Raw genomic sequence first — 115343 nt, forward strand, 5'->3', positions numbered from 1 at the left:
AAGTTATAAATCGTGTTATACTGTAATTTAAATCATTACAATACAAAGATAAGTTGCTGGCTGGTAATTATGCAAATTAATTGTAATAAAATAAATTATAGTTTTGTTTTATTGCAATTAATAATTTGATAATCAATTGTTTGTTTTTTTGTCTGGAGGTTTTCTCTGGCATTGAACCACTTCATATCATTACTCCATTCAAACCTAACCTTCATTCCTTCAACCCTTCATTCCCTCAATCCCTCAATCCTTCCACTTTTTGTCGGCATGATACAAAACTCCCCAGTCGAAGGGCGACCAAATGGAAGTAGGGACTTGAGCGGCTTTTAAGGCATTGTTTACCCAGCAGTTACAGGTATTGATAAAAGAATAATGCCCTTCGGCTTCGTAAAACACATCGTTGTAAAAGTAACCGGGCTCTTTGATTTTGATAAATTCCCCTTGCGCATTCTGTGTGAAAGTCGCTTGTATATAGGCATTGAGTTGCTTCAATTGCTCCGGGCATAAGGCAATGTATTTCCAGTCCTGGTGTGTTGCACGGTAATAGGTAAGGTGTAAGGTGGTTTCACTGGGGAAAAACAAAGCATTGCAGGCTGTGGAAAAGGTAAGGTCTTGCCAGGTGGGAGTGTTGAGGTAAAAGCCTTTATCTCCCCAGCCAAAAGCGACATAGGCTGTTTCGGGGCTCAGGTGGAGGTTTTGTTGTAATAACGCGGATAATTGTTGCCTGGAAAGTATTACATCCAAATGCACTCCGTTGGAGGTGACATAGATGCCCTGTGTTTGCGGGCATGTGGTAGGTTCGGGTTGGGTAGATAAAAAAGAGAGCAAAAAGGCGCTGAACAAGTAGAAGAGTAGCGATGCCATACAGAAAAGTCCAAAGCGCTTAAGGTAAAGGATTATTTTTTTCATGAGGGGGTAATGTCGATAATGTTTGCTTCTGTTTTTACATTGGGTTTGTCTTCTTGGGTATCAGCCAGTTTGTACAACAAAGGTTGTAATTTATGATCAATTTAAAGAAACCCCTATTGAATGAATGTGTGAAATAGCGAATGAGTGAGTGAAAACCAAAGAATGATACGATTCATTTCATTCATTAAAGATCAAAAACATCTCCCCGAAACGCGAATGTTATTATAGTAAAGCTGGAAAAGGTTCTTCGATTTTTTCCCTTTTGTTATCTGCCCGTTAATGCTTTTTTTAGGGACTACTTGTTAAATTTAGAAAATTATTTTTACGATCAGGTTTCTGATTCATTCAATCATAAACAAGTAGTATTTAACCTCAATTGTAAATTGTATTTATGAAAACACCTACTAACTCCACGGACAGGCGCAGTTTTTTGCGTAAATCCGTTCAAGCAGGTCTGATGGGAACTGCGGCCACTTGTCTGCCGACACTGGGTTATTCAACAGCCCACCTTACTGAAACTCCGCATCCCGAAAAAGGCCACGTTTTCTTAACGACTCCGTATCTGCAAAGCCCGGAGCCTACAGCCATGACGGTGATGTGGATTACCAACCAATTGTCTTACAGCTGGGTGGAGTTTGGAGAAAGTCAATCCTTGGGAAGCACCGTTCACGAGGTGAAAGACGGCTTGGTGAGTGCTTACAACCGGATCAATTGCATTGTTTTGAAAGGGTTAAAACCCGGTAAAAAATATTACTACCGGATTTTTTCCAAAGCGATTGAAGAGTTTCAACCCTATAAGCTTACGTATGGTGAAACGATTCAAAGTGAAGTACTCAGTTTTACTACGCCTGATCCATCGGCTGCGGAGGTTTCCTGGCTGGTCATGAACGATATTCACGACCGTCCACACTCTATCCCTCACTTAATGAAACTCAACCAAGAAGACCCGTTTGACTATGTGTTTTACAACGGGGATATGTTTGACTACCAGGTGGATGAGCAGCAGATGATTGACCATATGTTGGTGCCTTCCATTGAGGTGTTTGCTTCTGAGAAACCATTTATGTTTGTAAGGGGAAATCACGAAACCAGAGGAAAGTTTGCCCGGGGCATACACCATTACTACCGGAACCCCTCCGGTCAGCAGTATTACGCCTATCAATGGGGCCCTGTGCACTTTACTGTGTTCGATACCGGTGAGGACAAACCCGATGACCATCCGGTATATGCCGGTATTGTAGACTTTGATTCCTACCGGGAAGAACAGGCGAAGTGGTTTGAAGAAACGGTAGTAAAAAGTGCGGCTTATAAAAAAGCCAAATTCAGAGTGGTGATGATGCATATCCCGATTTACTATTCCGGTGATTGGCATGGTACCTCGCATTGCCGAACTTTGTTTTCTCCTTTGTTCAACAAATACAAAGTGGACATTTGTCTGAGCGGGCACACTCATAAGTATGGAGTGCATCCACCGGTGGCCGGGCAGCACAACTATCCGATTATCATCGGAGGCGGACCCAAAGAAGGCAACCGTACCTTGATAAAAGTAAAAGCCAATCAAAAACAACTGGAGCTTCGTATGCTGCGGGACGATGGCGAAGAAGTGGGAAGTTACCAATTGCCTTCTTAACCTATCAAAAAGTGTTGAATGTCGAAATCTGACGGCATTCGACACTTTTTCTGCTACCTTTGGGCCTCACTAATTTTTAGCAAAGAGATGGAAGAGCGGATTATATTATCCAAATTTAACGAACACGATTTTGAAAGTTACTATCGTCTGGTAGGGAATGAACAGGTCATGGCAATGGTTACGGAACGGGCCATTCCTACAACAGAGGCCCAGGAAGATTTTCAAAAACTTATACAAACCAATCATCAATACGAAGCCTTTGGCAATTTTAAAGTGTTTTCAAAAGCAACCCAAACCTTTTTAGGCTTGGCAAAACTTGAGTTGTTGTCGGAAGAGAGGGGAGAGGTAGAGCTTGGCTATTTACTATTGCCGGAACATTGGGGGAAAGGTTATGGCAGTGAAATTGCAAAACTTCTGGTCAACCGGGCCAAAGAAAATCAAGCCTTAAAAATCATTAAGGCGATCATCGACCCGAATAATATTGCTTCAAAAAAAATCTTGCTAAAACAGGGATTTGTGTCTGTATTTGTGGGAGACATGGATGGACTGCCAGGAGAAATCCTGGAATTGGCAAAATAAAGAGGCTATTTTGTTGTGGGAGATGTCTTTTTCAGCCCAAAAGGTGATGCTCTGACGAGTGGCGGGAAAAAGCAGAACAACGATGTAATATTCTTACACCTGAGTGTATATTTAAAACCACTGCTTTTAAAAAATAACCATAAATTGGTATAATGTTCTTTGGTGGCTATATTTGGGTAATCTTTTCCTAAGAAAGGCCTCGCTCCAATACGTATATGCAAGGACAGGTGCTAAGCCTTCAAACAACCATTTAATGTTTTGAATTATGGGAATACAAGTAGAAAAAACCGGGAGTGGTAACCGGTACAAGGTGTATATTGACAAAAATACCACGGAAATCGTTGCTACGGTTTATCCTTCCGGGCAACCGGGTCATGCCCAGGCCAAATCCGCCCGTTTGAATATTACCGCACCGGATTTACAATTCGACCTGGAGACATTGCGCTTTCAGGGAGAGAATTTTTTAACAATCACAGAGGGCGATCAGTTACCGGAAAGCGCACTCATCTTCAAAAATCCTTCTCCCCCGGCATGTTATTACGGTACGGAGGACGGGAAAGCTATCCCGGTCAACTTTAGTGCGACCTTGCGCTATACGGGAGAGCAAGACATCGGCAATTCGGATCTGAAAGACGTACGCTTAAAAGCCAAAGTCACTTTGGGAGGAGAAAGTGTGGCAACACTGCTTTACAATAAAAAAGGAAAGAGCGAGCTGAAGGGAGAAGCCGGACTAAAGCTTAAAGAAGTAAAAGACAAGAAAGGGTATTTCGAAACCCAGGGCTGTTTCCATTTGGACCAGCCGGCCATGCCAGCTGCTTGGACAACTCCCCAGCAAGACCGTTACGGCTTTCATATCGAACTCAGCCTTTCCAAGGATGAAGGCGAAACCTGGCTGGAAGAAGAGTTGATCAGTGTCAAAAAAGAGGCTGTGCCGAGATGGTATGTCACTTATAGGCAACCGATAAAGGAGTTTGATTATGATATAAAAAAGTTTTTACCAGAAACCGGTTCTTTGGATGAACGTTGTTTGTATTATAGTTGTAGAAAGGCACATAAAACTCAAAAAAAAGAAGATATTATTCAAAAGATCTGGAAGAAATTCTGTATTCCATATATAGATGAAGAACCGTCAGCTTCTTTGAATACACAAAAAGAATATCCATTAGGTAATCTACTTCAAAGCGATTTTGGGATGGGGCAAGAAAATCAATTGAGTTATTACCATTATGATAAAAAATTTGAGTTGCCAGACAATACACAGGGACTCCTTGATACAAATAGAGGAGATTGTGAGGCTTTTAGTAATTTGTTGAACCGCTGTAATTGGGTACAGGGAATAACTTCTCAAGTACAAACTAAAAGTCTTGGAAAAGATGAATCTATTGGTACTGTCTCTGGAGCCTTGATAAAAGGTTGGAAGTTTTCTGAGAAAGGAACAGGAGATGATCCAGAATACCCTTTTGTCAATGTTTTTAAGAAAACTGTGAACTTTGGAGTGAATTGGTACGGTGTGCAAGGAAATTACTTTTTTGATAAAAAATTAGCGGTAGAAGTGACCCGGGATTGTGAAAGTGAAGATAATTTGGTGGGGCATAACAACTCTTGTCCTCCCGGTGATTTTGGAATTCATTATTTAGTGGAATATAATGGGATATGGTATGATCCTTCTTATGGTAAGACATTTCCTTCTTTTGAGGCCTGGGAAGAGGCCTCTGTTGTAGGATATTATAAAGCTAGGGAAGGTGATAAGTATACACCTGGGGAGATCAGAACATATTGGGAAGTGCAGAAGAAGAAATAACAGCAAAAAATAATACAATGAAAATACAGGTTTTGACCATATTGCTTTGTAGTTGGGTGACTTTAGGAATTTGTGAGGGAAGAAATGATACTTTGAGGTATGTATTGATTGAAGGGGGAAGGTTGTATCACAAAGAAGCTTCACTTTCTATTGACTATAGACCTATAAAGCGTTATTTACTCCATAAAAATAAACAGGTCGCAACAGATACTCTATATAGTTCTCTATTGAGTAGAAATTGGAGTGTATATAATGATTTCCTTTATGAATATAGGGTTAGACCTATGAGAGGGGGGGGGTATCCATACCGGCCTGAATATATTGTTAGCTTATTTCAAATGAATATCCTAAATCCTTTAAGCAGTTTGGAACGACCCAAAGAGAAGTATCGCTGTAGTATTTGTAATGCCTTGAATATATACATGCATTTATTTGGTCCTGATTGGAAGGGTTATTCTAAATATATACAACACAAAGGTAAATTAGTACGTACTGCTGCTTTAATTCCCCGTGGGGAAGCTCGGGCAAAGGATAAATTGACTATGGAACAAGTCAATGCCGATGTGTTCTTTAAGAATGATTCATTGTATTCTTTAGTTTGGGACCCTCAAGGGTTTTATTTGTGGAAGAGTGATAGTCTTTTTGTGAAAAAAGTAAAAGATTGGAAAGTCATCAAGGCCATTACTATCCGGAAGTTGGATTGGGATTACCCACCCATTGCCCGGCTTTCTTTCATAGAGGGAGAAACTTTGTACCGCACCTTGAAAGACCCGGAAATGCTGAAAGGGAATTTCAAGGTCTTTTCCCAGGAAGGAGAAATCTATTTCTTGAATCGTATTTCCGGGAAGTTGTACTGGCTGGCAGCCAAGAAAGTCTACGAACTAGGGGAGGTGGATATGGCAGCCTATCCGGAGTTAAATGAGCGAAAACTCTTTATTGAGAACCGGGATACGGGAGAGCTTGTCTTACTGTCTCCGGTGCGTTGGAAGAAGCGTTTATTCAAATCCGTCCCTCGGCCAAAGGTGAGCGTGATGAGTAAGGAGGAGATAGCTGAGAAGTATCCTATGTTGGCGGGGGAGTGAGTAGCAAATCCTTGATATTTATAGTTCAAATGAAAATACAGGTATTAAGTATTTTACTTTGTGGTTGGGTGACTTTAGGCGTTTGTGAGAGGAGGAATGATAGTTTAGAATATGTATTAATAGAAGGTAAAAAACTGTATACTCAAGAAATTCCACTCTCTACAGGTAGAAAACCTATCAAGCGTTATTTACTTCATAAAAGTAAAGGAGTAGCCACAGATACTCTTTATAGCCCTAAATTAAGTAGAAACTGGACTGTATATAATGATTTTCTTTATGAGTACTGTATTACACCATGGAGAAGTCATACTTATCCATATCGGCCTGAATATATTGTAAGTTTATTTCAAATGAATATCCTAAATCCTTTAAGTAGTTTGGAACGGCCCAAAGGGCAGTATCGCTGTAGTATTTGTAACCCTTTGAATATATACAGGTTTTATTTCAATACGGATTGGGAGGGGTATGGGGAATATAAAAAATACAAAGGAAAACTAGTGCGTACTACTAATAATATTCCTCATGAAGAAGCTAGAGCAAAGGACGAATTGATTATGGAACAAGTGAATGCCGATGTATTCTTTAAGAATGATTCTATGTATTCGTTAGTTTGGGATCCTCAGGGACTGTATTTATGGAGAAGTGATAGTCTTTTTGTAAAAAAGGCAAAAGACTGGAAAGCGATCAAAGCCATCACAATTCGAAAACTGGACTGGGACTTTCCTCCCATAGCCGAATCTCCTTTCAAAAGCCATGGCATTTTGTACCGCACATTGAAAGACCCGGAAATGCTGAAGGGCAATTTCAAGGTCTTTTCCCAGGAAGGAGAGGTTTATTTCTTGAATCGTATTTCCGGGAAGTTGTACTGGTTGGCAGCCAAAAAAGTCTACGAACTGGGGGAGGTGGATATGGCAGCCTATCCGGAGTTAAATGAGCGAAAACTCTTTATCGAGAACCGGGATACGGGAGAGCTTGTCTTACTGTCTCCGGTGCGTTGGAAGAAGCGTTTATTCAAATCCGTCCCTCGGCCGAAGGTGAGCGTGATGAGTAAGGAGGAAATAGCGGAGAAGTATCCTATGTTGGCAGGGGAGTGAGTAGCGAACCCTTAATATTTATCGTTCAAATGAAAATACAGGTATTAAGTATTTTACTTTGTAGTTGGGTGACTTTAGGCGTTTGTGAGGGAAGAAGTGATACATTGAGGTATGTATTGATTGAAGGGGAGAAATTGTATCACAAAGAAGCTGCTCTTGCACCTAATAAAATTCCTATAAAACGTTACTTGCTTAATCAAAACGAAAGAATAGCTACGGATACCCTTTACACAAATATTTTTGGTAGGAACTGGAATATACATAATGATTATATTTATGAATTTAGAGTTACTCCTTGGAGGGGTCACACTTATCCATATCGTCCTGAGTACCTAGTCAGTATGTTTCAAAAGAATGTTTTGAACCCCCGGTATCATACGGAACTTCCCAAAAAGGAACGTAAATGCAGTGTATGCAACCCATTGACAATGTATAGTGGTAGTTTTGATTATGATTGGGAGGGATATGGGGAATATAAAAAATACAAAGGAAAACTAGTGCGTACTACTAATAATATTCCTCATGAAGAAGCTAGAGCAAAGGATAAATTGATTATGGAGCAGGTGAATGCCGATGTGTTCTTTAAGAATGATTCTATGTATTCGTTAGTTTGGGATCCTCAAGGGTTATATTTATGGAAGAGTGATAGCCTATTTGTAAAAAAAATAAAAGATTGGAAAGTCATCAAGGCTATTACTATCCGGAAATTGAACTGGGATTTTCCTCCTTTCGCCCGGCTTTCTTTAAAGAAAGGGGAAAACTTGTACCGTACCTTGAAAGATCCGGAAATGCTGAAAGGGAATTTCAAGGTTTTTTCCCAGGCAGGAGAAATCTATTTCTTAAATCGTATTTCCGGGAAGTTGTACTGGCTGGCAGCCAAGAAAGTCTACGAATTGGGGAAGGTGGATATGGAGAATTATCCGGAGTTGAACGATCGTAAGCTCTTTATCGAAAACCGGGATACGGGAGAGCTTGTCTTACTGTCTCCGGTGCGTTGGAAGAAGCGTTTATTCAAATCCGTCCCCCGGCCAAAGGTGAGCGTGATGAGTAAGGAGGAGATAGCGGAGAAGTATCCTATGTTGGCGGGGGCGTAATTAGTAGAGGTTTGGCTAGACTTTAGCCGTTTAAAGAATCCTCAATAGATAGTTTACCTAGCTCAATTTTATTCAACTGATGAACTTTGCAAGAAGTAAACAGTCTGTAAGGTGTGTGTCTTCGCTCCGGTCTTAAATATACACCGTTGAATTACTCTGCATTGGGGGTGCTGAAGTATTCAAATAAGCCAAAGTCATCGGAAACCTGAATGTCCGATGACTTGGTTTGGCTCTATCACCGGTTGCTGTTAGTCGACGAAGTCAAACGTACTCTCAAAAGCCTTAAAAATCTCCTGATTTTTGGAAGGGTCTAATACAGCAAAAACAATTCGTTGAAAACGATTTTCAAAGTCACCACCATCTTTGAGTAAAGATTTGAAGTACCCGGCTATTTTTACCGGATCGTTACGGAATACACCACAGCCCCAGGCACCGAGGATTAAGGTACTATGATTCTGGCTGAGAGCAAGCGTTAACAGTTTACGGGTGCGTTCCAACATCACGGCATCTACTTTTTGGAGTTCATCCATTCGTTGATGTTGCACCAGGCAGCCTGTATTGACAGCCGGGGCCGTGATAATGCTCAGCAAATACGGAGTGTCCAATAACTGATCCTCGTCATTGCGGATCACCGGGACTTTGGGCGAGTACAACATATGGTCGGAATAGAGGCAGGAGTTATTTTTCCGGTTGGTTTCGTACATTTCCATATGGGCCGTTTGGCATAAATACATACCGGAAGCCCTGGCAAGACTCTCTTCCTGTGCCTGGCTACCGTTAAGAAAACCTCCTCCCGGATTTTTGGCCGAAGCAAAATTCAATGCGGCCACTCCGTCCTGCTTTTCTTGATGAATAAGACGGTAAGCGGCCTCCAATGTGGTTTCGTTATGTATTTCAAAGGTGGTGTTAACCATTTGACCCTCAAGGGGTAAGTATTTAAAGTCCTCCGGTTGTAGATGTAAGGTTTCCTCAACAGAGAAGTGCAGTTGATCGGCTATATTCACGCTCAGGCCTTTGTTGTTGGTATAAGATCCCTTTTCAAAGAGATCTAATGTTTCCCGAGCAATTTGTGCTCTACGGTTTCTATTACTCATATTTGATATTTTTCAGATAAACCCTTTTGGTATTTTGCTTTTCCCGGAAGTTTATACTTTGAAGTGAATTCAACTTTTTCTTTTTCCTGAAAAATGTTTCAAAAACGCCTCCTCCGTATTACTTTTTTCAACAATAGCTTTGGCTATTCTCTTCAAAAAGTGCCTTAATGAGCCGATTTTGATTCCATTTTCGGTCAAAAACTATACGTTTAAACCACTTCTTTGTGAAATAGGTTAAATATATTTGTCTTGAATTGAAATTTTCCTAACAGAGATTGGGCTGTGTGAGTGTCTATCTTATATAAATGAATGACTTTGATACTGATCTTGTTAGAGTAACCTTTTGTGATATTATCTACTGATAAATAGTGCGTTTCTTCTTCTTCGGGAAGATAATAAATCGATATCCGCGAATATTCATTTTTGTCGCCAGGCCCCATCTGGGAAATGAGTTCTTCAGGATTTTTGAAAAGCTCACCGGTAAATTCCTCTTTTGAATGGATGGGTTCAAATTTAAACTTAAGTGTATATTTTCGGTACCATTTTTTTAAATTTTCTGAAAAAGGAGTAATGGGATATTGAACGGTAACACTTATCGCGGTTCCTACCAGCAGTGCAGCTTCCAATAACCATACAATGCCAAGAACAATCCCTTTAAAAGGCATGCCTTCAAATGTCCAAAGGCCTGTCTCATTGATCGCGAGCATGGATTGTAGAATAAAGCTGGGGTGGCGTAAGTAAAACCAATAGTATGGATAATTAAAAGTGACAATTGATAGATCATTATCATATACATAAGAGATATATGCGATCCATTGAAAATACCAACCGGCCACACTTGCTATAGCAGCGATCAGAATTTTTTGAGAATTGTTTCGGACATATCCGATCTTGGAAAAGAAAACGGAACCGAACCCTATCAGTAACCCAAAGCCTAATGTAATGAAAATCTGGAAGTACATTTCAGTAATAAGGCAATTCAGAATTTGGTAGGTTTTTCCCAAAATGATGGCAAGTGATATCGATAGGCCAATAGCCAAAAGGAACCCCGGAAAGGGAGAATCTCCGGAGTGGGAGTAATACCGCTCTTTATCCATTGTAGTAGTTTTAGGTATTTGGTTTGATACCCAAAACTATACTAAAAAAATAAAATACCTTTTATCTTGTATTTATATTCTTGTGGAACGCTTGAGGTTTACCGGAAGAAGAATTTCTTAATGAATAGTAGTGAATGAAGGGAAAAACGCGTGGTTGTCCTTATCAGCCGGAATAAATTTCTATCATGAGTTCAATATCAAGTTTCAAACCTATAATTTAGCTATGCAAGACAAATTTGCGTATGTTTATCAATCGTGTGTAAACATGACAAATGCTCTTAAATCAATAACCTATTTTTCAACGATTTAACTTTTTGAATATGGCAACCATCACGTTTAAAGGCAACGAAATTCAGACAAAAGACAATTTACCGCAAGTAGGGGAGCAGGCTCCTGACTTCTCTTTGACCAAAAGCGATTTATCAGAGGTATCTTTAAGCGATTTTGAAGGGAAAAAACTGGTATTGAATATCTTCCCAAGCATTGATACGGGAATCTGTGCAGCTTCGGTGCGGGCATTCAATGAAAAAGCGGCCGGTTTACCTGAAACGGTTGTATTGTGTATTTCCAAGGACTTGCCCTTTGCGCATAAAAGGTTTTGTGAGGCTGAAGGGCTTTCCAATGTAGTGACCCTTTCCGAATATAAAGATGACAGTTTTTCCGCAGGCTATGGCGTGAAAATGACAAATGGACCGCTTGCCGGATTGATGTCTCGTGCTATTGTCGTAGTGGGTCAGGATGGAAAGGTGTCGTATACCGAACAAGTGCCTGAAATTGTACAGGAGCCTGATTATGAGAAGGCTTTACAAGCTATTAATGGGTAGTTGACACCTTAACGGGACTGCTCCGTTTTGAGAGGAGTCCTGTTTTTAAGTGTTTAAAACCAATCCTACGGTTTATCTTTAGCAAGATTATTGAGTTAGGGTTCAACAAAATGAATTACACTAGATGTTATGAATGAGGAGAGTAAAACTGTAGATAAAGCGGAAGCCCGGAGTGAAAATCCATTGATGAATTTGATTGTGAATATTGTCATTCCATCGGTGGTATTGATGAAGTTCAGCGGGGAGGAATATTTGGGCCCTACTCGAGGGCTGGTGATTGCCTTGGCTTTCCCTCTGGTTTATGGAATTGTGGATTTTGTGAAATCCAAAAAGGTTAATTTTATCTCTATTCTTGGGTTTGTGAGTGTGTTGTTTACCGGAGTGGTGGGCTTGATGGAGTTAGATGCCCATCTGATTGCCATTAAAGAAGCTGCGATCCCCTTGATCATTGGCTTGGCAATCATTATCTCATTAAAAACGCCCTTTCCTTTGGTGCGCAAGTTGATTTACAACGATAAAATTTTAGACGTTGCGAAAATCAGTACCAATTTGGAAGAGCGGGGCAATTCTGTGGCATTTGAAAAGAAGTTGGTGCTTGCCTCTTATTTGTTGGCCGGTTCCTTCTTTTTATCTGCAGTATTGAACTATGTACTGGCTCGTATCATCTTGGTGAGCGATCCGGGGACTGTAGCGTTCAATGAGGAACTGGGTAAAATGACAGCCTACAGTTTTCCTGTGATTGCTTTGCCTTCAACGCTCATTATGCTGTTGATACTTTGGTTTTTGATCAACCGGATTAAGCGATTGACAGGGCTTGAGTTACAAGATATTTTCCGGAATTAAGAATCTTTAATATAGCAAAAAGGCCTGCTTTGTACAAAGCAGGCCTTTTTGCTGGTTACAAGGTTGTTTTAAATCGGCCGGTTCAATTCTTCAGCTTTTTCGAGTACATCTACCAACGTGTTTTTGGTAAAAAATCCGGATTGTTTGATCAATAATTTGATTTCGCTGTCCGGAAGTTTGTTTTTGATGGCGAGCTCCAAATCACTCAGTACTTCACTAAAGGTATCGTACTCCAAGGGAGCAATGGTGGATTTGAATTTGTGAGCTGCTTCGCAAATTCTGCGGGTTTCTCCTTCTTTGAAGGCTTCTTCCATTCTAAGGGGATATTCTCTTAACCCTTTGATAATGGCATTTAGCAAACTTAACATCAAACGGTTATTGCCTCCGGTAATTTCGTTCAGGTAGCTGAAGTCAACTTTCTGGTGTGTTAATTCTTTTACTAAGTTCACAGTTATTAGGATTATGATTAAAGGTTAATTGTTAAATCAGCTTTAACTAGTATCTCAACTAGCAGATGCTGTAAAGGTTATCACTTGTAAGGATACAACGAAACTTATTGTGTTGTGCCGGGAGTAGTGTATGTCTAATAACTATTCTTAAGCTCAAGTTTGGGTATTTTTTCTTACAAAATCAAATTTTTGGCACAGTATCTTTAACCGGCTGGTATATGATTATATAAAGTTTAGCTGTTTGTTTTTTAATGATTTATATTGCCGGGGCTTTCGAAATGCTCTGTTAAAGTGTTTGAATCTTGAAATAATCTGACATGCATGATTATTTAGGGTAACTGTAAAATATTGAAGCGATCCATAGTCTTCTGTCAAAAATGAATTGAGCTGTACTCCGGGTTTATAAAGTGATTGATCAAAGGGAAGGAAGGTTGTCGAAGTGTTGTCAAATTCCGGTTAGTGATTAGCTTGCGTGTGGCAAGAGAGGGCTAATCACTAACCGGTGTCTTCATTTAAGAACGAATGAATTCCACTACCGCATCCCTGATTTTGGTGAATGTTTCGATGAGTAGGTCTTCCTCTTCTTCCAGAATTGTCACCCGGAAGCCTTGTAAATCGGAACAAAAGGACGATACGGGTACCACGCAAACTCCTTCGGTAGCTAAGAGTGAATAAACAAAGCGTTTATCCAAAGCCATATTTTCATCTGCCAACCAACTGTCCAGAAGTGCTTGAATTTCCGGATTGTCCGTACTGAGTTTTTGATGAGGTTGTAATACTCCCTTTTTGAAAATGATGGTATTGTAAAATGCTCCGTATGTTTCATTAAATGTCAATTCGGGAACAGCACCTAAAATTTCCGCAATCAGTTTGCTGCGTCTTCCGATGATTTCGTTTAATGCTTTTCTATAAATGGGAAACCTAGGGTCAGACATGATTTTGGGAATGGACAGTTGAGGCAGCTTCGTAGAGCAAACTTCAATCATTTTTGCATTGTCCAAGGTTGAGCATAATTTGTCAAACTCCGGGTCTTTGTTCCGGTTATAGTATTCCAGCCAGCCGCAGCGTGCACCGGGCCAGGGAAATTCTTTGGAAATGCCTTTCAAGGAAATGCCTGGCAAGTCGCCAACCAAAGTTGCCAACGGGTATGCCTTGGCTCCATTGTAAGTGATGTTCATATAGATTTCATCAAAGGCCAGGAAGAGGTCAAATTCCCGGGCGATTTCCACAATTTGTTGAAGAATTTCAAGCGGATACACCATTCCGGTAGGATTGTCCGGGTTGATGACCAGGATACCTACAATGTTTTCATTGTACTTGATTTTGAGATAAAGATCATCCAAGTCCGGGTACCAATTGTTTTCGGGATCCAACTTGTATGTGATAGGGTGGGTGTTGGCATGAGCGGCTTCTGCGGAGGAATGCGTGGAATATGCCGGAGAAGGGCCGATAATCCGGGAAGTAGGTTCTATGTATTCATAGAGTTTTGAGATGGCATCACCCAAGCCGTTAAAAAAAGTGATATCTTCCCGGGTAATTTGGACCCCACCTAATTGGTTGTTGAGGCTGGCTAAGAAATCCCGGGTTTCAGGAACTCCTTTTGAATGACAATAACCAAAGGTATTATTGTCATTGAGTAAGTCCGCAATAATTTCCTTCATCCAGGCAGGCATACTATTGTGTTTTTGGATGGGGTCTCCAATGTTTTCCCAATAAATCCTTTTGCCAAGCTTCTCAAGTTGTTCTGCTTTTTTTACAATTCCTCTGATTTCATAGGAAAGTTCCTTTGCGCCTTCTCGTAATAATCTTTGTCTCATCAGTTGTAATTTGGATTTTGGTTGATTATGCAATCTGAGCATTGGTTTTTCAAATGTACCTTAAAGAAGGTGCTAATGCTCCCGGTGGTAGTGTGTTTGGAAAAAGTGTTGGTCAAGGTAAGAGGCAAAGTTAAAAAAAAAGCGTAAAGGAGCATGAGAGATCCGCTCCTTTACGCTTGGGTGAATAGCTTATAATCAATCGCTTACTAAGTAGGTGCGATTAGTCGATTCGGATAGATTTGGGTTTTACTTCTTCAGGCTTAGGAATGCTAAGTCTTAAGATTCCCTGTTCGTACTTGGCTTCGATTTTATTGCCATCAATATGCTCTGGTAAAGAGAAAGATCTTTTGAAGCGGTTAAAATTGAATTCTTTTCGCTTGTATTTTGTGTCCTCGCCTTTTGTTTCAATGTTTTTCTCTACCGAAATGCTTAGTAAGTTTTGTTCCAGGTTGATATGGAAATCTTCTTTGTTTAAGCCAGGAGCGGCCAGTTCCAATGTGTATCCCTCCTGATTTTCAGTGATGTTGACCGAAGGGGTGGTCGCTTGATGATCCTGACCGAATTTGAAGTCTATATCATTGATAAAACCTTCCAATACATTTGAAAAAGATGGAAAGGAATGGCTGGGTGTTCTTTTCACTAATGTCATCATAGCTTTTTAATAAATTTTAGTTTTTAATTCGGTTTTCGAAGAGGGATTCTTCAATTCACATACCAAGACGAAAAAATTGGAATTTTATGGAAATAGCCTCTTAGTGATCGGACAATATGTCTTAGTTAGTCTAAAATATGGAGTTTTTTTAGTGTCATAATGTCTGTGTTGGGCTTGCGAGGATATGAAAGGCTGTGCTGTCAAGCGAAGTAAATGAGCAGAAGAAGGCCAAATAAAAAAAAGCTGGTTCTAACCAGATCCAGCTTTTTCATACATCCTAATTAAGTAAACTTACTCAAATATGAGTTTCTTAGTGACGACTCTCGAGGCACTTTTAAAGGTGATAAAGTAAATGCCACTTCCAAATGTTGAGAGGTCAATGGTTTTCTTGATATATGTACGGCTTGGCAAGTTGGGTTGGAGTATGGAATGTCCAAGTACATTTCTGATAGAAAGCTCTCCGGTAGCATCATGGTTGGGAACTTCCAAGGTGAAAACCCCGGTGCGTGTCGGGTTGGGGTAGATCATTAATTCCGAACCTGTATTTTGACGCATTTCTAAAGAGATTACTTTCGAATAGGTAAACTTGCCATCAAAGTCGGTTTGTTTCAGTCTGAAATAAAGGAGTACCCGGGCAATGGGGGGTGTCTGGTATGTGTAGTTTTGAACGGTAGTGCTATTTCCTACTCCAGGTACCTCTGCTAAGGAATGGAAAGAGGCGCCATTCATAGAATATTCTATAGTAAAATAATCGTTGTTTTCTTCCGAAGCGGTTGCCCATTCAAAAAGGATGACTTGTCCTGTATAATGGGCTGTAAAAGAGAGTAAATCGATCGGCAAGGTTTCATCTTGTCCATTCTCGGTGTAACCTGTTGGACCTTCTATTCCATCTCCTATACAGTAGTCATTACATGGGTGAGTTCCTCCATTGAGAATATTATTTCCGCAAATTTTTATCTTATCCCCGGTATTCCCTCCGGGAGCAGTTAAGCGACCTCCCTCTTCTATTACTAATACATAACCACAACCACTTTGCTTGCCAATATCCAAATGGCCGTCTACACTTAATTCTCCTCCGTTTTTAATTACAACATCACCTTTCAGTGTAATATTGGCACTGATTTCCAAAAAACCTTCTACTACGATTTTGTCGCCAGTCCAAGTATCGTTGTTGTCGTCAAAAACTAAAATCACATCACTGGGAACGATCACAGTGGAAGAACTTGAAACCACACCGCCTTCGTCACAACTCAGTGAGTTGTCCCAATATATGGTACCGCTTCCGCTGATGGTACAAGTTTGTGCAAAAGCATGTTGTGAGGCAAATAGCAGGCATACCAGGCATACACCTATGCCTGAGAGTATTCTCTTATTACAATTTTTCAGGAGCATGTTTACTTAACAGTTAATTAGTTAATTGTTTGATTTTAGGAGTTTGAGGGAAAACGTGTAAGCTTATTCATGTGTAAACCCTCAATATTTTACTATTCGGTAGTTTAACTATTATATATTACGTTTAAATTGCTTTTGTATTATTCGTAGATCGTTCGAAAAGGTAAGAGAATACAGATGATTCTTTTGAAGAAAGTCAGTTTTCTTGCTAAGTATTTGATAAATAGTATGTTGTGTTGATTTTTTCTTTGGCAACATTACATACTATTTATTGGGTATGTTTTGGGTTGGATGTGCCACTTATATGATTTTTTAATGAAAAGCTTGGGGCTTAAGAATGTTTGGAAGGCGGTTGCGGGTTGGGTTGTAAAATTTCTTCGGCTTCACTAATATCTATTTCTTCGAGGATTTTTTCAAATAGCTCTTCATTCATTGTCACTGCAAAGCGGTCCAAGCGGAAGTATTGATAGGGAAAAAGATCATCGTTATTGATCTCTTCTAACTTACAACCGTAAATTCCTTTTTGGGCATTTAATTTGGTGATTTCCACAATATGATAAGTCTTGCCCTCTTTGATCCAACGAGACAAGGGGACTTCATTCGGACGGTTTTTATCATTGATACAAACGACTTCTATATTCATAGTCCTGTTCAATACTTACCTTTGTAAAGTTAGGTAATTTTAGCAATGGAATACAGTGTTTGCTGTGTTAAAATCAATTAGATCCTATTCATGACAAAGCTATTTGTAATTTTTTTAGGTGGGGGGCTGGGAAGTATGTTTCGTTATTTGGTGAGTAAGTTGATCAATGAACAATTCGTATGGGGGTTTCCATTAGGAACATTTACCGTAAATGTATTGGGCTGTTTTTTTATCGGTTTGATTCTGGCATCCTTGGAAAAATACGAAAGCCTTGAAGCAGAGTGGGGTTTGATGTTGGCTACGGGCTTTTGCGGGGGATTTACTACCTTTTCTACCTTTGCACTCGAAAATAACACCTTATTGCAACAAAAGGCTTACGGGCTTTTCGTGGCATATGTCTTGGCAAGTCTGATACTTGGAGTTGTATCTGTTTTTTTTGGGTTTTGGCTTATTAAGAAAATTTAATTTTTAGAAATGACTATTTCCATAATGATTCCCCAACCCGGATGAATTTTCACCGTACCTTTAAAAAGTTTATCTTATGATAGGTGCTTTATATTTAGTAATGAACAGAAAATTCAATTCCTAATACTGTTGATTTACTAGGATATCTTTGTTGATTGAATACTAGTCTTATGAAAAATATCTATTGTCTCAGTTTTTTACTTTGTGTATTGACTTCCGGTGTGGTACAAGCCCAACAGCCTAAATGGGTTGATTATTACAAGCGGCAGTCCATGTTCCCCGAGTCAAACTACTTAATAGGGTTTTATTCGGAATCCGATTTATATAATGTAGGTCAGGAAGACTACGAACGTATGACTGGCTTGGCAAAAAAACAATTGATAGAGGCAATCCAGGTAAACATTAAAAGTGTTTCGCAAATGCAAATTGCCAGTCATAACAGTAAAGTGGATGAATACTTTAAGCAAACCAATGTATCATTGGCCCGGGCAAAAATCGTAGGCTTAAAAACCGAACAATATTATAATAAGAAAAGAAAAGAGGGATATGCTTTGGTGTATGCCCGGAAGGCGGACTTAATGAAGTTTTACCGGGAGCACTTGGACAAACAACTTCAGGAATTGCAAAATAAAGTCAGTGAAGGTAACCGTTTCAAAGCCTCCGGAGATAAGCGCAATGCCCTCACTTCCTTTTTTGAATGTACTCCCATTTTAAAAGAAATTGAAGAGGCGCAATCCATACTTTTGGCATTGGGTGTAGTTACTGAGTTGCATATTGATGAGGTGAATCGATTGAAAACGCTCCGGAAAGAGGGAATTACCGCTTTGCAACAAAGTGATTTGACCATGGATGAAGCGGCTTACTTTGTGTCTTACGGGCTGAAATTGCAATTGGAAGAAGAAGGTTTGGTAATGAACTTGGAATTACCGCTTTATCAGAATACCGGCTTGACCAGTGAATTTTCCCAACGGTTTAAAGAGGTATTATCAGCCAATATGGTCAAAGTAGGTAATTATAAAGTTGGCCGTAACCATGAAACTAATTCTCCAAACTTGAAAGTATCCGGGTCTTTTTGGGAAGACGGACAGAGTATCAAACTCATTACACAAGTAATCGATGCGAAAGAAGAAGTAGCCATTGCCAGTGTGGAGACCTTTTTACCTAAAACCTGGTTTCAAAGTCAAGGGGTGGCCTATTTGCCGGAAAGGGTAAAGCGTTTACAAACGTTGGAGTTACTCCAACTAAAGGCGTTGAACCCAACGGTGCAGGCAAAAGTGGCTCAAGTGCCTGTAAGCGCTTTGGAGGTTCAACTGATGAATGCTCAAGGATTGGAGCAGAGGCTTGAAAGTATCCCGGTAAAATTTTCTTTTGCGAATGAGGAACAAGCCCATAAGACGTTTGCCTCTGACAAACAGGGAAAAGTGGATGCATACCTGGATAAAATCATGTCAGGGAAAAAAGTACAAATCGTCTTTGCGGAATTTGACCTCGAGCAATATCTGGATTTGGAAGGGGTCAGTGAGAACTTCAAGCAATGGGTGGAGGAAAAACGGGCACATTTGCCGAAAGCAAAATTTATTTTACAGGTTGCCAACCTATCCGTATATGTAAAAGCCATGGAATCCAATTTGAACAAACCCGTTGGGATTTTACATATCGAACCCCGGTTAAAAGAAGCTTTGGCCAACAGGTCATTTGTATTTACCAATGATATTTCCCAAGCCGATTTGGCGATTGATATTCAAGCGAATGCGCGCTCCGGTTCTTCGTATTCAGGTATCTATTTTTCATTTGCCGATGCCAATGTAACCGTTACTGACCTGAACTCAGGAGATGAATTATATAAGGAGGCTTTTTCCAATGTGAAAGGAGGCGGAAATAATTTCCGGCAAGCCGGAATCAAAGCCCTTCAGGCAATTGGCGAAAAAATTAGCAAGAATATTCTTACCATTTTAGAAAAATAATAAGCCGTTTTACGGTGACATTTTCGGGGATGGGTCATAAAAGGTAAATCCCCGGTTTTATTAAATTCATCATAACTACTAAATAACAAGCTTTAAAAATGAAAACACACTCAATTACTACTACATTTATTGCTGCGTTTTTGTTACTCACCGGTATTTCTTCCCTTTTTGCCCAAGAAAAACAAATTAAGAAAAGAATAGCGGTATTTGTGTTTGATGACAAAACCGATAAAAGTTATCGCTGGTGGAATAATAAAGGAGTAGGACGGGGTATGAGTGATATGCTGACTACCGAACTGGTGAAATCGGGAAATTACCGGGTGATTGAACGGCAAGAGTTGGAAAGTATCATGACTGAGCAAAAGCTTGGACTGTCGGGAGCAGTAACCCCGGAAAGTGCTGCTAAAATCGGAAAGCTACTAGGTGTGGAACTGGCCGTAGTAGGATCCGTATCAGAGTTCGGTTATAAAGATGATACCAAAGGCGGGCGTATCAAAGGGATTGGTTTGGGTATCAAAAACCAAGCTGCTACCGTTGGGATTGATGTACGGATGGTCAATACCTCTACCGGTGAAATCCTGACTGCCGAAAACATACGAAGGCAAAAATCTTCGAAAGGGATAAAATTTAATTCCGCCAAGCTTTCCTTCAAAGACGAAAAAAGTTTTGACGAATCCTTAGTGGGAAAAGCGGCCCGGGAAGCCGTAGAAGACATTGTGAAGGTTATTGATAAGAGAGCCCCTGATATTGCTTGGGAAGCTAAAGTCATTATGGAAAAAGCCGGTGCCATTTACATTAATGCAGGAGCAAATGACGGTGTGAAAGCCGGGGATGTATTTGTGATTTATAAAAAAGGAGACGATTTGGTCGATCCGGATACAGGCTTGTCATTAGGAAGTGTGGATAGCAAAATTGGCGAGGTAAAGGTGGTTAATCCTAATATTGGAGAGGGAAAAGCCTCTCAGTGTACCGTAGTCTCCGGGAAGGGGTTTAGCAAAGGCGATTTTGTCAGAGAAAATTAATATTTACCAATTATGTAACAGGTGGGGCCCTCTAGCTTTTTTGGCTGGGGGCTTTTCTTTTTGGGAGAGTGGAGATTAGGCAATGGGATATATTTCAGCTATTTTTGCAGGGGGATTTACAGGTTTTGCTTGCAAAATAGTGATGCCTGAAAAAGCTATTTAAATGATCGAACTAAGAAGCATAAGAATAAGATGAAAAGAGTAGTCGTCGGGATGTCTGGAGGGGTGGATTCCAGTGTAGCGGCCTATTTGCTCAAAGAGCAAGGGTATGAAGTGATTGGTTTGTTTATGAAAAACTGGCACGATGAGTCAGTGACTATCAAAAACGAATGTCCTTGGTTGGAGGATAGCAACGATGCTTTGATTGTTGCAGAACAGCTGGGAATTCCATTTCAAACCATCGATTTGAGTAAGGAGTACAAAGAGCGGATTGTGGATTATATGTTTGAAGAATACCAACAAGGCCGCACGCCCAACCCGGATGTATTGTGTAACCGGGAAGTGAAATTCGACCTGTTTTTGAAAGCGGCATTAAAACTAAAAGCAGATTTTGTTGCCACTGGGCATTACTGCCGGAAAGCTACGATCCAAGAAGGTGCTCAATCGGTATATCGCTTGTTGGCGGGTGTGGATAATAACAAAGACCAGAGCTATTTTCTTTGCCAACTGAATCAAGAGCAGTTGGCCAAAGCACTTTTTCCCATAGGAGAGCTGACAAAGCCTCAAGTACGGGAAATTGCAGAGAAAATAGGCTTGGAAAATGCCGGCAAGAAAGATTCTCAAGGGCTTTGCTTTATCGGTAAAGTAAAGTTGCCGGACTTTTTGCAACAGCAACTACAACCTAAAAAAGGAAAGATAGTAGAGTTGCCTAAAGAAGCCACAATGTTTGAGCGGTCTCTACCTTCCAAAAAGGAAGAATATTCCTTAGAGGAGTTAGATACGATTACCGCTCCTTATGAGTTTGCCGCTACGGAAGGAGATGTAGTAGGAGAACATCCCGGAGCACATTATTTTACCATCGGTCAACGCAAAGGCTTGAATGTAGGTGGGAAAAAAGAACCTCTGTTTGTCATCGCTACAGACACTCAGGAAAATGTAATTTATACCGGACAGGGCGATCAACACCCGGGGTTATATCGCAATGGTCTTTTTATCAAGAAGGAGGATGTCCATTGGGTACGCAAAGACTTGTCTCTGGCAATAGGAGAACACCGGCCCGTTCAGTTGAGAATACGTTACCGGCAAGCTCTGGAACCCGGTACGATTTACCAGGAAGAAAACGGCCTGTATGTGATTTTTGATCAACCTCAAAGAGGGGTAGCAGCCGGGCAGTTTGCGGCTTGGTACGAAGGAGATGAGCTGTTGGGGTCAGGAGTGATTGCATAATGACTGGATAAATTCGAAAGAAGACGATTATACATACAAAAGGCGGAAAGCATTTTTTACAAATCCTTTCCGCCTCTCCGTACTAATCAGCCCCTATTAATCACATGGCTTTAGCCGGAAACTCCCTGAAAAACAGTTAATCTTTGTCATACCAAAGCTGTACCAGCCCGGAGGGAAAAGTAATGCTCTTTTTGAATTTTAAATTTTGTTCGGGCCTTCCGTCTCTAAAAAGACGAATTCCGTTTCCTAACAAGTGAGGGATGATCGAAATGATTAACCGGTCGATTAAAGCGTGGGATAATAATTCAAATACCAAGGCTCCGCCTCCATCGCAATAAATATCTTTACCAGGTTCTTGTTGAAGCCGCTTGATGAGTTGCTCTACATTTTGGATAAACTCTACATTTTCGTCTTTCCCTTGCTTTGTATTGGAAAGAACGTAGCACTTTTTGTCTTTATGAGGAAAGTCAATACCAAATGAAAGAACTTTATCGTAGGTTTTGCGCCCCCAGATCAAAGTATCAATATTTTGTTGAAATTCGGCATATCCAAAATCTTCCCCTTGAGTACTTACTATGGATAAAAAATCAATATTATCATCTTCTTTGGCAATATAGCCATCAAGGCTCATAGCAATATAAAGAATTACTTTTCTGGGCATAGTAGTTAGGTTTTTGGTGACTTATTCCCTTATAAAGGGTATAATATGGTAGGCTAAAGTTAAGAAAAAATTACTGGTTTGCTTGGTAAAATGAGGAGTATGATCGCTAGAAGGTTACGATTTTACGGATTTACTTTTCCCATTGTTTTTTAACATTCCGTAGCGCTTTATATGTACAGTAGGATTGATAAGGGCTGGTGAAAATTGTGTCGGTAAATTGGGTTAGCCAGTGGCCAGGGGTGGAAAATATGTGGATTTTAAAAAGCAGTTTATTTTCTGTTTCTTCTATGGTAAAGGTGGAAATCCCTCTTTCCGCATGGCCGGAAAGTGTTTCATAAGCAAAGCCTTTTCTACCCGGTTGGTCAATGAGCTGATTGACCCGGACGGCTAAAATGATTTTTTGAGAGAGTAGCGGGTGAGGAGGAAAATAGACCTGTTGGACAATGGTATCTCCAACTTGTATACTTCTGTTTTCTGCATCCCATTGAGTCAAAGAGGTCATAATATTTGCCGGAAAAATCTTATAGTCAAACAGAATAGATAAATTCAAACGGTCCCTCTTTTTTGACAAGGCAATACTGGAAATTCTTTCCTTCAGCTGGGGTAACTGATAGGGCATGACAGGAATGGACTTAAAATATTCAAGGTGTTGTGAAAGGCAGCTTGTTTGATCTTTTAAAAATATTTTCATCGCCATTGCTTTATATGCATCTTTGAAAGAGACCCGTTAGCCTTTCCAAATAGAAATTTGCCATGGTAGAGGAAGAGCATACAATCATTTCCCAGCTCGTCACTGTAAAGGGCAAATGCATAAAACCCTTCCCCCAAGTGTTATTTTACAAGTTGCATGTATACCATTCTGTATGCATTTTTTTCTGGATATCTAGGATGTACAAGAATGTATTCACAGGCTTGTTTATTTAATTTTTGCCATTGCTCTTACAGGAAACGTACCCACACCCTTAAATTTTGGTGGGATAGCACTGAATGTAAAACCTTCATCAGGCAATAGGTTTAAATTGCAGAGGTGTTCCACAATCAATATCTCATTGCCTAAAAGTAGACTGTGTACCGGCCGGCTTTTGCTTGAGGTATCATCAATATTGTGAGAATCGATACCTACTAAACTCACCCGGCACTCCAAAAGGTATTCGGCTGCCGACTGGGTGAGATAAGGATGGTTTTCATAATACGTTTCAGTGTTCCAATGCTGGGCCCAGCCGGTGTGGATTAATACCGCCCGGTTTCTGATTTCAAAGCCTTTCAGATGTTCTTCAGTGATGGCCAGACTATTTTCAAAAGGTACCCGGATCACGGTTCCCTCGATGTCTGCAAATTTCTCTAAACCGACTTCAGAGAGGTCTTTCCCTGTTTCATATCTATGAAACGGACAGTCTATATAGGTTCCGGTATTGGAAACCATTTCTATTTTACCAACTTGAAATTCGGTACCCTCTTCGTAATGACTTTTAGAGTCTTCTCGACTCAAATAATCACAGATAATAGGTGCAGGCAGCCCTTTGTAGGTGACCAGCCCGTTTTCAATCGTATGACTCAAATCGATGTAGGTTTTAGCATGGGCAGGGCTGTCAATAGGTTGACGTTTGTGTTTTTCACGAATGATTTCTTTGTTTAAAATTTTTGTTTTGCCTACCATCAACAAGCGCATGTCTTCTACGATATAGTCGATCAACTCTGCATCCGAAATATTCTCACTTGAGATGTCGAGCCGGAAGTCTTCCCCTTTAATACTTCCTCCGTTTGTGAAATAAATTTCAAAGTCAAATTTTACCCTGTAGTCCATTGAAATAAATGATTTTTTATTAGAACCGTTTATCCGTTTTTGGATGATTGTTCATTAGAAATAGGTAAGCCAAATTAAACAAAATATCTCTAATCCGGTAGGAGGTAAAGGACAGTATTTCAAGAGGGAGTATAAGAAGGGTTTTAGGGGGGATTTTACAGAGGAAACCGGGGGTAAGAAATAAATAAAGGCTCCACAATTTGTAGAGCCCTTAATACTTTAATAAACTAAACTAACAAACAAACTTCACTATCTTTAACTACAAAGAAAGGCAAATGATATGAAAATACGTTTCACTTTCTTTTCTCTGCTTTAATTTTCATGTAATATTTAGCTGTTTTTTTGTTTTTTATAAAAGTATTCGAATTTAGATATCTGCTAATATTGGTATAAACCTTACGGGGTTTTGATAAGTTTAAATGGTTTTCTGTTGTAAACCAGTAATTTAAAGCTCGTAATGAAAGCTCTTAAAAATGGGTGTGAGGATATACATACAATTGAAGTAGTTTCTCTTAGCGCTTTTCGGGCAAGAGCAAAAAGCTCTCTTTGTATAGTACAAAAGAACCTCATTACTTTACAAACAGTACAAAACATACAGAGGTTTCTGATAAGGATCAAGTGCAAAAGGAAAGTGGAAATTTGAAGGCTTCGGGTATTATTCGCTGCCCTTGTTTAAGGGCATAGGTATACACCGGTAAAGTATTGAACATTACCCTTGTGCAGGAAGTATACTCCTAGACTTTTTGCTTTGAAAGAGTTGTCGCTCTGGTTTACTCTGCCAATAATTTTTTAGGAATTGACAGGAACGAATAGAAATAAAAGGCAACCCAAGTAACCATTAAAAGAGCAAATAAAACTATATAGCCATAATGAGTCATCTCAAAGTCGGAGTTAAAGCTAAAGACAATGGCTACACAATAAATCATAAAGAGGTTAATGATACTATTGAGCGCATAGATCCAGCCCTTGGCTCTTTCATACAATTCCTTTTTCATCTCTGAATTGCTATGCCATTTAGTTTTATTGGGTAAAATAAGCAAGGATTTAGGAAGGTAAGGTAGCGATATGCCAATGACACTCAATCCGATGTTCATCAATAGTGCAATGAAAATGGATGAGTAAAAGAAACTTCCCCGGTCAATCAGATATTCTTTAAACCCAGCCGAGGTCAAGTCGAGCTTGAGGGTTTGAGGAAAGTAAATATAACATAACAGATTTATTCCCAACACCGTCAAGAGGGTTAAGATCATTGCATATTTCGCCAGTCTGAACATACGTATAGCCTTTACCAGAATGTATAAATCCTTTTGTTTTGTGGTTTACGGGAGATTTAATTGCTCTCAAATCCCTCGAAAAAAGTACCGATGTGCAAAGCTAGTAAAGAAATGATGAATTTGAGTTGAAAACAGAAAATAAGCCGGAAGGGAGTTCTTTGTTTGGGCTGCATATCGTGAAATACAAACGTTTTCAATCGCCACAGGAGAAAAAATTATTAACTTCACACAGTTGAAAAAGTGGGGAGGGAGTAGGTTTTTGAGAGCCAATAAACACGTTATGTTTGTTTCTCTCATAGGGGCCGGATTAGGTTTTGGCCCTGTATTCAATTTCTACAAACACTATTGAGTATGAAAAGGAAAGTGGGTCTTTTTATCCCCTGCTATATTGATCAATTCTATCCTAACATAGCCATTGCTACTTTAAAACTTCTGGAAAAGTTTGATTTGGAGGTTGGATACCCTTTGGAGCAAACCTGTTGTGGCCAGCCCATGGCCAATTCCGGTTTTGAGGAGGCTAGTTTGGATGCTGCACAGTTGTTCATCCGGAATTTTCAGGAGTTTGATTACATCGTGGCCCCTTCCGGAAGCTGTGTGTTACATGTCAAAGAACATTATAATCTATTGCCTGGATCTGAGGCTGTGACAAAGGTTCGGGAAAACACCTTTGAGCTATGTGAGTTTTTGGTAGATGTGCTCAAGGTAGACCACCTGAAAGCCCGCTTCCCTTTCAAAGTGGGTTACCACTCCAGTTGTCATGGTCAGCGAGGGCTTTGTTTAAGTCAATCTTCCGAATTAAACGCTCCGGGCTTTTCCAAGCCTAAGCAATTACTTCAAATGGTAGATGGCCTGGAACTGGTGGAGTTGAACCGGCCGGACGAATGTTGCGGCTTTGGCGGAACCTTTGCCGTGAGCGAAGAGGCTGTTTCGGTAAGAATGGGCAAAGACCGGATTCAAGATCACCTGGAGCAGGGAGCGGAAGTGCTGACCGGAGGGGATGCTTCTTGCCTGATGCACCTGGAAGGCTTGATTAAGCGAAAGCAGCTTCCTTTGAAAGTAAAACATATTGCGGAAATTTTAAATGGAGAAAGCGTATGAACCATCCGGAAGCAGCCAAAAAATTTGTAAAAGACGAACAACGTACCACTTGGCATGATCAATCTTTGTGGTTTGTCCGTACCAAACGCGATAAGTCCAGCAAGTCCCTTCCGGAATGGGAAGAGCTTCGCAATATGGCTTCGGCCATTAAAGCCAATGTGCTGTCTCATTTGGATGAATACCTGGAAGAATTTGAAAGAAACGCTCAAGCAAATGGCGTGACGGTACACTGGGCAAAAGATGCAGAGGAACATAACCGGATTGTGCACAGCATACTTGCCAAACATCGCGTAAAGCGTCTGGTAAAAAGCAAGTCGATGTTGACGGAGGAATGCCATCTGAACCCCCATTTGGAACAGCAAGGCATAGAGGTCATCGATACGGATCTGGGAGAGCGAATCGTGCAATTGGCTAATGAACCTCCCAGTCATATTGTAATGCCGGCCATTCATAAAAAGAAAGAAGAAATAGGGGAGTTGTTTGCCAAGACAATAGGGACAGAACCCGGAGCAAAAGATCCGCAATACTTGACGGAAGCCGCCCGTCAGCATTTACGCGAAAAATTCCTGGCTGCTGATGCGGCCATCACCGGGGTGAATTTTGCCATTGCCGAAACCGGGGGGGTAGTGGTCTGTACCAACGAAGGCAATGCTGACATGGGAGTGCACCTGGCTCCTGTGCATATCGCTTGTATGGGAATGGAAAAAATTATTCCCAAAGCGGAACATTTAGGCGTATTTCTTCGGCTGTTGGCGCGTAGTGCTACCGGGCAGCCCATTACTACCTATTCTTCTCATTTCCATAAGCCCCGTGCCGGAACTGAAATGCATATTGTAATTGTGGACAACGGCCGTTCGGAGCACTTGGGACAAGAAGACTTTAGAAGAGCCCTACATTGTATTCGTTGTGGTGCTTGTATGAATACTTGCCCGATTTACCGGAGAAGCGGAGGGCATAGTTATGGGTATACCGTACCCGGACCCATCGGCTCCATCATAGCCCCGGCCCGTAATTTGAAAGCAAACCATACCTTGCCGTTTGCTTCTACTTTATGCGGCTCGTGTAGTAATGTGTGTCCGGTGAAGATTGATATTCACGATCAGTTGTATAAATGGAGGCAAGTGATTGCCAAAAAGAAAGAAGTGCCCCTTTCCAAGCAATTGGCAATGAAAGTAGCCGGAAGAGTATTTGCCAACCCCGGTTTGTATCGTATGTTGGGCAAAGTGGGAAGAAAGGTGTTGCGTTTGCCATTAAAACCTTTGATCTATAATCCCTTAAACACCTGGGGAAAGGCTAGGGACTTACCGGAAGCACCCAAACAATCCTTTAGAGAATGGTACCTTGAAAACTATCCGAAAAATGGGAAGTAGAGAACAAATATTAGCCAGAGTCAAAAAGAATAAACCGGAAGGTATGCCTTTACCTTCTGTCAAGTTTTTTGAAGAATATGCTTCGGAAAACTTAGTGCAAGCTTTTTCGGAAGTGTTGGAAGGTGTAGGAGGGAAAGTAGTAAGTGTTTCGGGATATGCCGAGGCAAAGCAACAAATACTGGGCTGTTATCCGGATAAGAAAAATGTGGGATCCTCTATTCCGGAATTAGAGATGGGCGGTTTGACTCTGGATGCCATAGACGATCCTCATGCATTACACCAATTGGATTTGATGCTTGTAAAAGGGGAAGTAGGCGTAGCGGAAAACGGTGCCATCTGGGTATCGGAAAACTCTCTTTCGCACAGGGTATCCCCCTTTATTACGGAGCATCTGGCCATTGTCCTCGAAAAAGAGAAACTTGTTTGGAATATGCACCAAGCCTATAGCCGTGAGGAGGTTTGTTTGGAAGGCTATGGAGTCTTTATAGCCGGACCTTCCAAAACGGCCGACATTGAACAATCGCTGGTGATTGGGGCCCATGGGCCGCGTAGTTTATTGGTAGTATTGATCTAAAACAAAGGAATTAAAATACAATAAGGGAGCAATGTGAATTCGCTCCCTTATTGTATTTTAAAACTTCTCTTACACATATATTCCCCTCCGTTTTCCTCATTCTTTCACCATTGCAACCATGGTTTACAGTTAACCTAATTTCAATGAAGATTTTATTTCTTCATAGGTTTTCCAAAGTAGGTTTAATAACTGATCAACGTTTTCCTTTTGCACATGTGTTTGCCCGATGGCTACGCGAAGTGTGTATATGCCATTGAGTTTGGTATGTGTGAGATATACTTTTCCCGAAGCATTCATTTTTTGCATTAAGGTAGCATTTAGCCGGGTGAGCGCTTCTTCGCTGGATAGTTGAGAAGGTTTTAAACGGAAACATACCAGGTTTAATGGGGTAGGGGCCAAGAGCTCCACTTCCGGATGCTTTTGAATGGCTTCCAGGAAATAATGCGACAGTTCAATGTGGTGACGGATTTTCTTTTGTAGTCCCTTCACCCCAAATGAACGGATGACAAACCATAGTTTCAATGCCCGGAAACGCCTGCCTAGTTGAATGCCCCAGTCGCGGTAATTGTTGACCTGTTTGTCTACTTGGGTTTTCAGATATTCCGGCAAGATTTCAAAGGTTCGGATCAATTTCGACTCATCTTTGACATAATAGGCAGAGCAATCAAAGTTCGTAAACATCCATTTATGAGGGTTGAATACATAACTGTCGGCAAGTTCCAGTCCCTCAATGATCCATCGTTTTTCCGGTAGCAACATGGCTGTGCCGGCATAAGCACCATCCACATGTAGCCATAAGCGATGCTTTTGGCATATTTCACCTATTTTTTTGACCGGATCGATGGCGGTGGAGCTGGTAGTTCCGATAGAAGCGACTACACATAGCGGGTGAAAGCCCAGTGCAATATCGGTTTGGATTTCTTTTTCCAAAGCATCCGGCCGCATGGCAAAGTCCCTGTCTACCGGGATTTTACGAAGTTGATCGCTACCGATCCCGGCAATTTTGATGGCTTTGTCTATGGAAGAGTGTGTTTGTGTGCTGCAGTAAACGGTGAATTTGGTTTTGGAGTCCAGTCCCGATTTATTGCTTTGAAAATCAGTAGCACTTTCACGGGCCGTTAGCAGGGCGCATAAGGTAGCGGTGGAAGCCGTATCCTGGATAACTCCGGTAAATTCGGCTGGTAATCCCATCATTTGTTTCATCCATTCCATTACCTTTTGCTCCAATTCGGCTGCAGCAGGTGACGTTTCCCAAATCATGCATTGAGCGCCTAAGGTAGCGGTCAACATTTCTCCCAGAATGGACGGGTAACTGTTATTTGCCGGAAAGTAAGCAAAGAAATTTGGATGTTGCCAATGCGTAATTCCTTTTAGGATTTTAGTTTGGAAGTCCCGGAAGATTTGGGAAAAACTCTCCGCTTCTTCCGGAGGAAGCTCCGGTAACTGTTGATAGATTTCACCAGGCTCTACTTGAGCTTTTACCGGAAGGCTTTCTATTTGTTGGAAATAATCGGCCATCCAGTCAACCATGTTATGTCCGAAATTTCGAAATTCTTCGTTAGTCATGAAATTTTCGTTTATTTGTGATAGATCAAGTGGACTGTTGATGTAGAGAGTAAATTTGTTATAGCGTGGTAATTTTACTAAAAATCACCGTCATTCCTCCTCTAATTTATCCGCTATTTCCAGGTCTTCTTGTTTGGGCGTACCTTTTTCCAGCAGCATTTCTTTTTTCTCTTCCGGGGGTTCCGGTGTAGCCTTATGAGCGGTTTTCTTTTCCAGTGGGATTAGTTGGTCTTGTCTGCGTTTGCGACTAAGAATCACCGGAAAAGTGGGTTGTTCTTCAAAGCGGTTTTGGAATCCGGGTAAACGGGTAGCCGGCTCTTCCAGTTCATGTGGCGGGATAAATTGCGCATCCGGTTTGTATAAAAAGTGCATTTTTGACAACTTGTTGGAATCGGCAAAAACCATGACCATACTGCTACAGTCAATCTTGTTCATTCCCATAAATACCGAATCTTTCTCCGAAGCGACAAAATACAAGCATTGTCCGTTGCCATCCACATCTACTTTTTTGAGATAGGAACTGTCAAAATTGGCCACCATATTCCGGCCTTTGATCTGATTAAAATAATTTAATATACTGTCTTTTTGAATCAGAAAGGCATCCTGGTCCATATACATTTTCTCAATGGAGTTGTTGCGAATGGAGGCGGAAATGGTATCGGCCACAATTTGACTTTGATCCGACCAAAGCACGGGGTCATGGTAGAGGTATAGCATGGAATCCGAATACATATACACCAGGCTATCGCATACTCCCAGCATCTGTTTGGAATAGATCATGACATTGTGATAGGCATAAAGGGTCTTTACATTGTTGACGGTATCACTGACGGAGATTAACGTGTCGGCGGCCAGGTACAAGGTATCATTATCACCGGGTCTTTCCATCAATGCTCTTCCGTATGCTTTGGAGTTTCCGGCACTTTTGGAGTATTCTATTTCGTCCGCATAGATATAGGAGTTTTCTTTGATACTGTACAAGCGAACATCTTTTTTGGCAAAGCCAACTCCTTGGTTTTTGTTGTCTCTTACATTGCCCGCATCCAGAATGTATTCCTCCGATTCGATATGGGTTTCTCCTCTGGAGGTAGTGGTAGAGGTTTTGGTATCGAACTCTCCCGCTTCTGTAATAACATCTCCGTCTTGGGTACTGATCAGGGTTTTTTTAGGAAAATAGGCCACTTCGTTGATGGTATTGTACACCAAAGTGTCCGTTTCCAGATGTTGTACTTTTACAGAATCATTTAATTCTACCTCCCCTTTGAAGGTCACAATTTGCTGAAACCGGTAGTAATAGCCTTTTTCACTGGTGAGTTCGGTCGTGTTCCGGGTCACTATTCCACCCGTTTGGTAGCGGGCATCCCCGGTCGCCATATCATAATATAGCCTGTCTGTAATCAAAGTAGTGCTGCTGTCTTTTAAGACCACTTCCTCCCCCCGCACTTCTGCAATTCCCGTAGCACTGGTGTAAATCAAGGTGTCTCCGGTAAGTGTTACGCCATTGGGATTTACAATGAGGATATTGCCGTAAGCCTTTAAGTTGTTGGTGACATCTTCCAGCAGGGCACGGTCACTGTACATCATGGTACTGTCCCGTTTCAGGGTTGCCCGCTTGGTGGAATCGCTGGTGAGTTCTTTGTGCGAAATGCCATCCACCATCACATTCAGGTTGAGCTTTGCTGCCTTTACAATTTCAACCTTTGTGATCTGTGCCTGGGTTGTTTGTATGAAAAATATTCCTAAAATTAATGCAATGATGTATTTCATCCTTTTTGTTGATTAAGCCCTGTTCAGGATTGTGTTTTCCAAAGTATTTCCCACCCGTTTGCCTTCATTTCGGCATGACTAGCCATTTCTGAAAAGAGATGCTATACTTTTGTAGACACACAAACTTCTTCGTATGCTGAAAAATTTTGTTTTAAGAATGTAGTAAGTATTATTTTGCTCACTGTCATGCAAAGTTATTCTATTATACTTAAATCAGAAGAAACCGAGTACAGTTAAGGGCACACAAACTACTGAAAGTCTAAACGGAGAGAAGAGTAACCGGAAGTAATTTGTTATAACTGATTGTAAATCAATCTTCTTTTTGAAAAAAAAAGTGTTTGTCTGGCGATAAATAAAAAAGGATTCTATGCTGGAACGTTTTGTAAATTATATTGCGACTCAGAAATTATTTTCCCAACAAGACCGGATCTTGTTAGCGATTAGCGGAGGGGTGGATTCTGTGGTGTTGGCCAGCCTTTTACAGGAAGCGGGGTATGAATTTGCCTTGGCCCATTGCAATTTTCAATTGCGGGGAGCGGCTTCCGGTGAAGACGAACAGTGGGTGACGGAGTTTAGCAAAACGTTACAACAACCTTTGTACCGTCAGACTTTCGATACAAAAACGTATGCCCGGCAACATGCACTTTCTATTGAAATGGCCGCCAGAGATCTGCGCTATCGTTTTTTTGAAGCGCTTTGTCAACAGCATTCATTTGACCGGATTGCTACGGCCCATCATCTGAATGATTCTTTGGAAACGGTCTTGTTAAATTTGACCAAAGGAACCGGGATTTCCGGCTTGCGGGGGATCTTGCCCAAAGCGGGAAAAATTGTCCGGCCATTAATGTTTGCTTCCCGGGAAGAAATTGAATACTATGCCCGAAAGAAAAAACTTACCTGGCGGGAAGATGCCTCCAACCAGGAAGATATCTTTCAGCGAAACTTTTTACGGCATCATGTGGTGCCGGCTTTGAAAAAGATCAATCCCAACTTGGAAAGTGGTTTTTTGCGAACCGCTGAAAAACTGGCTGGCATCGAGGGCTTTTTTTTCGCCCAACTTGAAAGAGTGAGAGCGCAAGTTTGCCAGCAAAAAGGAGGCCTATTACATATTGATTTGCGAAAGCTGAAAACCCAACCGGAATACAAAACAGTCCTTTACTATATTTTAAAGGAGTATCAATTTCATTATGATCAGGTAAAGCAATTGACTGAAAATTTGCAAGGGACATCCGGGCGGTGGTTTTATTCCGGGCAATATCAACTTCTTCAAGACCGGGAAGAGTTAATTGTTTCTCCTAAAAACAACGAGCCATCTGCTTTCCATTTGCCAATTCACAAACCGGAAGGGAACTGGCAAACTCCATATGGCCAAATGCAGATCGGCATACAAGAGGGCAAGTTCCGGATAGATCCCAATCCTGCGATTGCCTTATTGGACAAAGATACACTGTCCTTTCCCTTGACCCTTCGCCATTGGCGGTATGGAGACACCTTTTGTCCCTTAGGGATGAAGCAACGAAAGAAGTTAAGCGACTTTTTTATCGATTTGAAAATTCCTTTGCATGAAAAAGAAAAGATTGTTTTGGTAGAAGACGCACAGGGGAAAATTGTCTGGGTAGTGGGTTTGCGTATCAGTGAGCAGTGCAAAATCACCAAAGCGACCCGGGAAGCAATTAAAATGGAATGGCTTGGGTAACACATGAACTTCCGGATTGTTTTATCCACCGAGTGGGAGTATATCGTATAAAACAAAAGTTGCTTCTAAGTTAAAATCCTTATTTTAGCCTTTACCGACCAAAACTAACAAAAAAACATGTTCAATCCGTTCAGAAAAACCTATTCAAGTCAAGAAAGAGCTACGTTTGAGTTCCTGTCTAAAAATCATTTTTTTGCACCGCTTGAAGATCATGAAAAAGCTGAATTTTTACCTTTTATGTATTTGCGAAAATACCAGAAAAATGAAGCGGTATTTTTCCGGGGCGACCCAAGCCAAGCTTTTTATTTGATCAAAAAGGGAGCCGTGTCACTGAACATCGATGTGGAGGACAAATTCGAAAACCTGGTAAAATTGCGGGAAGGGGATTCTTTCGGAGACAATGCTTTGATGGATTCGGCTTATAGGATATACAATGCCATCTGTGTATCGGAAGGCTGTGAGTTGTATGTGATTCCCACTACGAATATTCAAGAGATTTTTGAAGATAATGTCAATATTAAGGCCAAGATGATGTATGCCATGGCCGAGTATTTTGATCGTTATTTTGCTTCTTTGTTTAAAGCATACAAGGAGTCATTCGGTTTTTTTGATTTGGGTAGGGCTTTTTCCAGGAAATAACGTATCGCAAACAGGAACAGGTGGTAAGCCTTGGAAAAATATTTATGAAATTCATTGCGCTATTGCCGCGTGTTTCCCCTTCCTTCTTCAATCCTTTTGAAAAAGCATCCTAACTGATGGCGTTGTCGCTCTTATGCCCTATTTTTGTGGCAAAAACCGGAGAACCTTGCAAGAGGATAAAAAACAACATCGGAATTTCAGGCGCTTTGGCATGATCACGGTCATTGCAGTGTATGTATTGATCATGGTAGGAGGTATTGTGCGTAGTACAGGCTCCGGCCTGGGTTGCCCGGATTGGCCCAAATGCTTTGGGCAATGGGTGCCCCCTACGGATGAAAGTCAGTTGCCTGAAAATTATCAGGAAATATACGCCATTCAAGGCAAGCAAATCGAAGTGTTTAATGCAGCCAAGACCTGGACGGAATATTTCAACCGTTTGGTTGGGGTGATTATTGGGATTTTTATCTTTATTACCCTGTTGCTTTCGTTTGCGTATTTCAAAAAAGACCCTCCCATTTTTTATTTATCCCTGTTGAGTTTCCTATTGGTAGGTTTTCAAGGCTGGTTGGGATCGGTGGTCGTCTCCACCAATCTACACCCGGTAATGATTACCTTACATATGGCTTTGGCTTTGGTCATTGTCAGCCTGTTAATCTATGTAGTAGCGCGTTCCTATGCAAAAGTGGTGCAGATTGAAAAACTGGTGGACACCAAAGGAATCAACCGACTATTATGGTTGTGCCTGGCACTTTCATTGGCCCAAATCATATTGGGGACGCAAGTGCGGGAAGCGGTGGACATCGTAGCTTCTTCATTAGGTTATACACAAAGGGAGACCTGGATTGAACGGTTAGGGATGGTTTTTTATGTACATCGTTCATTCTCTTTTTTGGTAGTGATCAGTAATGTCTTGTTGACCTATTTTATATACAAAAAATCCAATGGATCAGGTATGATATATCGCTGGAGTGTGGGGTTGATGAGTATTTTGGGCTTGGAAATCCTCAGTGGCATTATCCTGGCCTATTTCAGTATTCCCGCATTTTTTCAGCCGGTACATTTGTTTTTCGGCACGTTGATTTTCGGGATACAGTTTTTGTTGATTGTCATGCTTAACTACTATAAATTTACACCCAAGGCCTCTGAGATGGCTGGGGTGTAAAAAAACTACAAGATTTAACAAATAGTTATCAAAAGCGAAGTTCGTTGCAATGATTCAAGAAAATGTATACGATAGCGCAGTGGCCTATCCAGGGCTTGCCTACAAAACAAAACAGTTTGTGGCTTTAACCAAGCCCCGATTGACTTCTGTAGTAGTGTTTTCAGGAGCCATAGGGTATTTTATGGCTTTGCAAAGCTCTTTTGAATGGGGCCCCTTTTTAGCGTTTTTGTTGGGAAGTTATTTCATTACCGGAGCGGCCAATACCATGAACCAAGTGATTGAAAAAGACTTGGATAAATTAATGAGGCGCACCCTAAGCCGGCCATTGCCCACTGGCAACCTGAATGTGTCGGAGTCCATCATTTTTGCATTGGCCATGACTTTGGCGGGGGCCATTTTGATCGGCACTTTTGTCAATATGTTGGCTGCGGGTTTGTGCTTGCTCTCATTAGTATTGTACTCCTTTATCTATACCCCACTTAAGCAGATATCGCCTATTTCGGTATTGGTAGGGGCGTTTCCCGGAGCTTTTCCTCCTTTGATCGGGTATGCGGCTGTGGCCAATGGCATTCCCGGTGAGGCGATCATTTTGTTTAGTATTCAGTTTATCTGGCAATTTCCGCATTTCTGGTCAATTGCCTGGGTGGGCCACGAAGATTATCAAAAGGCTGGCTTTAAAATGTTACCTACCAAAGCCGGAAAGAGTTTTAATACCTCCTTCCAAATCATGTTATATACCTTGTTTTTGGTGCCTATGGGATTAATCCCCTGGTACTTTGGCATGTCGGGTTGGGTGTCAGCGGTGGTAGCGGTGGCATGTGGGGCCTTCTTTTTATGGAAAACCATTGTATTGATGCGCACCGGGACGGATAAAGCCGCCTTGAAGATCATGTTTGCCTCTTTTATCTATTTGCCGGTAGTGCAATTGGCTTTTTTGATCGATAAAATCTAAGGGGCATTGCTTGTTTTATACAAGTGAATGTTGGGATCTCCTGTCAAAGGAAGTAAATTTAACCGTTGAAGGTTTGGTGTGAAAAGCCAAATGTAAATCAGATAATTTAAAAGACTAATTAGAGAAGTCCAATGAGCAATTCGATGGCAAAACAGTTTGATAATTCGATGATGAAAGAGGGAACCCGTAGGATGCACCCCAAAAAGTTTGGCTTATGGCTTTTTATGGCCAGTGTGGTGATGATGTTTGGAGGGTTTACCAGCGCTTATATCGTGCGGCAGGCAGAAGGGAATTGGCTTATATTCGAGCTGCCTACCCTTTTCTATTATAGCACGGTAGTGATACTGTTGAGCAGTATTACCATGCATATAGCCCTGCATTATGCCAAGCAAGACAAACTGGATTTATTGAAGATTTTTATTACTGTTACCAGTTTGTTAGGCGTGGCCTTTTTGATTCTGCAAGTTCAGGGCTGGAAGGAATTAATGGCGGTGGATATTAATTTCGGTGGTGAAAATGCCAACCCTTCCGGGTCCTTTTTATATGTACTTACCGGAGTGCACGGGGCACATATCTTAAGCGGGCTGATTGTATTGGCCTTCACCTTAATAGCTGTGTTTCAGTACAAAGTACATTCAAAGCGACTTACCCGTATTCAGATGTGTGCCACCTACTGGCATTTTCTGGATTTTTTATGGATTTATTTATTTATCTTCCTTTTGTTGAATAGATAATTTTTTTGTCCTAAAATTGCGGATAATTCTGCGAATACCCTTGAAAAAATAGAATTAGTAAATTATCAGCATTTTCTAATAATTACAAATTATGTCGACTACTGCTACTGTTGTTAAAACTCCAAAGAAGAGTATTTGGGATGGAGGAGTTTCCCCTCTGAAGGCGAGCTACGGAAAGTTGATGATGTGGTTTTTTCTGCTTTCGGATGCCTTTACTTTTTCAGCGTTATTAATTACCTACGGTACGATCCGTTTCATGCACCCGGCCTACGATGGCTTGTTTTCCGAGTTTACCTTTTCAGACCAACACTGGCCGATTCCGGAGAAAGTGTTTAATGCTTTCCCGTTTTTTCACGGAGTGGATATGCCTTTGATTTTTGTTGGATTGATGACATTTATCTTGATCTTGAGTTCGGTTACTATGGTATTGGCGGTAGAGGCCGGCCATCGAAAAGATCAGAGAGATGTAGAGAAATGGATGCTTTGGACTGTGATCGGTGGTATTACTTTCTTAGGTTGCCAAGCTTGGGAGTGGGGGCACTTTATCGTTGGTACAGGTACACCTACCATATTGAGCAATGGCGTGGCATTTGAAGGGGCGAACTTAACGCAAAACCAATACGGCCCTCCTTTGTTTGCGGATTTGTTTTTCTTTATCACCGGTTTCCACGGAACGCACGTATTGAGTGGGGTGATCATTAATATTGTTATTTTCTACAATGTAGTGATGGGAACTTACGAGCGTAGAGGAAGCTATGAAATGGTAGAAAAAGTGGGCTTATACTGGCACTTTGTCGATTTGGTATGGGTCTTTGTCTTTACCTTCTTTTACCTTATCTAATCATTAAGTCGGACCTGTATAAAGAAATTTTGAAAATATAGCATTACTATGGCACACGATACTAATTTGTCACCCGAAGAGCAACATAAAAAGAACGTTAAGCATATTATTTTTGTCGCACTTCTTCTCTTCTTTGTGACGGTCATTGAATTTATCTTGGCATTTATTTGGCCGGATACCTGGAACCGGGAGTTGTTGAATGGATTGTTCGTTGCATTGACTTTGGTGAAAGCCTTCTATATTGTTGCTGAATTTATGCACTTAAAGCATGAGGTGAAAACCTTAATCTGGTCAATAGGATTCCCTACGGTGTTTATCATTTGGTTGTTGGTCGCCTTGGTTTACGAAGGCGAGCATATGATCAGCTTCTAATACGATTCTTGTGTTGCACAAACTGTAGAGAAGGAATTATTCAGGAATGTAAAGTTTGTTCGAATACATATGAAAAAATCTCTTCAAGCCGGTACTCTAATCATCATATTAGTCGTGCCGGCTTTTATCTTTATTGGCTTGCACTTATTTGGTGAAAATAAGTTTGACTTGCCGGTGTACGATGGAAACCAGCCGGAAGACAAAGAATTGATGGTGTTCAACCCTAAGTCGGCCAATTGTCCGGATGTGGCAGGGGAACAACATCATATTCCGGAGTTTCAATTGTTGAATCAAGACAGTAGTCAATTCCTGGCTGCGGAAGCGCTCAAAGGAAAGGTCTATGTAGCTAATTTCTTTTTTGCCCGTTGCCTGGGTATTTGTATCAATATGACTTCCGAGCTTTTGCGGGTGCAGGATAAATTTAAAGACCATCCGGATGTTCGCTTGGTTTCCTTTACGGTTGACCCTAAAAATGACCGCCCGAAGGAGTTGAAAGACTATGCGGAACAGTACCGAATCGAAAGTCCTTTTTGGACCCTGTTGACTGGAGAAAAACAGGAGATCTACGACCTGGCACATTGTGGGTTTTATCTGGTGGCAAAACCCGCTGAAGAGGATCCCAATGATTTTATCCATAGTGATAAACTGGTGTTGGTCGACAAAGAAGGTAGGATCAGAGGATACTATAGTGGTACTGACCGGGAGGAAGTGGACCGGCTGATTCAAGAAATATTGGTCTTGCTACAAACCTATGAATAGGTGGAACCCAACTGATAAGTAAGCATATCGCTTTCCATATCTTAACATATTCAATCCTATGAGCACCGTATCGCAAAAAGACGAAAAGAAATATCTCATACTCATCGGAGTGTTGTCTGTGGCCATTCCTTTGGTAGTAGCTGTCTTGTTATTTATGCCACAAACCGGCAAACTGGGCGATCTCGATGTGTCCTTTTTACCACATTTGAACGCTACTTTAAATACTACTACGGCTCTGTGTCTGGTAGCGGGTTACATGGCTATTCGCAAAAACAACCCCTCCCTGCACAAAACGCTGATGTTGTCCGCATTTGTGCTTTCTTCTATTTTCCTGATTTCTTATGTCATTTACCACTATCAGGGCGATCATACGTTGTATGGGGATTTTAATAGTGACGGGGTATTGACAGATGCTGAAAAAGCAGAGGCCGGACCGATACGGTTTTTGTATTATTTTGTGTTGCTTACACATATTCTTTGTTCTGTTTTTGTCGTACCTTTGGTCTTGTTAGCGATCTATTTTGCGCTGTCGAATAATTTGAGCCGACATAAAAAAATCGTGAAATGGACTTTTCCTGTTTGGACATATGTTGCTTTTACAGGAGTGATCGTGTATTTGTTGATCAGTCCGTTTTACGCTTAAAATATTCAAGCTCTTTAACAACAGTAGAAGAAAAATCAGTGGATACTTTACCTACTATGAAAAAACTAATTGCAATAATTGGGAGTTTTCTGGTTCTGACCTTAGCCACAGGCCAATCCATGGCGCAATGTGCTATGTGCCGGGCTACCTTGGAAAATAATGTAAGTGAAGGCAGTAGCAACCTGGCCGCAGGCTTTAATGTGGGAATTTTGTATCTAATGCTTATTCCTTACTTGGCTTTGGTCGTAATTGGGGTGATGTGGTACCGCCACAGCAAAAAATACACTAGTGAACAAAACCGTATTGCCAGAATGCTGAATTCAAAGGCGTAAAAAAAAGAGCCGGGATCTACTATGAGTGGGGGAATGCCCGGAGGCTCGTCAAACCTTGGGTTTCAAGGCGGGTATGAAATAAAATAAAGGGTCAAATTTATTTTGACTCTTTTTTTTGTTTTTAATTTAGAGCAGCAATTCAAATATGTAGGGATGTTTTCTTGCTGTACTTACTTTGCAAGTGCGTCTTGTGAGATGTATCTTGTGCCGGTTGTACAGAATGGGTGTTATCGATTACCTGGCTAATAAATAAGAGTTTGAAGCTTAAAAGGTATTTTTATATGGTTACGGCCCTGTTGGCATTGGGGGTCACCTTTAGTTTGAGGTATTATTTGAAAAATATCTCGAACACGGAATTGTATTTGACTCAGGTGGAAGAAAATCTGAGCCGGGAAGCCGAAGTAGCGGAAAATATCATTTTTGAGTACAAACAACATATCAAAAACAATCATTTTACCTTTGAGCAGCTTCTGGAAGAGCAACCTTATCCCATCTATATTTTTAATCAAAAGAAACTGATCTTTTGGTCGGACCACCGCTATGCCTTTTCTTATGCGGATATTCAAGGGTATTACAACAGTAAATGTATTGAGATCAATAACTCTATATTTCTGGTCAAAAAATCCTTGCTGGTGCTCAATAATCATGATTACGAATTTGTAGTCTTGATCCCTCTAAAACAGGATTATCAGGTTGAAAACCAATACCTGCAAACGGCCCTGAATTCGACCATCTTCCCGGACAACCGGGTGGAAATTGTACTTTCGGATGCCGTGGGGTATCCTATCCTCAGCCGTTATCATGTGTACCTCTGTTCCATTATCTTTCCCAATGATTACGATTTTTATATAGACAAACAGTGGGTCGTATTTTTCTTTTTTGCTGTTTTTGTAGTGTTTTACTTATTGGAAGTAAAAGAATGGGTGGCGCTATTCTTACAAAAGAAGAAGATAGAAGAGGCCTTTTGGGTTTTGTTTTTAGGGCTTTTTGGCTTGAGGGGCATTATGTTGATCTGGAATTTTCCGTATTCCATTGTGCCGTTTGAACTGTTTGATCCTACCGTTTTTGCTTCTTCGGTGATCTCACCGTCTCTGGGAGATTTGTTTCTCAACATGCTGGCATCCCTGGTGTTTATCGCTTTTCTCTTCAAGTACTTTTTGCGCTTGTTCAATTACCGGAAACTCAAATACGCCTCGAACTTATATCGCAAAGTACTTACTTCCTTATTGGTGATTTTATCCTATTTGGCATTATACTATTTGTATTACATTCTGGAAAATATATACTTCAATTCCAGAATTATAATCGATATCACCCAGGAGCTCAGCATCACGTTAGTGAAGTTATTCTATTTACTGGTTTTTGTGATCAGTGCCGGCATATACTTTATGGTCAGTCACTTGGCTTCCAAGTTATTGGTGCGTTTGTCCAATTCGCTGTACGATACCACCTTTACCTTTATTGTGGCCAGTCTGGTGTACTACTTGGTTTCGTTTGCTATGGATATGGGAAGTATGCTGATTTTTAATGTCAATGCCTTTTATTTTGCCATTACTACCTTTTTTAACTTCCCGATTACCTTGCGAAGGTCTGGCTACAGTACGTTTATGTACTTGGTCACCTGTGCGGCTACCTGTGCCATTGTAGGAGCCTATGCCGTGTACCGCTTCGACCGGAGTAGCGATATCATCAACAAACATAAGTTTGCTAATCAACTACTGATTGAAAACGATTTGATGGGTGAGTTCGGAATGATGGAAATGACGGAGGAAGTACAAAAGGACCAACTGATATTAAATAAGCTTTCCGAACCTTATTCGGCCGAAATCATCGAGAAGAAAATCAAAAGAAGGTACTTGGGGCGGTATTATGATAAATATGATATAAAAATAAATGTATTTGATGATATAGGTATCTCGAAACGGGAAGGCGGCCCCCAATACGATTCTTTATTACGGCAATACAACCGTGCGGAATACCAAACGGAATACAATAATATATTTTTTATCAATAATATCCCCACGGGCTTGAAACAGTATATTTGTTTTATTCCGATCCGTGAAATGGAAAAGTTAAAGGGGAGTATAGTCCTGGAACTGACGCTGAAAAAAATAGTCCCCAACAGTATTCACCCGATTTTTATTGATAAAAAATACCAAGGAGCGGCTCCTAATGATCTATACAGTTATGCCATTTATAGCAATCATCAATTGATCTATAGTTATGGAGAATACAGTTATGACAATGCCTTTTTGGACTTATTCCGGCCTACGGAAAGTTTGTTTTTGGACAGTGAGATAGAAACCCAGAACTATCATCATTTGCGGGTGCCGGGGGAGGGCAATAAGAACATTATCATTTCATCGTCCAAATATCCCTATGATAATATATTTTCCAACTTTTCTTTTTTGTTCTTTTGGTTGGTGTTTTTCATTCTTTCCGGCCTGACTCTATACAGCTTTTTCTTAGGAGAAGAACGGGCCAATCTCAGCTTTGCTACCAAAGTCCAGATTTATCTGAACTTTGCGTTTTTCGTTCCGATGATTATTGTGAGTACCATTATCATTAGCTTGTTAAGTAAAGAAAATGAGAAAGAAGTACGGGGGGATTATATTGAGAAAGCGCAGAATATACGGAATGAGCTGATCACTACTTTGACGAGTTATGAAAAGCAATTGGTTTCAAAAGAAGCCATGCTGGATGCCATCATCGAAGCTTCGAAACTTACCCAGTCCGATATTAATTTGTACAACAAACAAGGCCGGCTGATCGGGGCTTCTCAATCCTTATTGTTCGATATCAATTTGTATTCGGAGTGGGTGAATCCCGAGGCATATGCCGGCTTGATTGAGCGAAAGCAATCCAAATTGGTTTCCGATGAACGTATCGGTAGTTTGGACTTCAATGCGGCTTACGTAGGTATGTTTTCCAACGTTTCAGGTGAACCCTTGGGGGTTATCAGTATTCCTTTCTTAAGTTCCAAAGCGAACTTTAAGCATCAAGTCATTCAGATTTTTTCGGTGATCATCCGCATCTTTACGTTTATATTTGCCATCTTGCTCATTATTTCCTATTTGTCTTCCAGGGCCTTGATCAAACCTCTGAACCTGATCACACAAAAGTTAAAAAAGACGACTTTGAGTGGTGACGATGAACCCTTGGATTATAATAAAGAAGACGAGTTTGGTTTGTTAATCGGGGAGTACAACAAGATGCTGGTGAAACTGGAAGAGAGTCGGATTGCCCTTGCCCGTTCCGAAAAAGAAATTGCCTGGCGGGAGATGGCCAAACAAGTGGCCCATGAAATCAAAAACCCTTTGACTCCGATGAAGCTGCAACTGCAACAGTTGCAAAGAGTACTGGATACGGACAATGAGCGGGTTAAGCGCTCCATTACGGTGTTGTTGGATCAAATTGATACCTTGAGTGATATCGCTACTTCCTTTTCATCCTTTGCCAAAATGCCTTTGCCAAAAGATGAAAGATTTGAGATTTCTTCGGTGTTAAAAGAAACGCTCAGTTTACATTCATTGCATTCTAATAGCCGGCCGATGAAGGTGGTGGAAGATATTTCGGAAGGAAGCTTTTTCGTGTTGGGGGATCAAAAGTTGATGAGCCGTATTTTCACCAATCTCATTCTTAACGGGATTCAATCCGTGCCCGAAGGGCGTTTCCCTGAGATCCACGTATCACTTACACCGGTAAAACCGAACAAAATATTGGTTGAAATCAGAGATAACGGTTCGGGGATTCCCGAGTATATTCAAAACAAAATCTTTGTCCCTGATTTTAGTACCAAAGTTAACGGTTCGGGTATCGGGTTGGCCATTGCCAAGCGGGGAATCGAACATTCTGGCGGAAGTATTTGGTTTGAAACGGAAATAGGAATCGGAACCTCCTTCTTTGTAGAAATGCCCCTTTGTAAAGAAGCCTGAAATAGACAGGGTTTTAGCCGGAGAAATGAGAAGTTTTCATAGTTGACGGATTCATGTTTTATACAGAAGTAAACATATCGCCTTATACAAATTTGCTTAAACTGTCGGACAAGGTGATTACGGCGGGTTCTTGCTTTTCCGATCATATAGGCAAGAAACTACAAGCACATAAATTCACCGTGTTAAACAACCCGTTCGGAGTGATTTTTAATCCGGTTGCCTTAAATCTGTTGTTGCGCACCTCACTGACCCAAGAAAAGCTGCCGGAAGAGCATTTGATTCAACAAGGAGAGCTGTGGAACCACTTTAACCTTCATTCTGACTTTTCAGCATTGTCTCCACAAGGGGTAAAAGAGAACCTCAAACAACAAGTAGCACTTACAAGAGCAGCTTTGCAGGGAGCCGATTGGCTGATCCTCACGTTTGGAACGGCCATTGTGTATGAGTGGAAGCAAAGTGGGCAAATCGTAGCCAATTGCCATAAGGTGCCGGCACAGGCGTTTCATCGCAGGTTGTTAAGTGTAGAAGAAATCGTAGAATCTTGCAAAGAGTTGATTTCGGTATTACCATCCAAAACCCGGGTGCTTCTGACGGTAAGCCCGGTAAGGCATCTGAAGGAAACCCTGCCACAAAATGCCGTAAGCAAGTCCTTATTGAGAGTGGCTTGCCATTTGCTGGCGGAACAATTTCCCCAGGTGGAATATTTCCCTTCTTATGAAATTCTACTGGACGAGTTGAGGGATTATCGCTTTTTTAAAGAGGACATGCTTCACCCGAATGAGGTTGCGATCGAGCATATCTGGAAGCGGTTTTCGGAAAGCTGTATGGATGTTCCCACACAAGCCTTTTTGAAGCGGTGGCAAAAGGTGCAAAGAAGTTTGCAACACCGTTCGCGTTTCCCTGCCTCAAAGAGTCACCAACAATTTCTACAGAAGCTTTTGCAAACGCTACATTCCGTACATGAAGTGGATGTAAGTGAAGAAATCAACCTTGTTAAAGAGCAAATTGCCTGATTAAAAAAGATTACCCTGCAAACCATTCTTGAACTACTATCAAGCGGCCCGGAGGGTAATGCTGAAACTACTAACTTAATCTTTATCTGCGATATAGCCGTCTAGCTAGTGTGGAATACCACCTGAATACCGGTAGTACCCGATTGGTAATCCCCTTGCCAGGTCATTTGGTTGTCTTTGAAAGATAACTTCCAGGAAGTATTATTGACTTGCCCTTGTGCATTGTAAATGGTGATCTCTTTGGTTTTACCATCGTACATAAATTTCCCGGAATAAACTTCTTTGTTTCCGTTTTTCATCGTAAAACTTCCGTCCTTTTTAAAAAGGATAATGGTTGTGGCGTACGGGGCATATTGACTGGTGATGTCCGTGCCGTAATCGGTGATTTTATCCAACTTCCAATTTTTGGCAAGAAGCTCTTGGGGATATTCTTCCGCAGCCGTAATGACAGCGCCTTTGGCAGTGTTAAAGGCAATAGGGAAAAGAAGCAGGCATAGGGCAAGGTTGAGGATACGAATCATTGTTTCAGTTGTTTTTGTGATACATTCTTTTACTTCGGTATGACAAATATGGAGTCGGAAAGTACGTACACAAAGGGCTTTTTGGTCAATCGCTCAGGCTTTGGGGTGAACTGCTCATTTTGCGTATCTTCCTTCAATAGGAAGCGCTTAACTTTGTATATTGAAGGCAGAAACCTCTCATAGACCGTCAAGCAAAGAGTAATAAGTATAAATGTATGATCAAAGGAAACCCACTTTGGAAAAGCTATTTATCGGTAGGAGTGATCTCCCTTTTGTTAAGTGGAATTGCCTATGTCATCCTCAGCACGTTTGAAGGAGAAGTCGATATTTTTGGGGAGCAGGCTGCCTGGGGGAGTAATTACCGCTATCAGGCAACAGGCACAAAAGAATACGAAAAAATCGGCACGGATTGGAAACAGGGAATTCCAGGCGATCCGGGGATGTATTGGTTCCGTTGCGATGTGCATTTGGGACCCAACCTGGAAGCATCTGCTCCTTCCGGCCTTTTTGCACAAATGGGCGGGGCTTTTGAATTGTATTGGGATGGGGTATTGATCGGAAAGAACGGACAGGTGAGTGATGTGGCGGCCGCAGAAGTTCCCGGAAATATCCACAGTTTGTTTTTTATTCCCAGTGCATTGGATGAAGAAGGAAGCCATACCGTTACATTGCTCATCTCTAATTTTATGGCGGAAGGTTTGTGGGAAGATGAAGTGGCCATTGTTGCCGGCAGCTATTTGAAATGGAGTAAAACGCTATTAATCATTACCACTTTTCTCAATATGCTTTCGGGCATTTTTCTGGTGACTGCGATTTACTATTTTTTTATTTACTTTATCTCCTATCGTGAATCTACCTATTTGCTTTTTGGCTTGCTCTGTGTCAGTTTGTTTTCGCTTACTGTCTTCGAGTTTGTCAAGTATTTTTATAATTATTCCTACCTCTGGGGCACACTGATTATTAAAATCAAGGCCGTAAATGTAACGGTGATCGGTGGCTTGTTACTGCTTTATATACTGTTCCGGTTTAAGGTGCCTAATAAAGGGTGGGTTTTTGCGATAGGTTTGGGCTTGGTTTTAGGTTATTGGGTAGGGATGGATGAGCTTTCGGAAATGGTGGTTTACTCTCTTGTTACTTGGTTGGTATTGTCCTTGGGCGTGGTGGGGTACGGTATGTATCACCGGATGGCTGGCAGTATGGAATCGACATTGGGTTTATTGGCTTGCGGGCTTGTGTTTCATCCGCATGAACATTCTATTTATTTAGGGTTTGGCTTTTTTGTGATCTATCATTTGTACTCGATGTCCCGGCAGCTGAAGCGCAGAAACCGAGAACACCGGGAATCGCAGTTAAAATCCTCCCGCCTGGAAGTGGAGTTGTTGAAACGCAATATTCAACCGCATTTTTTGATGAATACACTCACCACGCTTATGGCAATGATTGTGGAGTCGCCTAAGTTAGCGGTAACCATGATTCAGGCCTTGGCGGAAGAATTCCATGTATTGAGCGAAATATCCGGAAAAGAATTGATTCCTATTCGTCAGGAAATTACCTTGTGCGAATCATTGCTCAAAGTGATGAGCTTGCGCAAGGAAGTGGAATATACCTTGAATACTCAGAGCATTGATTTTACGGAAAAAGTGCCGCCTGCCATATTTCATACCCTGATCGAAAATGGGATTGTGCATAATGAGCCTATTTCGGGCAAGTTGGATTTTTATCTGTCTTTTGAAAAGAAGGCTTCTTTAAAAAAGTACACTTTGATCGCAGGCGGAACTCCTGAGCCTAGAGTAAACGGTTCGACCGAAGAGGGTACCGGATTGCGCTATATCAAGGCGCGTTTGGAAGAGAGCTATGCACAACATTGGCAACTCAGCAACGGAGAGGAGGCGTTGGGTTGGAAAACGGAAATTACGCTTTATCATTAAGCTTTTGATAACGAAATAGCAGATCGCCTGTGAGGCAATTCATTAAGTTTAGTTACCACTGGAAATTGTCAAATCTATGAAAATCCTCATTGTCGAAGACGAGCCGCGAATCAGGCGTTTTATCGAAAACCAAGTGAAAGAACTGTTGGGTGAACAACAAGTCCAAGTGGTGGCTTTGGAGAAGCTTTTACAAGCGCAAGAGTATATTCACAGCCATCCTATTGATTTGCTCTTATTGGACTTGAACCTGAATGGTCAGGATGGTTTTGACCTGCTGAAAGAAATGGTGGCAGGTTCTTTTCATACCATTGTGATCTCTGCTTATAAAGACCGGGCCATTGAAGCTTTTGAGTATGGTGTGTTGGACTTTATCGCTAAGCCTTTTACCCAGGATCGCTTGGCGAAGGCATTGGACCGGTTTTCAGGGCAAAAATCTCAACAAGATTACCGGGCGAAATACCTTTCGGTAAAAGCCTATGGCCGATTACAAATGTTACCCATGGAAGAAGTTTTATACATTCAAGGGGCTAACAATTACTCCGAAGTCTATCTGGAAAATAAGCGCAAGTTTCTACACGACAAGTCTTTGGAAAACCTACTGCTCATTCTTCCGGGTAATTTCGAAAGAGTTCATAAATCTTATATCGTCAATATGAATAAGGCAGCTGAAATTCAGACCAAGCCCGGAAGCCGATACTTTTTAGTGTTTCAAAACAAAGAGGTGGTGCCTATTGGAAGGACGCGTTTTAAGGAGATCAAGCAAAAGCTTTTATCCGATAAAGGTACATGATTGGTTTGTGTTTAAATTATTGGTTTTCAAATAATTAATTTAGGTGTGAGTAGAATGGGTTGATGAAGTGGGAAGCTCCGGTAGAGCAAGCTGTTGGTTAGATTTATGTAAAAGATATCCGACAGTTAAATTTTTATTTTTTATTTTGCAGCCTTCATTAATCTGAAAAATCAACTATGCAAAATACAGGAATCAGAACTGACTGGAGTAAGGAAGAGGTAGACAACATTTACAATACTCCGGTATTGGAGTTAATTTATCAAGCAGCAACCGTACACCGCCAATACCATGATCCGCAAGAAGTACAGGTATGTACATTGCTATCCGTAAAAACAGGAGGTTGCCCTGAAGACTGTGCTTATTGTCCACAAGCTGCTCGTTATAGTACGGATGTAAATGTACATAAATTACTGTCGGTAGAAGAGGTGATTAAGTCGGCATTGCAAGCGAAAGAAGCCGGTAGTACACGGTTTTGCATGGGGGCGGCCTGGAGAGAAGTCCGGGACAACCGGGATTTTGACAATGTATTGGAAATGGTAAAAGGCGTAAACACCCTGGGCATGGAAGTGTGTTGTACGTTGGGAATGCTTTCGGAAGACCAAGCGAAAAAGCTAAAAGAAGCCGGACTATATGCCTATAATCATAACCTGGATACCAGCGAAGAAAACTACGAAAATATTATTTCGACTCGTACATACGATGACCGCTTGAAAACTCTTGAGAACGTTCGAAATGCGGATATCTCCGTTTGTTGTGGAGGCATTATCGGGTTAGGAGAAAAAGAGGAAGACCGGGTAGGGATGTTGCATACGCTTTCCACTTTGCCGGAGCACCCTGAATCGGTACCGGTCAATGCCTTGGTGGCGGTGGAAGGTACGCCTTTGGAAGAGCAAGAACGCGTGTCGGTATGGGAAATGATACGCATGATCGGGACAGCCCGGATTCTAATGCCCAAAGCCATGATTCGCCTTTCTGCCGGTCGTTTAGAAATGAGCGATGAAGAACAGGCTTTGTGTTTTATGGCCGGAGCAAATTCTATTTTTGCCGGTGACAAATTGTTGACTACTCCGAACCCTTCCGAAGACCGGGACAAACTGATGTTCCAAAAGCTGGATTTAAAACCAAGAAAATCTTTCAAGGAAGAACAAGTGCTGTCGGAAAGTTAATACCCACTTTGGATTATTGATCGGATTTCCCTTTGAGGTTTTGTTCTCTGTTGCTGGTCTGAGATCGCTCAGATGAACAGTTGAAACCTTGAAGGGATTTTTGTATTTATGAAGTAAAGTAGTGTAAAAAAAATCACAATGGATAAAGTGTATACAATGTTCTGTAAATGTTTGCTTTATCCACTCATCTGAAAAAAGCTTAGAATAAGCGCTGGTTTTTGAAGGCAATAGGCAACTTTTACTTGCGTTTCCCAGATGTTTTTTAATCTATTTTTTTAACTTAAACCGTGCATTTCTGAACTATGGGATTTTTTGACAAATTAAAGCAAGTAAAAAATATGGTGACCGGAGGGGGAGCCGTAGTGAATGTAGCACCTGCAAATCAAATCAGTGATGGCAACGAGCCAGTCAGCCTAACGATTAGTTGCCAAGTAAAAGATGCGGACTTATCCGTAAGAAATGTATACCTGAAAGTGAAAGCGATAGAAGAGGTGGTAGCCCGGGACATCGATATTGCCAGGGAAGAAGATGGGGAGTTGAGGCGCTATCAGGAAGATGTGAGCAATACCGTGGAGACGTATAGTACGGAAATTCAAGTGGCGGGTGCGGAAACCTTAGAAGCTAACCAATCATATGAGTGGACGGTAGATTTGGAGGTTCCGGCAAATATCAACGGTACTTACCGGGGGCGTAATGCCACACATGAATGGAAAGTATATGCCGGCCTGGATGTATCCGGGAATGATCCTGACAGCGATTGGGTAACCATAGAAATTAAAAAATAAAATTCGATTCCTCTAGCGATAAAAGTCTCCTTTGATTTTCTATTCAAAGGAGACTTTTTTGAATGAGTTTATGCTGTGAATAAATTTGAGAGCTTTCACTTCGGTGAAAAGTGACTGAGTGTAGGAGACAAAAAAGGTTCTTAAAGTACGTTGATGCCCGCTTCAATTAATGCACTTAACGAAGGGTGATCAGGTGAAAAGTCCGTGATGATAGTATCCAAGGCTTGTACCGGGCAAATTAAATAAGGTTCGGCCGTATGGATTTTTTCTAAAGACGAAAGTGCCACTACTTGCAGAGAGTTATGAATCATACTTCTTTTGACTTCCCCTTCTTCGTAATCCGGACTGGTAACGCCCAAGGTGGGGTGGATACTGCAAATTCCCAAAAAGCATAAGTCCGCATGAAACTTACTAAAAAAATCAATGGTATCGTGCCCTGTTGTGACAAAGGGTTTTTTCGATAGCCTTCCTCCGGCAAAGAGTACTTCCACATTTTCATGCCCTTCCAAAATGCTCACTATCGGGAAGCTATTGGTAAGAACGGTAAGGTGCATATTATCGGGAAGCATACTGGCAATGGTGAGAGTAGTAGTGCCTCCATCCAGAATGATTACCTGATTTTCTTGAAGTAGTCCAAGGGCTTTTTCAGCAATTGTTTTTTTGATTTCACTACCTTGGTGTATTCGCTCCTTAAATAAATAAGAATTAGGAGAATGAGGAACGGCCCCACCTCTTACGGCTTTAAGCAAACCCTTTTCAGCTAAGGTTTTGATGTCTCTTCGTATGGTATATTCGGAGACTTTTAACTCTTTACTCAGGGTAGTTAACAGTACTTTTTGATCCTGATTTAACCTTTCTAAGATTGCTCTTAACCGCTCTTCTTTTAACATATTTTCATCGTTTGTTCACAAAAATATAAAAAAATGAAATCACATACGCTTGATTGTGTATGGTTGATAAAGTGTTGTTTTGTAATATCTTGCAAATTAATGTATTAGCTTGGTTTTGGGTGTAAGTTTCAGATATGTTACAACTGAGTTAGGCTTGAGTATTTTGCAAAAATATTGTTTTAAGTTGATTGTATATTGCAAATTATGGCATATTATTGCAATATATAACAATAAAATTTGCAATTTATAACATGAAGACGATGAAGAAATCTATTGCGATTGATATGGACAATGTCATTGTGGATATAGAAGGCCACTATATACATTGGTACGAAAAAAGCTTTGGGATCAGGTTGGATAAATCAGCGTTGATAGGGAAGCCTGAAGGTTCGGCTTTTCCTAAACCGGAAGCCATACGGGAATTTTTGTGTACTCCGGGCTTTTTTAAAGAGGCTCCCACAATGCCCGGTGCTGTTGAAGCTGTCCGGCAATTGGCAGAAGATTTTGAAGTATTCATTGTTTCGGCGGCTATGGAGTTTCCACAGTCTTTATCTGAAAAGTACGAATGGTTACAAGAACACCTGCCCTTTATTTCTTGGAAAAGTATCGTCTTTTGTGGGAGCAAACAGGTGATTGATACGGATTTTATGATTGATGATCATGTAAAAAACCTGAAGCACTTTAAAAACCAAGGGCTTTTGTTTACTGCTTGTCACAACGTTTCGATCACAGGATATACCCGGGTGAATAATTGGGAGGAAGCAACGGAATATTTATATGCTGCCGTTCAATGATTCAGTGTTTTAAGGTGGAAATTGTAAACAGTTTTTTGACTAAATAATTGATAACGTCAATGAGCACTGCCAAACCTATAAAGCATCATAGAATAGCTGTAGGCGCTGTTTTTTTTCTCTATGGAATGTGTTTTGCCAGTTGGGCAGCCCGAATTCCAAGTATTCAACAGAAACTCCAACTTACCGATGCTGCTTTAGGTGGGGTTTTATTTGCTTTGCCGGTGGGTGCCTTTGTGGCTTTGCCCATTGCCGGTTGGATGGTGGCCAAAACAGGAAGCCGATGGGTCGTGATGATTTCTTCTTTACTATATGGTAGTATATTGGTGGGGATCGGTTATTCAGCGAGTGTGGCCCAGTTGACAGTGGCTTTGTTTGGTTTTGGCATGTTAGGAAATATGCTGAATATAGCGGTAAATACCCAAGCAGTAGGTGTCGAGGCCGTTTATCAAAAGAACATTATGGCATCCTTTCATGGAATGTGGAGCCTGGCAGGCTTTGGAGGAGCTGCATTAGGTACTTTGATGATTGGTATAGAAGTGATTCCGGCACATCATTATATACTTGTTTGGATTTTGACAATTCTTTTGCTCTTGGTGAGTTTTCGTTTTTTGTTAATCCGGGATACAGATACGGACGGAGATAAACCTTTATTTTCTTGGCCCGACAAATCCTTACTTATCTATGGGGTTATCGCTTTTTGTTCCATGATGTGCGAAGGGGCTATGTTTGATTGGAGTGGGGTCTATTTCAAAAAAGTACTACAGGTGGATAAGGCGTTGATTGGGGTAGGGTATACCGCATTTATGATTACCATGGCGGGAACCCGTTTTGTTGCGGATGGACTCACTCAGCGTTTTGGTTTGAGACGTATTTTACAATTCAGTGGATTGCTGACAGCTCTGGGATTATTACTTTCCGTGATATTTCCTTCTTTTATTACTGCCACAATTGGTTTTTTGTTGGTAGGCATTGGCGTATCTTCTGTTGTTCCTTTGGTGTTTAGTGCGGCAGGAAAGTCCAAAACCATGTCTCCTGGTATCGCGTTGGCATCGGTGTCGTCCTTGGGTTTTTTGGGCTTCTTGATTGGGCCTCCCCTGATCGGCTTTATTGCCGAAGTGTCTAATTTAAGAACTTCGTTTTTATTCATTGCTTTTATGGGTATTTGTGTGGTCTATTTCAGTACTACGAAGGTGAAAGAATAAGTTTGGAGTTGGTTTCGGAATATTTTGTTGACAATCAGCAGAGATAATAAAAAAAGAAGCTCCTTTTCGGGAGCTTCTTAACGAAAAACTGAATTTGAAATCGCTAAGTACTATTACTCTACAATTAACTTTGCCTTAAAGGAATACCCATGAGCATTGGTCAATACAACAAAGTACATTCCTGGTGTTAGTAGGCCTTTGTATAGTTCAATGACATGGTTATTTGTGTTTTTATCGAGAATGACCTGACCGGAACTATTCATAATCAGTATCTTTTTGATACGTTTATTGATACTGATGTCTTGAGGACCTTCTACCAGTGATAGAGTGGTATATCCCTGCATAGGGTTCGGGAAAATCTTTACATGATTGTTTAAAGTACGGTTGCCTTTGATTACGGTATGTTTGACCGTATTGGTCACAAGAGGTTTTTCATAGTCAAATGTAATCGCCGCATTGTTAAAAATTTCCGTACCAAATGCATTGTTTTCAGAAGGCTGAATAGAGAAAGTGATAAAGCCTTGGCTACCTAGTACATCTTGAGCACTATCGGGCAGATGAATATCTTTAAATAGCCAAATGAGTTTTCTATCTTCTATACTCAGTTCAAATGCATGACTGCTGGATATCATTTTGAAAGTATTCAAATCCAAGGATTCAGGAAGTTGATCTTCTATGATGACATTCTGAGCAAAATAATTTCCGGTATTCTGAAAGCGGATTTTGTAGGTGATCTCCTGGTTATTATCAATGACATGATTTTCTCCGATTCCTACGGGGGAGGCTTGTATATCATTGGGATCTACAGCACCGACTACGAAATCATTCAATGTAAATTGGTCGTCTTCAGTATTGTAGTCACCTTGATTTGCAAAATTGGCTGTCAGCGTAATAGGATCTCCTACTTGTGCGGATACACTCACGGAATCTACGATTTCTATAGTGTGCGTTTCTCCTTTTCGAAGAGTATCAAGCACCCAGTAATAACGGTTGCCGGTTTTACCGCTCCATGGGACGGAACTGGATACGGGGATCACCAATTCATCAAAAGTAAGGGAAAGTGTATCCTCTGTAACGTCTACTGTCCCGTTATTGGAATAGACTATGGTGATTGTATTTTTAAATCCTTTTCTCATCGCCGTACAACCCAAGGTCACCGAACGGTCAAAATGATTGGAAAGCGCTTGTACTGCTATGGAATTTTCGTTGTACTCCGTTCCGGATTGAATCACGTCCACTTGAATATCGCTACAGACATTGCTCCATTTATCGCTTTCCACCTGGATTGTATGCGAACCGGGAATAAGATTCAATGTATATTGCCCTTCCGCATCCGAGTACACCACTTTATCACCGGATATCACTTTGATACCCGAAAGGGTTTCCTCATTATTATCGTAATTACAATTGGCATTGGTATCAATAAATACGATTCCGGATACTGATGAGGTGGAGGATTCGACGATAGTGATTTCCTGATTCACCGATTGTTGAGTAAGCCATTGTTTTTTACCTGGGTGCCACTCTACTTCTACGGAGTCTATGCTGGTGGCATTTCCAAGTCCTAAATGCAAGTTCAAGGAGTTTTGTCCGCCAAGACCATTTTGAGAGGCAATAAAACGCGTTTGCCATATGGGTGTTCCGTTGATATTTGCCTTTACTTTCACTTTAGCTCCAATGGCAGATTTGTTCATGGAAGTTCCCACTAATTTGATGGATACCCAGTTGTTTCCGCTCCCTTTGTTTTTAAACAAATGGTTGGCTTTGTGGCCGAATGTGGGAATAAAGGCGTCCAAGTCTCCGTCTTTGTCCATATCCGCAACTGCGACTCCCATTGCATTGTCCAAATTCGTAGCGATAATCTCATTAATGATAGAGGTAAAACTTCCATCTCCATTGTTTCTATACAAAAAGTTAGGCTGATGGCTATTGTTAATCACAAGCAAGTCTAAGTCAGCATCATTATCATAATCAAACCAAGTACAACCATGAGAATTTCCCCGGTCTGAAAGGAAGGGTTCTATTGATTGTAAAGAGAAAGAACCGTCCCCATTGTTTTTATATAAATAATTGGGTTGATCAGAAGCATTGGCTACAAAAAGGTCAAGGTACCCGTCATTGTCATAATCCCCCCAGGTGGCAGCGACCGAGTTGGCTCCATCGTTTACAATAGTTCCGGTACTGATTTTTTCAAATTTACCATTGCCTAGATTATGAAAGAGCGTATTGTTTTGTCCCTCTCCGTCAGGACTACCATTGGGAACGAATACATCTTGCCATCCATCGTTGTCGTAGTCAGCCCACATAGCACCGATAGAGCGTTTGGCTTCATTACTCAACAAGGTGTTTTGGGATAAATCAAATGTCGTGGCTGAATTGAGGTACAATAAATTGAAATTGACCGTAAGGAAATCCAAAAAGTATACATCTAAGAAACCGTCATTATTTATATCAATCCAACTTACACCATGGTGATATCCGTCTTGCTTGGTAAAAGAGGCATTTTCATTGGTAAACACTCCTGCTCCTTCATTTTTATATAGAGCATTTTGAGAGCCGATGTTATTGGCCAAGGCTACATCCAAATCTCCGTCATTATCATAATCGGCCCAGGAACTCGCAACGGTCGACATCGATTTTGAAACAAGGTTTCCACTTTGTATCCGGCTGAAATTTCCATTTCCGGTATTTTCATAGAGTAGGTTGGCTGTGTTTTTATCGTAATCCGTGACAAAAAGATCGAGGTCATTGTCATTATCATAGTCTACCCAATTGGCTGTCCAGCTATCTGTCAATGTCCCTGTCCAAAGTTCATCTTCTACATGCTCAAACAAGAGATTACTGGTATTGGAGGTATTGTTACTAAGGCCTACTGCAGAAGAAGAGGACTGAAAAACATCGTTTACGGATCCGGAAGTAACTGTTTCGACCGATAAAACGGTATTATCTGATACGATTTCCCCATCGTAGTATTGGATATTTGTGATCAGCAAAGTACTCACTTCATAATTGGTATTGGAAGAAAGGTTTGTGACCTCATCAAAAGTCCCGGTGTTTTCACCTGTCGTAGAGTTTTGAGTAAATGTAGCAGTGTCCGTTTCCAAGGTAGTAAGGTTTGTCAGGGTGGACTGTAAGGGAGTGAGTCCGTCGGGAACCAATACTTTGATATTTGCCTCTGTAATGTCATAATCCGATTCGTTGTTGATGACTGTTTGAACCGTAACCGTATCTCCCGGAATCAATTTACTGCTTGGTGTAGTAGACGATTGGGAGAAACTTTGTTCCAAGGAGCTTCCGAAGTAGTTCATCCAGTTGTCATTAAAATTACTAACCATTACAGAAATGTTTTGATCCGCTTCAATGATTACATAAGGCCGTTCCGGCCCCGAATCAGGATTTCCATCTCCGTTATAGATTGCCTTCCATTCTTCCAATTCTAAAAAGAAATCCGCATACCTGCCTTTCTCAATTTGATAGGTCCGGTTGAGTGATTGTCCCTGTGTGTAAGCATCCTTTACGGTTACGGTCACATCTTTATTAAAGGCAAACAAATAAGCATGTGAAGCGGCGGTAAATTTATTTCCGGTAAATGGATTGATTACATTGTTTTCCCAACCTGGGGGAGGTAGGTAAACCAAAAATTCTTTTCCGGCGGTTTTTCCACTCATGGAAGTAACCATGGTCGCCATATCGGAGGTACCGGGACTACCCGTCTCCATCCAGTTAGCCTCTAAAACCAAAACCTTTTTTCCCGCTGTGCAAGTGACTTTAAAAACCGTTGGGTAAGTGACATTACCTTCTTTTTTGCCCACCCATTCGGCTGTGTTTAAACTGTCCAAAGTCCAGTTTTTCAAAGCAACCCAATTGCCATTTGAATAGCGCTCCAGATAGACGTCATTGTCATCATCGATGGAAACAATCCGTATCTCTTGTTCTCCGCCAGCTTGATAGGGCACAGAGAAATAGAATAATTCACCGGAAGAGCCTCCTGTACTGCTGGGTACATATCCTCCGCCATCGCGGGCATTATGATGAAGCGCCCCATATTGTACTGTAACCGGTTTATTACTTTCCACCAAATAGGTGTGTCCTGACTCCATTACATTTTGACCGTCGGTAAAGTAATTGATCAAGTCTTGCCCAATATTCATTGTACGTTGAATGATAGTTTCCCGGCTTTTAATATCCACATTTGTATAACCTGTTTGCAAAGTAGTGCCTGTGGAAATTTTACGGACTGTCACGGTCGTTTCATCCTCATAGGCAAATACATTGAGGTCGCGGTTGGAACTGGAAATTTTTGGGGCATATACGATAAACCGCTCTCCTTTGGAGGTTTTATTCGTAGCAGGGACCCAATCGTGTTGCCAATCGGAATCGGTGGATTGGGAGGCATATACCAACTTATCTGAAGTGATGATAAAGTAATCCCCGTCTTGCTTTAACACTCCGCCAGAGGCGTATTTGGCATCGTCATTAATACCATTGTCTTTGATATACAGGATATAAGATTGCCCGGCCATTAATAAGCCGGAAAAACTATCATCACTATCTCCATCCATGTCATCATCGATAATTTCGAAAGATGTACTGTCATAAATGGCTGTAATGATTAAGGCTGCATTTCGCTGTACCGGGTCATTATTGGGGGCAATGAAAATATTAAAATAAGTAGACGGTTCTCCGGTGGCAAATGCCTGAAAGCTTATGTAACATAAAAGAGATAGAAGATATAATCTTTTCATAGTAGAGGGATGAAGTTAAACTACTTGAATGATTAAAATGTATTAAGGTTAAGTCTTTGATATTCAGATTTTAGTGTTGATGTATGTCAAACGGATTAAGAACGGTAGGCTTATTTGTAAATTTGTATATAAGTTACCTGTTTTACTAATAACATGGTATATTGATTATTGTTTATACGATGTTATAAATAGTGTTTTATAAATAAATACTTGTGTTAAGGCTTTAATTGGATACATCTTTTGTGGAAAGGACCTTAGTTTGAGGCTAAGGCAACTTGTTTGCTTGAAGAGGCAGAATAGGTAGTTTTTATATGATAAAATCTTATCTGTATTATTGAAAATAATCATACATAACCTTGAAAGAACAGAAACACAAAAAACCTCCAAAACAGTACATTTTGGAGGTTTTTTGTTTGAGTAGGGCCGCCTGTAAAAAGGGGCTGAGTGGCCTCGCTAGGAATCGAACAGTATATTGATAATCAGTAAGTTAGTTGATTTTATGAATTTTTTGTGACAATATTGTGGCAGATTGAGTTGTTTTCAGTTGCTCAAATTTACAGAAGATAATAGGTATCTAATAAAGTCAACCCTGAGAATTATGTGTCATTATAAATACAAGGATAGGTAATTCATACTTTACTGAACAACAAACCAAGCCTTGGTTTGTGTTTTGTATATTTTATACTTATTTTCTTGTATTTTTCAGAAAATACAAGAAAATGAAAAATTCAAGTTTATCAATTTTGGCTTCTTTAATGTTATTTAGCTGTGGTATTACTTCAAATTCAAATGTTTTTGATAGTGATAAACTCAGAGGTAAGTACAAAGTAATTATTGATCCTGATATTTTTGTGGATGAGGAGAAAAATAACTTAGCAAGTGGTCTTGCAATGTTAATGTTATCTGCTGCAAATGCTGATGTTTCTTTCTCTGAAAATAATAAGTGTACATATTCTTATTCTCTTGGATCAATGGGAAAGACTATAAGTTTTAAGTATAAAATTGAAAACGACTCATTGGTATATTTAAAACCTGAGGGAAAAGACTGGGCAGGGCCAATAGTTATACGAAAATTTGACGATTCATATGACAATATTGAATTGTATAAGGAAGGAGAAAAAGCACCTTTTACATTGAGAAAGGTGTCTGAATAACATTACATGTTATGATGTATCAAAAAAAGCTCTGGTTTACCAGGGTTTTTATATTTATCAATTTACTTAAAAATTTTGAACATACTTTATCTTATGTTATTGGTCAACCTATAATATGAGATATAGTGCTTAAAATATAAACCTTAAAGAAAATTGAAAAGGAACGATTACCCCCTAATAATTAGTCTAGTGGTAATATTATTAATACTTATCTTTTCATTCATATGTATTGAGCAAATTGCATTATGGGCTTATCCAAAAGATAATGCTCGAAATGGGAAAGTATTACAACTGATTTTAAATGTATTAGGAGGCACTGCTGTATTATATGGTTTATATGTTGCCTTTCGAAGAGCCAGGGCAATGGAAAGAGGAGTTGAAATACAAGGTGAGGCCTTAGAAAAACAAAGTGAGCAAATAGAACTTACTCGGAAGTCCCAAATTGATGAACGTTTTAAAAATGCAGTAGAACACCTTGGTAGTGATAAAGAACCCATTATTTTAGGTGGAATTGCCGAACTCCATCAAATTGCATTGGAAAACCATGAGATGTATGCTGAAGTGGTCTTCAATATTTTATGCAGCTATATTAGGTCTACATCTAATATGAAAAAAGAACCGAAAGACATTAATAGAACAATAAATCAAACAATTATAAATTATTTATTTCAAAATCATGAAGTAGATAATTACCCCTATTCTAACCTTAGTCCCGATTTAAGTTATTCAAATTTAAATGGTACAAATCTGGAAAATGTTAATATAAGTAATGCTAATCTCTCTTTTTGTTTTTTGCCAAGTATTAATGCTTCAACATTTACAAAATCCAATTTTAGTAGTTCTAACTTCTTGAGTGTCGACCTTTCAAATATTAAGTTTTACGAATGTGAATTCTTTGAAACTTATTTTAATATTTCATATTTTCAAAATATTGAATTTATTAATATTAAGTGTAGTACTTCTTTATTTTCCCCAATTATTCTTAATTCTGAGTTTAAAAATGTTGAGTTTAGGGGAATAGAATTATATAATAGTAATTTTTTTGCCTGTTATTTTGAAGAGTGCACCTTTAGTAGAGCTAATATACTTAAATCATTTTTTATAGGATCAGGCTTTAAAAACGTCAAATTTGACACAAATCTTTTTGGTTCTCTGATTTTAGAGCGGCAGGCTTTTCAAATGTTAAGTTCGTTGATACCGTAACTGAAACAAAGTTTAATGGATGTGATAGCAACTCTTCTGGATTAAGACTTTTACTCAAATCTAGATTAAATAATCGTAAAGAAAAAGAAACAGACCTAAGAGGAGTTAATACAACCTACTTTAGTGGGTGCAATCAAAATTTATTGATGGATGAGGATTGTATAGAAATATTAGAACGCTATGAAAGTCTTGAGAAAAAATTTGAGTTCTTAAAGGAAAAGCAAGTATATAATACGATGAAATAAACTTTTTCCTATTTGTATAGAGATAGGCGCACAAGGGCGCCATTTTCTTAATGCTCAATACAAGCAATTTCTTCTTGTTTAAATTGCTCAACCTGTCCAAGGATGATATCCCTTTTTTCCTTCTCAAGAATTTCAATCATTTCAATACTCTCCATCCAACAGGTAACCGAAGAGTCGGTGGAATCAAGGCAGACTTCTACTTTAAACTCCTTCTTTTCAAATCCCACAAAAATGGGCATGCATAGAACGAACTCTATGGGAACATTGCTTGAAACTTGCTTTCTGATTGAATTAGTCTTATTGCCCCTGTCATCCCTACAGGCTTCAATTTCAGCCTCAATCTTAGCCTTAAGGTTGGATAATTCAGAAATGATGTTTTTGTGTGCATCTTGATCACGGAAAAGGTGGCGTTTGGTCTTTAAAAATTTCGCCATTTCATTAGGAGACATTTGTTTTTGGCCTATCCCCAGTCCTTCCAAATCAGGGTTAATTGAAAGTGACCCACTTATAAGATCTGAATATTGGCTATGTTCATTGGCTACAAGTGTGATATTGCGAGTGTGTATACAGTAATCTACCCGCACTCTATCTTTCGAATACAAATGATTTCTTTTGCTCCAAAACTCAAATGGGGCCAGGATATTGGCTTTGATTTTAATTGGAATATGTCTGTTGTCTACGGCTGGCGCGGCCTCGCCTTTACGAATAATTACTTCCCCGTTTTCGTTGGGTTGTACTATGATTTGTGAGTTTTCCATTGTTATGATACTTTATAGGGTTTAAGAATAGTTTGTCTTTCTTCTGGCTTTATTCGCCTTTCGTGAACCAAACGGCCTGTCTTGTCGTAAAAACCTACCCGGCCCTCATGGTGGTCAATGATCTTGTAGGTTTTCTCATGTACATTTTCTGCCTTGTGCTTGATCTTCTGTAAGGTGCTATTCAACTCAAGCTTTAATGATTTGATTTTATCTGAATACTCTTTCATCAGATCTTTTTTTACGCTTTCCAAATCATTCAGCTTTACTGCTTCATCAGATAAGAGCTCGTAAAGTTCTGCCATCTCTTCGGCTGTGAATTCTCGTGTGAAACTTATTTCTTCCACGTCATCACAATACTGCTGTAGTGATCTCTCCCGGTCCTGGGGTATCACGTCCTCAAATAGGTGTTTATCCATGATTATCTTAGTTTATTGCTTCCTCAAATAAATCTTTGAATTCTTCATTGCTTATCACAAAGGCTTTCAATTGGTTGAGTACAGCGATGAACACAATCCAATCGGTGTCCCTCATGATCAGCCGTTGCCCTTGGTGGTAGGTAACTAGCGCTCTCTCGCTATGCAGTACTACTGAATGATCGGGAATACTGTAAGGATCATTCATATTGAACTGATATGCCTCTACATACCGCAGTTTTGTTTTGAAGTATTTCATCTGTTTAGTGTATCAAGGGAGGGGTGGGTCAAATCTCTACAGGCTTCCGGCTATTAACCGCTTGTGGAGACACGCGTGTATTCCGTCACTAGGGAGACCTATGGGGGTAGGGGGGTAATTGATGGTTCATCAAATCGGATTTTTTGAAATACACCCGCCTCCCTCTGCGAATCCAGGTTAAAATCCCTTTTTTCCTCCATTGTACGATGGTCGTCCGGGACACGTCCAAGAATTCACAGGCCTGTTCAATGGTCAATAACTCGTCCTTTTCTTCTTTCTCTTCTTGTTTGAAATTCTGTTTGGAGATTTCATCCCGTACCACTTCCCGGACAATGGAGCCGAAAAATGATTTGAAGACTTCAAGAATCTTCTTTTCGCTATTCTCTGTGACTGTTCTTTCCATGTATTTGTTAAATTTTATCCCTTGAAAAATCCCTGCAATCTCCAAAAGAGATCACATTGCACATGCGGTAGATCCGACTTTCGATCCGGCTCCTGGAAGGTATTAACTCCCCCGTATGACTTACTTCATCACTGCTGGCATACTTGGCTTGCAGCTCGTCCGGAAACATGTTGGTGGTAAAGTGGGTCAACATTCCGGAATGGGTCATCTGGTCAAAGCGGGCCATGATGACATTGCGCATCACCCAGGTTTCGTTTTTGAAATGCCGGGCAATTTCCTCGTTCCCGATTTCGTCAAAAAGGTAGTGCTTCGGCACCTGTTGGACTCCCCGCTTGTAATAGCTCTTGCTGGTAAACTCCTTCAAACCTTTCAAGCCGGTTTCTTCGTAGCAAGTGTTCAACCAATGAGGTGTCGTATAGGCAAAACTGTTATTCCGCTGAAGCCGGTAATACTTCTGAAACGCGGCAAAGTACTTCCTGAAAAACTTTAAGAGGCTGGACTTTCCGCATCCTACCGGCCCGACCAGGTACAAGCCCTTGTCTGGGTCAATCCCGTATTGTTGTATCCACTCCGGCACTTCCAAAAAGTAACCTGCCGTGGCCCGTATGGCGTGCTCTTGTTCTTCGGTGTCTACTTCCAAGGTCCGGCCTAAGAACTGCTCGTAAACCGCCTTGAAATGCGCTTCGACGGTTTGCGGCTCCCTACCGGGCGAGTCCTCTTGCTGAGGAGACGGACTTGAAAGCGAGGGTGTTGTAGGACCGGTACTTGTAGTCATTTTTTGCAACCGCTCCTGTAGCAGATTGCTTTTTTGCCGGGTAATTTCTTGATCGATCCTTTTCATAGCGGTTCAATTCATTCATGAGAAATTTGTTGAAGCTGTTGAACACATGCCTGGGCTCGTGAAAGTCCACCCCAATGGCAAAGGTTTCAAACTTGTCCAGGCAGCTTTCTAGAAAATGTTGATGCGGCAAGTCCCTTCGCTTGGCATTCAAGGGAGCGTTGTAGTGGTTCACCAAGTAAGCCTTGATGGATTCCACGGGTTTGCCCTCTACATGCCAGTTGGCTTTTTGCGGCTGGGGTTCTTGGTCTTGGGTCTCCTCTCCCTGCACCCTCTCCTCTACATCCTTATCTTTTTCTTTATCCTTATCTTTAACCCTTTGCAAAGACTTATTAAAGTCTATTGAAAGGGTTTCTTTACCCTTATGTAAGTCTGTAGAAAGAGTTAGATAAGGTTGAGATAAATCTTTAGACAGGGTAAACCGCTCAATCAATGCTTTTTCAATCGGTAATAAGCGCTGAATATCCCGGATGTTTACTTTGTTATCATACAAGGCTTTGATAACAGATAAGTGTATACGGTTATTGGCTTTTAACTGCTTGTACTGCAATTTTAAAAAGTCCGTCAGCAACAAACTTCCGTTCTCAAGTTCAAGCACCCGTCCCGCTAACTCTTCAATAAATTTCGAAAGTTCCGGCTGCAAGCCGTAAATAAAGACAAACTTCTTCAACTTCCTGGTGTTGAAAATTCCGGCATGATCGCAGGTACTCATTGCATATTGGTACAAGCATTTGGTTTCAATGCTGGCTTCTATAAACCAATCCTCTTCGATCATACCCGTATCGAAAAATCTCTTTGCCATACTTCTTAGTTTTTAGTTAATTCAAAGAATTGTAGTAGTGTAATCACCAAAGCACTGATAAAGGCAAGTTTCAGCACCAATGCTTCCAAAATGATATGATGAATGTGCCGGCCATCCAGCCAGGCAATAAAAAAACGGAATTCGTAAACCACGATAGCAAGGGCCAATACAAAGAGGCTTATTACACAAACAAGTGTCTTCCTCCTTTGTACGGTTTGTTTGTTTTTCATGGTTTAAGAGTTTGGAGGATCGTAGAAGTCAATTTTCAAATAGTGCGTTCTGCTGTTCGTCTTTTTCTCCTCCTTCATTTCCACCAGTCGCAGAGAAAGGATTTCCTGTGTTTCCCCTTTGTATTTGATTTTCTTTAACCGCTCCATCACTTCCGGTTCGTTTAAGGCCTCCGCCAGTACGGTCAGGTTCAGATTGATCTGATAGGAATACCTTCCTTTCTTGGCCGCGCCCAGGTAGTAAAACGGTTCTCTTGCTTTGTTACTCATCTGTTGTTTTTTGTATTCAAGTAAAGCGTTGCGGGTTTTGACTAGCGCCAAAAGGTTGTTTTTCATCCCAGTTTCTGCTTGGCATTGGCACGCATAAATTCATGCCGGTCCCAGTTAGTGCGGTCATGGCATTCCGATTCCATCAACATGAGGTCAGCCCGTTTCGATAGCGCCTCGTAGTTCTTCTGTTCGGTAAAGGTTTTGGCGTTCTTGGTGAATTCAGAGAGCATTTCCTGAAGCTCCCGGTGCTCTGAGGTTGTCATAGCGATTCACTTTTTTAGTAAAAAATTATAACTATTTGAAGCAAAATGCTGTTGAATTAATCAAAATGTTGAATATATTCAATATTCTATTACTTTTGTTACGTAATTCATTAACCAAAATTCAAAAAAATGAAAACTCCTATGGTTACCTTCGTTTCAGTTCTTCCGCATAGTCCGCCACCTCCCGGTTCTTTTCCGCCATTTTCTTAAGCAGCGGGATAATCCCCCTATAGTCTTTTCGATCGCCTGTTAAGACTAAGTACATGATTGTTTCGCTAATGCCCAATAGGCGGCAAGCTTCAGCCTGGTCTCCTCTCCGGAGATTCGGGATTTCTATTTTTTTCTTCATTGTAATGATGTTATTTGATTATAAAACAAACATAATCATTATAATGATAAATAGCAAATTAATATACAATATTATCAGTATAAATGATATATGGATTATTTTAGCACAAACATCAAGTATTTAAGAAAAACCAAAAGGTTTAGCACTAAGGAGATGGGGGATGAACTTGGAATTAGTAGCGGTGCAGTTTCAGCCTATGAGAATGACAAAAATATACCATCCCTCACTGTAGTACTCAAATATTGCGAGTATTTTAATGTGGAAATTGAAGATATAGTTCATAAAGATATTTATAGAGATAAACCTTCTGTAAAACAACATATTAATAATATCAACCAACTTTCAAAAAACTTAGAGAATGACAAAGATGAAGTGATCAAAAACCAAAATATGTTGATCAACATCTTACAAGAAAGGCTAAAAACATTTGAAGATAAGGTGAAAACTCTTGAAGAGCAGTTGAAAACGAAGTGATTATAGCAGAAAGGAGGCGTATTAGGCCTCCTGGTATTTTATTTTGTATGTTTTCTTAGCCAATGTTTTAATTGTTGGTATATGTAATTATTCGTTCTTTTATTCTTCTAAATTCAGCCAGTGTCGCTTTACAGTAATCTGTAACAGGTTTCGGAAACGAACCATCTTCGACATCAGATTCAATAAAATCTATACTGTTGTCAGTTGTTTCAAAGAATTCAGCTAATGTGATTTTGTCTTTCATAAAATCATAGATAGTTTCTTGAAGCTGTCCAATTTCCGTGTCAATGGTGTCAATAACATCAATATCATCCTCTTCGAATGATTCAATATCAAAGTGATCATAAAGGCTTTGAACCTTCTCAATGATTGCTTTGAATTCTTTGCCTAATACCCTCTTTTCTTCATGGGAGCAGTCTTTAATTGAATTCAATAGCTCTTGATATTTCTGGTTTGCCTTGTTTAATACCGTTCTTTGTTCATCCGTCAAATCCATATCAAATTTTATTTCCAAGGTCATATCAGACCTTTTATTAGATTTTTTTGTTTCAATAGATTTTTTTGGATTGTGATCAGGCTTTGAAATTTCAAGTTGAAGTGTTTTATTCTCATGATTGCACATTTCAATAAAATCCTTTTCGGAAAGAATTTTAATGGGGGTTCCTTTTTGAATCAACTCTTCCACTTTACGATGCTTGGAGCTTTTTTCATAACCTACAAGTCTGGATTCATCTTGAGTTCCGACAACAAGTATAGAAGTTTTTTTGTTGACGGAATTACCAACATTGCAACCAAGATCGGCAGCGATTTTGGCAGCATCTTTTCTTGGTAATGCTAATGCTCCTGTGAAAACCAAATTTTCCCCATACAATGAACCTTCCGGGTTACCCTCAAGCTTAAGGGTAGAAGAACCTCCTTGATAGATAAAGATTGGTTGATCAACCTTTGTCAGCCATTCCTCCACTGAGCATTGAGTTTGCTCACAAGCATGATGAACTATTTTAGCAGCAGCGATTGCATCTTCAAGAGCATCATGGTGTCCGAACTCTATTCCTAAAAAGGCTGTAATGTTAGCTAATCCATATCCTTTATAGGAAAATTGCTCCCATGTTCTACGGACAATTTTGGCGGAATCAAGCCATTTGGGTTGTAGTATTTCAAGGTTATATTCTAAGCATGCTCGAGTGACGGCTATTTTGTCAAAGGGCATGTGGTGAATGGTGATTTTGTCCGTTATTTTCTTTGCAATTAATTTATGAATTGCATCGAATGTCGGTGCATCTCTTACATCTTTTTCTGTAATTCCATGGATAGAGGTATTACAAGGGTCAAAGTAAGCCTCTGGATTTACTAAAGTACTCCATTTGTCTACTAGTTGACCATCTTGAAAAAAAACTATCCCGATTTGGCAAATACTCGAATAGTCCGCATTTGCGGTCTCAACATCAATGGCAAAGTAGCTCATATGGATTCTTTTTTTATATGATTCTCTATTTCTCTTTGGAAAGCAGTAAAAAGCATACAGAGTTTGCCTAGCTCATCTGCTGAACAGTTATCTATATCTCGCCTTTGCACAAGCAAGTCATTAAAAGCGAGAAAATCCTTGCAAAGCGTCACTGAATCAATAGTCAGGTCGTCTACTTTCGGGTTGATTCTTATGAACCTCCACGCTTGTTCATTGTTAGAAACATGTCTCAGTATAGAGTTAATAGTATCTGTCCAAGCTTGTACATGCCTTTGAAAAGTTTGCTCTACTTTGGAATCTAAATTTGATTTAGTATTTCTATCTTTCTCTTTTAGCCGTTTGGGGATATCCGACCCATCTTGGAATTTAATGGTGAGTTTGTAAGCTGTCCGTGTGATTACTGTTTCCATAGTGTAGATAGCTTTTTTGATTCATGTTAAAATTGATTAACTTATACTTTCTTATACAAGAAAATACATAGAAATAAAGATATTCTTTTAAGAGGATAATAGCCAAGGTGTTGCACATATAATTTAAACTTATTAGCTTTCAAAAGCTTAACCCATATAGAAGTAATTGAAAAAATTGTAACTCAAGAAAAAGAATAGAAGGCCTCAACGTCTCTTTTTTTGAGGCAGAATGATTAATAAAAGTGAGATTTTGTCCTATTAATTCTAACTAAGAGAAGTCAATGACCAAAGAAGAATTTATCAAATCAAGGTTTGATATTGAAGAGCTTATTAATATAGGGTTTCTTAATAAGTCCATGAACTTAGATGAAATTGAAACTAGGATCTGCACCTACTTTGGACTTGAATCAATTTTTATGTATGATTTTATTATGTCCGATTTGAAAAAACCAATAAAGGCAGATATTAATACATTTAGTAAAAATTGACCAACAATTATCCCCGTAAAATGTGGGGATTGTCCCTTCAAGGAATCCCCCTGGGGTTTTCTATTACCGATTTCTGCTGTACGATAATTTCCTGTTTCAAACTTAGAAGTTCAACCAAGGTGGCCACACGCTTTTTCAATAGCCGGTTTTCTGCCTTTAGTAATACTACCTCCTTCTTGAGGACCTTCTTTATGTTACCCATGATAGTGAATATATTTAGGAGTTTTTTTGTGACGGATTGTAGGTAATTGAATTTAATTGCTCAAAAAATTAGCAAATATTAATTTTATTAACAAATATCATTAGATAAATAAACCCCACAGGCAAGGCCAATGGGGTTTATAATTCGTTCACTCCTAAATGGTACTATCCGTTTACAATCAAAATTTCGGCTTGATTTACCGGCCGGCTATCTATATGCAGCCAATTGACATTCGCCTCAAGGGTGGTGATTCCCGCAGCTTTAAACACCGCAGGCTTTTGAATGATCTCCTGCCGCACCTCTTCCGCCTCTAGCCCGAGCACGTCCAAATCATCCGCCAGTCCCAGGCGGTGCAAACTGTAATTCGCGCCTACGTTACAATCCCATGGCCGGAAGCCCCGGTATTGAAACCGGCCGCCTACATGCCAATCGTTGATCCGTACCGGCCGGGCAAAGTACTCCCGTACAAATTGGGCCATTTGAATAGCCGTCCGGGAAATCAAGCCTATTTCCAAAGCCCGGGGGCCAAACAGCTCGTATTCCCGTTTGGGCAAAAATTCCTGAAGGTAGAAATGTTTACTTACTTTCATCTTTCAATATATTTTTAAGCATTTCCATTTGTTCCTTGTGCACCCTCGCCATGTATTCAACGTACTTTTCATAGCCCTCCCGTTGGGCCTGCATTTCTTCCCGGTGTTCTTTCCGTAGCTCCTGTACTTCCTTCAGGTTTGCCTCCGAAGTCTCCTTCTTAGACTTTTTCAAATCGTGCACAATCCAGATCAACACCGCAATGGCAATGGCCTTCTCCACCAAATAGCCGATGGTGTCCGGGTTGGTCAATGTTGCCTGCGACTGCAAAAACATATAAGCCAGGGTAAATTTGAATTCAAGGAAATTGTTTATCGTATGGTACACGGTTCTAAGCATTTTATATAAAGTGAAAAAGCCCGTGCGTACCGGGCTTTTTACAGTTTGTTAACCAAAATCACATGAATTCAAGCTTAGTAAGCCTCTTTTAACACCATTTCGGCAAGAGAGATGGCCTGCAAAGCCCTCTTTTGAATCTCTTCCTTGGGGATTTGCACCGCGGCCGCTCGCAGGGAGTCGGCTCCTACGGTGATGTGCATGTCCGTATTCTGTTTAAAGAACTCACTCACCTGCTCTTTGTCGTTAGGATTGTTGTCCGTCAGTAAGCCGGTATAATTCGCCGCAAGGTCCAGACTGCCCGCGGCCGCTTTCTTGATGTATTCGTCTTTGATTTCGGCAATTTTCTGCTCTACCTCTTCCTCTACAATCTGAAATGCGAACCGGATCAAGGGCCGTTTAATGGTTTGCCAGAATTTTCCCATAGCTGTCGATTAGTTTAATTTATTGATTATATTCAATATTTTGAATGTTTTAGTAAAAATAATGAATAAAATAAAGAAAAATCAACTATTTTTATGAAAAATTATTTTCAATAGATTTTAACTATATATGCCGCGATTGATCAAAAAGAAACGGGAACGATGGTGGGCCAGGTCCCAAAAGACCGGGAGACAAGCGGGAAGAAAGGAAAAAAGTAAATTTTACCATACAAGCCGTTGGCGCAAACTGGCCCGGCAAATCCTAATCCGGGACAATTACCTCTGCCAGGCTTGCAAGCGCAAGGGAGTACTTACGGCCGTAGGGGAAAAGCCCCGCGACCACGCCATTGACCATATCCAAGCCGTACGGCAAGGGGGCGACTTCTGGGACCCGCACAACCTGGAAACTCTCTGTGCCGGCTGTCACAATCGCAAATCGGGAAAAGAAAGACATCAAGCATGAAAACGTATATTATCAAACCGGGCAAGCACTTTCCCAAGTGGCCGCCTTACAGCTTCAGAGGCCCTGTACTCCGCTTTGGCAAACGCAGCGTCACCGTGGAATATACGGTAGTCTTTGGCGTGATGACGGAATACCATTTGGGCAACCACAACCAAAAGGATTGGAACAAATTTCCGGGCATCGTTTGGGGCCTAAACCCTCAGAAGTTTTCCGCCCGTTTCGGTTGGCGCTACCTGCCGGAGTCGGGTACCTGGGAAATCGGTTATTATGTACACGATGGCGACAAACAAGCCATCTATCCGGAAGTTGCCAACAAGCATGTTCTCGAATGTCACCGGGGGCTTCCTTACCGTCTGAAGATTGTGGACGATGGCGAGGCTTACCACTTTTACGTACAAGGCAAGCATTACCACACCGTATCCAAACAGCAAAAGACCCCTTGGTATGGCTATCGGGTAGGCCCTTACTTTGGCGGGGACGAAGTAGCCCCTACGGAACTTTGGGTGATTGCGGATAAAAATATGGATTGGAAAGAACTGGTAAACCTGGACAAACAATGGATGACCCATACAAGAAATTTGAACGCAAACCGGACAAGCTAAAAGAACTACAAGGCACCGACCGGCCCGACCGGAAGCAAAAGGACAGCATACAGCCCGAGAAGTTGGCGGAGGTCCCCAAGCCTCCCGCCTGGATGAACAACACGGGCAAAAAGCTGTACAAGAAGCTTTCGCAACTACTGGTAGACAAAAAGATACTGACCACCTTTGATATCAACGAGCTGGAAACGGCCTGCCACGAATACGGCAAATACCTGGACTTTGAAAAGGAACTCAAAAAAGAAGGCTATGTATACGACATCATGGGGACTACGGCCACGGGTGAGATCTTTGTCAAATGCAAAGCCCAGCGCCCGGAGGTGGCCCTGGCCAACAAAGCCCAGGAAAACGCCATGAAACGTTTCAAACTCTTCGGTCTCAATCCTACCGACCGGGCCAAGCTCAACATCATTGAGGAGGAAGAGCCCGAAGACCCTTTTGAGGAATACATGAAACGGAAAAGAAAAAAGTAATCGCCCTGATCCGCTCAGGCGGAGTTGTCACTGATCTCTGAACAAAATGTATGAAAGCCCAGCCCATCAATACGCCCTGGATATACAATCGGGGAAGACCCAAGCAAACCGATACGTCAAGCTCGCAGTAGAGCGCTACCTTGAAGACCTGGAACATGCCCACGAGCGGGGCATTGTGTTCGATGAAGACGCGGCTTGGCATGCCATCGACTTTTTCCAATTCATCCGCCATTGGAAAGGCAGCTTTGCCGGGAAGCCCTTCGAGCTTTCCCCCTTTCAACATTTTATCATATGGAACCTCTTCGGCTGGGTGTATGAGGATACGGACCTGCGCAGGTTCCAAACCGCCTATATCGAAATCCCCCGGAAGAATGGAAAAACCGGATTGGCGGCAGGCATCGCCTTGTACATGCTCTATGCAGACGGGGAGTTTGGCGCTGAGGTATACAGCGCGGCCACCAAAAAAGACCAGGCCAAACTCTCCTTTACCGATGCCAAGAAATACATTCAGAAAAGCCCTGCCCTCAAAAGCCGGGCGAATGTGCTTACCAACAATATTTCCATTCCCAAACTGGATAGCAAGTTTGAACCCCTGGGTGCCGACTCCGACACCATGGACGGGCTCAACGTGCACTGTGCCATCATTGACGAGCTACACGCCCACAAAGATGCCGGAGTGGTCGATATTATCTCTACCGCCACCGGTGCCCGCGATCAGCCTTTAATTTTCGAAATCACCACGGCCGGCCGCGATACCAATAGCATTTGTTTCCATCACCGCGACTACACCATTGCCGTATTGGAGAGAAAGGAAGGCTTTGAAGACGATTCCTGGTTTGGTATGATCTTCACCCTGGACCATCCGGACGACTGGAAAGACCCGGAAAAGTGGGTGATGGCCAATCCCAACCTGGGGATTTCGCTCAAGCAAAGCTATATGGAAAAGGAGTGCAAAAAGGCACTGGTGATGAAGTCTTATGAAAACACCTTTAAGCGCCTGCACCTGGGCATATGGACTTCAGACGGGGAAACCTGGATCAGTGACGAGAAATGGAAAGCCCGCAGGAGTCAGCACGATTTATTGGAATACCTCAAAGGCCGTAAATGCTTCGGAGGGCTGGACCTTGCCAAGGTGCAAGACATCAACGCCTACTCCCTTTTCTTTCCCAATGAAGACAACAAAAGCGGCTTTCTGCTTATGTTCTTTTTTGTTCCGGAGGAAACCGTTAAGCAAGCCATCGAAAACAAGATGACGCCCTACAACCGTTGGGTAGAGCAGGGCTATTTGATCGAAACTCCCGGCAACGTCCGCGATGACGATTTTATCATTGACTTTATCCTGGACTCTACCAAAGCCTACGATGTACAGTCCATCGCCTACGACCCTTGGGAGGCCACCAATATTGTCGCCAAGTTGCAAGAGGAAGGCGTAGAGACCTCTGAATTCCGGCAAGGTTTCAAGACGATGAGCCAGCCTACCAAGACCTTTGAAAAGATGATAGTAGGTGGTATGATAGAGCACTGTGGGAACGGGGTAATGCGTTGGATGATGGGCAATGTCGTGATTGTTTCCGACCCGGCCGAAAACATCAAGATCGACAAAAAGAAATCCGGCAAAAAAGTAGACGGTGCCGTAGCTGCCGTCATGTCCCTAGGCGAATGGATGACCTTCCATCCACCTCTTTCCAATCCTTATAATGACCGAGGGGTAGTGAGTGTGTGACGGGTAAACCTTTCCCTCTTTTCTGGAAGAAGGAAAGGTTGGGTTTGTATTGTCGTACTTTTTATTCGTCATCAAACAGGTCATTTGCATCAGGATAAGTTTCTTTAACTAAAACGGGTTCTTCATCAGCCTCTAACTTTCGTTTTATAATTAAACTTTCTCTAAATTCTTTTGCCTCTGCTTCTTTGATAAATTCAATTTCGCCATGATTTTCTTTCACTACTTTTTCTATTTTGTCAAGAGAAACATCAAAATACTCCCTTCGGAGATTTACCTGGTTTAGTCTGTTTTTGTTAAATGTTTTGTGTAATTCATTTTCTAGTTCAGGTGCATTTTCTGAATAAATCATTGCATGTACGTCAAATTTAAAAGGTACCGATGCATCTCCTAGTTCGTTTACTCTATCCAAAGGCTCTAAGCGTCTTGTCATTCCAATCTTATAAATATTTTTTCCAAACGAACCAACATTAGAAATGACATATACATGGCCCGACTTAGTTTGTTGTGCCATTGAAATTGCCCTTTGATTTTTCTCTTCAGCTTCTTGTAATTTGCTTTGCAATTCAGCAAGCTGGGCTTCATATTTGGCGCGCTCTTCCTCGGACGCTTTAGAAATTTCTTCTTGTGCTTTTTTCATAGCCTGTTGTAACATCTTCTCTTCTTTTTCAGCATCTTTTCGGGCCTTTTCAAAATCACGCCTGGCCTTTTCTTCCTCTCGCATTTGTTCACGTATACGCCTTTGCTCTTCTTTTTCTTCGTATTTTTTTAATTCATATTCATGTGTTAATCTTAATTCATCAATTTTTAATTGTAAAAACTTTTCTTGGATGTGAATGTCTTGTGATGAATTCAATTTGTTAATCGCATCAAATGTTTTTTGAATTCTTTTTTCATATTGTTCAATATTATTCCAACGAACTTTTGAAATCAAAGAATCACACTCACCATTAAAAGCCCTTAAAGTTAACTTTATCGCCTTTCTGATCATTATCTCTCCTTTTTTGCGACTATCCCCAACAGCCCAAGGAGTGTTACATACTGCAGCGGACTCATCTTTAATAAGCTGTTTTTGTTTCTCTTTGTTTTCAGTCATTTTCTGCTTATAATCAGCAGATGTTTCTAAATCAAAGTGAGGTTCATAAACACCGAATTCAGTAATTTCTAAAGAGTCCTTAAGTAGATTATTTTGGTAAGTTAAATCTTCAAAGACCTTATTCGCAGCTATATATTTTTCTTTTAAAGAGCTTAGTTTTTGTTTGTGTTCTGCGATTTCTTTTTGATAGTTTTCTGCCTCTTGAGTAAATTCTTTTTTACGTTTGTTAATCTCCTCATCAACGTCAATAATATTCTGGTATCTTTCTCGATAGTCTGCAATAATGGCGTTTAAACCTTTACTTTTTTTTAAGCTCCTAACGAGAATTGCTATTAGTATACCGATTATTAGGATACTACTTACAATTATCAAAATGGTGGTAGTCATAACTTCAATTCTTTTGGTTAATTATTTGTTGTACTATTTAATAGGTAGAAACTAATATATGTTTTTTTTATAAAAAATAGCCATCGCCCTAATCTCTACATCTAGGTTTATTGAGTATCAAATGTTTAATGTAGCAAACTAAATAGATTGTAGGTGGTATGATAGAGCACTGTGGGAATGGGGTAATGCGTTGGATGAGGAGCAATGTCGTAATTGTTTCCGATCCGGCCGAAAACATCAAGATCGACAAAAAGAAATCCGGCAAAAAAGTAGACGGCCCCGTAGCGGCCGTCATGTTCCTAGGCGAATGGATGACCTTCCACCCACCTCTTTCCAATCCTTATAATGACCGAGGGGTAGTGAGTGTGTGATAGGGGATAATAACTATTCTATAGAAAAAGAATGGGTTATTGGTTCGAATATGGATTTTAGGGCATTTTAAAGTTGTGTACTTATAATTTGCTTAGAACTAAATCATTTTCACTCTATGCCTTATCCCATTGTTATACTAAGTGCCCTTAATTTAAACCATTCAATTTGAATCAGTGATTGTCATTTTTGAAATTTAATGGTGTTAATATATTTCCTTTCCATTGAATGGAATGTATTCTACATTGTCTTCTGTGGAAATTTGAAAGGTAAGTTTATTGTCTTCTTTTACAAATTCTTTTTTAATTTCTAGATGACCAATTTTACATTTGATATTTGGAAGAATAACCTCTCTATAAGAGTTTGTTTCGAAAGTATTGTTATCTATTGTTACTTTATTTACAATAAGATTTGAAAAATGTATATCAACTGGCGAGAAATTGTCACAAAATGGTTTACTTATATTTTCAGCAGCACAAGGGTCTCCATATACAATACAGTCTAAATATTTTATGACTTTACTACCTATGTTGTGAACCCAAATACTTATTGTGATTGTTTTTGTATGCTCGGTTATTATAGAAGGATTATACTCAAATGAAAGTTTGACCTGGGTTCTGGCTAAACGATTTATTATATCTTTAATCTCCCAATCTTCCATTGCGATTGATTGAAAATTATATCTTTTATAATATCGTTTATCATTCATTTGGTGTGCAGTGTTGCTTTTGGGAATTTCAACAACATAGATGACCAAATTGTGTTCCTTATCACCAGTTTGAATTGGTGTAATCCGAATGTTTTGAATTGTCGGAGAAATTGTACTATTTATAATTTGTTCTAGCCTCTCTTTTGAAAAATCTTTTCCATTTATAGGGTCAATTTTCTCAGGAATATGATTTTTATCCAAATCATCAAATTCTTTTACTCCATATATGATAGTTCCTCCATCAGAATTTGCAAAAGCGCTTACATCTTTAGAGATTTCCTTCTTTTTTTCGGTTGATTTAGCTAAAGAGCCTGCTCCCTTATAATCAAGGTGTATATTTTCCTCAACCCCATCTTCTATATATTTCTTTATTTTATCAAGTGTCCACATAATTTAATAACCCAAACTTGTTTATAAACAAAATAATCTATTTTAAATAGCTTATACAGAGTTTAAAATACTTTCATACTAGCAAAAGCTCTTATACAGAATAAATAAGTAGGAATAAATGTATAGTTTAATTTTAAAAAAAAACAATACCTTATACCTATATTTAGGTTTATTAACAACGTAACTAACGTTTATAGAACGGCTAAAAAGCTTCCACCTAAAAACCCCTCTCAAGTCCCATAAAACCTGAGAGGGGTTTTCCACAACCACCGGAAAAATATTCCAAATTTCTACAAAATAATATTCCAAGCTTACCCCTTCTTCCCTACAATCTTCCAATATACTTCTACCGGAATTTGCTCTCCTAAGAACCCTACACTGGTGATTTCTTCTTGTTCCTTCTGCTTTTTCATTAATTATAGAATTTATTGATTAAAAATATTTTCATATCAACTTAAACTATTATATTAGCCATATCAAACAAAATTTTGAATATATTCATTTTATTGAATGGAAAAGGCTTTTTTTCAACGGGTATGGGACAAGTTTGTATGGGCTACGGATTACAGTGCCCGCTCGCAATCGCTTACCCAAGAGCAAAAAAAGCTGTTGGAGTGGTTTGACGGGGGGAGTAAAACAGATGCGGGGGTACGGGTCAACTCGGATGCTACGCTTTCCTATGCGGCCGCCTGGCGTTGTATCAATTTGCTTTCGCAGGACCTGGCCAAGCTGCCTTTCAATATGTACAAGCGGAGCAAGCAAGGCAAGAAAATCGCCTTCTACCATCCGGCCCATTACCTGATGAAGTCCAAGCCTAATGGTTGGATGACCCCCTATGTGTTTCGCCAAACCCTTACCCGGCATGCGCTGCTCAAGGGGAATGGCTATGCGCGGATCATCCGCAACGGGGCCGCCCAACCTACGCAGTTGAAACTGATCGCCAATCCGGATTATGTACAGATCAAAATGGTAGACGATGAAATCTACTACGATGTGAACGAGGTATTGCCCGATGGGAAACTTGCCAGCTATGTACTGCATGCCGATGATATGTTTCATCTCAAAGGGCCTTCGATGAACGGCATCGAGGGCATGTCCATGATTACCTACCACCGGGAAACCCTGGGCTTAGGCATGGCGGCCAAGAAAACGGCAGAGCGCTTCTATGGCAGAGGGTCTAACTTCTCCGGTTTTATCAAAATGCCGGAAGGGAAAAAGCTGGATTCTACCGAGCAAGTGGACCGGCTGTCCAAGAGTTGGACGGACAAATACCGGGGGTTGCACAAATCCTGGAGTACTCCGGTATTGGAAGACGGGGCCACCTTTGTACCGGTCACCATGCCTTTGAAAGACGCGCAGTTTTTGGAAAGCCGGCAGTACAGCGGCATCGAGGTATGTCAGATATACGGAGTGCCTCCGCATAAAATCTATGACCTCAGCCGGGCCACTTTTTCCAACATCGAACACCAGTCGATTGAATATGTAGGAGATTCCCTTTTGCCCCATGTCACCAACTGGGAACAGGAGATTAAGGAAAAACTCCTGCGCGAAGACGAGAAGGCATTTGATCCGGGTACCGGAAAAAGTACCTATTACCCCAAGTTTAATTTGGGCGTATTGCTACGGGGGGATTCCAAAACCCGGGCGGAGTTCTACAGTTCCGCAGTACAAAACGGTTGGATGAACCGCAACCAGGTAGCGGCCTTGGAGGACTACGACCAGGACATACCGGGAGGGGACAAATACACCATTCAGTTAAACATGCAAGAACTTAAAAACGTGGGCCATGAGCAACCAGAATAAAGAATTTGAAACCAGGGTTTTTCAGGAGAGTATCCAAGTGGAGAAGCGAGACGATGGCCCGGCCAAGATCTCCGGATACGCGGCCGTGTTTGAAGAACTTTCCCAACCTCTGGGCGGCTTCCGGGAAATCATCGAACCCGGGGCTTTTGACGAAGCGGACATGGAGGATGTGGTCTGTGTGAAAAACCACAATGTCAATTTCTTGTTGGCCCGCACACGTTCCAATACCCTGAGTTTGTCCCTTGACAAACGGGGCTTCAGATACGAGTTTGAAAACCCGGGCAACTCTGCCGGCAATGATTTGATCATTGAGATCGAGCGGGGCGATATCTACGGATCTTCCTTTATGTTCCGGGTAGCGGACGACCGTTGGGAAGAGGACAAAGAGGGGCGTATCATCCGGTATGTTAAAAAGATTTCCGTGGTGCGGGATGTGGGACCGGTAGTGTTTCCGGCTTATCAGCAAACCGAAGTGACGCTTCGCTCATTGGACGCTTTCAAAAAGCAAAAACAACATCCGGAGGAGGCTTATAAAAGAGAAGCCGAAGCCCGGCAACGCAGATTAAGGCTTTTACAAATAAACTAAACTTTCAAACAGCTATGCCGAGACTTAAAGAACTGCGCGAACAGCGCGCCTCGCTGGTCGTAAAAATGAATGAAATCAACGACAAGGCGAACGAAGAAAAACGGTCCCTCAGCACTGAAGAGTCTCAGCAGTGGGACCAGATCGATAACGAGGTGGTCAAACTCACCGAAGACATTGAGCGGCAAGAGCGGCTTGATGAACTCAACAAGGAAAATGCAAAAAAACAGGAGCCCGTACCCGGTTCCAAAAGGGAGGAGCAAGACCCAAAAAAGTTAGAGAAAAGGCAAATGGATGTCTTTGCCAAATATGTGTGCGGAGGTGTCTTAAGCCTGAATAACGAGGAGCGTTCCGTACTACAACCCCTATTGGTTGAGGAAAAAAGACAATCTACCACTCCGGGCGAAGGGGGTTATACCATCCCTACGGGCTTTGCCGGGGAAATCGAAAAGGCCCTTTTGGAATTTGGCGGGGTACTGGCCGTAGCCGGTTTGCGCAAGACCACTACCGGCAACCCTATCAACTACCCGGAGGTGAATGATATTGACAATAAGGGGAGAATGATTGGAGAGAAAGGAGATGCATCACAGGGCACTACTCCGATTACTTTTACCAATAAGGCATTGTCGGCCTACAAATTCACTTCGGATTTTCTGCCGATTACTCAGGAATTGTTGGACGACTCCTTTTTTGATATTCCCGGCCTGATCAACGATTTGTTTTTAGAGCGGATCGCCCGGATTGTGAACCAGTATTTGACCTTGGGAACCGGCACCAACCAACCGCAAGGAGTGGTAACGGCCGCTGCTGCCGGAACCACCGCTGCCGCCAACAATACCATTACCGGGGACGAGTTGATTGACCTCTTACATGCGGTACCTTCGGCTTACCGGAGGAACGGGTTGTTTATGTTCAATGACAACACCCTGAAAGCCATCAAGAAATTGAAAAACAACGAGGGGGACTACATTTGGTTGCCCGGACTCAAGGACGGTGAACCCGATACCATTCTGAAAAAGCCTTATCAAATCAATGACGATATGGCGGATATCGGGGCAAGTACCAAGTCGGTACTCTTTGGCGACTTCAATAAGTTCAAGGTGCGTCAGGCGGGCAACCCTTACCTGAAGCGCTCCGAACACATCTACATCGAAACGGATCAAATCGGAATGGGTCTTTTTGCCCGTTACGATAGCCGTCTGATCGATGCGGGAGTCGGGGCCATTAAATATTTGGATCACCCAGCGTAACCCTACGAGATATGATTGTAAAATTCTTAAAAGAAACCGCACATGTGGACGGCCCTTTTGCAAAAGGCGCTGTGGCGGATGTGTCTTTTGCCAACGGGCAAACCTGGATTGAAACCCGTCACGCTGCAAAAGCATCCCAAGAGGATTTGGAAAAATTTCAAGAGGAAGGTAAAAGCGCAAGAGCAAGTAAAAAGTAATGTACCCCAAAGCAGTAGTCATCGGCAGCGGACCCGGAAGCGAACCGCTTAGTTTGGAAGAGGCCAAGGCACAACTCCGTATAGAGGACATCTTTACGGTAGAAGATGCCTTGATCGGCTCTTTGATCACCACGGGCAGACAGCAGGTAGAAAACTACTGTGAAATCAGCTTGATCGAAACCACCTGGAAAGCGTATTACGATACCTTTCCGGAGGTGATCGAGCTGCCCAAGGGGAAGGTATTGAGTCTTGTGGAAATCAAGTATTTCGATGAAGACAATCAAGAAACCATCTTACCAGCTTCAGCCATCGACCAGGATCTGAACAGCCGCCCGGCTTTGCTCCGGGCGGTAGATTCCTGGCCTGCCACCTATGAACGCATGAACGCGGTAGAGGTAACCTTTACGGCAGGATTCGGAGCGAATGCCAGCGATATACCGGAGGCCATCAAGCAAGCCATTAAGCTGTTTGTTGGCGCGGGCTATGCCCACCGGGAAGACAAACGGGCGGCTAACTTGTTGCCCCGTGCCAGTGAATTGCTAATCATGCCCTACCGTCAAATGCGCTTTTGATGCAAGCCGGAAAACTCGATAGAAGAATCACCCTGGAACGCTTTACGGTGACCCAGGACGACTACGGTCAGGAAATCAAAACCTGGGAAGTGCTGGCCAGTGTATGGGCGGCGGTGAATGCTGAGAGTAGACAAACAAAAGGCAACGAACGCTTTGAAGCCCATCAACAAGTGGCCGTATCGGAACACATCTTTCAAATCCGGTATTTGCCCGGGCTTACTTCCACTACCGATGAAAAAATGAGGATTGTATACCGCAATGCCTTGTACAACATCCTCGATGTAAAGGAGATCGGAAGGCGGGAAGGATTGGAAATCATTACAGAGAAAAAAGATTCGGGTTTTTGGGATGGGAGTTAAGCTAAAAAACTGGGAACAAGCCAAGCGGATGCTCAAAGACATGGACAACCGCATGACAAAAAAAGTGATTGAAGGGACGATGCGTAAAGCGGCCAAGCCGTTGGTGCGTTCGGCAAAGTCCAAAGCCCCCAAAGGGGATACGGGAAATTTGCGAAAGTCCATCGGGACCTTTGTGAGCAAAAGCAGCGAGCGAAAGAAAAACCTAAAAGCCGGGATTTGGGCAGGACCCCGCACCCGGGGAAGCCACAAAGGGTTTCACGCTCATTTGATTGAATTTGGAACGAAGAAGCGGAAGCCCACAAAAGGGGAATACCTGGTTTTTGAAGTGGACGGAGTATTGGTATTTGCCAAAGAGGTAGCTCCGGTAAAGCCCCAACCATTCATGCAGCCCGCTTACCAGGAGTCCAAAGGACAAATGGAACAAGTCATGTTCAAGGAGTTTGGAAACGAATTTCAAAAAGTAGCCAAGAAGTACAAATGATCGGAGATGCCGTCAGAGAATTACTGGTAAATGATGCCACCCTCTCCGGGATCATCGGAAAGCGTATGTTTCCCCAAATGATTCCACAGGGTACCGGTATGCCGGTGATTGCTTATTCCATCGCCAACACCCAACCCAAAAGCTGTAAAGTAAACGGGGAATACCTGGACGAGGTGGATATTTCTTTATTGATCTTTTCCAAAAACTATGGTGAAACCGAGCAAATAGGGCAACGGGTCCGGAAAGTAATAGACGATTACAGCGGCACGGTAAAGGGCAAAGAATTATCCATCTCCTATAATGGAGAAAAAGACAATGCCAGTGAGCAAGCAAAGCTCTACGGTAAGTCACAGAGCTATAAAGTATTTTATAAACACTAAACTTTCAACCAGCTATGCCAACCACAGGAAAAATTATTGGGAAGAATATAAAGCTGTTCATCGATGATGATCCGTTAGGGGCCGGAAATGAACAGGAAGTAGGCTGTGCCACCGATTCCACCCTGAACCTGGAAACCGCCATGGTGGAAGCAACCTGTAAGCAAGACGGTGACTTCTACGATGCCGTACCGGGTAAGAAGTCCGGAACCATGGATATTGAGGGACTGATCATTTACAACAATCCTATCAACTGGACCCAGTACCTGGACATTTGGAAGAATAGCAAACGCCTGAAAGTCCGGTACGGTACAGACCAAACCGGGGATACGGAATTTATTTGTGATGCATACCTCACAAGTTATTCGGCCACTGCTCCTGTAGAGGAAGTCGCTACTTACTCCGCATCCCTACAGTTAGTCGGAAAGCCGACCATTGCTGCAAAAGCTTAAATCAGTGAAACATGAAAACTATTGAATTAGGAGGTGAAGAAAGAGCAGTTGCATTCGATATGAATGCGATGGCCTTCTTTGAAGAAGCCACAGACCAAGGAGTACTTGATTACTTGAGTACCATAAGCAAAAATACGGGAAGGCTCGGACCCTTCAGGCACTTGGTTTATGCAATGTTAAAAGCCGGTGCCTTTGTCGCCAAAAAGGAGTTTGACTATTCCTTGGAGGAAGTATCCAGTTGGTATTCTTTGAATGATATGGAAAGGATCATGACGGTAGTTCATGCAAACTCTCCTCAAGAAAACGGCAAAAAAAAACCGGCTCAGAGGAGGGTAGCACCAAAGGCTACTTAAGATACGATGATTTTGAAAGTATAGCCCTTGGGGAGTTGGGTGTTTCATTGAAGGATTTCAAACACTGGACTCCCCGTAATTTTTTCAATGCTCTCGAAGGATACAGACGGAAGGAGCAGCGAAAGCAGGAAAACGAATGGCAACAAACCCGTTTGATGATCACCTACATGGTCAACATCCACCGGGATACCAAGAAAAAAATAAGCCCTTATCAACCGGAAGACATCCTGACCCTTCCCGGTGACCAAGAAGCCATCCACTCACGGCAACAAAAAGTAAAAGCCTTATACGAACGATTAAAAAAAGAAGGAAAAGTAAAGTAATATGCCTGCGCAAGGACTTATCAATATGTCTGTTCTCCTGGGAATGGACATTACCCAGTTTGAAAAGAACATAAGCAAAGCCCAACGCCAGTTGAGCCAGTTCGGAAGTAATATGCAGAAGATAGGCCAGGGGCTTACCCTAGGAGTGACGGCGCCTTTGGCTGCTTTTGCGGCTTCTACCCTCAAAGCGGCCGGGGATTTTGAAGCCGGAATGAACCGGGTAGCGGCCATCTCCCAGGCTACCGGAGAAGACTTGCAGAGGCTAAGGGATGAAGCCAAACTCTTGGGTTCCACTACTCAGTTTTCGGCTTCGGAAGCCTCTGCTGCTTTTGAAACCCTGGCCCGCAACGGGAAAAACGCAGGCGATATTTTAGAGGGAGGGCTGGGACAGGCTACCCTGAACCTGGCGGCAGCCGTTGGGGGAGAGTTGGCCCCGGCTGCCGACCTTTTGACCGATGTATTGAAACAGTTCGAGGACGAATCGCTTAGTGCCAGCGATGCGGTGAACCTGGTGGCAGGAGCTACCAACAAATCGAAGTTTGGCTTTCAAGACTATAGCGAAGCCATTGCCCAGGTAGGAGGGGTAGCCGGGGGCGTGGGGGTAGAGTTCCTGGATTTGAATGCGGCATTAGCGGCTACTTCCGTAGCTTTTAAATCCGGTTCGGATGCGGGTACTTCCCTAAAAACTTTCCTGCAACGGATCGGAGCACCTACCAAACAAGCCAAAAACCTGATGAAAGAGCTTGGCCTTGAATTCTTTGATACGGCTACGGGAAAAATGAAACCCATGGGAGAAATTGCCGGGCAACTGGAAAAGGCATTTTCAGGCCTCACCGAAGAGCAACGATTGAATAATGCCAGTATCCTTTTTGGAGCAGATGCTATGCGTACCGGTATCCAACTGGCCCGTACAGGGAAGGACGCTTTCAACGACTTGGCTTCGGAAATTGAAAAGGTAAGTGCCCAGGAGCTGGCCGAGACCCGTATGAAAGGCTTTGCCGGGGCGGTCAAAGAGTTTCAGTCCGCCTGGGAAGGGTTGCAAATCGCCATCGCAGACAGTGGCCTGTTGGACTTTGCCACCAAGGTAGTAAAGAAGTTTGCAGAAGTAGTGCGCCAACTCAGCCAGGCTAACCCCTCAATCTTAAAGTTAGGAACCATTCTGGGAGGGGTTGCCGCAGCCATTGGGCCTATTGTGTTGGCCATAGGTGCCTTTGCCAGTAGCCTTTCTTCCGTGATTGGTCTTGCCTCAGGAATAGGCGGATTGGGAGCGGCCTTTGCGGCCCTCACCGGTCCTGTAGGAATTGCCGTAGCGGCAGTTGCCGGAGCCGTGGCTTTGATCATTGCCAATTGGGATAAAATTAAAGCCTACTTTACGACGGGATCAGGTTCCAAGACTTTTGAAGCTCTGAAAGAGCGAATTAAAACGGCATTTGAAAACATTAAAACCATCATCTCTTTCTTTTCAAAAGTATGGGACAAGTTTGGAAATGACATCGTTGATATTTTTGTACAGAAATTCGCACGGTTGGGGGAAATAGCAGGGATCGTATTCGGTAGGCTGTTGGACGTTTTCAACATCTTTTCCAATCTGTTTACAGGTAATTGGAAAGGTATGTGGATATCTATCAAAAGCTTTTTTCTCAGTACTTTTAAAATTATACCCATCACCTTGGCGGGGATTGTAAAAGATGTCGTCATGATGGCAGAATCACTGGTAAACAACCTTTCCGGTAAGATTCCTGGGTTAAAATCAATTTTTGGAGAGGGGTTCAGCTTTGAAGGTATCATTGAGACCATCGATTCTGTAAAGGATAAGTCTATACAATTTATCGATGATTTGATAGGCAAGGGGGAAAAAGGAAAACAATCCAATGAAGAATTAGCGAAAAGCTTTGAAGATGTAGCAAAGGCCATTGACAAGGTAGATGAGAAGGTAAAAGACGAGGATAAAAAGGAGGACGACAAAACGAAGGACGATAACAAGACGATTCCCCTCGCTCCCAAGTATAAAAGCTACAATACAGACCGAGTTAAAAGAAATTCCTTACAAACCTTACAAACCAATGTACCGCAACTGCCAGGTCTTAACCTAGGTAAACAAGAAACTGACGGAGGCTTGGGGCAAGAGCTTGGCGCTTTGGCCGGGCAATTTGACCTGATCAATACCAAGGCTCAACTATTAGGGGAAAGCTATAATGCCACGGCAGAGAAGCAATCCTTGATGCAGCAAGGTATCCGGAACCTGATTGATAACGGACTGATCCAAACGCAAGAGCAGTTTGCCGCCGTAACGGAACAGATCGGGGAAATGGCCGGGAAAATGGAGGAAGTCAATCCGGTATGGCAAAAGTTTGGCGAGAGTATGGCAGCCAGTGTGGGCAATGCAGTACAAGCCGTAGCCAGTGGAGCACAAAGCATTAAAGAATCCATCCGGGGCATTATCAAAGCCTTTATTGCCGAAGGAGTGGCGGCAGTGATCAGTAATACCTTCAAGTCTCTGGGAATAGCCGGTCCTTTTGCGATACCCATTGCAGCTGCAGCGGGAGCAGCGGCTACCGCTTTGTTTGAAAAAGCCATTCCTGCATTTGCCGGGGGTGGGGATCACCTGGGAGGTCTCCGGCTGGTAGGAGAAAACGGCCCGGAGCTGGAAGTCACCGGCCCCAGCCGGATCTACAATGCCCGCAAAACACAGGATATCCTCAGCAATATGGGCGGCTCACAAGATGTAAAAGTATCGGGCGAGTTCCGGATTCAAGGGCAAGACCTGGTCGTCACCTTGGACAAAGCCAACCGGTTTAATGATTTTACGAGTTAAAAAAAAACTCCCGATCAACTACCGGGAGGTTTTTGTTTTAACATACCACTTTTCATATAAAACCAATCTTCTTGGTAGTACCCACTACTGAAAACAACTTACCCAAAAACTCCAAACCCTTTTGGGTGACCAGCACTTTCAGCACTACAAAGCCCTCCCGGGTATTGGGCTGGATAAACTTCTCTTTTAACAGAAAGTAGCCTCGTTGGATATACTCTTGCTTGGGTTCGTTTTTGGTCTTGAATAAGATACCCCGCTCGCGTAATTTCTTGAACATGGTATTGCGGCCAAAGGGCAAACCCAACACCTTGGCAGCCTGGCCTATATCAATCAACCTATCCGAATCCAATACCTTTTCCATCAGCTCGGCTTTGGGACGGAGTTGTTGTACTTTTTTCTCTGCAGCCAGTTTGGCGTTTCTTTCCTCCTTTAACTTCTGTAAAGTAGAAATGAGTATATCCGGATTGTCTAACAGACTCTCGATAGTTTGGGGAGTGGCCGTCATCCCGTGTTTAAGCAATTCTTTGATCCGGTCATTGCACCAGATGGCAAAGCCGGGAGAAAGCCAACGGGCAAATTCCAAGGCCACATCTTCGTGTAACCAGGTGCCTGGATTCTTACCTCCATTCATACGCTTTACAAGAGTATTAGGGTCACTGTGAGATTTTCTCACAGTGCTTAAAGTAGTAATATACTCCATTGTTGATGGTAATCTTAACCAATCAATAGGTCTCTTTCCAAAAGGCTTTGCCATCTGGGTAGCGTTAATCATGATTCCGTTCTCAGTCTGAAAAGTGATGTTGTCACCCTCATACTGGAATACTTGTAAGGCATTCATCCGGTCACCTCCTTTTCGACTTGATAGGCGGAACATTGGTTCAGCATTTTCCGCAAGGCCGTATAGGTGTTGAATACCCGGTCCTTAAAATCCGGACTTGGCCTGTCAAAATGCAAAAAGAAAGCAATAAATAATTCGTGTAAGTCTTCCCGCATCTGGTTGGGATCTTCTATAGAAATCAAATCATTGATGATTTCCTCTGCGCTAAGGTCGGGATGTCTGGATAGTGTCTGTGTGGTTTTCATAGTTATCGAAGTGAAGTGTGTAATTAAATATAATATTGAATATATTCATAAAAATGAATAAAAAATAGGAAAATATCTTATTTTTGAATAAAATATTGAATATTACTCTTTGCGATATGACAGACCCCAAAGACCCGCCCGGCAAACCAGAGATACCTGACCCGCCTCCCTTGGTCCGGTTCAATATTTACGGAGATCATTATTTTTACTTCAACATTCGCGGAGTAGGTCCGGAGTATGTCACAGTGATGTGGGAACCTAATTTCGGGTTTATTCAGGTGAATGTGCATTTTAACAAACCCCTTTACCCGAATGAACCGGGAGATGCCATTGCCACTACCGGACCGCCTATCCCTACGGATCAGATGTGGCCCAACCAAGAGGAGCCCTTGCCTTATCAATTTTGCGATGGCAATAACCTTGTGTACTTCAATGCCCGCCAGGAATTTCCCTATGCGATTAAAAGAGAGGAATTTGAAAGCCCAACCTGTACCGGAATTGTCTGTGATGCCGCCATACAACAACCCATTGAGGTAAGTAAAGAAAGCTTACCGGGTGCTGCAGACGGCACGGCTACCATTACAGCCACATCCTCCCATGGACCGATAGTATACAGTTTGGATAATGGTAACACTTGGCAGAGTTCCAATGTATTTACAGGCCTTTCGGAAGGAGAGTATACGGTAAAGGTGAAGGATGATGAGAACTGTCAGGATTCGGCAAGCTTTCGTATAGAATTGGCCCGTACCTATAGCGAAAAGTGGAAGGCAGAATTTACCGACCGGCACGGCTATTCGTATAAGGTAAGCATTTTGGAAAACTATTATTCGGGCGGTGTCAATGAACTTAAATTAACCAATGCCTCACATACCTTTAAAAAGCAAGGGGATGATAAATACACACCTATCAAAGCTTGCGCCCTGGCGGTGAACGTACTGTCTGAAACCCACTTTGAATTTCTGGAAATCTTTGAGGGAGGAGATTTTACCCGGAAAGTAGACTTGATCAAAAAAGAGGCCTACAAAGTATTTGATGAAACAGTGGGGGTTAGTTTTGATGCAGGTACCCGAACCGCGAATTTAGAAAAGACCATTGGCGATATAAAGACCGGGGATAAAGTAAGCTTCGGCAGTGGGGTGAATGTGGGTACCTATACGGTTGCCAGTGTGTCAACTGACCGGAAGCAGGTGACCTTTATAGAGGGAGTTACCAATGAAGCCGTTACCAGTTACACGGTTAATGTGTACGGCGATGTCTTGTTATACACGGGGTATGTAGTCCCGGCCGTGTATTCGGAAGCCTATGCCAATCCTCCGTACCATGCCAGCATCCAAAGCACAGACGGCTTGGCACAGTTGAAAAAACTGGATTTTCTGAACGTGGACGGTAGCCAGGTAAAGGGAGATAAACCCTTATTGGAGGTGTTGAAGATTTGCTTTGACAAAATGCCGGACTCTCAGGATATGTATATAGAGGAGGCAATCAATGTTTATGAAAAAAACCAGGACGAAAACGGAAGTGTCTTACAACAAACCTATGTGAATACGGAAGCCTACCAAGGAATGAACTGCTACGAAGTGTTGGAAAAGGTGGCGGCTTCATTCGGCTGCAGGTTGTTTCAGTGGAATGGAAGTTGGCACTTTTTAAATATCAAAAAGATGTCCGGCTCCTATACGGTTCATAAATACAAACTGGATGGCTCCGATCATTTCACCTTCACAAGAAACCCGGGAAGGGCTTTTACCGGGACTCTTTCAGAGCCTGTCAAACGTATATTATTGGTACAAAACACGCCTGTATTGGAAATGCGGGAGGCCTTTAAAAGTATCAAAGTTGTACAGGATTTAAAAACCAGTGATAGCCTGATATTGGACGGGGACTTTACTGATGCCGCTTGGGAGAATGATTCGCAACTCAACAACTGGATCTCCAATACGGAAATCCAAAAACGAGGCCTGCCGGATGAAGATGAAAAGCGGGCCGTAGGAATTCAAAACTTTGTGGAGGATTTGAATGCGGCCGGTTCTATCAAAAGCCGTCCTTTACGTTTGAATACCAACCCTTCGGCCAAGAATAGCCGGATTGTTGTAAAGTTCAAATTCAAATTAATCACTTACAGTTTTCCCCGGGACGGGGTGAACGTAAGCGTGCCCTATGAAATAAAATATGGAAATTATTATGCCGGGGCAAACGGGTATTTCAGAGAGGTACGGGAGGTATTGACCATTGAAACCAACAATTTTGACAGCTTCACTACCGTAGAGAAAACCTTTTTACTCCTCCCGGCCCAAGATGAAACCATACAGTTAATTTTCTACCAACCCATTACCAGTGATTACACTATTCGGGAATTGCAAATAGCCGAAGCCAGTTTGCATTTTTTTCCCAACGCCTTGAAAGCGTATAAAACGCAATCCTATTTTCTGAAAAATGAAGGCTACCCGAGTGAGTATGTGCCCGGGGATATTGAGGTATTGCACGGGGATGCTCCGGACCATCCCGGGAAAAAGACTTTGTATAAAAGTGCCTTGTTGCTTCCGGATGGCAACAATACCAACTTATGGTTCCGAAGAGGTGTATCAGAAGCTCAAAAGCTACTGGATATCCTGGCTGACAATATGATTTCGGAGCATTTCCGGAGTTGGCAGTTGCTGAACGGGGAGGTTGAAAGTTCCCTCTTGCAACTTTTCGACTACCTGGAAGATGTGGTCTTTAACCCCGGTAGGCAGTTCATTATCAATCATTGGCAATACGACCTGGTGCAGGACATCATGCGTGTGGAGCTAGTGGAAAGTGTGGACGGCAGCCCCTTTGGGGAAGGAGGGAACTTCCGCCTGTTGGAAGATGGGAAAGTACGACTTTTAGAATTCAATGGAGCTAAACTATTAGAAGAAAATGGCAGTTAACGGCAAGCCCATATCAGCGCTAAATGAAAAAGTGAACTTAGCCCTGGATGACTTTACGGAAATCCTGGATGCTTCCGAAGCGAACCTTTCGAACAAGAACAAAAAGGTAAGTGAACAAACCCGGTTGAAGCTGTTCAAAGAACAGCTTCAGAAACAAAAAGAAATCCTCTCCGGAGAATTTGATACTAAAGACGCTTTGCGTGGTTTTGCTTCTCCTACTGACAAGCAAAAGTATTATGTAAAGGAGGAGGATGCTTTTTTTGAATACGATGCTTCCGATACAGCCAGTACGGATGACGGGTTTATCGTGTTGAAAACAACTGTGTCGGAGAAGGAGTATAGATATATCCGGCAACTTAGTTTGAATCAAATTTACACTTTTGCTACGGTGCAGGAAGCAGTCAGTAAACTGAAGAAAGCCCCAGATGGATTAAAAGCAAAAACGATTGACTTTAGTAATACAGTAGAAGGAGGAGGCTGGTATTATCAAGTAAAAGACAGTGCTCATTCCCCAGACGGTACGAGAATTATCACCATAGTAGGGGATAAACATTTGGAGGCGGTTAATTATTTGGTAGACACTGCTGCTAACCTGTCTACTAACAACCCTTATATCTTCCCTGGGGCAAGCGTATTTGAATCCGATACCGGAAAGGGTAAAACCAATAAGACGGATGCTGCTCAGCGTTTCAATGACCTTCTTTATTCCATCAACTTCATAAATGAATCAGGTACAGCTTGGATACTTGGCTTGGAGAATAAGAGTCTGGATTTTAACAATGATTCAGACCCGGATAAAGCGAGCAAAGGCACTTTAACTGCCTATATAAAAAGAGACCGGTTTGATTTTAAAACAGAGCATAACGCACAATTCGCCAGATTATGGGTGAATAAGCCTACTAATATTGTGAACCCTACAGTACTACTTTCTGCAAACGATGGGATACATGGGTTGTCATCACTTATTATTTATGGTGACCGGGGAACAAGAATTGCAAAAGATTCTGCTTTTGAAATGCTCTTCTATCGAGATGGGATAGAGTTTTGGGACAAGCGGGATGTAAAAGAGGGTGCTGGATACCGAGGATTTGGCGAAACGAGTAAGACGAATCCGGCCGGAGTGAATTTTGATGATTTGGCTTGGTATGCTTGGGTTCCCCGCAAGTTTGTAGAGGACCTCGCCAAGGGGCTGACGGTACCGGTAACGGATGCGGCAAGCATAACGGTTAATTGCCAAAAACACAACCGGATTATGGCAGAATACAGTACTACCAAAACTGCACAAACGATCACCTTTCAGAATGTGTCGGCAAAAAGCAATATTGACATACGCATTACCAAAACCAATGCGGCAGACCTGGTGCTTACACTTGCAGGCGCGGGCTTGACGCATTTTGGATACGATGATCTTTCACTGAACAGTACGCCTGAAATCTTACTCAGTGGACCTGCCGGCAGCGCTTTCCGGATCAACGGGCAGGTAAACACAACAGGCAATAAAATCGATTGGAGTGTAGGAAACCTTTTAAACTAAATTAAATATGAGTCTATTGGATAAAGCAACTTTGGCAAGGGATCAGGATTTCAATATTAGAGTCCGTGTAGCGGCTTACCGTGCCGCTACGCAGATTGTAGGAGAAGCGCATAGTTTCTTCTCCAAAAGCTATTTTGAAAAACGTCAAACCACTGCCTTAAAAGTATTGAGTGAGGACCGTGCAACCCTGGTCGCACTGGTTTGGTCCGTATCTGCTCAGGAAGGAATTTCCAACCAGTCTACCGATACGGAAATTGAAACGGCCATATCGGCCGCTATTAACGATATTGCCGGAGTATCTAATTTGGAATTAGCTTTCCCGGCTCAGCCTCTCAATTCTGAGCAAAAAGCCTATTTGAAAAAGGATGAAAGCTTTACGGAATTTGTAAAGCAAATCCTTATCAAAATGGCAATGAAGAATCTTAATGATAACAATCCGGAAGTAGCCACATTGGCCAAAAACATTCTCAACCAGCCGGATATCTATATAGAGAAAGCGGTAAATCTCACCCTCGGAGGCTGGAATAATGCAGGCTATCCAACGGCTAATGACGTGGAGTATATACTCAATGAAAACGCTTCAGTCTTCTTATAAATAAAATGATCCAACACCATCATACAATACTAGCAAAACGGCTTGCTACTCCTGTGCTAAATGTAAACCCCGGAGCACCTCAAGAGATTGAAATCACTTGGGGAGATGTGGCGAACAATCAAGGCTATGAAATCTACCGGAGTTCCAGCGCTGGAAGTGGCTATACATTAATACATACTACAGCGTATGGAGCAGTAAGTTATACGGATAGTAACCTTTCGGATGACACTGTCTATTACTATAAGATACGGGCAATTGGTCGCTCCGGAAAGGTTTCCAGCTTTTCCGAAGAGGCAAGCGCCAAAACGCTCACCTATTTTACCCTGCATGCGACTACGGAAGAAGTTAATGAAAATATTCAAATGGATATTACCAAGGCAGGGGCAACGGCTTGGGTAGATTATGGTGATGGTGTAGTAGAGAATACAAATTCAATAAATCATAATTTCTTAATTGCGGGGGAGTATGCTGTAAAAATATACGGGGAACAACTGTCTGTATTTTCTGTTTTTAAAGACATTTCAGGAAGATGGAGTTACAATATTTCGGCTCTGCAAAATTTGTCTGGTCTTATTAGTTTTATAACACATGATAAGATTCTTTCTTCGCTTACAGGGGATATTTCTGTTTTGCCTGATTCGTTAATTTCCTTCTTGGCAAGAGGCGTAAATGATACGATTATGGGAGATATTGCCAATTTACCTCCGAATGTCATTGTTTTGAGCATTTGGGGTGAGAACACGCTTACGGGAGACATTGCCAGTATCCCGTCTAGTGCTACTAATGTGTCTATATTAGGTAATAATACAATTACGGGAGATATAGCCAATATCGGATTAAATATCTTCAGATTAAGTGTAGGTGGGGCAAACACCCTTTCAGGAGATATTGCAAGCATTCCGACAAATGTAACCAACCTGGATATTTACGGATTCAACACAATTACTGGGAATATCGCTAATCTTCATAGTGGTATGACTTATTTTACAATCCAGGGTAGTAATACGATTACCGGAAATTTAAATACTCTGAATACTCCGAACTTAGTTGTAATCTCAGTGACCGGTATCAACACTATTACCGGAGATTTATTAGACTTCCCTGCGAGTCTTATTTACATTGTTATACAAGGAAATAGTACGATTACAGGGAATGTGTCTAATATACCCGCCTTGTGTCATACTTTTCAGATTCATGGTAACACCCCCTTAATGGGAGATGTCGCTAGCATTCCTGATAGTGTAAGGTTCTTTTATGTGCAGGGTACCAATACCTTGAGTGGGGATATAAGTACCTTGAATCCCGAACTAAAAACCTTCTATGTGACAGGTAATACAACCGTTTCAGGCAATATCAAAGACTTGCCGATCAGTATTAATTCATTCGTATGCCATGGCGCGAATACGATTACAGGGAGCTTTGCTGACATTACACAAACCCCTACTTATATAGATATAAGAGGTTCAAATACACTTAGCGGAACGGTGGCAGACCTTCCGGGCTCTCTTGTAACCTTTATCATAGGTGGAAATGCCTTCTTGACCGGAAGTATTGACGATTTGCACGAAGGGCTTGTGCATATCAATGTGTTTGCGGCACCTTCCAATCTTACAGGAAGTATCAACAATCTTCCTAACTCACTTGAGCAATTGCTTGTCAGTATTGATAACGATATATCCGGAGATATTCAATATTTAAAGGAAGGATTAGAACTCATTAGAGTATACGGGCAAAATACTATTACCGGAATTTTGGCGAATTTGCCAAGCACACTAAGTTTTATGGATATATACGGTCAAAATACTATTACCGGGGACATGAGCGATTTGCAAGCGGTAATGCAATCCTTTGAGTTGAAAGGGACTAATCAGGCAATAAATTATTCGGGGGGATTACAAATGGCAGAGGTGGACCGCTTTACCTTCTTGCCAGATGGATTTGGCTTGGATGCTCCTAAAGTAGATGAACTATTGAATGACTTAGCATTAAAGACCTGGACAGGCTTAAAAGTATTGCATCTTGGAGGTGACAATGCACCCCGGACTTCGGCTTCTGATGCCGCTGTGGCCACTCTTACAGCCATGGGGGTAACGGTGACTACGAATTGATTATGTTAGCCCGGAACCCTTCCGGGCTTTTTACTTAACTGGATTTTTTTACCACTTTCAAATTGGGAGATAGTTGTATTTCTTGTACGGTGGCCTGTGCCTCGTCAATACTGGTCTGTTCGTATTTTAATAAGGTGGTCAAATCACTGTGCCCGGTGAACTTTTGGATTTTCGTAAATGGAACACCTTTGTTGATCAGGATGGAAACAAAGGTTCTACGGGCCATATGAGCACTCATAAATTCCCATTTTTTCCCTTTGATGGTGACGGTTTCACCTGTATCCGTTTGCCTGGTGATTTTTACCGTTGTATCAAATTTGCACATTTTTCCTACATCTTTAATAGACCGGTTTAACACTTGAAGGGCGAGCTTGGGCAAGTGCCCATTGTATTTTTGCAGAATGGTATATGCCGGTGCAAAGAATCCCTCAAACTCTATCCGGATTCGTTTTTTCTCTTTCCTTACCTTGAGGGCTTCAAATTCCCAAACTCTGTTTTTTATATCGTCCGGGTCGAAGTTGTTAATATCCGATATCCGTTGCCCGGTGCGGAACATAAACAAGAATAAATCCCTTGCTTTATCCAACATGGGTTTGTTTGTGAGGTCTATATTTTCCAATCGTACCATTTCGTCTTCAGTGAGTACGACAATTTCATTTTTTGAAGTGTAAGAAGCTTTGAATTTCATAAACTTCTCATTGGTATGAATCCCTCGGTCATATGCCCATCTTGTGATGGTTTTGAGGTGTTTCAAATGCTTTGACAGGGAGTCTTTTAAAAGGCCTTTATCAGTCTTCCGGTTGGCATTGGTGTTTTTTAAGCTTTTGAGGTAGGATTGAAATTTATCCAGGAAATTAAAATCAATTTCATCAAACAAATAACGGTGCCTTGAGTATTTTTCGAAATAGGAGAGATACTTGAAAGTATTGCGGTATTGTCGTATTGTGCTTTCGGTTACCTGTTCTTTTTTGTATTCCAGAAAGGGTTCAAAATAGTCGCTTAGGTATTGGTCATCATGAACGGCTTTTCCTTTGATAGCCGATTCCACAATATATTGAATTTGTGATTCTTTGATGGGTTCGTTTTTAGCAAGTAACTTGGAGCAGGCATTTCCAATGGCCAACCGGATATTGTGCAGGCGGGTGTTGATATCAAAGGCTTCTTCGCCATTTCCTTTCACAAGTCCTTTGCGAGTATCCCATTTTTTTTGAGAGATCTTTATAAGGGTACTTTTGCGAATGCGAATATTAATATGCTTTACACATCTACATTGATAGAGGAGAGGCCATTGCGGTCAATGTACTTCCGCAGGTAAAAGTCGATATTCATAGAAGGAGTGAATTAGGGGTGAATAATTTTTGTGACAATATTGTGACAGATTGTGTCAACATTTTTATCTATCACTAAATAATTTACGGAAGGGAATTTAACAAAAAACCTCCAAAACAGTACATTTTGGAGGTTTTTTGTTTGAGTAGGGTCGCCTGTAAAAAGGAGCTGAGTGGCCTCGCTAGGAATCGAACCTAGATCTAGAGTTTAGGAAACTCCTATTCTATCCATTGAACTACGAGGCCTCTTGTCTTCGCAGCTGCGAAAATACGACTTTACGCTTATTTTTCAAAATTATTCCCCTATAGAATGCTTGTTTTCAGTACCTCAATGGGGCTCTTTCCTCAAGACTTCTGCCATTTTGTGCATTGATCCCTTGTAGATTAATTATATTTTTGTGTAAAAGTTGACCGGGTAGTGAAGTATATCATACCTTCGGCCTTAGGTTCTCCTGGGGCCTGACTAAATTTACCTAAACAAGTCATTGTATTCAATTTTATGAAAGGGTTAATTGGGATAATTCTTGGTCTCACTTGCTTGTGCAGCATTCAACAGGCAAGGGCACAGAAATATAAGGATTTGGCCGCATTGGTCGTAGAGAAGCGATTGCCCGAAAGGCAATTGTTAGATACGATGTTGTGGTTTGTCAGCACCCATCAACCGGCTCCTGCATCCGCCTATTTGCAAATCGGGCACTTGTATCATCAATATGCGCAAAAGCAGGAATATCTCACCCACTATACAAAGGTCCGGTCCTTGCTGGACAGTGCTCATCAGTTCTATGAATTGGGGCAACAATGGCTTGAGGAGAGCGGTGTGAAAAAACACAGTCATTACCTCTTAGCCTTATGGGACTCTCTGCCTCCTGCAAGCCGGGAACTGAGCCTGGTAAAGATGAATGAATTGCTCACTCAAAAAAGGGCGAATTTAGAAATTTACGCCTTACAAATTGCGGAGGTGTATGCACCTTATGCCCGTGGGCTCGAACATTACGCTGAGGCATTGAGGCGCTACAACCAACTTCACAAACGCTTCCCCAAACAGGAAGATATATGCCTTCTAAGCCGGGTAAGGTATAAGCAACTTACTGAGCGGCTTCAACAACATATTGCGCACTACGTTAGTGACTTTGACGCTTTTTTAAAAGTCAGAAATAAATATTCCAAGGAGTATTACCAGCAAACCTATCATTTACTCCCTCTGGAAAAATATATGCCTCTGGAAGTGAAAATGCCTGATTTTACCCAATACAAAGTGAACCTATGGGATTTGAAAGGGTGGATGAGCCACTTGGAAACGGTTCGTGCAAAGGAGGTTCCGGTATTGAGAGATTCTGTACTAAGTATAGAGATATCGTTAAATTATCGCTTAAGTGCGGTAGAAATCGATTCTGTCTTGGAGTTGGGTGCTTATGAAATTCCTGCTTATACCTTGGAGATGTTGGAGAAATACGATCCGGAATCGGTGTTACTGGATCTCTTTACCTATAAACATGCTAAAACGGAACTGTTGCAAGATTTTGTAAAAGAGTATGGTTTTTTTCAATACAAACATGCTCCGGATTCTACCTTGCACTATTATTATTTATTGGGTAAAGGTGTACAAGAAGCGGATTATTTATTGCAGAAAGTGGCCAATAATTTTGATTCGTTGGATTTTCTGCGTCACGAAAACTTGTTTGTACATTTATACAATGCCCAAGGGAATTTGCAAACGTTTCTGACTAAAGAGCGAAAGTATTTGGCGACTTGCCAGCGGTATTGTGAAATCCGGATTAAGGATCAACTTGCTTTTCAGAATATAGAGCGTAAATACCGGGCTAAATTTGCAACCTATGAAAATGCCAGATTGCCTTTGTTCGAACAACCTCTCAATGCAGTGGCTGAGCCCAATGCATTTGTGACCACCAAAGTAACCAAGGATACTGCTAACAATCTGTACATTACCGGTTTTCAGAATACCCAACATAAACAGGCCTTTATCGCAAAAGTAAATGAGCGGAAAGTGTTATGGCTTTTGAATTTACCTGAGCGGCAGTCCGAACAATGGGGAGTTTCGATCAATGTCACAAATCATAAGGTTTTTGCGGTGATCCAGGTATATCCAATAAAAAAGGATGGGGTTTCTACACAAGTATTGTATCAAGTAGATGCCAACGGTAAGGTTAAACGTAAAACGCAACTACCGGAGGAAATAACCCCATCGCATATTTTACAAAACTTCCGTGACTCCTCTTTGGTCTATACGGCTTCTTTACCGGCTCAGAATAGAAGGGGTGCAGGAGTTTATGTAGAAAATATTGGCCCGAATGGGAAATTACTATGGAAAAAGGAATTGTCCGGAAAAGGAGATGTAAAAGCTTTTTTTGAATGGCAAGATAAGTATTGTTTAGTGGGGAATTACCCGAAAAGCTCCTCCGGAAAGGAAACCCAGGTACAAGGGGCTTATCACTCAAATGAGGAATCCGGGGTGTATTTGACCGTATTAAACCTGGATGGTAACCTCCATAAGGAATTGTATATCTCCGAGCCGAAAAGCCATTTTGTAGTGAAAGTGATTCTCTTGTCAGATCAATTGCTGCTCATCGGTTTTGAGGGACAAAATCATTTGAATAATTTAGAACATCTGCCCGTGAAATATTGGGTAATTGATCAGGATTTGCAATTGCTTAGTCTGGATCAGGACCAAGGCGAAGCTTGGCGATAATTCCGGTTGATAAAACACCATTCCGGTCTTTTATCAACCGGAATGGTGTTTGGATTTATGCTGAAAGTTCTTCGATTACTGTAGCGGCGGCATGTAAACCAAATAAGGCCGGCATATAGGAAATCGTCCCATAAAAAGACTTCTTGAAATTATTCCCATCAGTAAGCTTTAAAGAGTCTCTTTTTAACGCCTGGGCACAAAATATGGCTTTCACTCCCTTGTTGATTTTGTCTTTTCTCAGGCGTTTGCGAATGGTCCGGGCCAAGTTGCAATGATAGGTTTGTGAAATATCGGTGACTTTCACTTGAGAAGGATCGGTTTTCCCTCCGGCTCCCATACTGCTAATCACCTTGACATTTTTTCGCACACAAGCCGTAATCAGGTTGATTTTAGGTGACACACTATCAATACAATCTAATACATAGTCCATCTCTTCTTGTACCACTTCCCAGGTTCGTTCCGGGTCCAGAAACTCTTCCAGCACTTCCAGTTGTATTGCAGGATTGATATCCCGGATGCGGGCTTCCATCAGTTGGGCTTTGCTTTGTGCTACGGTGCTATGCAAGGCCGGCAACTGCCGGTTGATATTGGTAGGGTCGATCACATCACCATCTACTATGGTGAGTTTTCCGACTCCCGCCCTGGCCAAGAACTCTGCGGCAAAGCTGCCAACTCCTCCCAAACCTACTACCAGTACGTGTTTCTCCTGAAGACTATTGATTGCCTCTGGGCCTATGAGCAACTCAGTCCTCTCCAGCCAATTCGTCATTGTAATATTTACTATAGTTTGAAATTAAAAATCAGGAATTTTTATCATCAACCCCCCAAGGTATTCTCAAAGGCAAAATAACCCCTTGTATGTATTCCGTTAATGCCTTCTTATCCTAGAGGGATCGCTTGAAAATTTTACAAAAGCGCAAATATATATTTTCAGCTAATTTTTCCATAGGAATTTTCCGGAGCAAAGCGGCTTTTTCATACAAATCTTGGAGGAAGAGACCGTCCTGATCATCCGTTTCTAAAAAATATGATCCTTCGGGGCAGACCCGAAAACTTTCCTGAACGGAAGGTTTGAACAACAGGTCCTTTCCAAAACTAAGCAAGAGGCCTTTTTGGATAAGTTGTCTTGCCAATTCCGGCTTCTTATTATATCCATGGAGGATCCAAGGCATTGTAGGAGTTTGTTGCTGTTTGATTTGAAGAATTTCCTGATAGGCTTTTACACAGTGAATGATTAACGGCTTTTGAGTGGTTTCGGCTAACTGAACCTGGGCCTTAAATACTTCCATTTGTAAGGGGAGTGGAGTGGGGCATACTTTATCCAAGCCGGCTTCGCCAATGGCTACGACATGTAGGTTATGGACATGTTCCTTCATCCGGTCCAATTGCATTTCCCAGTCCTTTGGAATATACCATGGGTGAATGCCCAGGCTCACGAACTCAAAGGAAGGGGTTATGCTTTCTTGTGGCCAAATGATATTTCGGATGGAAAGGCCCGCTTCCTCCGGATGATGGGTGTGTACATTAATCAACGGGGTGTTCATATCAATCAGGAGTTGGAATTTGCAACCGGACTATGGCTTTACCGGTCGTTGATCCGTACTTGTGGACTTTCTGATATCCTCTAACATTCCGGCTATTTTCCCGGTCAGGTGTTTGATGGAATATTGCGAAATCCCTTGTGTGGTATTGCTGACTTTTCCGGTTGTTTGAAACTCTTCGTAAAAAACTTTTACCCGCCGGGCAATCGCTTGTGGGTTGCGGTATTCTTCCAGTACACCGGCATGCCTGCTTTGTAAGATATCGTGCACATCACTTTCTTGAGGACCGAGGCATAAAATAGGCCGGTTTACGGCCAAGTATTCAAACAATTTCCCCGGAATGCGACCATAGGCATTAGCCGCTTTATTTAACAATAAAAGCAAGACTTGGGAATTCGCGCAAAACTGAATAGCGGTTTTTCGGTCTACCTGTTCGATAAGTTGCAATTGTTGGCGGACTCCCTGCTTTTCAGCTGCTGCTACCACCAACTTATCTACCTGACCGATCAACCGGATTCTGCTATTTTCTTGAAACCCTTCGATCTCTTGGTTTAAAATGGAAAAAGCTTCGAACAAAGCCTCCGGGTTGCGGTCATCTCCTAACAGACCGGCATGAGTAAGTGTAAACATCGAATCAGGATTGGGTGTTAGGTCTTGATAATCTTCTTCATCGAATCCCCAAGGAATCACTGAAACGTTTTTTGCCCCGATACTTTCCAAATCTTTTTTCCAGCGTTTGCTGACAATGGTCATTTTATCCGCATTGCGAAAGGCCCGTTGCTCCAAACGATGATGTTTTTTGCGCCCCCAAGGGGTAAGGATTAGCTCCTGAAAATAATCGACTTGAGTCCAAGGGTCTTGAAAGTCTGCCAACCAGGGAATGCCCAGTTGTTCTTTGAGTTGGCAGGCAATCATGGTGTTGGAATGGGGAGGGCCGTCTGAAAAGAGCGCATCTACCGGGTTTTCTTTCAGGTATTTTTTTAAATATTTTACCGAAGGTTTGATCCAATAGGCCCTTGCATCGGGAATAAAAAAATTGCTGCGGATGAACACCGACAGTTTATGTTTGAAACTGCCTTTATCCGGGTCGGTGGTCAAGGCCGCGTTGACATTGGCATCTTTGGCTTTCCCGGTAAAGGCTTTGTAATAACGGTAAGGCTCAAAAATAGGCTGCTTCAATACGGTCACCCCTTCCGGAATATCCTTGAAGTTCGTTTCATCATAGCTGGGATAATGGGCATTTTCAGCAGTGAAAATGACGGGCTCCCAGCCAAACTGCCTGAGGTACTTCGCAATTTTCAAACAACGCAATACCCCGATTCCTCCACAAGGAGGCCAATAATAACTGATGATCAGTACCTTTTTCAAGTCTTAATTTTTAGATTTACCTGTTTGAATAATTTTTCATAAAATTATAAACCTTCAGGCAGTTTTGCATATTTCTATTCCAGGATACAGCAAACTCACCTCGCAAAGTTGTACGATTCCGGGAGGTGAGTTTGATTGATGAAAGAAGCTTCAAAGGTGTATTTATCTGAAGGTAACTTTCCCCCGGCATACGGTTTTGGCCGGTTCTTTTTTTAGTTCGATGATAAATTCTTCACTTGGTTGTACTTCTTCTTTGTAAAGCGCAACATTATCACTGTAATGCGTTTCGGCCGCATAGTTGATTTCAAAGCGACCGATATGCCGTTCCTGATATAACTCCAACGGAAACAAATCTAACATCCATTGCATATAGCGCATACTATTCACATGGCTGTTGGTGTCCAGGTCGCTGTATTTAACGGTTAATTGTTCGGTGGGCGCCAAATCTTTGGACACGGAAGGAACTTTTTCGGGCTGCATCACCCGGCAGGCCAGGTTGCCATCCACATAGTCATTGCCTATCAGGTTGCTGAGTGAGGCGGGTCTACGTGTGGTCAGGTCAATCATGGCCCAAGAGGAGCTGGCACCGCCTATTACTTCCTTATTGCGGTTTAGAATGTTGAAATTACGGGTGGTAAAGCGATCACCTACTTCGCTTACCCACGTTTCGATCCATATTTTTTCAAACTGCAAAGGATACTGTTCTATATCAATGGCCAAGCGGGTCAGAAACCAGGCTTTTTTATTTTCCAATAATTGTTGCAAGCCAAAGCCGCGTTCCTCCGCATGAATCCCCGCACTTTGAATCAGGTAATTCCCCAAGGTCGTAAAATTGATTTTTTGCTGAAAATCCACCTGATAAGGTTGGACCAAATACGAATAGATGCCGGTGTTTTCCATTGGTTAAAGTGTGTATCGGTTTTTAAAAAGCTAAAACTAAGAAGTGATCAAAGGACTACCAAAGAAACCCTTGAAGAGTTTTTACGGCTTTTAAGAGGTTTCCGAATGGCTATCTGTTCTACCGTTTTACGGTTATTGCTTTGAAACTAATTTTAACCCGATGATAGAACCGATCAGCAAGAATATGAAAAAGACCCGCCATAGATCCGAAGGTTCTTTAAATAAAAAGATTCCGGTCAATACCGTGCCTACTGCTCCGATGCCTGTCCAGACAGCATAGGCTGTGCCGAGCGGAATGGATTGCAGTGAGCGGTTCAACAAATAGAAGCTAATAACGGCACAGGCAAAAAAGCCTACGGACCATTTTAAATTGCTGAAATTGTTCGAAAACTTCAGGCAAGTGGTAAAGCCCACTTCAAAAATGCCTGCCAAAATTAAAAATAACCAAGCCATAATGTTAAAAAAAGAAGAGTTTTACATTGAACGTATTGCCAGGGTATGACGACAAAGCAACCCGATGGCATAGAGAGAAGCATTCTGAAGGGTGAGAGGCGTAATGCTTGAAGTTTTGAGTAGTTAAAAAAAGAATTAGCGCAAAGACGAACCTCTGCGCTAATTCTTTACAAAGATAGCTAAATTCATGAAAATTCAGCGGATTACCGGTCTACCTTTCAGAGAATTACCTCATTGCCTTATAGGCATTGATTAAACCGTTGGTAGAACTGTCGTGCGAAGTGACAGGCGTATCGTTTTCCAATTCCGGTAAAATTTTATTGGCCAGTTGTTTGCCGAGTTCCACACCCCATTGGTCGAAACTGAAAATATTCCAGATCACCCCTTGAACAAAGATTTTATGTTCGTACATGGCGATCAGGCTGCCCAAAGTATGTGGAGTCAGTTGCTTGAACAAAATAGAGTTGGTAGGCCGGTTGCCTTTAAACTCTTTATACTTTGCCAGCCGGGTGATTTCTTCTTCACTTTGCCCGGAGTTTTGTAATTCCGCAAGGGCTTCCTCATAGGTTTTTCCCTTCATCAAAGCTTCCGTCTGAGCAAAGAAGTTGGACAGCAATTTAGGATGGTGGTCGCTCAATGGGTTCTGACTCACGGCCGGAGCCAGAAAGTCGCAGGGAATCAACTTGGTTCCCTGGTGGATCAATTGGTAAAAGGCGTGCTGTCCGTTGGTACCGGGTTCTCCCCAGATGATTGGTCCGGTCTGGTAGTTTACCTCTTCTCCGTTGCGGTCGATGTACTTGCCATTGCTCTCCATATTCCCCTGTTGGAAATAGGCTGCAAAGCGATGCATATATTGGTCGTACGGAAGAATGGCCTCTGACTCGGCTTCAAAGAAGTTATTGTACCATAAACCGATCAAAGCCAATAACACCGGAACGTTTCCTTCCAGATTGCTTTCCCGAAAGTGTTTGTCCATGGCATGTGCGCCTGTCAAAAGCTCTTTGAAATTTTCAAAACCTATGGCACAAGCAATGGATAATCCGATGGCTGAACACAAGGAATAACGGCCGCCTACCCAGTCCCAGAATTCAAACATATTTTCCTCGTCAATGCCAAAGGCTATCACTTTTTCACGGTTGGTAGAAAGTGCCACAAAATGCTTGGCTACATGAGCTTCTTCCCGGGCTGCTTTCAAAAACCATTGCTTGGCCGAATGGGCATTGGTCATCGTTTCCTGTGTGGTAAACGTTTTGGACGCGATGATAAACAAAGTGGTTTCCGGATCCACTTTGTTCAGTGTTTCGGCGATATGCGTTCCGTCCACATTGGATACGAAGTGGACATTGATATGCTCTTTTTTATAGGCTTTTAAGGCTTCGGATACCATTAATGGTCCCAGGTCTGAGCCTCCGATGCCAATGTTGACAATATCTTTGATGGCTTTGCCTGTGTAGCCTTTCCAGCTCCCTGAAATAACTTTATCAGAAAACATCTCCATTTGGGAAAGTACGGCATTGACTTTCGGCATCACATCTTCTCCATCCACAAGTACAGGGGTGTTGGATTGATTGCGTAAAGCAACATGCAGCACTGCTCTTCCTTCCGTTTCATTGATTTTTTCACCGCCAAACATTTGTTCGATGGCTTCCGGCAGTTTCACCTCTTTGGCGAGTTCAACCAATAATTTCAAGGTTTCGTCAGTAATGATATTTTTAGAATAATCCACTAAAATATCTTCGAACTTCACCGAGAAACGGGCAAAACGTTGCGGATCTTGAGCAAATAATTCTTTCATCTGTACTGCCTGCATATTCTGAAAATGTGTTGCCAGGTTTTGCCAGGCAGCAGTTTTTGTAGGGTTAATTTTATTTAGCATAGATTTCCTTTTTTGAGAAGTTGAATTGAACTTGTTGGGTATTTTTTTCGGTAAACAAATCTCTGAAAAAGATGGGAAACCCGGAAGTAATGCAGGTTTTTTATATACAGGCTTCCTGTCGGTTACGATGACCGTTTTTTGCATTGAATTGCTATAAAAGGCTGTTCAACAGGGCTATCTGACCAATATGATAGAGATCGTGTTGAGATAGTCCATTGAGTAAAAATGTATAATCGTAATTTCGTCCGGGTACGGTTTTCAAAAGAAAATCCTTGTCAAGCGAAGCAATTATTTTACAAAGGGTTTGATGGCTCTTTTCAAACTCATCGATTAAAGTTTGCCATTCTTCCTGGGTATACGTTTTGTCTTTATTCCAGTCGGCTCTGCTATTGACTTGGATATCAAAGGGTTTATCCCCTTCTAATTTCCGTTGGATAAAGCTCCTCCAGGATAACATATGTTCCAGAATCTGACCGATAGAGTTAGATTGATGGGCGGTTTTACGGTTGACTTTGTCATAGGCTACCCCTTGAAGAATAGGTAGGATGGCGGTTCCGTGCCAAGGGTTTCCCGAGTGGAGTTCCTTAAGGTTTTGAATTGTTTCCTGGATATTCATGATTGGTTTTTTAAAAAATGATGATAGAAAAAAATAGTGCAGGCTTTTTAAGCACTACGTGAAAAGTAATAAATTTTAAAAAGATAATTAAACAGAAAGGAAGGAAAGACTTGGAAAAGCCTGAGGGAATGAGAGCATGTTTAAATTTATCAAAAACGAATTTTAAACATGCTCTGAATGCAAATGAACCGAACAAGCAATTGGCAACTTTTTCGTGATTACTTGTTCGTGTTAAAAGGAAGTCTTATGGTCGTTTTTCAAACGCGATTTTGCCAAAAAATTGAGGCAAATGGAAGTTAGGTTTGTGATACTCGATAGGACTCCAGGAGATATAATGAGGCTTTGCTAACTCATCTCCGCATTTGTAAAAATTAGCGGTGCATGAAAGTCCTTCTAATTGTAAATCCGGATCGTAGAGAAAGGCATCCGTAGGAATGAAGATGGTGAGGGTCCAGGGAGTAGCAAGGCTTTTTTCTTCAAAAGGTTGGTCCCCCAGGCTGGAAAGTGTCCGTATGTTAAAAATCTGTTTATGACTCAAGCGCTCCCGGTCTCCGGGAATGCCGTAACCGACTAGGGGTGTCCCGATACAGTTGAATTCGAAATTATAATATTGGGTATTGTTCAAACTGATAAAAAATTCAACACAACTATCCGTATAGACGGCTTCGTTGAGTTGGGCGTATTTGGCCCGGGTACTTTCTTCGCTGACCTGGTATTTCAGAAAAATTCCCGCTTCATTGTAGGCGATGTGGAATTGCACCTCGGGATGGTAAGGAAAGCGCTCTTTCCAGGACGATTCCTTGAGAGCATGGGCAGGAGTAGTATCCAGACGCTCGGACAGGGTGTTTAACGATTCGTTTTGCGGATCAAAAGTAATATATGGAATCTTGAGACTGCTCATGAGATGAGATTTAATTAGAAATTTAGACAAGGGTTTCAAGACAAAAGTATAGAAGGGAAGCAAAGATTCATAATCTGAGTGAATGTCCTTTTGGAGGAAGCAAGTGAAAGGCAATTTGCTTAAAAAAATAAACCTTCAACCAAAATGGAAGAAGGTTTACCGAGAAATATAAATATAAAAATGAAATTGAACATAGATTCTTTACATACTGTGTCAGTGCAGTTTGAATATAATATTTTTCATATCTTCCATTTGTCGCTCGGCACTGTACGTGAGCTTAAATTGCGCTCTGGCTCTTTGCAAGTTGTGTTCCGGGAATTTGATTTTATAATAATTATCCCCATCCAAATAATCCGTCAAAAAGCGTAAACCCATTATAAAGGGCATAAACTTGGCCGAGTAGGGAAGTAATTCTATTTCTTTGGGCGTTAAAGCTGACTGGGTTTGTTCTAAAAAGCCCTGTGCATATGCTTCAAACATGGTAATGTTCATTTCAACCTTTGACAGGTCCGCTTCATCTTCCGCACCGGTGTTGGCCGAAGTCCGGATGGCATCCCCAAAGTCAAAATGTACCAAGCCCGGCATTACGGTATCCAAGTCGATCACACACAAACCCTTGTCATTTTCATCCAAGAGCACATTATTAAATTTCGTGTCGTTATGAGTGATGCGTTCTGGCAACTCGCCTTTTTCCCTCAATTCTTGCAACAGACACATTTCTTTGACCCGGTCTTCAACAAATTCGATCTCCTCCGCCACAGATTGAGCCCTGTTGACAGGGTCCTTTTTTAAGGTGCGGAAAAACGTTTCCAAACGGGTGACCATATTGTGAAAGTTCGGAATGGTTTCGTGCAAAGGGCCACCAGGCAAATCAGCCAGTAAAGCTTGAAATTTGCCGAAGGTCTTGCCTCCTTCATACGCTTGTTCCGGAGTTTCTACAATGTCATAAGAGCGGTGATTCGGAATAAAGAGAAACACCCTCCAATAGTCTCCTTTCGCATCTTGATAATAGATGCCTCCTGTTTTAGTGGGAATTAAGGTCAACACTTCCCGTTTAGGGTCGCATCCGGGAATAGTTTTCAGTTTTTGTTGTAAGTGTTCAGTGACCCGCTGGATGTTTTCCATCAGTTCGGGTACCTGTTTAAATATATGATGATTGATTTTTTGTAATAAATAATCGTCTTTTCCCGGATCTTGGTTGATTAACCGGAGAGTATCATTAATATGACCGTTCCCAAAGGGTACAGCCTGTTTTATGTCTCCATCGATCTGAAAATGATCGAATATCGCTCGCGCTTCACTCAGCATAAATTGCAAATATTTAATTCTTACTTCGGCAACCCTGTTCTATTACACAACAAATGGATAAAAAATAGTTAGTTGTAATTGCTCCCCATTATGTAAGCCAAAGGCTTTCCAAAGTCGAGAGTATCCTATTTGTTTTGTTGTACTCATTACAATTTAAAATCAAACATACCTGAATTTTTTTTAAATCACAAGGATTTGTAAGAAAAATGTGTACGTACACAGATTTTTTGTAGTCGTACACATGTACTTGCGGATTTTTGTTGAATTTCGTAAGTTAGCTTTGTGTTGGCCAAAGGCTTGAAATTTTGGAAGCGGAGAGTGGAAGGACGCTTGCAAAAACGGGGTGGAGGTATGATGAGAAACAGATTGGGGAAAGGCCACAGCTGGATTTATGGAATGGCAAAGAGTCTGTATACCTAGTCTAACGGAATACTGTTATCTTTGTAGAAGTAATTCTTTATATGAATTACCATATGGTCAATGAAAGGATGCAACACCTCCATTGAATAACAGGTATAGGTTTGTAAAAATGAACTTACTTATTAAAACCAGTCTCAAAACCAGGATTGATGAATAATAAAAATTATACTATCAAAGACATTGCGCGGTTGTCCGGTGTATCCATTGGTACTGTGGATCGCGTTTTGCATAACCGGGGCAATGTATCGGAAAAAGCCGAACAGAAAGTGAAAAAAGTGTTGGAAGAAATTGACTACCAACCCAATTTGGTTGCCCGTACATTAAAGAAAAACAGGGTTTGCCGTTTTAGTGTTTTGATTCCGGATTACCGGAAAGATACGTATTGGTATCAACCGTACCTGGGAACCCAACATGCCGCGAAAGATTTACGACAATTTAACCTGTCTATTCAAGAGCACTTATTCGATCCTTCTGACAAAGGCTCATTCAAAGAAATGGCCCGGGAAGCCTTGAGTACCCAACCCGATGGTTTTTTGGTGGCACCTTTCTTTTTTAAAGAGTCGCTGGAGTTTTTTAAAGAATGTGACCGGCAGAAGATTCCTTATATTACATTTAACACACATATTGAGGAAGCCAGTCCTTTGAGCTTTATCGGTCAGAACCTGCATAAAAGCGGTCGGTTAGCCGCGCACCTGTTGCATATGAACCGGGTTGCATTGAAGAAGCTATTAGTCTTGCATGTGGAGGAAGATGTGAGTGCATCCAGGCACTTGCAGGAGAAAGAAGCGGGGTTTAGAGAATACTTTAAGGTGTTGGGCGCAGAAGAATGGGTACAAACCTTGGTGTTGGGCAATGGGTCTATGAAAGAAGAACTGGCAAAATACCTTCATCAACACGAAGATTTAAGTGGGGTATTTGTAACTTCTTCGAAAGCTTACCGCGTGCTTCAGAGTTTTACAAAAATTAAAAAGCAATTGGTCATTGTGGGATATGATTTGTTGGAAAAGAATATTGAACATTTGAAAAAGGGGGAAATTGATTATCTTATTCATCAGAACCCCTACCGTCAGGCATACTTAGGGGTCTCTTATTTGTTTGAAGATCTGATTTATAAGAAAGATATTCCGAAAGAAGTCTTATTACCTTTGGACATTATCACTTCTGAAAACTACGAGGAGTACTTGGCGGGACAAGAGCGGAAAGGAGATTTGAAATAAATTATAAGCATGCTAAAAAACGGAGCGTAGATGACTTTTTCATCTACGCTCCGTTTTTTATGAGGGGTTTATTTTTCAGGCTGATGTTCGGCATGTAAAGAGGGCTTATCCAAATCATCCATATCCGTAAAGAGCATTTGTAAATGTGCTTTTCCTGTATCCATAGCTTTTTGGCTCACCTTTCCTTCCTTTTTAATATATTGTTTGCCTACGTTGTCATAAACGATGTGAAAACTATCACTCAGAATGCCAAAGCCATTGATAAAGGTATAAAAGGCATAAGAATTAGGCTGATCCGTAAGCACATTTCTACCGAATTTATAATGCTCATGAGGCAAGTCCAGTTGGCCCAAAATCGTAGAAGCAATGTCATTTTGGGAAGCATAGGTATGAATAAGGGTGTCGTGTACAGCCAAGGCACCTCCGGCCATGATCAATGGAATGCGGAAGCGACCTTTGTCAGTACTGTTAAATGTTCCCGGAATGGCGAAGGCCACCGAATGGTCTGCTGTAATCACGACCAATGTATTGTCCCACCAAGGTTGCTTTTTGCAACGCTCGATAAATTCGCCCAAACTTTTGTCGGTATAGTAAGCCGAATTCAAAAATTTACTGGTCACATCACTCCCTTCTATTACCGTTTCCATCGGGACTTTAAACGGTTCATGACTACTTACCGTCCAAGTAGCGGTAAAGAAAGGCTCCTGCAAATTTTCAATTTCTTCAGAGAGGCGTTCAAAGGCATAATGGTCGTCTACACCCCACTCCGAATTGTAGGTGGAAGGATCAAAATCTTCCATATCTACCATCACATCAAAGCCCGCATTTTTAAAGTAAGAGCGGAAGTTTACATAATTCATATTATGCCCAAAAACCAAAGCCGTATTGTAACCGGCCTTTTTTAAATCTTTGTTCAAAAAGGGTAAGTGCAACGTTTTAGTCGGGTATTTGATTACTGCCGAAGTTGGGTGGGACGGATAACTACTCAATGAAGCGACAATCCCCTTTTCGGTACGGTCGGCATTGGAGTAAAAGTTATCAAACAAAACACCTTCTTTCGCTAATTGATTAAGTGTGGGCGTGATTCCTTTTTCTCCTCCCAATACTTCGATTAGCCGTGCAGTAAAGCTTTCCAGCCCTATAAAAATTATATTGGGCCTTTGGTTTTTAAGAAGTTTTACGGTTTTGCCTTTTTCCTGATAAATCTGACCAAAAAGCTCTTGGCTTTTTTCCTGATCAAAATAGTCTTTAGGTAAAGACAACTTATTCATATGGGTCAGGGCATACATTAAATTCCAGGCCATGTTGACTGCGGCATGATTGGCAAACAACTTATTGGGATGGTAATAGACAAATCCTGAATTGATAGGATTCATTCCCAAACTTCCGCGGATAGGCAAAATCATAGCCGCAGTAAGTAATAAAAAAGCCAGTGAGCTTTTCCAATTGTCAGTTTTGATTGCCTGGAATACAGGGCGCACTTTTTGGAAGTACACCCATAAACTTCCACCAATCAAAGCGGCCCCAATCAACAAGAGTTTGATTGTGGTCCAGGTATCGGAAGGACCTACCCATGCCTCCGGTTCATATTTGAGTGGCGTGGTATCCAAACGAAATCCCCATGCACTGTATAATTCCATATCCACGATGGTCAAAAGACTGATAATGGGTATGAGTAAACAGGTGTATACGGAAATAATCCTGGCGGGCCATTTCCCTCCGGTATAGGAGGTCAGCAGTAAGAGTAAACCGGGAAGTAATAAAAAATAGCCCACCATTGAAAAGTCCAGCCGGCTTCCATGTAAACAGGAAAGCAGCCATTCTTCCAAATTGAGTTCTTTACTGAATTGCCATTGGTAAGCCATAAAGCCCAGACGGCTAAGCATAAAAAATCCATACCAAAACAGGGCGTACGTAAAAAATGCTTTTATTCTTTGTCTCATGACAAGTTTGTGATATTGGTTTGTGGTCTCTGGTTTCCAGAAGGTTATTTTTGTTCTTCTTTCGTTCAAAAAGGTCAATCAACAGGACAAGAATCATTGTGCTTAGCATCTGTCAAACCTTTGTATACCATGAACTTTATTGCCAAGTTGACCGGTAAAAATCAGATGTATCTTGGTGTTTATTGCTCTGGTTTTTATTCTTACCAGTCATAAAAACCAAGTCCTTTGGATTTTGAGAAAATTTTGCCAAAGTTACTAGTAAAATAATTAATGATAAGACAAACCCCGGTTAAAATTGGACAAGGAAATACGTCTTTTTCAAAGTATTTGTTTTTGATTTGTAGTTGTGAAATTCATTTAGGGCTTAAATCAGCTGATTTTTGCGTGTGAGGCGGGTCCTTTTTTCAATGATATAGCGAGTACCTGTTACTGAGCCATGTATGTTTCGAATTTTTAAGACAAAAGTTATTGATCCGCTTCTTCATTTGCTTAAGCAAGGAGTATCTCCTCAAAAACTGGCTTTGGCAACGGTGATCGGAATGGGCATGGGTGTTATGCCGGTGTTGGGTGTGACTACGATGATCTGCGCAGGGCTTGCATTTCTCTTGAGGCTAAACATGGTGGCCATTCAGGTGGTAAATTATGCCATGTACCCTTTGCAGTTGATGTTGTTTCTGCCCTTTTTACAAGCGGGGGCTAACTTTATGGATGTGCCTTTAGCCTTATTTTCCATAGAGCAAGTGCTGGCATTGTTTGACAAAGGCTGGTTAGTAGCCGGACAGCAATTGGGCGGTGCTGTATTAGGGGCTGTATTGGTTTGGTCCTTGACGGTTCCGTTGGTGGCTTTTCTCTTGTATTTTGTACTCGTAATGATTTACGAAAAGGCATTGGTAAAACTGAATAGCAAGTAATCTTACCATTACAAAAAATACAAAAAGCAATATGAGTCCCCGAGTGTCACCGGCCTGACAGTACACAAATAGCTTTGATTCAGACTTGTGGAAAATCCGTCTGTTTCATCAGGTTTTTTGCTTGCCGGAAGTGCCTTTTTTCATGTTCTAACAAAATCCTGATAGCATCTTTCAAACTGAAAACAATACTTTTGGACGCCGGGGAGCTCAGGTACGTACGATTATGGTCAACTTGATCAAGTTGGCGGATATGTTGTAACAATAATTTTTGATGGTGGTCAAAATCGCCAAAGATAGAATGCGTGACCGGTAAGTGCGGAGGTTCGAAAATGTGAAAGGTTTTGGATTTCCGTTTAGGTACTTCTAATACCGCATTGAACACCAAATTTCCACAGTACTTTCTCCAAAATGCAAATTTACCCAACAAGGGTGTTGTTGCTTTTCCACTTAATAATTGTTCGAATTTCTGAAAATACTGCTCATTGCAAGTGATGAGATGATTCATATTTTCTCCGATACTCCATATTGTGTTTTGCGGCTTCCAGTTGAGTTGAGAAACGGACAGTTCACCGAAGGTGTCCAGAAATTGTTGGGGCAACCTCTCCGCTTCCTGAAGCAGAGGTATCAGGTAGGCATTGTGCATTGTATAGGTATTTTCCATGGCGAGTGTTTGTTGAAATTTTGTGGAAGCTCATTGAATCTTCTCTTTTGACCTTATGAAGCATCTCTATACTTCGGATGTCATAATTTCCAAAAACAAAATTCCAACTGCTTCATAGACAAGTTACGCATTTTGAAGTTAGCGAAAAATACCTTTGCATATGAATAATTTTGGGATTTTTATTACCTGAAAAGGTTTAAGAAAAAAGAATGTAAAGCTCCTTTTCCGAATAATGAAGCTAGATCAGAACGAGTCTTACATTCTTCAATCCTATTTAATGGGTTTATACAAAATGCTTGCGTTGTTTTTCCCGGCTAAATTTTTCCCGGTTAAACGACTGGGAGTCTCCTTTAGGGATGGACAACGACAGCCAGTTTTCTTTACAAATCATTTTTGCCAAGAATACGATTTGTCCGGTATGGTACGAGTAATGACTCAGTTGCCGGTTGATAGCCTCCAGTACAGTGTGGCCTTCGTTGCGGATGTAAACAATTTTTTGCAGGTCTTCATCGCTCAACGGATCAATGGCATCAAACAGGCATTTCCAGCCTTTTTCCCAATAGTCCGACATGGCAGATTTATTGTTGAAGTCCGCTTCAAATTCCGCGTCTCTGTTGCGCCAGCTTTTTTCTCCATCCGAAGTTAAAAAATCCGTCCAACGCGACAACATGTTGCCCGACATATGTTTCACCACAATGGCTATACTGTTGGGCAAACCTTCGGGTTGCCAGTGTATATCTTCATCGTGGATTTGTTGTATGGCTTTGTCTGCAAGGGATTTGTAATAGCGAAAAAGTTGGCGAATGCTTTCCAGGTAATTGGCCGTTTGTTTCATAAGTATCGATTTAAAGATTGGCTAATTGGATTTTATACCTATTAAAATTAAGTGGAATTTTGTAGAAGGAGTTTGTTCATTGGTCCATTTTTTTTGTTTTGGAGCTCACAGGTTTAGGCATGGACCGGATGAAAAAAGGAGGGAAGGAAGTTTAGAAAACAAAAAACTGTTTTGACATGTATTTATAGTAAATCTTCTTTTTGAAATTCCGTAGGACTAAATCCGGTATGTTGTTTAAAGACTTTTGAAAAGTGGGAAAGGTTTTGAAAGCCACAGTGAAAGGCGATTTCGGATATATTCATATCCGTACTATTGAGCAAGCGTTGTGCGTGTTGAAGCCTTTTGTGCAAAAGCCACTTGCCCGGTGAGGTTTGATAAAAGGATTCAAAGTGTCTTTTGAATTTGGAAAGACTCATTCCGGCTAACTGCGCAAAGTCTTTTAAAGCAATATTGGCGGTGAAATTGCTTTCCATCACCTCTTTTAATTGCACCTCATTGTTTTTGATGGTGAGTGCCTGCAAACATTCCCGGAGGGTATGGTTGCTCTTTACGTCCAATATATGGATCAACAATTCTTTGACCCGCAATTTGGCAATTTCTTTTTCTTTGCTGGAATGGGCTTGTGTGCTGATGTCCGAAATGGCTTGTAACAAACTCTGTAATTGATGATCCACTGTAAAAGGGACACTGGTGTGAATAATTTGGTTTTGAGGATCGGACGGAAACAGGTGTTGAAGTTCTTTGAAAAAGTCGCAGAGGTATTGGTCCGAAGTGAAGAGCAGCAAGCTTTTATAACAATCGTCCTGATCGGGAATTTCAGACATCACAAAAGAGCCTTTTTTCAGGAACAAACCCTCGCCGGGCTGGATGGTGTATTGTTGGTCGGTAGTGATGATTTTTTTGATGCCTTGAATCACGAAAACCATAAAATGATCTTCCGACCAAAGTTTATGCTGTGTGGGGCCTAAGTAAGAGCGATATTCTGCATAAATCAGGTCGTTTAGTACCAATGTGTTGTGTTCATCTGTAGCGCGAAAGTAATCCTGTAGTTTTATATCCATCCTATGTGAGTTGTTAATCTATCGCAGAATGCAGAATGTGACGACCTACAAAGGTATAATTTAAGAAATTATTAGCAGATTTACTTCCCGGAAATGTACTTTTTCCCTGCAAATTGCGCAGTATTTACCCCTTTTGACGTGATATGAGCATATATGTATTTTAGTCTTTGGGCTGTAAAGAGAAGTGCTAGCCTTTGGTTTGTCTGCGTTTTTTGCCAAGCGACCGAGGCTGTTTTGTGGAAAAAATACAGCTGCCAGTATGCAACCCCGGTTCTTTTAATAGATCAAATGGCTTTTGTAGCAACTGATCGGAATCAATCCTTGCAACCACAGGATAAAGCCCCTGTGCGGGCTTTTTGGAAAGCTTCTTTGCCCTCTTTATAAGCAAACCAGGCAATGACCAGGCTTCCCGCAGCATCGATATAAGGTAAATGTAACCATTCATATAAGAGGCTGGAAATGAGCAAAACCAAGGATAAACGGAAACAAGTAAGGGTACATTTGGCATCGGCAATGATGGGGGCCGAGTTAAGTTTCCGGCCTACGGAAAGTTTGTGTTGATAGAGAAAGTACATGGTCAGAATTGAAAGTATAGCGATGATAATGCCGGAGAGCGTGGTGACAGGGTGCTTTTGTTGCCAAAGTTGAAAAGAGGCGCCCAGCACCAAACTGACGGTTAGTAGATAGAATGCCGTTCCGGTAACTTTCAGTGCCGTTACTTCGAACCGGTCTCTTTGTGCAATGTTATGTTTCCGGAGCCGCCAATACAAATGAGCAATACCCAGGCCGGAAATGACTTCTACAAAGCTGTCCATACCAAAGCCAAATAGGGCCAGGGTTTCATCGTCTATACCGAAATAAGTAGAAATCCCCCCTTCCAAGATGTTGTACAGAATAGAAATCAAGGCCAACCACCAGGCCCTTTGAAAAAGTTGCTGCTGTTTCTTTCCTTCCATACCATGAAAATAGTCATTGGACAGGGGTTTGTAAAGGGTTTGGAAAGATAAGCAAGGGAGTAGGACAAATAACTTTTTCCATACATATAGCTCCTTTTGGTATGCCTTATCTGTCTTCTTGTGAATCCTCCGGAGAGCTATCTAAATTCAACTTTTCCAACATTTCATTTAGCACCTTCATCCTTGTTTCTACTTTGCGTACGGCAGCTTCCAAGGTAAAGCCTTCGTCCATCAACTCTTTGATCAACAAAATTTTCTTGATGTTTTGATAATCATAGCGTCTGTTTTTTCCCACCTCTTCTGTGAGGGAATGAAGGATGCCCTTTTCTTCCCAATAGCGGATCTGACGGGTGGGGACTCCTGTGATTTTGGCTACTTCGCCGATACCTACGATCAACTTATTTAAAAAATCATAATCAAAGGCCAGTTCTTTTTTCTCCGGTTTTTCCATGAGTATGCAAATGTAAATTATTTACAATTATTGTTGCAAAAATACATTTGATGCTTTTGTTTTGCAATTGTAGATTATTTACAATTTAGGGTGATTATTTAAAATAAAGGTAAATTTTTGTCATGAAAAACGCTGCATTGGTTTTAATTGAAACTCAAAATGAGTGGTTGGCCCCGGAAGGAAAGCTTCAGGCGTTCATCCAAGACCGCTCTCTTTTTGAGCGATCGGTGATAGGTATCGAAAAGGCATTGGGCTTTGCCCGGAAGGTAAGGATGCCGGTGGTGTATGTAGGTTTGCGGTTTAAAAAAGGATATCCGGAGTTGGCCAATGGGAAAGCAGGTTTGCGAAAAGCCATTCCTCAAGTAGGGACTTTTCCCGAAAATGCGTTTGGTAGTGCCTTTTATGAGCCTTTTCAACCCTTGGAAAACGAGTTTGTGGTGTCGGGTAGGACCGGGGCCAGTGGTTTTGCCGGCT

Annotated in this window: 114 protein-coding genes and 1 tRNA gene (1 of these 115 only partly in view); 62 read left to right on the forward strand and 53 right to left on the reverse strand. The window is 41.6% G+C overall.

From position 1 onward, the window contains the following. Positions 1 to 243 precede the first annotated feature (243 nt). Entirely contained in the window at positions 244 to 909 is a 666-nt protein-coding gene (locus AAG747_RS15025) for a TIGR02117 family protein (RefSeq protein WP_346822011.1), read from the reverse strand. Between the two features lie 391 nt (positions 910 to 1300). On the opposite strand from AAG747_RS15025, the gene AAG747_RS15030 reads away from it, so the two are divergent. The 6 genes from AAG747_RS15030 (at position 1301) to AAG747_RS15055 (ending at position 8189) form a co-directional block, all read left to right on the forward strand. Continuing rightward, on the forward strand, positions 1301 to 2539 hold the full coding sequence (locus tag AAG747_RS15030; protein WP_346822012.1) for a purple acid phosphatase family protein: 1239 nt from the start codon (positions 1301 to 1303) through the stop codon (positions 2537 to 2539). A gap of 18 nt (positions 2540 to 2557) precedes the next feature. After that, positions 2558 to 3118 (forward strand): GNAT family N-acetyltransferase, encoded by a 561-nt coding sequence (locus tag AAG747_RS15035; RefSeq protein ID WP_346822013.1) that lies wholly within the window; start codon positions 2558 to 2560, stop codon positions 3116 to 3118. 265 nt (positions 3119 to 3383) lie between these two features. Further along, positions 3384 to 4919 carry a hypothetical protein gene (locus AAG747_RS15040; RefSeq protein ID WP_346822014.1) on the forward strand — a complete coding sequence of 512 codons (1536 nt, stop codon included), beginning with the start codon at positions 3384 to 3386 and terminating at the stop codon, positions 4917 to 4919. Positions 4920 to 5257: 338 nt separating this feature from the next. Beyond that, a complete protein-coding gene (locus AAG747_RS15045; RefSeq protein ID WP_346822015.1) occupies positions 5258 to 6001 on the forward strand; it encodes a hypothetical protein in 744 nt (247 codons plus the stop codon). Positions 6002 to 6351: 350 nt separating this feature from the next. Beyond that, positions 6352 to 7095, forward strand: coding sequence for a hypothetical protein (locus AAG747_RS15050; protein WP_346822016.1), 744 nt, complete (start codon positions 6352 to 6354; stop codon positions 7093 to 7095). Between the two features lie 29 nt (positions 7096 to 7124). Beyond that, positions 7125 to 8189, forward strand: coding sequence for a hypothetical protein (locus AAG747_RS15055; protein WP_346822017.1), 1065 nt, complete (start codon positions 7125 to 7127; stop codon positions 8187 to 8189). Positions 8190 to 8437: 248 nt separating this feature from the next. Here the strand turns inward: AAG747_RS15055 and AAG747_RS15060 are convergent, their stop codons facing one another. Continuing rightward, positions 8438 to 9283 carry a TIGR02452 family protein gene (locus AAG747_RS15060; protein WP_346822018.1) on the reverse strand — a complete coding sequence of 282 codons (846 nt, stop codon included), beginning with the start codon at positions 9281 to 9283 and terminating at the stop codon, positions 8438 to 8440. Positions 9284 to 9492: 209 nt separating this feature from the next. Next, on the reverse strand, positions 9493 to 10380 hold the full coding sequence (locus AAG747_RS15065) for a hypothetical protein (protein ID WP_346822019.1): 888 nt from the start codon (positions 10378 to 10380) through the stop codon (positions 9493 to 9495). A 320-nt stretch (positions 10381 to 10700) separates the two neighbouring features. Here AAG747_RS15065 and tpx point away from each other — a divergent pair, with 320 nt between their 5' ends. Both tpx and AAG747_RS15075 read left to right on the forward strand, forming a co-directional pair. Beyond that, positions 10701 to 11204 carry a thiol peroxidase gene (gene tpx, locus AAG747_RS15070; protein ID WP_346822020.1) on the forward strand — a complete coding sequence of 168 codons (504 nt, stop codon included), beginning with the start codon at positions 10701 to 10703 and terminating at the stop codon, positions 11202 to 11204. A 129-nt stretch (positions 11205 to 11333) separates the two neighbouring features. Continuing rightward, a complete protein-coding gene (locus AAG747_RS15075; RefSeq protein ID WP_346822021.1) occupies positions 11334 to 12047 on the forward strand; it encodes a VC0807 family protein in 714 nt (237 codons plus the stop codon). A 68-nt stretch (positions 12048 to 12115) separates the two neighbouring features. Here AAG747_RS15075 and AAG747_RS15080 read toward each other — a convergent pair whose 3' ends face one another. The 5 genes from AAG747_RS15080 to AAG747_RS15100 all read right to left on the reverse strand — a co-directional run bounded on the left by AAG747_RS15080 (position 12116) and on the right by AAG747_RS15100 (position 17000). Continuing rightward, entirely contained in the window at positions 12116 to 12496 is a 381-nt protein-coding gene (locus AAG747_RS15080) for a hypothetical protein (protein ID WP_346822022.1), read from the reverse strand. 512 nt (positions 12497 to 13008) lie between these two features. Then, entirely contained in the window at positions 13009 to 14313 is a 1305-nt protein-coding gene (locus AAG747_RS15085) for a pyridoxal phosphate-dependent aminotransferase (protein WP_346822023.1), read from the reverse strand. Positions 14314 to 14533: 220 nt separating this feature from the next. Beyond that, positions 14534 to 14965, reverse strand: coding sequence for an Hsp20/alpha crystallin family protein (locus AAG747_RS15090; protein WP_346822024.1), 432 nt, complete (start codon positions 14963 to 14965; stop codon positions 14534 to 14536). A 291-nt stretch (positions 14966 to 15256) separates the two neighbouring features. Next, positions 15257 to 16357 carry a T9SS type A sorting domain-containing protein gene (locus AAG747_RS15095; RefSeq protein WP_346822025.1) on the reverse strand — a complete coding sequence of 367 codons (1101 nt, stop codon included), beginning with the start codon at positions 16355 to 16357 and terminating at the stop codon, positions 15257 to 15259. A gap of 331 nt (positions 16358 to 16688) precedes the next feature. Beyond that, on the reverse strand, positions 16689 to 17000 hold the full coding sequence (locus tag AAG747_RS15100; RefSeq protein WP_346822026.1) for a hypothetical protein: 312 nt from the start codon (positions 16998 to 17000) through the stop codon (positions 16689 to 16691). Between the two features lie 90 nt (positions 17001 to 17090). On the opposite strand from AAG747_RS15100, the gene crcB reads away from it, so the two are divergent. The 4 genes from crcB to mnmA all read left to right on the forward strand — a co-directional run bounded on the left by crcB (position 17091) and on the right by mnmA (position 21837). Then, complete coding sequence (crcB, locus tag AAG747_RS15105; protein WP_346822027.1) at positions 17091 to 17465, forward strand: fluoride efflux transporter CrcB; 375 nt, start codon at positions 17091 to 17093, stop codon at positions 17463 to 17465. 170 nt (positions 17466 to 17635) lie between these two features. Further along, positions 17636 to 19429 carry a hypothetical protein gene (locus AAG747_RS15110; RefSeq protein WP_346822028.1) on the forward strand — a complete coding sequence of 598 codons (1794 nt, stop codon included), beginning with the start codon at positions 17636 to 17638 and terminating at the stop codon, positions 19427 to 19429. 98 nt (positions 19430 to 19527) lie between these two features. Next, positions 19528 to 20451: a CsgG/HfaB family protein gene (locus AAG747_RS15115; protein WP_346822029.1), complete on the forward strand. Its 924-nt coding sequence runs from the start codon at positions 19528 to 19530 to the stop codon at positions 20449 to 20451. Positions 20452 to 20643: 192 nt separating this feature from the next. Further along, a complete protein-coding gene (gene mnmA, locus AAG747_RS15120; RefSeq protein ID WP_430300637.1) occupies positions 20644 to 21837 on the forward strand; it encodes a tRNA 2-thiouridine(34) synthase MnmA in 1194 nt (397 codons plus the stop codon). A gap of 136 nt (positions 21838 to 21973) precedes the next feature. Here mnmA and AAG747_RS15125 read toward each other — a convergent pair whose 3' ends face one another. The 4 genes from AAG747_RS15125 to AAG747_RS15140 all read right to left on the reverse strand — a co-directional run bounded on the left by AAG747_RS15125 (position 21974) and on the right by AAG747_RS15140 (position 25576). Then, the gene (locus AAG747_RS15125; protein WP_346822030.1) at positions 21974 to 22498 is read right to left on the reverse strand and encodes a dihydrofolate reductase family protein; all 525 of its coding nucleotides are present in this window, start codon (positions 22496 to 22498) and stop codon (positions 21974 to 21976) included. 130 nt (positions 22499 to 22628) lie between these two features. Further along, complete coding sequence (locus AAG747_RS15130) at positions 22629 to 23189, reverse strand: DUF1990 family protein (protein WP_346822031.1); 561 nt, start codon at positions 23187 to 23189, stop codon at positions 22629 to 22631. 225 nt (positions 23190 to 23414) lie between these two features. Next, positions 23415 to 24302: a cyclase family protein gene (locus tag AAG747_RS15135; protein WP_346822032.1), complete on the reverse strand. Its 888-nt coding sequence runs from the start codon at positions 24300 to 24302 to the stop codon at positions 23415 to 23417. A 770-nt stretch (positions 24303 to 25072) separates the two neighbouring features. Continuing rightward, positions 25073 to 25576: a hypothetical protein gene (locus AAG747_RS15140; protein WP_346822033.1), complete on the reverse strand. Its 504-nt coding sequence runs from the start codon at positions 25574 to 25576 to the stop codon at positions 25073 to 25075. A gap of 351 nt (positions 25577 to 25927) precedes the next feature. On the opposite strand from AAG747_RS15140, the gene AAG747_RS15145 reads away from it, so the two are divergent. The 3 genes from AAG747_RS15145 to AAG747_RS15155 are packed head-to-tail and all read left to right on the forward strand — an operon-like array spanning position 25928 to position 28618. After that, the gene (locus tag AAG747_RS15145) at positions 25928 to 26674 is read left to right on the forward strand and encodes a (Fe-S)-binding protein (RefSeq protein ID WP_346822034.1); all 747 of its coding nucleotides are present in this window, start codon (positions 25928 to 25930) and stop codon (positions 26672 to 26674) included. Then, the gene (locus AAG747_RS15150) at positions 26671 to 28044 is read left to right on the forward strand and encodes a LutB/LldF family L-lactate oxidation iron-sulfur protein (protein ID WP_346822035.1); all 1374 of its coding nucleotides are present in this window, start codon (positions 26671 to 26673) and stop codon (positions 28042 to 28044) included. The genes AAG747_RS15145 and AAG747_RS15150 overlap by 4 nt, the downstream gene beginning before the upstream one ends. After that, the gene (locus tag AAG747_RS15155; protein WP_346822036.1) at positions 28034 to 28618 is read left to right on the forward strand and encodes a LutC/YkgG family protein; all 585 of its coding nucleotides are present in this window, start codon (positions 28034 to 28036) and stop codon (positions 28616 to 28618) included. The genes AAG747_RS15150 and AAG747_RS15155 overlap by 11 nt, the downstream gene beginning before the upstream one ends. Before the next feature lie 129 nt (positions 28619 to 28747). Here AAG747_RS15155 and AAG747_RS15160 read toward each other — a convergent pair whose 3' ends face one another. After that, complete coding sequence (locus AAG747_RS15160) at positions 28748 to 30184, reverse strand: pyridoxal phosphate-dependent decarboxylase family protein (protein WP_346822037.1); 1437 nt, start codon at positions 30182 to 30184, stop codon at positions 28748 to 28750. Positions 30185 to 30274: 90 nt separating this feature from the next. Beyond that, entirely contained in the window at positions 30275 to 31951 is a 1677-nt protein-coding gene (locus AAG747_RS15165; RefSeq protein ID WP_346822038.1) for an OstA-like protein, read from the reverse strand. Positions 31952 to 32318: 367 nt separating this feature from the next. Here AAG747_RS15165 and tilS point away from each other — a divergent pair, with 367 nt between their 5' ends. The 12 genes from tilS (at position 32319) to AAG747_RS15225 (ending at position 45029) form a co-directional block, all read left to right on the forward strand. After that, a complete protein-coding gene (tilS, locus tag AAG747_RS15170) occupies positions 32319 to 33647 on the forward strand; it encodes a tRNA lysidine(34) synthetase TilS (protein ID WP_346822039.1) in 1329 nt (442 codons plus the stop codon). Positions 33648 to 33764: 117 nt separating this feature from the next. Beyond that, positions 33765 to 34286 carry a Crp/Fnr family transcriptional regulator gene (locus tag AAG747_RS15175; RefSeq protein WP_346822040.1) on the forward strand — a complete coding sequence of 174 codons (522 nt, stop codon included), beginning with the start codon at positions 33765 to 33767 and terminating at the stop codon, positions 34284 to 34286. 166 nt (positions 34287 to 34452) lie between these two features. Then, positions 34453 to 35448: a COX15/CtaA family protein gene (locus AAG747_RS15180; protein WP_346822041.1), complete on the forward strand. Its 996-nt coding sequence runs from the start codon at positions 34453 to 34455 to the stop codon at positions 35446 to 35448. 49 nt (positions 35449 to 35497) lie between these two features. Continuing rightward, on the forward strand, positions 35498 to 36400 hold the full coding sequence (gene cyoE / locus AAG747_RS15185; protein ID WP_346822042.1) for a heme o synthase: 903 nt from the start codon (positions 35498 to 35500) through the stop codon (positions 36398 to 36400). Between the two features lie 131 nt (positions 36401 to 36531). Beyond that, positions 36532 to 37134: a cytochrome c oxidase subunit 3 gene (locus AAG747_RS15190; RefSeq protein ID WP_346822043.1), complete on the forward strand. Its 603-nt coding sequence runs from the start codon at positions 36532 to 36534 to the stop codon at positions 37132 to 37134. 91 nt (positions 37135 to 37225) lie between these two features. Further along, the gene (locus AAG747_RS15195) at positions 37226 to 37975 is read left to right on the forward strand and encodes a cytochrome c oxidase subunit 3 (RefSeq protein ID WP_346822044.1); all 750 of its coding nucleotides are present in this window, start codon (positions 37226 to 37228) and stop codon (positions 37973 to 37975) included. 48 nt (positions 37976 to 38023) lie between these two features. After that, the gene (locus tag AAG747_RS15200; protein ID WP_346822045.1) at positions 38024 to 38347 is read left to right on the forward strand and encodes a cytochrome C oxidase subunit IV family protein; all 324 of its coding nucleotides are present in this window, start codon (positions 38024 to 38026) and stop codon (positions 38345 to 38347) included. Positions 38348 to 38416: 69 nt separating this feature from the next. Then, the gene (locus tag AAG747_RS15205; RefSeq protein ID WP_346822046.1) at positions 38417 to 39106 is read left to right on the forward strand and encodes an SCO family protein; all 690 of its coding nucleotides are present in this window, start codon (positions 38417 to 38419) and stop codon (positions 39104 to 39106) included. 58 nt (positions 39107 to 39164) lie between these two features. After that, positions 39165 to 39749: a DUF420 domain-containing protein gene (locus AAG747_RS15210; protein ID WP_346822047.1), complete on the forward strand. Its 585-nt coding sequence runs from the start codon at positions 39165 to 39167 to the stop codon at positions 39747 to 39749. A gap of 56 nt (positions 39750 to 39805) precedes the next feature. Continuing rightward, positions 39806 to 40081 carry a hypothetical protein gene (locus tag AAG747_RS15215; RefSeq protein ID WP_346822048.1) on the forward strand — a complete coding sequence of 92 codons (276 nt, stop codon included), beginning with the start codon at positions 39806 to 39808 and terminating at the stop codon, positions 40079 to 40081. 281 nt (positions 40082 to 40362) lie between these two features. Then, entirely contained in the window at positions 40363 to 44016 is a 3654-nt protein-coding gene (locus AAG747_RS15220) for an ATP-binding protein (protein WP_346822049.1), read from the forward strand. Between the two features lie 92 nt (positions 44017 to 44108). Next, on the forward strand, positions 44109 to 45029 hold the full coding sequence (locus AAG747_RS15225; RefSeq protein WP_346822050.1) for a GSCFA domain-containing protein: 921 nt from the start codon (positions 44109 to 44111) through the stop codon (positions 45027 to 45029). A 101-nt stretch (positions 45030 to 45130) separates the two neighbouring features. Here the strand turns inward: AAG747_RS15225 and AAG747_RS15230 are convergent, their stop codons facing one another. After that, entirely contained in the window at positions 45131 to 45550 is a 420-nt protein-coding gene (locus AAG747_RS15230) for a hypothetical protein (protein WP_346822051.1), read from the reverse strand. Between the two features lie 215 nt (positions 45551 to 45765). Between AAG747_RS15230 and AAG747_RS15235 the strand changes: the two genes are divergently transcribed. The 4 genes from AAG747_RS15235 to AAG747_RS15250 all read left to right on the forward strand — a co-directional run bounded on the left by AAG747_RS15235 (position 45766) and on the right by AAG747_RS15250 (position 50219). Continuing rightward, on the forward strand, positions 45766 to 47478 hold the full coding sequence (locus AAG747_RS15235; protein WP_346822052.1) for a histidine kinase: 1713 nt from the start codon (positions 45766 to 45768) through the stop codon (positions 47476 to 47478). A gap of 76 nt (positions 47479 to 47554) precedes the next feature. Then, positions 47555 to 48268, forward strand: a complete 714-nt coding sequence (locus tag AAG747_RS15240) for a LytR/AlgR family response regulator transcription factor (protein WP_346822053.1) — start codon at positions 47555 to 47557, stop codon at positions 48266 to 48268. Positions 48269 to 48444: 176 nt separating this feature from the next. Next, positions 48445 to 49434, forward strand: a complete 990-nt coding sequence (gene bioB / locus AAG747_RS15245; protein WP_346822054.1) for a biotin synthase BioB — start codon at positions 48445 to 48447, stop codon at positions 49432 to 49434. A gap of 302 nt (positions 49435 to 49736) precedes the next feature. Continuing rightward, the gene (locus AAG747_RS15250; RefSeq protein ID WP_346822055.1) at positions 49737 to 50219 is read left to right on the forward strand and encodes a hypothetical protein; all 483 of its coding nucleotides are present in this window, start codon (positions 49737 to 49739) and stop codon (positions 50217 to 50219) included. 140 nt (positions 50220 to 50359) lie between these two features. On the opposite strand, the gene AAG747_RS15255 is transcribed toward AAG747_RS15250, so the two are convergent. Then, entirely contained in the window at positions 50360 to 51109 is a 750-nt protein-coding gene (locus tag AAG747_RS15255) for a DeoR/GlpR family DNA-binding transcription regulator (protein ID WP_346822056.1), read from the reverse strand. Positions 51110 to 51369: 260 nt separating this feature from the next. On the opposite strand from AAG747_RS15255, the gene AAG747_RS15260 reads away from it, so the two are divergent. Both AAG747_RS15260 and AAG747_RS15265 read left to right on the forward strand, forming a co-directional pair. Beyond that, positions 51370 to 51903 carry a 5' nucleotidase, NT5C type gene (locus AAG747_RS15260; protein WP_346822057.1) on the forward strand — a complete coding sequence of 178 codons (534 nt, stop codon included), beginning with the start codon at positions 51370 to 51372 and terminating at the stop codon, positions 51901 to 51903. A 59-nt stretch (positions 51904 to 51962) separates the two neighbouring features. Continuing rightward, on the forward strand, positions 51963 to 53105 hold the full coding sequence (locus tag AAG747_RS15265) for an MFS transporter (RefSeq protein ID WP_346822058.1): 1143 nt from the start codon (positions 51963 to 51965) through the stop codon (positions 53103 to 53105). A gap of 113 nt (positions 53106 to 53218) precedes the next feature. On the opposite strand, the gene AAG747_RS15270 is transcribed toward AAG747_RS15265, so the two are convergent. Then, on the reverse strand, positions 53219 to 57850 hold the full coding sequence (locus AAG747_RS15270; protein WP_346822059.1) for an FG-GAP-like repeat-containing protein: 4632 nt from the start codon (positions 57848 to 57850) through the stop codon (positions 53219 to 53221). Between the two features lie 719 nt (positions 57851 to 58569). On the opposite strand from AAG747_RS15270, the gene AAG747_RS15275 reads away from it, so the two are divergent. Both AAG747_RS15275 and AAG747_RS15280 read left to right on the forward strand, forming a co-directional pair. After that, complete coding sequence (locus AAG747_RS15275) at positions 58570 to 59004, forward strand: hypothetical protein (RefSeq protein WP_346822060.1); 435 nt, start codon at positions 58570 to 58572, stop codon at positions 59002 to 59004. Positions 59005 to 59157: 153 nt separating this feature from the next. Next, positions 59158 to 60207 (forward strand): pentapeptide repeat-containing protein, encoded by a 1050-nt coding sequence (locus AAG747_RS15280; RefSeq protein ID WP_346822061.1) that lies wholly within the window; start codon positions 59158 to 59160, stop codon positions 60205 to 60207. Between the two features lie 292 nt (positions 60208 to 60499). Here the strand turns inward: AAG747_RS15280 and AAG747_RS15285 are convergent, their stop codons facing one another. The 10 genes from AAG747_RS15285 to AAG747_RS15330 all read right to left on the reverse strand — a co-directional run bounded on the left by AAG747_RS15285 (position 60500) and on the right by AAG747_RS15330 (position 65034). Further along, positions 60500 to 61210, reverse strand: coding sequence for a hypothetical protein (locus AAG747_RS15285; protein ID WP_346822062.1), 711 nt, complete (start codon positions 61208 to 61210; stop codon positions 60500 to 60502). A 2-nt stretch (positions 61211 to 61212) separates the two neighbouring features. Beyond that, entirely contained in the window at positions 61213 to 61626 is a 414-nt protein-coding gene (locus AAG747_RS15290; protein ID WP_346822063.1) for a hypothetical protein, read from the reverse strand. A gap of 7 nt (positions 61627 to 61633) precedes the next feature. Beyond that, positions 61634 to 61882, reverse strand: coding sequence for a hypothetical protein (locus AAG747_RS15295; RefSeq protein ID WP_346822064.1), 249 nt, complete (start codon positions 61880 to 61882; stop codon positions 61634 to 61636). A gap of 88 nt (positions 61883 to 61970) precedes the next feature. Continuing rightward, complete coding sequence (locus AAG747_RS15300) at positions 61971 to 62285, reverse strand: helix-turn-helix domain-containing protein (RefSeq protein WP_346822065.1); 315 nt, start codon at positions 62283 to 62285, stop codon at positions 61971 to 61973. Between the two features lie 7 nt (positions 62286 to 62292). Continuing rightward, the gene (locus AAG747_RS15305) at positions 62293 to 63060 is read right to left on the reverse strand and encodes a hypothetical protein (protein ID WP_346822066.1); all 768 of its coding nucleotides are present in this window, start codon (positions 63058 to 63060) and stop codon (positions 62293 to 62295) included. Continuing rightward, positions 62987 to 63925, reverse strand: a complete 939-nt coding sequence (locus tag AAG747_RS15310) for a hypothetical protein (RefSeq protein ID WP_346822067.1) — start codon at positions 63923 to 63925, stop codon at positions 62987 to 62989. The genes AAG747_RS15305 and AAG747_RS15310 overlap by 74 nt, the downstream gene beginning before the upstream one ends. Positions 63926 to 63930: 5 nt before the next feature. Then, on the reverse strand, positions 63931 to 64155 hold the full coding sequence (locus AAG747_RS15315; protein WP_346822068.1) for a hypothetical protein: 225 nt from the start codon (positions 64153 to 64155) through the stop codon (positions 63931 to 63933). Positions 64156 to 64158: 3 nt separating this feature from the next. Continuing rightward, complete coding sequence (locus tag AAG747_RS15320; protein ID WP_346822069.1) at positions 64159 to 64488, reverse strand: hypothetical protein; 330 nt, start codon at positions 64486 to 64488, stop codon at positions 64159 to 64161. After that, a complete protein-coding gene (locus AAG747_RS15325) occupies positions 64485 to 64685 on the reverse strand; it encodes a hypothetical protein (protein ID WP_346822070.1) in 201 nt (66 codons plus the stop codon). The genes AAG747_RS15320 and AAG747_RS15325 overlap by 4 nt, the downstream gene beginning before the upstream one ends. A gap of 145 nt (positions 64686 to 64830) precedes the next feature. Beyond that, the gene (locus tag AAG747_RS15330; protein WP_346822071.1) at positions 64831 to 65034 is read right to left on the reverse strand and encodes a hypothetical protein; all 204 of its coding nucleotides are present in this window, start codon (positions 65032 to 65034) and stop codon (positions 64831 to 64833) included. Positions 65035 to 65124: 90 nt separating this feature from the next. On the opposite strand from AAG747_RS15330, the gene AAG747_RS15335 reads away from it, so the two are divergent. Beyond that, positions 65125 to 65508 carry a helix-turn-helix transcriptional regulator gene (locus AAG747_RS15335; protein ID WP_346822072.1) on the forward strand — a complete coding sequence of 128 codons (384 nt, stop codon included), beginning with the start codon at positions 65125 to 65127 and terminating at the stop codon, positions 65506 to 65508. A 67-nt stretch (positions 65509 to 65575) separates the two neighbouring features. Here AAG747_RS15335 and AAG747_RS15340 read toward each other — a convergent pair whose 3' ends face one another. Both AAG747_RS15340 and AAG747_RS15345 read right to left on the reverse strand, forming a co-directional pair. Next, positions 65576 to 66973 carry an exonuclease domain-containing protein gene (locus AAG747_RS15340; RefSeq protein WP_346822073.1) on the reverse strand — a complete coding sequence of 466 codons (1398 nt, stop codon included), beginning with the start codon at positions 66971 to 66973 and terminating at the stop codon, positions 65576 to 65578. Next, positions 66970 to 67383, reverse strand: a complete 414-nt coding sequence (locus AAG747_RS15345; RefSeq protein ID WP_346822074.1) for a hypothetical protein — start codon at positions 67381 to 67383, stop codon at positions 66970 to 66972. The genes AAG747_RS15340 and AAG747_RS15345 overlap by 4 nt, the downstream gene beginning before the upstream one ends. A gap of 281 nt (positions 67384 to 67664) precedes the next feature. On the opposite strand from AAG747_RS15345, the gene AAG747_RS15350 reads away from it, so the two are divergent. Continuing rightward, entirely contained in the window at positions 67665 to 67871 is a 207-nt protein-coding gene (locus AAG747_RS15350; protein ID WP_346822075.1) for a hypothetical protein, read from the forward strand. A gap of 366 nt (positions 67872 to 68237) precedes the next feature. Here AAG747_RS15350 and AAG747_RS15355 read toward each other — a convergent pair whose 3' ends face one another. The 3 genes from AAG747_RS15355 to AAG747_RS15365 all read right to left on the reverse strand — a co-directional run bounded on the left by AAG747_RS15355 (position 68238) and on the right by AAG747_RS15365 (position 69422). Continuing rightward, positions 68238 to 68663 (reverse strand): hypothetical protein, encoded by a 426-nt coding sequence (locus tag AAG747_RS15355; protein WP_346822076.1) that lies wholly within the window; start codon positions 68661 to 68663, stop codon positions 68238 to 68240. After that, positions 68650 to 69000, reverse strand: a complete 351-nt coding sequence (locus AAG747_RS15360) for a hypothetical protein (RefSeq protein WP_346822077.1) — start codon at positions 68998 to 69000, stop codon at positions 68650 to 68652. The genes AAG747_RS15355 and AAG747_RS15360 overlap by 14 nt, the downstream gene beginning before the upstream one ends. Positions 69001 to 69074: 74 nt before the next feature. Then, entirely contained in the window at positions 69075 to 69422 is a 348-nt protein-coding gene (locus AAG747_RS15365) for a hypothetical protein (RefSeq protein WP_346822078.1), read from the reverse strand. A gap of 127 nt (positions 69423 to 69549) precedes the next feature. Between AAG747_RS15365 and AAG747_RS15370 the strand changes: the two genes are divergently transcribed. From AAG747_RS15370 to AAG747_RS15385, 4 genes are read left to right on the forward strand one after another with little or no spacing between them, the layout of a single operon-like run. Then, positions 69550 to 69882, forward strand: a complete 333-nt coding sequence (locus AAG747_RS15370; RefSeq protein ID WP_346822079.1) for an HNH endonuclease — start codon at positions 69550 to 69552, stop codon at positions 69880 to 69882. Further along, on the forward strand, positions 69879 to 70484 hold the full coding sequence (locus tag AAG747_RS15375; RefSeq protein ID WP_346822080.1) for a hypothetical protein: 606 nt from the start codon (positions 69879 to 69881) through the stop codon (positions 70482 to 70484). The genes AAG747_RS15370 and AAG747_RS15375 overlap by 4 nt, the downstream gene beginning before the upstream one ends. After that, complete coding sequence (locus AAG747_RS15380; protein ID WP_346822081.1) at positions 70439 to 70954, forward strand: phage terminase small subunit P27 family; 516 nt, start codon at positions 70439 to 70441, stop codon at positions 70952 to 70954. Before AAG747_RS15375 ends, AAG747_RS15380 begins: the two co-directional genes overlap by 46 nt. A 46-nt stretch (positions 70955 to 71000) precedes the next feature. After that, positions 71001 to 72677 carry a terminase large subunit gene (locus AAG747_RS15385; protein WP_346822082.1) on the forward strand — a complete coding sequence of 559 codons (1677 nt, stop codon included), beginning with the start codon at positions 71001 to 71003 and terminating at the stop codon, positions 72675 to 72677. Positions 72678 to 72738: 61 nt separating this feature from the next. Here AAG747_RS15385 and AAG747_RS15390 read toward each other — a convergent pair whose 3' ends face one another. Then, entirely contained in the window at positions 72739 to 74157 is a 1419-nt protein-coding gene (locus AAG747_RS15390) for an SNIPE associated domain-containing protein (protein ID WP_346822083.1), read from the reverse strand. Between the two features lie 158 nt (positions 74158 to 74315). On the opposite strand from AAG747_RS15390, the gene AAG747_RS15395 reads away from it, so the two are divergent. Beyond that, complete coding sequence (locus tag AAG747_RS15395) at positions 74316 to 74528, forward strand: terminase TerL endonuclease subunit (protein WP_346822084.1); 213 nt, start codon at positions 74316 to 74318, stop codon at positions 74526 to 74528. Between the two features lie 203 nt (positions 74529 to 74731). Here AAG747_RS15395 and AAG747_RS15400 read toward each other — a convergent pair whose 3' ends face one another. Then, on the reverse strand, positions 74732 to 75625 hold the full coding sequence (locus tag AAG747_RS15400; RefSeq protein WP_346822085.1) for an AlbA family DNA-binding domain-containing protein: 894 nt from the start codon (positions 75623 to 75625) through the stop codon (positions 74732 to 74734). Between the two features lie 510 nt (positions 75626 to 76135). On the opposite strand from AAG747_RS15400, the gene AAG747_RS15405 reads away from it, so the two are divergent. The 12 genes from AAG747_RS15405 to AAG747_RS15460 are packed head-to-tail and all read left to right on the forward strand — an operon-like array spanning position 76136 to position 85190. Further along, on the forward strand, positions 76136 to 77428 hold the full coding sequence (locus tag AAG747_RS15405) for a phage portal protein (RefSeq protein ID WP_346822086.1): 1293 nt from the start codon (positions 76136 to 76138) through the stop codon (positions 77426 to 77428). Continuing rightward, complete coding sequence (locus AAG747_RS15410; protein WP_346822087.1) at positions 77412 to 78014, forward strand: HK97 family phage prohead protease; 603 nt, start codon at positions 77412 to 77414, stop codon at positions 78012 to 78014. Before AAG747_RS15405 ends, AAG747_RS15410 begins: the two co-directional genes overlap by 17 nt. A 14-nt stretch (positions 78015 to 78028) precedes the next feature. Continuing rightward, the gene (locus tag AAG747_RS15415) at positions 78029 to 79261 is read left to right on the forward strand and encodes a phage major capsid protein (RefSeq protein WP_346822088.1); all 1233 of its coding nucleotides are present in this window, start codon (positions 78029 to 78031) and stop codon (positions 79259 to 79261) included. Positions 79262 to 79272: 11 nt separating this feature from the next. Continuing rightward, on the forward strand, positions 79273 to 79458 hold the full coding sequence (locus AAG747_RS15420; RefSeq protein WP_346822089.1) for a hypothetical protein: 186 nt from the start codon (positions 79273 to 79275) through the stop codon (positions 79456 to 79458). Further along, positions 79458 to 80030: a head-tail connector protein gene (locus AAG747_RS15425; protein ID WP_346822090.1), complete on the forward strand. Its 573-nt coding sequence runs from the start codon at positions 79458 to 79460 to the stop codon at positions 80028 to 80030. The genes AAG747_RS15420 and AAG747_RS15425 overlap by 1 nt, the downstream gene beginning before the upstream one ends. After that, on the forward strand, positions 80030 to 80389 hold the full coding sequence (locus AAG747_RS15430; RefSeq protein ID WP_346822091.1) for a phage head closure protein: 360 nt from the start codon (positions 80030 to 80032) through the stop codon (positions 80387 to 80389). The genes AAG747_RS15425 and AAG747_RS15430 overlap by 1 nt, the downstream gene beginning before the upstream one ends. Continuing rightward, on the forward strand, positions 80379 to 80870 hold the full coding sequence (locus tag AAG747_RS15435) for an HK97-gp10 family putative phage morphogenesis protein (protein WP_346822092.1): 492 nt from the start codon (positions 80379 to 80381) through the stop codon (positions 80868 to 80870). The genes AAG747_RS15430 and AAG747_RS15435 overlap by 11 nt, the downstream gene beginning before the upstream one ends. After that, on the forward strand, positions 80867 to 81250 hold the full coding sequence (gp17, locus tag AAG747_RS15440; RefSeq protein ID WP_346822093.1) for a tail completion protein gp17: 384 nt from the start codon (positions 80867 to 80869) through the stop codon (positions 81248 to 81250). Before AAG747_RS15435 ends, gp17 begins: the two co-directional genes overlap by 4 nt. 14 nt (positions 81251 to 81264) lie before the next feature. After that, positions 81265 to 81699 carry a phage tail tube protein gene (locus AAG747_RS15445; RefSeq protein WP_346822094.1) on the forward strand — a complete coding sequence of 145 codons (435 nt, stop codon included), beginning with the start codon at positions 81265 to 81267 and terminating at the stop codon, positions 81697 to 81699. A gap of 11 nt (positions 81700 to 81710) precedes the next feature. Continuing rightward, complete coding sequence (locus tag AAG747_RS15450; protein ID WP_346822095.1) at positions 81711 to 82052, forward strand: hypothetical protein; 342 nt, start codon at positions 81711 to 81713, stop codon at positions 82050 to 82052. A 47-nt stretch (positions 82053 to 82099) separates the two neighbouring features. Beyond that, entirely contained in the window at positions 82100 to 82375 is a 276-nt protein-coding gene (locus AAG747_RS15455) for a hypothetical protein (RefSeq protein ID WP_346822096.1), read from the forward strand. Position 82376: 1 nt separating this feature from the next. Continuing rightward, on the forward strand, positions 82377 to 85190 hold the full coding sequence (locus tag AAG747_RS15460; protein WP_346822097.1) for a phage tail tape measure protein: 2814 nt from the start codon (positions 82377 to 82379) through the stop codon (positions 85188 to 85190). A gap of 52 nt (positions 85191 to 85242) precedes the next feature. Here AAG747_RS15460 and AAG747_RS15465 read toward each other — a convergent pair whose 3' ends face one another. Further along, positions 85243 to 86064 carry a phage antirepressor KilAC domain-containing protein gene (locus AAG747_RS15465; RefSeq protein WP_346822098.1) on the reverse strand — a complete coding sequence of 274 codons (822 nt, stop codon included), beginning with the start codon at positions 86062 to 86064 and terminating at the stop codon, positions 85243 to 85245. Beyond that, positions 86025 to 86273 carry a hypothetical protein gene (locus AAG747_RS15470; protein ID WP_346822099.1) on the reverse strand — a complete coding sequence of 83 codons (249 nt, stop codon included), beginning with the start codon at positions 86271 to 86273 and terminating at the stop codon, positions 86025 to 86027. The genes AAG747_RS15465 and AAG747_RS15470 overlap by 40 nt, the downstream gene beginning before the upstream one ends. A gap of 83 nt (positions 86274 to 86356) precedes the next feature. Here AAG747_RS15470 and AAG747_RS15475 point away from each other — a divergent pair, with 83 nt between their 5' ends. From AAG747_RS15475 to AAG747_RS15490, 4 genes are read left to right on the forward strand one after another with little or no spacing between them, the layout of a single operon-like run. Continuing rightward, positions 86357 to 89179 carry a hypothetical protein gene (locus AAG747_RS15475; RefSeq protein ID WP_346822100.1) on the forward strand — a complete coding sequence of 941 codons (2823 nt, stop codon included), beginning with the start codon at positions 86357 to 86359 and terminating at the stop codon, positions 89177 to 89179. Then, positions 89169 to 90713 (forward strand): hypothetical protein, encoded by a 1545-nt coding sequence (locus AAG747_RS15480; RefSeq protein ID WP_346822101.1) that lies wholly within the window; start codon positions 89169 to 89171, stop codon positions 90711 to 90713. Before AAG747_RS15475 ends, AAG747_RS15480 begins: the two co-directional genes overlap by 11 nt. Before the next feature lie 7 nt (positions 90714 to 90720). Next, positions 90721 to 91308, forward strand: a complete 588-nt coding sequence (locus tag AAG747_RS15485) for a hypothetical protein (RefSeq protein WP_346822102.1) — start codon at positions 90721 to 90723, stop codon at positions 91306 to 91308. A 5-nt stretch (positions 91309 to 91313) separates the two neighbouring features. Continuing rightward, complete coding sequence (locus tag AAG747_RS15490) at positions 91314 to 93416, forward strand: hypothetical protein (protein ID WP_346822103.1); 2103 nt, start codon at positions 91314 to 91316, stop codon at positions 93414 to 93416. Between the two features lie 34 nt (positions 93417 to 93450). Here the strand turns inward: AAG747_RS15490 and AAG747_RS15495 are convergent, their stop codons facing one another. Together AAG747_RS15495 and AAG747_RS15500 are read right to left on the reverse strand one after the other, a co-directional pair. Continuing rightward, the gene (locus AAG747_RS15495; RefSeq protein WP_346822104.1) at positions 93451 to 94596 is read right to left on the reverse strand and encodes a tyrosine-type recombinase/integrase; all 1146 of its coding nucleotides are present in this window, start codon (positions 94594 to 94596) and stop codon (positions 93451 to 93453) included. A gap of 322 nt (positions 94597 to 94918) precedes the next feature. After that, a tRNA-Arg gene (locus AAG747_RS15500) sits at positions 94919 to 94990 on the reverse strand. Positions 94991 to 95243: 253 nt separating this feature from the next. On the opposite strand from AAG747_RS15500, the gene AAG747_RS15505 reads away from it, so the two are divergent. Beyond that, positions 95244 to 97451 (forward strand): hypothetical protein, encoded by a 2208-nt coding sequence (locus AAG747_RS15505; RefSeq protein ID WP_346822105.1) that lies wholly within the window; start codon positions 95244 to 95246, stop codon positions 97449 to 97451. A 55-nt stretch (positions 97452 to 97506) separates the two neighbouring features. On the opposite strand, the gene AAG747_RS15510 is transcribed toward AAG747_RS15505, so the two are convergent. The 9 genes from AAG747_RS15510 to AAG747_RS15550 form a co-directional block, all read right to left on the reverse strand. Continuing rightward, a complete protein-coding gene (locus tag AAG747_RS15510) occupies positions 97507 to 98220 on the reverse strand; it encodes a tRNA threonylcarbamoyladenosine dehydratase (RefSeq protein WP_346822106.1) in 714 nt (237 codons plus the stop codon). A 115-nt stretch (positions 98221 to 98335) separates the two neighbouring features. Beyond that, positions 98336 to 98995 (reverse strand): TatD family hydrolase, encoded by a 660-nt coding sequence (locus AAG747_RS15515; protein ID WP_346822107.1) that lies wholly within the window; start codon positions 98993 to 98995, stop codon positions 98336 to 98338. A gap of 30 nt (positions 98996 to 99025) precedes the next feature. Beyond that, a complete protein-coding gene (locus AAG747_RS15520; protein ID WP_346822108.1) occupies positions 99026 to 100360 on the reverse strand; it encodes a glycosyltransferase in 1335 nt (444 codons plus the stop codon). A gap of 162 nt (positions 100361 to 100522) precedes the next feature. Continuing rightward, positions 100523 to 101260, reverse strand: a complete 738-nt coding sequence (locus tag AAG747_RS15525; protein WP_346822109.1) for an acyl-[acyl-carrier-protein] thioesterase — start codon at positions 101258 to 101260, stop codon at positions 100523 to 100525. 132 nt (positions 101261 to 101392) lie between these two features. Then, entirely contained in the window at positions 101393 to 101713 is a 321-nt protein-coding gene (locus AAG747_RS15530) for a DMT family transporter (protein ID WP_346822110.1), read from the reverse strand. Between the two features lie 226 nt (positions 101714 to 101939). Beyond that, positions 101940 to 103589, reverse strand: a complete 1650-nt coding sequence (gene pgi, locus AAG747_RS15535) for a glucose-6-phosphate isomerase (protein ID WP_346822111.1) — start codon at positions 103587 to 103589, stop codon at positions 101940 to 101942. A 151-nt stretch (positions 103590 to 103740) separates the two neighbouring features. Further along, positions 103741 to 104205, reverse strand: coding sequence for a DinB family protein (locus tag AAG747_RS15540; protein ID WP_346822112.1), 465 nt, complete (start codon positions 104203 to 104205; stop codon positions 103741 to 103743). Between the two features lie 244 nt (positions 104206 to 104449). Beyond that, on the reverse strand, positions 104450 to 105106 hold the full coding sequence (locus AAG747_RS15545) for a carbohydrate-binding family 9-like protein (RefSeq protein WP_346822113.1): 657 nt from the start codon (positions 105104 to 105106) through the stop codon (positions 104450 to 104452). Positions 105107 to 105319: 213 nt separating this feature from the next. Further along, positions 105320 to 106414 carry a phosphotransferase enzyme family protein gene (locus tag AAG747_RS15550; RefSeq protein WP_346822114.1) on the reverse strand — a complete coding sequence of 365 codons (1095 nt, stop codon included), beginning with the start codon at positions 106412 to 106414 and terminating at the stop codon, positions 105320 to 105322. Between the two features lie 569 nt (positions 106415 to 106983). Here AAG747_RS15550 and AAG747_RS15555 point away from each other — a divergent pair. Further along, positions 106984 to 108051, forward strand: coding sequence for a LacI family DNA-binding transcriptional regulator (locus AAG747_RS15555; protein ID WP_346822115.1), 1068 nt, complete (start codon positions 106984 to 106986; stop codon positions 108049 to 108051). Between the two features lie 68 nt (positions 108052 to 108119). Here the strand turns inward: AAG747_RS15555 and AAG747_RS15560 are convergent, their stop codons facing one another. Then, positions 108120 to 109994, reverse strand: a complete 1875-nt coding sequence (locus tag AAG747_RS15560) for an LTA synthase family protein (RefSeq protein ID WP_346822116.1) — start codon at positions 109992 to 109994, stop codon at positions 108120 to 108122. A gap of 440 nt (positions 109995 to 110434) precedes the next feature. On the opposite strand from AAG747_RS15560, the gene AAG747_RS15565 reads away from it, so the two are divergent. Beyond that, the gene (locus tag AAG747_RS15565; protein WP_346822117.1) at positions 110435 to 110905 is read left to right on the forward strand and encodes a DUF2062 domain-containing protein; all 471 of its coding nucleotides are present in this window, start codon (positions 110435 to 110437) and stop codon (positions 110903 to 110905) included. Positions 110906 to 110984: 79 nt separating this feature from the next. Here the strand turns inward: AAG747_RS15565 and AAG747_RS15570 are convergent, their stop codons facing one another. The 5 genes from AAG747_RS15570 to AAG747_RS15590 form a co-directional block, all read right to left on the reverse strand. Next, positions 110985 to 111566 carry a DinB family protein gene (locus tag AAG747_RS15570; protein WP_346822118.1) on the reverse strand — a complete coding sequence of 194 codons (582 nt, stop codon included), beginning with the start codon at positions 111564 to 111566 and terminating at the stop codon, positions 110985 to 110987. A 283-nt stretch (positions 111567 to 111849) separates the two neighbouring features. Continuing rightward, positions 111850 to 112401: a DUF1572 family protein gene (locus tag AAG747_RS15575; protein WP_346822119.1), complete on the reverse strand. Its 552-nt coding sequence runs from the start codon at positions 112399 to 112401 to the stop codon at positions 111850 to 111852. Between the two features lie 182 nt (positions 112402 to 112583). Further along, positions 112584 to 113462 (reverse strand): AraC family transcriptional regulator, encoded by an 879-nt coding sequence (locus tag AAG747_RS15580; RefSeq protein ID WP_346822120.1) that lies wholly within the window; start codon positions 113460 to 113462, stop codon positions 112584 to 112586. A 314-nt stretch (positions 113463 to 113776) separates the two neighbouring features. Beyond that, on the reverse strand, positions 113777 to 114418 hold the full coding sequence (locus AAG747_RS15585) for a cation efflux transmembrane domain-containing protein (protein WP_346822121.1): 642 nt from the start codon (positions 114416 to 114418) through the stop codon (positions 113777 to 113779). A 106-nt stretch (positions 114419 to 114524) separates the two neighbouring features. Then, the gene (locus AAG747_RS15590; protein ID WP_346822122.1) at positions 114525 to 114869 is read right to left on the reverse strand and encodes a MerR family transcriptional regulator; all 345 of its coding nucleotides are present in this window, start codon (positions 114867 to 114869) and stop codon (positions 114525 to 114527) included. Between the two features lie 122 nt (positions 114870 to 114991). Here AAG747_RS15590 and AAG747_RS15595 point away from each other — a divergent pair, with 122 nt between their 5' ends. After that, positions 114992 to 115343: the 5' portion of a cysteine hydrolase family protein gene (locus tag AAG747_RS15595; RefSeq protein WP_346822123.1), read on the forward strand. Its footprint extends 239 nt past the window's final position; the window shows 352 of its 591 coding nt (coding positions 1-352); its start codon is at positions 114992 to 114994; the stop codon falls past the right edge of the window.

The organism is Rapidithrix thailandica (assembly GCF_039710355.1).
In the GTDB taxonomy this organism is placed as follows: Bacteria; Bacteroidota; Bacteroidia; order Cytophagales; family Flammeovirgaceae; genus Rapidithrix; species Rapidithrix thailandica.

Coding starts and splice junctions, on each gene's coding strand:
- AAG747_RS15335 (WP_346822072.1), top strand. CDS start 65,125: ATGGATTATTTTAGCACAAACATCAAGTATTTAAGAAAAACCAAAAGG.
- AAG747_RS15420 (WP_346822089.1), top strand. CDS start 79,273: ATGATTGTAAAATTCTTAAAAGAAACCGCACATGTGGACGGCCCTTTT.
- AAG747_RS15530 (WP_346822110.1), bottom strand. CDS start 101,713: ATGGCTTGGTTATTTTTAATTTTGGCAGGCATTTTTGAAGTGGGCTTT.
- AAG747_RS15175 (WP_346822040.1), top strand. CDS start 33,765: ATGTTCAATCCGTTCAGAAAAACCTATTCAAGTCAAGAAAGAGCTACG.
- AAG747_RS15350 (WP_346822075.1), top strand. CDS start 67,665: ATGACCAAAGAAGAATTTATCAAATCAAGGTTTGATATTGAAGAGCTT.
- AAG747_RS15575 (WP_346822119.1), bottom strand. CDS start 112,401: ATGAAACAAACGGCCAATTACCTGGAAAGCATTCGCCAACTTTTTCGC.
- tilS (WP_346822039.1), top strand. CDS start 32,319: ATGCTGGAACGTTTTGTAAATTATATTGCGACTCAGAAATTATTTTCC.
- AAG747_RS15250 (WP_346822055.1), top strand. CDS start 49,737: ATGGGATTTTTTGACAAATTAAAGCAAGTAAAAAATATGGTGACCGGA.
- AAG747_RS15050 (WP_346822016.1), top strand. CDS start 6,352: ATGAATATCCTAAATCCTTTAAGTAGTTTGGAACGGCCCAAAGGGCAG.
- AAG747_RS15590 (WP_346822122.1), bottom strand. CDS start 114,869: ATGGAAAAACCGGAGAAAAAAGAACTGGCCTTTGATTATGATTTTTTA.
- mnmA (WP_430300637.1), top strand. CDS start 20,644: ATGAAAAGAGTAGTCGTCGGGATGTCTGGAGGGGTGGATTCCAGTGTA.
- AAG747_RS15145 (WP_346822034.1), top strand. CDS start 25,928: ATGAAAAGGAAAGTGGGTCTTTTTATCCCCTGCTATATTGATCAATTC.
- AAG747_RS15190 (WP_346822043.1), top strand. CDS start 36,532: ATGAGCAATTCGATGGCAAAACAGTTTGATAATTCGATGATGAAAGAG.
- AAG747_RS15320 (WP_346822069.1), bottom strand. CDS start 64,488: ATGAAAAACAACCTTTTGGCGCTAGTCAAAACCCGCAACGCTTTACTT.
- AAG747_RS15480 (WP_346822101.1), top strand. CDS start 89,169: ATGGCAGTTAACGGCAAGCCCATATCAGCGCTAAATGAAAAAGTGAAC.
- AAG747_RS15285 (WP_346822062.1), bottom strand. CDS start 61,210: ATGGAAAACTCACAAATCATAGTACAACCCAACGAAAACGGGGAAGTA.
- AAG747_RS15035 (WP_346822013.1), top strand. CDS start 2,558: ATGTCGAAATCTGACGGCATTCGACACTTTTTCTGCTACCTTTGGGCC.
- bioB (WP_346822054.1), top strand. CDS start 48,445: ATGCAAAATACAGGAATCAGAACTGACTGGAGTAAGGAAGAGGTAGAC.
- AAG747_RS15270 (WP_346822059.1), bottom strand. CDS start 57,850: ATGAAAAGATTATATCTTCTATCTCTTTTATGTTACATAAGCTTTCAG.
- AAG747_RS15370 (WP_346822079.1), top strand. CDS start 69,550: ATGCCGCGATTGATCAAAAAGAAACGGGAACGATGGTGGGCCAGGTCC.
- AAG747_RS15585 (WP_346822121.1), bottom strand. CDS start 114,418: ATGGAAGGAAAGAAACAGCAGCAACTTTTTCAAAGGGCCTGGTGGTTG.
- AAG747_RS15210 (WP_346822047.1), top strand. CDS start 39,165: ATGAGCACCGTATCGCAAAAAGACGAAAAGAAATATCTCATACTCATC.
- AAG747_RS15025 (WP_346822011.1), bottom strand. CDS start 909: ATGAAAAAAATAATCCTTTACCTTAAGCGCTTTGGACTTTTCTGTATG.
- AAG747_RS15205 (WP_346822046.1), top strand. CDS start 38,417: ATGAAAAAATCTCTTCAAGCCGGTACTCTAATCATCATATTAGTCGTG.
- AAG747_RS15065 (WP_346822019.1), bottom strand. CDS start 10,380: ATGGATAAAGAGCGGTATTACTCCCACTCCGGAGATTCTCCCTTTCCG.
- AAG747_RS15310 (WP_346822067.1), bottom strand. CDS start 63,925: ATGGCAAAGAGATTTTTCGATACGGGTATGATCGAAGAGGATTGGTTT.
- AAG747_RS15075 (WP_346822021.1), top strand. CDS start 11,334: ATGAATGAGGAGAGTAAAACTGTAGATAAAGCGGAAGCCCGGAGTGAA.
- AAG747_RS15385 (WP_346822082.1), top strand. CDS start 71,001: ATGTATGAAAGCCCAGCCCATCAATACGCCCTGGATATACAATCGGGG.
- AAG747_RS15435 (WP_346822092.1), top strand. CDS start 80,379: ATGGGAGTTAAGCTAAAAAACTGGGAACAAGCCAAGCGGATGCTCAAA.
- AAG747_RS15140 (WP_346822033.1), bottom strand. CDS start 25,576: ATGTTCAGACTGGCGAAATATGCAATGATCTTAACCCTCTTGACGGTG.
- AAG747_RS15545 (WP_346822113.1), bottom strand. CDS start 105,106: ATGAGCAGTCTCAAGATTCCATATATTACTTTTGATCCGCAAAACGAA.
- AAG747_RS15570 (WP_346822118.1), bottom strand. CDS start 111,566: ATGGAAAATACCTATACAATGCACAATGCCTACCTGATACCTCTGCTT.
- AAG747_RS15340 (WP_346822073.1), bottom strand. CDS start 66,973: ATGAGCTACTTTGCCATTGATGTTGAGACCGCAAATGCGGACTATTCG.
- AAG747_RS15515 (WP_346822107.1), bottom strand. CDS start 98,995: ATGAACACCCCGTTGATTAATGTACACACCCATCATCCGGAGGAAGCG.
- AAG747_RS15380 (WP_346822081.1), top strand. CDS start 70,439: ATGGATGACCCATACAAGAAATTTGAACGCAAACCGGACAAGCTAAAA.
- AAG747_RS15055 (WP_346822017.1), top strand. CDS start 7,125: ATGAAAATACAGGTATTAAGTATTTTACTTTGTAGTTGGGTGACTTTA.
- AAG747_RS15240 (WP_346822053.1), top strand. CDS start 47,555: ATGAAAATCCTCATTGTCGAAGACGAGCCGCGAATCAGGCGTTTTATC.
- AAG747_RS15485 (WP_346822102.1), top strand. CDS start 90,721: ATGAGTCTATTGGATAAAGCAACTTTGGCAAGGGATCAGGATTTCAAT.
- AAG747_RS15360 (WP_346822077.1), bottom strand. CDS start 69,000: ATGCTTAGAACCGTGTACCATACGATAAACAATTTCCTTGAATTCAAA.
- AAG747_RS15330 (WP_346822071.1), bottom strand. CDS start 65,034: ATGAAGAAAAAAATAGAAATCCCGAATCTCCGGAGAGGAGACCAGGCT.
- cyoE (WP_346822042.1), top strand. CDS start 35,498: ATGATTCAAGAAAATGTATACGATAGCGCAGTGGCCTATCCAGGGCTT.
- AAG747_RS15325 (WP_346822070.1), bottom strand. CDS start 64,685: ATGACAACCTCAGAGCACCGGGAGCTTCAGGAAATGCTCTCTGAATTC.
- AAG747_RS15525 (WP_346822109.1), bottom strand. CDS start 101,260: ATGGAAAACACCGGCATCTATTCGTATTTGGTCCAACCTTATCAGGTG.
- AAG747_RS15565 (WP_346822117.1), top strand. CDS start 110,435: ATGTTTCGAATTTTTAAGACAAAAGTTATTGATCCGCTTCTTCATTTG.
- AAG747_RS15030 (WP_346822012.1), top strand. CDS start 1,301: ATGAAAACACCTACTAACTCCACGGACAGGCGCAGTTTTTTGCGTAAA.
- AAG747_RS15560 (WP_346822116.1), bottom strand. CDS start 109,994: ATGAGACAAAGAATAAAAGCATTTTTTACGTACGCCCTGTTTTGGTAT.
- AAG747_RS15195 (WP_346822044.1), top strand. CDS start 37,226: ATGTCGACTACTGCTACTGTTGTTAAAACTCCAAAGAAGAGTATTTGG.
- AAG747_RS15390 (WP_346822083.1), bottom strand. CDS start 74,157: ATGACTACCACCATTTTGATAATTGTAAGTAGTATCCTAATAATCGGT.
- AAG747_RS15060 (WP_346822018.1), bottom strand. CDS start 9,283: ATGAGTAATAGAAACCGTAGAGCACAAATTGCTCGGGAAACATTAGAT.
- AAG747_RS15580 (WP_346822120.1), bottom strand. CDS start 113,462: ATGGATATAAAACTACAGGATTACTTTCGCGCTACAGATGAACACAAC.
- AAG747_RS15215 (WP_346822048.1), top strand. CDS start 39,806: ATGAAAAAACTAATTGCAATAATTGGGAGTTTTCTGGTTCTGACCTTA.
- AAG747_RS15410 (WP_346822087.1), top strand. CDS start 77,412: ATGAGCAACCAGAATAAAGAATTTGAAACCAGGGTTTTTCAGGAGAGT.
- AAG747_RS15460 (WP_346822097.1), top strand. CDS start 82,377: ATGCCTGCGCAAGGACTTATCAATATGTCTGTTCTCCTGGGAATGGAC.
- AAG747_RS15045 (WP_346822015.1), top strand. CDS start 5,258: ATGAATATCCTAAATCCTTTAAGCAGTTTGGAACGACCCAAAGAGAAG.
- AAG747_RS15160 (WP_346822037.1), bottom strand. CDS start 30,184: ATGACTAACGAAGAATTTCGAAATTTCGGACATAACATGGTTGACTGG.
- AAG747_RS15490 (WP_346822103.1), top strand. CDS start 91,314: ATGATCCAACACCATCATACAATACTAGCAAAACGGCTTGCTACTCCT.
- AAG747_RS15115 (WP_346822029.1), top strand. CDS start 19,528: ATGAAAACACACTCAATTACTACTACATTTATTGCTGCGTTTTTGTTA.
- AAG747_RS15085 (WP_346822023.1), bottom strand. CDS start 14,313: ATGAGACAAAGATTATTACGAGAAGGCGCAAAGGAACTTTCCTATGAA.
- AAG747_RS15445 (WP_346822094.1), top strand. CDS start 81,265: ATGCCAACCACAGGAAAAATTATTGGGAAGAATATAAAGCTGTTCATC.
- crcB (WP_346822027.1), top strand. CDS start 17,091: ATGACAAAGCTATTTGTAATTTTTTTAGGTGGGGGGCTGGGAAGTATG.
- AAG747_RS15465 (WP_346822098.1), bottom strand. CDS start 86,064: ATGTTCCGCCTATCAAGTCGAAAAGGAGGTGACCGGATGAATGCCTTA.
- AAG747_RS15290 (WP_346822063.1), bottom strand. CDS start 61,626: ATGGATAAACACCTATTTGAGGACGTGATACCCCAGGACCGGGAGAGA.
- pgi (WP_346822111.1), bottom strand. CDS start 103,589: ATGCTAAATAAAATTAACCCTACAAAAACTGCTGCCTGGCAAAACCTG.
- AAG747_RS15200 (WP_346822045.1), top strand. CDS start 38,024: ATGGCACACGATACTAATTTGTCACCCGAAGAGCAACATAAAAAGAAC.
- AAG747_RS15375 (WP_346822080.1), top strand. CDS start 69,879: ATGAAAACGTATATTATCAAACCGGGCAAGCACTTTCCCAAGTGGCCG.
- AAG747_RS15450 (WP_346822095.1), top strand. CDS start 81,711: ATGAAAACTATTGAATTAGGAGGTGAAGAAAGAGCAGTTGCATTCGAT.
- AAG747_RS15220 (WP_346822049.1), top strand. CDS start 40,363: ATGGTTACGGCCCTGTTGGCATTGGGGGTCACCTTTAGTTTGAGGTAT.
- AAG747_RS15395 (WP_346822084.1), top strand. CDS start 74,316: ATGATAGAGCACTGTGGGAATGGGGTAATGCGTTGGATGAGGAGCAAT.
- AAG747_RS15275 (WP_346822060.1), top strand. CDS start 58,570: ATGAAAAATTCAAGTTTATCAATTTTGGCTTCTTTAATGTTATTTAGC.
- AAG747_RS15430 (WP_346822091.1), top strand. CDS start 80,030: ATGCAAGCCGGAAAACTCGATAGAAGAATCACCCTGGAACGCTTTACG.
- AAG747_RS15095 (WP_346822025.1), bottom strand. CDS start 16,357: ATGCTCCTGAAAAATTGTAATAAGAGAATACTCTCAGGCATAGGTGTA.
- AAG747_RS15100 (WP_346822026.1), bottom strand. CDS start 17,000: ATGAATATAGAAGTCGTTTGTATCAATGATAAAAACCGTCCGAATGAA.
- AAG747_RS15235 (WP_346822052.1), top strand. CDS start 45,766: ATGATCAAAGGAAACCCACTTTGGAAAAGCTATTTATCGGTAGGAGTG.
- AAG747_RS15265 (WP_346822058.1), top strand. CDS start 51,963: ATGAGCACTGCCAAACCTATAAAGCATCATAGAATAGCTGTAGGCGCT.
- AAG747_RS15415 (WP_346822088.1), top strand. CDS start 78,029: ATGCCGAGACTTAAAGAACTGCGCGAACAGCGCGCCTCGCTGGTCGTA.
- AAG747_RS15110 (WP_346822028.1), top strand. CDS start 17,636: ATGAAAAATATCTATTGTCTCAGTTTTTTACTTTGTGTATTGACTTCC.
- AAG747_RS15315 (WP_346822068.1), bottom strand. CDS start 64,155: ATGAAAAACAAACAAACCGTACAAAGGAGGAAGACACTTGTTTGTGTA.
- AAG747_RS15090 (WP_346822024.1), bottom strand. CDS start 14,965: ATGATGACATTAGTGAAAAGAACACCCAGCCATTCCTTTCCATCTTTT.
- AAG747_RS15150 (WP_346822035.1), top strand. CDS start 26,671: ATGAACCATCCGGAAGCAGCCAAAAAATTTGTAAAAGACGAACAACGT.
- AAG747_RS15425 (WP_346822090.1), top strand. CDS start 79,458: ATGTACCCCAAAGCAGTAGTCATCGGCAGCGGACCCGGAAGCGAACCG.
- AAG747_RS15125 (WP_346822030.1), bottom strand. CDS start 22,498: ATGCCCAGAAAAGTAATTCTTTATATTGCTATGAGCCTTGATGGCTAT.
- AAG747_RS15405 (WP_346822086.1), top strand. CDS start 76,136: ATGGAAAAGGCTTTTTTTCAACGGGTATGGGACAAGTTTGTATGGGCT.
- AAG747_RS15300 (WP_346822065.1), bottom strand. CDS start 62,285: ATGGAAAGAACAGTCACAGAGAATAGCGAAAAGAAGATTCTTGAAGTC.
- AAG747_RS15295 (WP_346822064.1), bottom strand. CDS start 61,882: ATGAAATACTTCAAAACAAAACTGCGGTATGTAGAGGCATATCAGTTC.
- AAG747_RS15355 (WP_346822076.1), bottom strand. CDS start 68,663: ATGAAAGTAAGTAAACATTTCTACCTTCAGGAATTTTTGCCCAAACGG.
- tpx (WP_346822020.1), top strand. CDS start 10,701: ATGGCAACCATCACGTTTAAAGGCAACGAAATTCAGACAAAAGACAAT.
- AAG747_RS15305 (WP_346822066.1), bottom strand. CDS start 63,060: ATGACTACAAGTACCGGTCCTACAACACCCTCGCTTTCAAGTCCGTCT.
- AAG747_RS15155 (WP_346822036.1), top strand. CDS start 28,034: ATGGGAAGTAGAGAACAAATATTAGCCAGAGTCAAAAAGAATAAACCG.
- AAG747_RS15540 (WP_346822112.1), bottom strand. CDS start 104,205: ATGAATATCCAGGAAACAATTCAAAACCTTAAGGAACTCCACTCGGGA.
- AAG747_RS15555 (WP_346822115.1), top strand. CDS start 106,984: ATGAATAATAAAAATTATACTATCAAAGACATTGCGCGGTTGTCCGGT.
- AAG747_RS15255 (WP_346822056.1), bottom strand. CDS start 51,109: ATGTTAAAAGAAGAGCGGTTAAGAGCAATCTTAGAAAGGTTAAATCAG.
- AAG747_RS15130 (WP_346822031.1), bottom strand. CDS start 23,189: ATGAAAATATTTTTAAAAGATCAAACAAGCTGCCTTTCACAACACCTT.
- AAG747_RS15365 (WP_346822078.1), bottom strand. CDS start 69,422: ATGGGAAAATTCTGGCAAACCATTAAACGGCCCTTGATCCGGTTCGCA.
- AAG747_RS15505 (WP_346822105.1), top strand. CDS start 95,244: ATGAAAGGGTTAATTGGGATAATTCTTGGTCTCACTTGCTTGTGCAGC.
- AAG747_RS15135 (WP_346822032.1), bottom strand. CDS start 24,302: ATGGACTACAGGGTAAAATTTGACTTTGAAATTTATTTCACAAACGGA.
- AAG747_RS15230 (WP_346822051.1), bottom strand. CDS start 45,550: ATGATTCGTATCCTCAACCTTGCCCTATGCCTGCTTCTTTTCCCTATT.
- AAG747_RS15165 (WP_346822038.1), bottom strand. CDS start 31,951: ATGAAATACATCATTGCATTAATTTTAGGAATATTTTTCATACAAACA.
- AAG747_RS15400 (WP_346822085.1), bottom strand. CDS start 75,625: ATGTGGACACTTGATAAAATAAAGAAATATATAGAAGATGGGGTTGAG.
- AAG747_RS15040 (WP_346822014.1), top strand. CDS start 3,384: ATGGGAATACAAGTAGAAAAAACCGGGAGTGGTAACCGGTACAAGGTG.
- AAG747_RS15345 (WP_346822074.1), bottom strand. CDS start 67,383: ATGGAAACAGTAATCACACGGACAGCTTACAAACTCACCATTAAATTC.
- gp17 (WP_346822093.1), top strand. CDS start 80,867: ATGATCGGAGATGCCGTCAGAGAATTACTGGTAAATGATGCCACCCTC.
- AAG747_RS15510 (WP_346822106.1), bottom strand. CDS start 98,220: ATGACGAATTGGCTGGAGAGGACTGAGTTGCTCATAGGCCCAGAGGCA.
- AAG747_RS15260 (WP_346822057.1), top strand. CDS start 51,370: ATGAAGAAATCTATTGCGATTGATATGGACAATGTCATTGTGGATATA.
- AAG747_RS15470 (WP_346822099.1), bottom strand. CDS start 86,273: ATGAAAACCACACAGACACTATCCAGACATCCCGACCTTAGCGCAGAG.
- AAG747_RS15550 (WP_346822114.1), bottom strand. CDS start 106,414: ATGCTGAGTGAAGCGCGAGCGATATTCGATCATTTTCAGATCGATGGA.